Raw genomic sequence first — 115,343 nt, forward strand, 5'->3', positions numbered from 1 at the left:
TGTGCAGCATGAGTCGGCGTGGCAACTGCCACGACAACGCACCCGTGGAGAGCTTCTTCGGCCTGCTCAAACGCGAGCGGATCAGGCGGCGGATCTACCCGACCAGGGACGCCGCACGCGCCGAGGTGTTCGATTATATCGAGATGTTCTACAACCCAAAACGCCGCCACGGTTCAACTGGCGACCTGTCGCCTGTAGAGTTCGAACGGCGCTACGCGCAACGAGGGTCTTGAGTGTCTACGGAACCCTGGGCGTATCAGACATTGCCACGAGTACCACCCATACCTGCTTCAACCGTATCAGTCCTAATCCATTGATGGTCGATTGGATTACCTGCAATCCCAAATGCTGGTTGGCTACAAACAAAAACTTCAAGCCCAAGCGGATCAGTCCACATCATCGGATTCCCTCCGACATAGGCATAGGTACTGATGCCACCACCCAAGCCCAATGGATCGCTCTGCCCATACCGTCCGGTGCCAACGTCATAGTCACGGAAGTAGTTCTGATTGAACCCGATCGCTGCATCAAACCGCTGCCCTGGAAAGCGCATATCGAACACCATCGTGGTGCCGTCTCCATCCGGATCCTGGTTGGGTGCGGTATTGCCGAAGGCTTCGCCTTTCAGGCTCCAGTTCCACACAGCAACGTCGCGGGCGGCATCGACGACCACACGGGGGCTACCGAGGTGGTCAGGTTCGATGTAGTGCAGTTGACCTCCGTTAGCCAACAGGCCCACCGGCAGGTCGTCCAGCTAGATCGCTTGTTGCTTGGGTGCGCCGTTGGTGTCGTAGTCGCCGAGCCAATGGCTCGCCTCGTCGTAGAGCGTAAAGGTGTTGGTGGTGCCCAGGTAGCGACGTACCTGCTCGCCGCGGCCGCTGTAACGGTAGTTCATGACCGCGGCACCTGCGCGCTTGACCTGGGTCATGCGGCCCGTGGTGTCGTACAGGTACTCACGTGCCTTGCCGCCGATGGTGAGGGTATTGCCCATCTTGTCGTAGGTGCGCACCACGCCTGCCACCGCACTCAGACGATGGCTGGTGGTTGGATATGTGTAGGTCTGCATGACGCCACCGACCTTGGCACTCAGGCGGTTGCCGGTGCCATCGTAGCTGTAGCCATCCATTCCAGTGGTGGTGCGTCGTTGGGGAGGAGTAAGCCGGCCGAGAGCGCAAAACGGTGTCACTTATTAAGTGAATCCGACCCCGTTTACTGGTGTACGAAATTATATTTCCGTAGACCCAGAAATTTCACGAGATTCTTTGCAGTCTTCGGGCCATCCTAGTGGGCTCACCAGTCCAAAACGAAGGAAGTAATTAATTATAAACTTTTTGGACGGCTTTTTAATTTCAACAAAGCCACTTTCCAAAACACCAACGCAGCCTGTTTTGCCTAAAAGATCAAATAGACCTTGCGAATAGAAGGCCTCGAATTTAACCGGACCAACGTGAGAGACAGCGCTAGCCGGCTGAATAAAAATCGAAGTCAGTTCTCTAGCAACTGTATCACTATGCAGTGAAGGAGATCGACTTGTCTTTGAAACGATTAGTTGAATGCCATCGCCGTTAACCGCTTGATGGCAGGCGCTTTGCGCTTCTGCAATCTCGCTATGAATTTTGGAGTTAGGTTTACACCTCATTTCATCCAGGACTACACCAACTCTAATATTTGATTTTGTACTATTGCATCCACATAAGGAGATCACGCCAATTACGGCAATTACGGCAAAAAAGGCCCTACTCATTACAGTCATAAGACCCCATTTCAATCTGGTCCTTGGCGGCGTCTGTACGCCTCCCTGCTTCTTCATAAATTTTTTCGTGATTGCGTGCACTATAAAATATCCCTTTAGTCAGATGAAGACCTTCATGAACAATAGTGTCATACAAATCGACGCGCTGAGCCGGAGAAAGGCTTTGCAAGTATCGATCATCCAGCGTTATCGTTCTTTTTAAGTAATTTGTATATCCCACCTCATCACCACCAAGATCTCTAACATTTAACCGACCAGGAAATCTTAAATCCAACTCTCTTTCCTTAGCCAAGGCAAATAAAAAATCAACGTCATGCTGGGTGAGGCCTAGAAGATCGATGAGATTCATTGGATTGCTTGAAACATAGGTATATGTATTACCTCCGCCAGCCAATCCAATCGGATCACTCTGCCCATACCGACCAGTGGCCGCATCGTAGTCCCGGAAGTAGTTCTGATTGAACCCGCTGGCCGCATCAAACCGCTGTCCCGGGAAGCGCATGTCGAACACCATCGCGGTGCCATCGCCATCCGGATCCTGGTTGGGTGCGGTATTGCCGAAGGCTTCGCCTTTCAGGCTCCAGTTCCACACAGCAACGTCGCGGGCGGCATCGACGACCACACGGGGGCTACCGAGGTGGTCAGGTTCGATGTAGTGCAGTTGACCTCCGTTAGCCAACAGGCCCACCGGCAGGTCGTCCAGCCAGATCGCTTGCTGCTTGGGTGCGCCGTTGGTGTCGTAGTCGCCGAGCCAATGGCTCGCCTCGTCGTAGAGCGTAAAGGTGTTGGTGGTGCCCAGGTAGCGACGTACCTGCTCGCCGCGGCCGCTGTAACGGTAGTTCATGACCGCGGCACCTGCGCGCTTGACCTGGGTCATGCGGCCCGTGGTGTCGTACAGGTACTCGCGTGCCTTGCCGCCGATGGTGAGGGTGTTGCCCAACTTGTCGTAGGTACGCGCCACGCCGGCAACAGCGCTCAAACGATGGTTGGTGGTTGGATATGTGTAGCTCTGCATGACGCCACCGACCTTGGCGCTCAGGCGATTGCCGGTGGCATCGTAGCTGTAGCCGTCGATCACAGTGGATTGATACCGTCGTTTAGCTCGGCGATTACGCTAAGCGCGCAAAACAGCGTCATTCTTTTAGATTAACCAGACCCCAATTATTGCAATAATTCTAAAAAATTCCGGGGATTTTGGGCATCTTGCGATATGGGAATCTTTTGAGCATTCGGTAAAGATTTTTTGAACTCGCGAATAAATTATTTCGGAATTAATAAAAATAAATTTTTGACCGTACAATTTATCAATCCATACGCATATTTTGCAAATTCTCCGAATCAAAAACAGCAATAATTCATTACTGCAATCCTTCGAACCTCAGAGGGAAATGTTATCGAAAAAGCGTAGCTACGATAACCACCAAACCTAGAAAAGAAACAATCGCCCCCGATGCCTTCTTCTGTGCTGGCGCTATGATCGACGCAATCACACCTGCTACGATAATAGCCAGCACCAGCACCGTAACTATTAAGGCTTTTTCTGCCATCGGAAACCAGCTTGCCGAACAGCTCTGAATGGTTAATGCATAGTCTTTTTGGGATAATTCGGTTACCCCTTCAATCAACCTGTAATGACGGGGACAGAAGCGCAGTATAAAATATCGAAAATGGTATATTAATAGCAATGTAGCTACAAAGCAGATAGCAACCGATGGAATTAGAGCAATCCATCGTAGCCGTGTCGTCATAGTCAGCTTATTCATCGTCCGCCAGCCGGAAAATTTCGCATGACTCCTGGGGAGAGATAATTCTTTGTATGATAGTAGGGCACTTTCCCCCAAATACCTGTAATGCCGTTATTGCTGTACCACATGTATTGCGTCGCACCCGAAGTGGGTGTTTTGTATTTTCTGGCAAATTGCTCTGCAATTGAATTTTCTCCTTGCCCAGAGCGACAACCCTTAAACTCTACTGGTTCTCCCTGCGTCCAGCCCGCGCCTCTGAGCACCTGAGCTATTCCGTCTACATCGAGCTTGTTCGTCTGCCCAGAACTCTGATCAAGAATTCTGTTTGGTCCCATATGCCCATAGACTGACCATACCCCTGGGGTCTCAGTATCGACCGATGCCCCCTGATAGAAAACATTGGCACCTGGTGTAAATAAGACAAGCTTCTCCAGTCCGTACGGATCAACATAGCCGACCGGATTCCCCTCAACATAGGCATATGTGCTAATTCCTCCAACCAGCCCAATCAGATCACTCTGCCCATACCGACCAGTAGCAGAATCATAGTCCCGAAAGTAATTCTGATTGAACCCGCTCGCTACATCAAACCGCTGGCCTGGGAATCGCATGTCAAAAATCATCGCGGTGCCGTCTCCATCCGGATCCTGGTTGGGTGCAGTGTTGCCGAAGGCTTCGCCTTTCAGGCTCCAGTTCCACACGGCAACGTCGCGGGCGGCATCGACGACCACACGGGGGCTACCGAGGTGGTCGGGTTCGATGTAATGCAGTTGAGCGCCGTTGGCCAGCAGGCCAACCGGCAGGTCGTCCAGCCAGATCGCTTGTTGCTTGGGTGCGCCGTTGGTGTCGTAGTCGCCCAGCCAGTGGCCCGCCTCGTCGTAAAGCGTGTAGGTATTGGTGGTGCCCAGATAACGGCGTACCTGCTCGCCGCGGCCGTTGTAACGGTAGTTCATGACCGCGGCACCTACGCGCTTGACCTGGGTCATGCGCCCGGTGGTGTCATACAGGTACTCGCGTGCCTTGCCCCGATGGTGAGAGTGTTGCCCGTCTTGTCGTAGGTGCGCGCCACGCCGGCAACCGCGCTCAAACGATGGTTGGTGGATGGATATGTGTAGGTCTGCATGGCGCCGCCAACCTTGGCGCTCAGGCGATTGCCGGTGGCATCGTAGCTGTAGCCGTCGATCACGGTATTGGCGGCGCCGTCCTTCAGCGCTGTGAGCCGACCGAGGGCGTCGTAGTCCAGTCGCAACTCCGGTGTCGGGTTGCCGGCAGGCATGAGCGCAGTGAGGTCCCGATCCGATCGAAGCCACTTCATCCTCCTAAGGCCCCCCCATAGTTCTGCACAGATTATCTACTCAGGAAAAGGCCACCTCTTATGCCAAGGTAATTCGCACCCTAACCATTCCGTCCCCTCGGAAAACATTTTTTTTATCTTTTCATACCGGCCAAGCATCTTTGTTTGCAAAACTCGATCTGAAACTAAAAATTCAATTGAGTTCCTTATAATTATCTTTTCTTCTGAATCTTCTCTTATTTCAATAATGCCATCATATTCATCGTCAAACAAAGTCCATATCCAGTATCCGATCGAATTAACCGCACTATCCTCAGATTTTTTTGGCCAATTACCCTCGAATTCACCTGAAGACAGTCGGTTTTCATCAAGCTTACGCAGCAACTCAACTCCGATATTTCTAGCAGCATAGTCGATCACTGAGCACCTCGACATTTTATAAAAGCATTCAGCGCTTCAACGTGCTCCGTTATTGCACCAATCCCTGCCCCGATAATGCCCGCCCTCTTAACCACTGTTCCTATTCCGAGCCTACCAATAGCTCTCCCAACCCCATTTCCCAGGTAACGTCTTGAGTAGCTCGTGTAACGCCCGCTGGGACCTCCACCCGCCACCCCACCACGCGGCTTAATTGCTGATTTATTAACCACTTGCGCCGATCCACCAAAGATTGCAGAACCAGCGCCAAATCCCACAATCGAATCAACTGATTCTTCCATAGAGTAGGTACTTAGAGCAGCATCAAGACAGTCTTCTTTTGGCTTGTCTTCACAAAGACCAGAAGGATCTAAGTGGCTAACCGGGCTTCCTTCAACATAAACGTATGTACCAATTCCTGCTCTTAAGCCAATCGGATCACTCTGCCCATACCGACCAGTAGCAGAATCATAGTCCCGAAAGTAATTCTGATTGAACCCGCTCGCTACATCAAACCGCTGTCCCGGGAAGCGCATGTCGAACACCATCGTGGTGCCGTCTCCATCCGGATCCTGGTTGGGTGCGGTATTGCCGAAGGCTTCGCCTTTCAGGCTCCAGTTCCACACAGCAACGTCGCGGGTGGCATCGACGACCACACGTGGACTGCCGAGGTGGTCGGGTTCGATATAGTGCAGTTGACCACCGTTGGCCAACAGGCCAACCGGCAGGTCGTCCAGCCAGATCGCTTGTTGCTTGGGTGCGCCGTTGGTGTCGTAGTCGCCCAGCCAGTGGCCCGCCTCGTCATACAGCGTGTAGGTGTTGGTAGTGCCCAGGTAGCGGCGTACCTGCTCGCCACGGCCGTTGTAGCGGTAGTTCATCACAGCAACACCTGCCCGCTTGACCAGAGTCATACGGCCCGTGGTGTCGTGTAGGTACTCACGTGCCTTGCCGCCGATGGTGAGGGTGTTGCCCAACTTGTCGTAGGTACGCGCCACGCCGGCAACCGCGCTCAAACGATGGTTAGTGGTTGGATAGGTGTAGGTCTGCATGGCGCCGCCAACCTTGGCACTCAGGCGATTGCCGGTGGCATCGTAGCTGTAGCCGTCGATCACGGTATTGGCGGCGCCGTCTTTCAATGCTGTGAGCCGACCGAGCGCGTCGTAGTCCAGTCGTAGCTCTGGTGTCGGATTGCCAGCCGGGGTCAGAGCGGTGAGGTCGCCAACGGCATCGAAGCCGAAGCCGATTTCCAAGCCGCCTGCGCGGGTGTCTTGGATGCTGCGTGGGCGGTAATCAAGATCGTACATGCGCGCCAGCTTGCGGCCGTTACCGTAGGTCCAGCCGGAGGATGGGCCGAACGGATAGTAGGTCGCTCCGCTCAGCAGACGCTGGCGGCTGCCGCCTTGTGCCGTCACACCAACCTCGGTCGTCTGGCCTTGCGCGTTGCGGACATAATCGACCGTAGTGCCGTCTGGATAGAACATCGACCGCAGACGGCCGCCAGGGGTGTAGTCGTAGCGCACCACCAACACCTTGCCGTTGACCGTCTGCACCTTGCGCACCACCTCGCCGAAGCGGTTATAGCAGTATTGGGTGGTACCGCTGCCATCCTGGAGCTTGGCCAGGCGCCCGACGGTGAAGGTCTCACCGCTGGCGCACACGCTCTGCGTGACGTCATAGGTATAGCTGATATTGAAGGCGGCGGTTGGGTAACTGATGCTCAAGACGCGGTTGAGTGCATCGTATGCGTAGGTGGAGGTGATGCCGCGTGCATCGGTTTGCGTGGCGCGGTTGCCCGCGCTGTCGTAGGTATAGCTAGTGACGCCGGTGTCCGGGCTGGTCAGTTTCAGGGTATCGCCAAAGCCGTTGTACGTGTAACGCGTATCAAGACGTTTGGGGTCCTTGACCTGCAGCGGGCGATCCTGCGTGTCGTAACCCACGTTGGTTTCGGCCTTGATGCCGTCGACATCCTGCAAGGTGCGCGCAAGCCGACCGAGCGGATCGTGCTCTTGCAGGGTGTTACGGCCAAATGCGTCGGTGACCAAGCGCAGGTTGCCGTTTGCATCGTAGGCGTAGTCGGTGGGATTTGCGGCCGCGTCCGCCTGCGTTTTCAGTTGGCTCAATTGGTTGTAAATACGGCTCAAGCTGCGCTTGAGCACACCTTGCACGTCCTTGGTCTGCTCCTCCAGACGATTGCCAGCGTTATCGAGCACGTAATGGAGGGTGTTGCCCAGCGTATCGGTGATATCGGTGAGGCGTTGGGCCTGGTCGTAGACAAACGTCGCGTAACTGCCATCGGACTGGGTGATGCGTTTGACCAAGCCGGTGGGCCAATACTCGAACGTGGTGACGCGATTCTGCGCGGACGTCGCGCCATGCACCGTGGTCGATGCCAACCAACCACGCGGGTGGTAGCTGTAATCGGTCAGCACCCCGTTTTCGTCAACGGCAGACAGAACGCGGCCTGCTGCGTCATAACCCAGATTCTCGCGGACCTGGCCGCGGGCGTTGATGGTCTGCTTGAGGTCGCCCTTGCGATACGGGCACGGTCCGGTGCCGGTATCGCATCCTGCGGCATCGATGGGGTAATAGTTGTAGGTGGTACGGTCGTCGATATCCGTGCGCGGGCCATCGATGGACTTCAGGAGGCCAATCACGGGACAGTCGCTACCGGCAGCCACATCGGCTGCCTCGCAGTAGTTCAAACTGAGAACTCTGGTCTGACCACTTGCGACGTCGGTAGTGGTTACTTGCTGCGGCTGCAGTCGCGCATTTCGAACGTAGCTGATTTTCCTGTCACTGGATTGAACTGATATCAGCCGGTTACCGTCGACCGTGGTACGCGTAGTTGTTGTTCGTTGAGTGGGCAAACCGGCCGCCTCGGTGACCGTATGCACATTGACTGGCACGCCAGCATCCGCAAGTTCGCCATAGGCGTGTTGCGTGACAACCCCAGTACGATCGATAGATACGCTCAGGCGCCGACGGAAGTCGATACTGGCATCCAGATAGTCGCTGCTGAGGGTGCCCGCGCTGTCGGTGACGTCATCTATTTTTCTAGGACCTGCGGAACGCTGGCTCAGCGTATATGTCGTCTGTTTCCCCAACGCGTCGGTTACAACGGTGGCGCCATCGGTGTAATCAAGCGTCACGCCGTCTGCGCCGCCTTGATGCTGGCTTGACACAACACGCCCAGTCGCGTTGTAGGCGAATGTGCTGTAGCGCATTCCATCCTCCGCGACCACACCGGTCAGGAAGCGGTAAAAATCCTCGTCTTCATACAGATACGACCTGACCCGGCCGTCCGCATAGATCGCGCTCTCCAGCACCGCGCTGTCCGGGAAAGTTTCAGAGTAAGCGTAGGTGGCCAACGCAACTCCGTCCAGCGCAATTCGAATAAGCTGGGCATAACGGGAACCATCAGCGTAGTGGAAAACCAACTTGCGGCCGGTCGAGTGGGTGATCGACTCCAACCTCGAGGACCGATCGTACGCATATCGAAGATAAGTACCGTCGTCCTTCGACACCAAGCTCAACGCGCCTGTAGCATCAAATTCCGAAACCGTATCCGATCTAAAAAGTCGCCATCCATTAGCTATTTTTTCAAGCCGATCCCCAGAACCATCAGAAGCAATAAAAGAATTTCCGACCAATTTGAAATTACGTTGAAGCCCGTTTCCTTCAGCAAGTATTGCGTGAGAGCCACTTGCAGAAACGCTGATTTCATGTGAGTTGAACCAGCCCGCCCCAAGGTTGGATCGCCGTCCGACCTGCGAGGACCGAAACGTTCGAACGAGACGTATCCATCCAAGATCGAAATCCTGCTCGGGCTGTGATTTTTCCCCGGTTTTTACATCGCACGGATTACCAACCGAACACGTATCCTCTAAAGAAGGCCCGGTCAAGTAAGCAAATATTTCCAGATTTACACAAGCCTGATAATCATCGTTCCAGGTCGTATACAAAGGACAGAATATCCTGCGCTGGCGAGTACCGAACCCGGTGTGCTCTACGGGTAGGCACGTTCCATCGTAATAAATTACGTTCGATATAACATCAAAGCTTTTTGAATCAAAACGACCCTCGAATTCCGCCGAATATGGCGTCCATTCGGTTGCTGGCTTCAGCGAAACCTTGCCACATTCGTTAAATTCAGTGTAGAAGGACTCAATACGTGCAACCATCTCGACCTCAGTTGCGTAAGTGCTACCTAGTGCAGAGTAAGTCCATTCGGGATCGGAAGGTTGATCGTTACCAAGCCAGTATGTGAGCGTAACCGTCTGGTCTTCGTTTGTTTTTGTCTCTTTTATGTGCGTAGCTAAGGCATACGCATACTGTGCATCGCTGGGACCGGCGATCTGCGCCATGGCCTCAATTGCACGATGTTGATTGTCAAAAACGCCAACAGTTGTTGTCGGAATTTCTGGGTGCTTGGCAGAAACCGTCCACTCCGGCTTGACCTCCTGCGCGGAGACTCCGCAGACAACGGTCAGCAACAGCGCATAAACGTAATGACGTAGCCACAAGGGCCTAAGAACTTCCATGTCCTGGTCTCTCTCTAATTTTTTAACTGCGCGGCGACGCTACAGCCGCTCTCGAGCACGACGCGGCTGCGACAGGTGTGCCACTATCACCTGCCGAAATTGCTCCAGTCAAGCATCAGTTCAACTTACGCTGACTCACTTCATGATCAAGGCGCGCAGCTTCTTCCCAGCCAGCGGCCTCAGCAATCTGCTATGCGTACACTATCTTGCACAGATCTGGGGTTCGCCCAGCATCGCGTCACGTTAGTTTGCAGTCGAAATTCACGCACACGCCGATGATCGCGCGGGCCTGTCTTCACACATTGTATGCCGGTCGCTGGGCAACGAGCATGGTAAGGCAGCAAACCAGAAGCTCCATCGATTGCTCTGTACACGCGCCAGCCATCACGCAACGGCTGGCGCGTGCGAATCAATAACCCGGTTTACGCGCAGCTGCACTCCTACCGACAGACTTCTTCGCTGCCACCTTGCCGGCCGCGGTTTTGCCCGCGGTCATCCCGGCTGCTTTTGCGACTTTCTTTGCTGCCCGCTTGGTCACTGACTTTTTGGCAGCCTTGCCGGGCGAACCACCTGCGCTTCCAGCGGCGGACTTTGCAGCAGGTGCGGCAGCACCTTGGGATGTCGCCTTGCCCGCTTTCTTGGCCGTCTTCTTGCTTACCTTCTTGATCGGCGTCGTGGCGCTGCTGCGCGCTTCCGGTGCGCGGCGCGGTGGCGGTTTGCGCCCTGGGGTGAGGGCGCGCCAGGCGTGTCCGCCGTTCATTGCCAGCAGTGCGTCGGCGGCCGAGGGGCCGGCGCTGCCGGCGGCGTAGTTGGGGAAATCGCTGGCCGGCTGTTTCCAGGCATCCAGGATCGGCTGCACGATGCGCCAGGCGCCTTCCACCATGGCCGCGTCCTGGAACAGGCCGGCTTCGCCGTTCATGCAGTCCTGCAGCAGGCGCTCGTAACCCACGGTGTATTCCTTCGGGAACCAGTCGCGGTAGCGGAAATCCATGCGTACCGGCGCCAGCGCGACCTGTGCGCCGGGGCGCTTGACGTCGAACTGCAGCGAGATGCCTTCATCAGGTTGAATATGCAGCACCAGCCAGTCGGGGCCGTAGCCGCCCACTTCGGTACTGCGGAATGGCGCCAGCGGTGCGGGCTTGAAGCGGATGGCGATCTCGGTGGTGCGTTCGCGCAGGCGCTTGCCGGTGCGCAGGTAGAACGGCACGCCGGCCCAGCGCCAGGTGTCGACCTGCAGCTTCATCGCCACATAGGTTTCGGTGTCCGAATCGTCGGGCACGGTGTCTTCTTCGCGATAGCCGGGCACGGCGCTGCGATTGACTGCGCCGGATGCGTACTGGCCGCGCACCACATCTTCCGGTTTGATCGGGCGCACCGCTTCGATCACTTCGGCGCGGCGGCGGTGCATCGCCTCGGTGGTGAAGGCGGCCGGCGGTTCCATCGCAATCATCGCCAGCAGCTGGAACAGATGATTGGGCACCATGTCGCGCAGACAGCCGGTGGGATCGTAGAAGCGCCCGCGCCCTTCCACGCCGATGGTTTCAGCGGCGGTGATCTGCACATGATCGATGCGGTCGCGGTTCCACACCGGCTCGAACAAGCCATTGGCAAAGCGGAATGCCAGGATGTTCTGCACGGTTTCCTTGCCCAGGAAATGGTCGATGCGGAACACCTGGTCCTCGTGCAGCACCTTGGCGACGGTGGCATTGAGCGCGATGGCACTGGGCAGGTCGTGGCCGAAGGGTTTTTCAACGATGACGCGGCGCCAGCCCTCGCCTTCGCGCTGCTTGACCAGACCGGCCTCGCCCAGGTTGAGCAGGACCGGTTCGAAGAAGCGCGCGGCGGTGGCCAGGTAAAACAGCACATTGCCCTGGGTGCCGTAGCGCTTGTGCTGCTTGTCCAGCACACCGCCCAGCGATTGGTAGGCCCCCTGGTCGGTGAAGTCGCCGCGCACGTAATGCATGCGTTCGCGTAGCCACTCCCAGGTGGCGGTGTCGAAGGCATCGGTCTGGAATTCGGCATCGCGGCTGCTGAGCAGCTGCGTCATCGCCTTGCCCATGTTGGTGCGCCAGGCGCGTTCGCTGATGTCGCCATGGTCCATGCCGACGATGGCGAAGTCATCGCCCAGCGCGCCCGAGCGGCGCAGGTTATACAGCGCCGGCATCACCAGCCGCCGGGTCAGGTCACCGCGGGCGCCGAACACCACGATGATGCAGGGCGGCGTGGTCTGTTGCTCATTCATGGATGCGTTTCCTTTTCGCCCATGCGTCCATGCAGGCGCAATGCCGCATTGACCAGGGCCACGTGGGAATACCCTTGGGGGAAGTTGCCAAGCATGCGTTTTTCGCGTGGGTCGTACTCTTCTGCGAGCAGGCCCACGTCGTTGCACAAGCCGAGCAGCCGCTCAAGCAAGGCGCGCGCCTCATCGGTGCGACCGATCAGGGCGTAGTTTTCCACCAACCAAAAACTGCAGGCCAGAAAGGTGCCCTCGCCAGCCGGCAGGCCGTCGGCACTGTCGTCGGCGCGATAGCGTTCGACCAGACCATCGATGGTCAGCTCGCGTGCGATCGCGTCGGCGGTGGCGGCAATGCGCGGATCCCCCGGCGGCAGGAAGCCGACGATGGGAATCAACAGCAGCGATGCATCCAGCCGATCGGAGCCATAGCTCTGCACGAAGTGGCCATCCGGATGCACGCCTTTTTCCAGCACTTCGGCGCGGATTTCGTCGGCAATCCGGCCCCAGTGCGCACGCTTTTGCGCATCGGCATTGGTAATGCCATCGCGCGTGCCGCAATCGAATGCGAGCCACGCCATCACCTTGGAATGCACGAAGTGGCGGCGCTCGTCGCGGATTTCCCAGATGCCTTCGTCCGGTTGACGCCACAGCTCTTCGAGTGTGTCGAGGATGTTTTCCAGCAAGGCGGCGGAGGAGCCGTCGTCGTCCGATGGCAACGCCACGCCCTTTTCGCGGGCGTAGTGGAACGCACCGATCAGCTCACCGTAGACATCGAGCTGGAACTGATCCACCGCGCCGTTGCCAATGCGTACCGGGCCGGAATTTTCATAGCCCGGTAGCCAGTGCGCTTCCCACTCCTGCAAGCGGCGCTCACCGCCGATGCCGTACAGCGCCTGCAGCTGGTCCGGCGAACCGGCGATGGTGCGTTGAACCCAATCGCGGAATGAGGCCGCCTCGTCGCGATAGCCGGCCTGCAACAAGGCGATCAGCGTAAACACCGAGTCGCGCAGCCAGCAATAGCGGTAATCCCAGTTGCGGGTACCGCCCAGGTGCTCGGGCAGCGAGGCGGTGGGCGCGGCGACAATGCCGCCGGTGGGCAGATAGCTCAGGCCTTTGAGCACCACCAGCGAGCGGCGCACCTGCTGGGTCCACGGCCCCACGTCAGTGCAGCGGCGCGCCCAGCCGTGCCAGAACGCGGTGGTGCGTTGCCGCGCCTGTTCCGGGTCGATCGGCGGCGGCGTGGGCAGATGCGACGCGCCATGGCTGAGCACGAACCAGGTACTCTCGCCGTCGCGCAGGGTGAAGTCGGCTTCGGTACCCAGATCCTGTCCATGCAGCTCCTGCGGCGAGCGCAGCGCAAGCTGATCGGGCCCGGCGATGGCGCGGATGCCGCCATCGATACGGGTCACCCACGGCACCGTGCGACCGTAATTGAAACGGAAGGTCAGCCGCATGTGCATGGGCACTTCGCCCTGCACGCAGCGCACGATACGCACCAGGTGCTGGTGCAACTCGCCGTCTTCGTTGGCGGCCATGAAGTCGACCAGTTCCACCGTGCCGGTGTCGGTGATCAACCGTGTGCACAGCACCAGGCTATCGTCTTCGTAAGCGCGTTCGCTACGGTAATCGGCTGCGGGCGCCATCGCCCATTGCCCGTGTTGCTCGTCGCCCAGCAATGCAGCGAATACCGCATCGGAATCGAAGCGTGGCAGACACAGCCAGTCGATGGTGCCACGGTGGTCGACCAGGGCCGCGCTGTGGCAGTTGCCCAGCATGGCGTGGTCTTCGATACGAACGCTCATCGTGCGGGCGCTTCCTTCCTGCGAAAGAGCCCGCAGTCTTGCACGCGCGGTGTCGGGATCAGGTTACGACTGCGCCGGCAAACGCAGCAGCGGTGGCACCGTGTGTTCCAGCCGGCGAACCAGTGCCGGGTCCATGTAGGCATCGTCGTCGGGAATCTGCAGGCAGACCACGCGGCAGTGGCGCAGATGCGCGGCGAAGCGTTTGCGCAGCAGCTGCAGATGGCGCCGCTCCATCACCAGCACCACCTCTGCCTCCTGCAACAGCTCCGGAGTGACCTGCACTTGCGCATCGGCGGCCAGCCCGGCCGATTGCGCCTGCACGCCGGGCCAGTCGGCGAACACGCGCTCGGCGGTGGGGCTGCGCAGGCGGTTGCGGCTGCACACGAACAGCACCCGCAGCGGTTGTGCGCCGCGCAGGATCAGCGCCCCTCGCGCAGGAAGCGCGCCATCGACGAGACGCCCGGCAATGCAGGTTCGAACTGGCTGGCCACATCGATGAAGCCGCGCATGATGGCGATCTCGCGTGGGGTGCGGTTGAGCGCATCGCGGCGGTCGGCGTCGGCACCGGCGCGCAGCAGGCGCTGCACCAGCAGCGGCAGGCCATGCAGGGCGGCCAGGTGCAGCGGCCCGAAGCCACGTTGATCGGCAACATCCAGCGACACATCTTCATCCAGCAGGCGCTCGACCCCGGCCAGCACCACCTTCTCGTCGCAGGCAGTGCCCGGTTCGGCACGCGCGCCCAGCAACAGCAGCAGCGGGCTGACCCGACCGCCGGCCAGATGATCGGGATCGGCGCCAGCCAGCAGCAGCGTGTCCAGCAGGGCCAGCAGGCGGGTGGTGTCGCGTGCGGTGAAGCCGTACAACGCCGCGCAGTGCAGCGGCGCCAGGCCCTGGTTGTCGGTGGCGTGCACGTCGGCGGCAGCGGTGAGCAGGCGCGCCACGATATCCGGCAGCCCCAGCGCGCAAGCCAGCATCAGCACGGTGACGCCGCCCGGCAGGCGGTGCTCGATCTGCGCGCCGGCCTGCAGCAGGGCGGCCACGATCTCGGTCTGGCGCATGCTCACCGCCGCCGACAACGGCGTCGCGCCGCTGTTGGCGGCCCGCTGCAGATCGGCGCCACGGCTCAGCAGGTGCGTCACCACGCCAAGATGGCCGCCGCCGGCCGCGCGCAGCAGCGCGGTGCAGCCCTGCGCATCGACCGCATCGACGGTAAGGCCGAGGTCGATCAGGCGGCGCACCGCATCGGTGTCACCGGTCATCGCAGCCGCCGGCACGTCCGCCTCGCGCAACGCGCGGCGCGGCAGCGCCCAGATCCGCCAGTCCAGCCAGTCGGCCAGATCGCGGCGCCCGATCGACAGCGCCACGCCCAGCGGGGTCTGCCCATCGGCGGCGCGCGCGTCTGGCGAGGCGCCCTGTTTGACCAGCAATTTCAGCGCCGCCTCGCGGCCCAGCGCGGTGGCCAGGTGCAGCGCCGTCATGCCGTGGCTGTCGCGCGCCTCGCGGTCCACGCCGTGTTCCAGCAACCACTGTTGCAGACGCAGCCAGCCCAGCCGTACCGCCAGCGATAACGGCGGGTCGCCCGCGGCCGAGGGCGCGAACGGGTCGGCACCTCGCTCGAGCAACTCCAGCGCGAACTGTTCCAGCCCGCGCGAGGCGGCATCGTGCTGCACGCAGGCGCTGAGCAACCGGGTCAGGCCACCGGCACCGGCCGGCGAGACGCCATGGCGCAGCAGCACCTGCAGAGCCGGCACGGCCTCCAGGCCGCGCGAGAGCAGGGCGAACATCGGCACATCGCCGCAGGCATCGCGCACCTCGGCATCGGCGCCGTGGCGCAGCAGCCAGTCCACCGCCTCGGCCTTCAAGGCCACATGCGGGTCGTGCAGCAGGCCGCCGAGTTCTTCCGGACCGCACAGCCTGGCCAGCGCAGCCAGGCTGTCGCGCTGGCCGAGCTGCAGACCCTCGCGCAGCAGCACCAGCGGCGGGCGGTCCGGCAACGTGGCAACGCCCGGGGTATCGCCGGGGGCATCGCTGACCGCGGCCGGCAGCGGATAGGCGGGATCGAGCAACTGCACGATGGCCCAGCGCCCGGCCTCGGCCGCCACGTCCACCGCGCGGCGGCCGTGCACATCGGCGGCATCGGCCGGCACCTGCAATTCGAGCAGGCGGCGGATCAGTGCCGGCGAGACGCTATCGGCCGCACAGGCCAGCATCACCGCATTGCGCCCTTCGCCATCGATGGCCAATACGTCGGCCTTGCGTGCGAGCAGGCGTTCGAGCACCGCACTGCGTGCCTGACGGGCGGCATCCAGCCACGGCGTGCGGCCGAGCAGATCGCGCGCCTCCAGGTTGGCGCCGGCCGATAGCAGCGCTTCGACGATGTCGCCATGACCGGCCAGTGCGGCTTCGTGCAGGGCGCTGCGGCGCTGGCGGTCGCGCGCATCCACGCGCGCCTTGTGCTTGAGCAGCAGCTGCACGCCGGCCGGGTCGTCTTCTTCGGTGCCGGCGGCGGCCAGCAATACCGGTGCGCCACCATCCGGTTCGGAATGCGCGCCGCGCTCCAGCAGGAACTTCGCCAACCGCCAGTTGCCGACCTGGCAGGCCATCGCCAGTGGCGAATGGCCATCGTTGTTGAGCGCATCGAGTTCTGCGGCGGCATCGCGCAGCAGCGCGGCCACGCCGGGGTCGGAGCTGCGCACGGCGTGGTGCAGCGGGGTGTTGCCGTCGTTGTCGCTGGCGCGCGGATCGGCGCCATTGGCCAGCAGGGTCATCACCGCATCCGGGCGGCCATGCCAGCTGTCGCGGGTGGCGGCCAGCAACGGGGTCATGCCGCGGTGCGGCTGGTTGACGTCCACGCGCCGGACGATCAGTTCGCGCAGCAGGCGCAGGTCCGGCAGCACCGCTGCCAGCGCCGGCAGGCTGCGCTGGTCGCGCCATTCCGGCAGCGGCAGCGCCTGCGGGTCGGCGCCGGCTTCGAGCAGTTGCAGCGCGCGATCCACCCGCCCGCTGCGGGCGGCTTCGAACAGTTCGGGTACCAGCTGATGCTGCGCCACTGGCTCCAGCGGGCGCGGCTCGGCGGCCGCCTCATTGAAGAAGTCAGCCGCCTGCGGGGCGGCCGGTGCCGTGCTACGCGATGGCGCGGCGGTGCGCTGCAACAGCAGGTGGGCGGCAGGCAAGGCCACGCAGGCGGCGATCGCCAGGCCCCAGCGCAGCCCGGCGGACACGCCGCCCGGCCAGGCCAGGGTCACGCACAGCGTGCACATCGCCAGCACCAGTGCAGCCGCCAGCAACCCGCGCCAGGCATGCAGTTCCTGCGTGGCCAGCGCATGCCAGCGTGGCGCCAGCGCGCCGCCATCACGTTCGACCTCGCCCCACAACGGCCAGGTCCGCCACAGCCCGAGCAGGGCCGCGCTGATCGCCACGCTCAGCGCCAGCGCGGCGGCCAGACTGCCGCTGTCGCGCAGCGCAGTCAGCGGCCAGCTGATCAATGCAGCCAGGGCCAGCAGGCCCACACCCCAGATCGCCAGCAACGGCGGCAGCGCGTGTGCGATGGCGCGCGGCTGCGCCGGCAGCGCGCGGGTCCCGCGCGCCCACGACACCGCCAGCGCAAAGGCCGGCTGGGCCAGCCACAGGCTCAGCGCGGCAATACCACCGCCCAGGCCGCCGAGCAGGGACAGCACCACGCCGGCTGCCGCCGCCAGCGCTGCGGCGCGCAGGCGTGCGGCACGCTGCGGATCAGTCATGGTCGCACTCGCCTGCCAGCACCACGGTCTTGGGCAGTTGCAGGTAGAAGCCATGCTTGCCCAGCGCCTCGCGCACCGTGGCCGCGTCGGCCTGCGCCAGCCGGCGCTCCGGCGTCAATGCGACCTCCAGCACGAAGACAAACGGCGCCAACTGCGCGTGCACGGCAGCAGGAAGACCGGCGAAGTCGTCACGCGTGGCGAGATAGACGAAGGTGTCCTGCTTGCGTTGGCTTTTATAGACGTAGGCGTGCATGCGCGCGTGATCGCGCTCGAAGAGCGGTGGGTCGCAGGATTGTGTCCCAATTGCGGCCATGGCGAAAGCGCGGCGGGTGCGAAAAATCCCAGCCGCGTCAGCGACATGACCGGCACGTTCAGTTGTGCCGTCGATGGGACAGGCGCACGCCACCGATATACTGCAAGCACTTTTTGCCAGCCAGACCACCGTGAGCCAAGCGCAGCATCCGTCCCAGATGGCCCCGGTCGCCGTCACCGCCTACACCTCCACCACCGCGCTCGGCGCCGGGCTCGCCGCCCAGGCCGCCGCCTTGCAGGCGCGCCGCAGTGGCCTGCGTCGCAACGATTTCGGGCCGCAACCGCTGCCGTGCTGGATCGGCCGCGTCGACGGCGTGGAAGCAGTCGTGCTGCCCGATGCGCTGCAAGGCTGGGACTGCCGCAACAACCGGCTGGCCTGGCTGGCGCTGCAGCAGGACGGCATGGCCGATGCCGTGCAGGCCGCCGCGCAGCGCTATGGCGCCGAGCGCGTGGCAGTGATCATCGGCACCTCCACTTCCAGCATCGGTGCCAGCGAAGAGGCCTATACGCGGCTGGTGGAAGACGCCGACGGCGCGCGCTTCCCGCCGGATCTGGAACGCCCGATCGTGCACACCCCGCATTCGCTGGGCGACTTCGTGCAGCACGCCACCGGCCTGCGCGGCCCCAGCGTGACCGTGGCCACCGCGTGTTCGTCCAGTGCCAAGGTGTTCGCGCAGGCGGCGCGGCTGATCGAGGCCGGGGTGATCGATGCGGCCCTGGTCGGTGGCGTGGATACCTTGTGCGGCAGCGTGCTATTCGGCTTCAACTCCCTGCAGGTGGTGGCGCCCGAGCCGTGCCAGCCGTTCGATGCGCGGCGCGTGGGCCTGAGCCTGGGAGAGGCCGGCGGCTTTGCGCTGGTCGAACGTACCGCCGCCGCACCGGACGCGGAGGCGTGCCTGTATGGCTATGGCGAATCCAGCGATGCGCACCATATGTCGGCCCCGCACCCGCAGGGACTGGGCGCGCAGCTGGCGATGCGCGGCGCGCTGCAACGCGCCGGCGTGGAGCCGGCCGCGGTGGGCTATCTGAACCTGCACGGCACTGCCACTCCGGCCAATGACAGCGTGGAAGCGGCTGCGGTGGCGGCGATCTTCCCCGACACCTTGCATGCCAGCTCGACCAAGGCCTGGACCGGCCACACCCTGGGCGCGGCCGGCATCGTGGAATCGGTGATTTCGCTGCTGGCGCTGCGCGACGGCCTGCTGCCGGGCACGCTCAACAGCGAAGTGCCCGACCCCGCCTGCGGCCCGCAGATCCGCTTCGACAACGCCCATACCCGGATCGATTACGCCATGAACAATTCCTTCGGCTTTGGCGGCAATAACTGCTCGCTGCTGTTCGGGCGGGCACGCTGATGCTCGCTGCCAGCATCGAAGGAATCGGCTTCTGGAGCCAGGGCCTGCCCAGCTGGGAGGCCGCACGTGCCTTGGTGCACGGTGCCGCGCTGCAGGAGACCCCGGCACGCCCGGCGCCGCAGCTCCTGGCCGCCAACGAGCGCCGCCGCGCACCGGACACGGTGGCGGTGTCGCTGGAAGCGGCGCTGGCCGCTTGCACCGCTGCCGGCCGCGACCCGGCCAGCCTGCCGTCGGTGTTCACCTCCACCCATGGCGACCTGGCCATCACCGATTACATGTGCACCACCCTGGCCAGCGACCCGCTGGCGATCTCGCCGACCAAGTTCCACAACTCGGTGCACAACGCGGCCGCCGGGTACTGGACCATCGGCGCGGGTGCGATGACGCCGGCCACGGCCATCAGCGCCTCCGATGCCAGTTTCGCGCAAGGGCTGCTGGAGGCGTTGGTGCAACTCACCGCCGGCGTGGAGGCAGTGCTGCTGGCCGGCTACGACGCGCGTTCGGTCGGGCCGCTGGGCCGGATCTCGCCCAGCCAGGGCCTGCTCGGCGGGGCCCTGGTGCTCGGCAGCGCCGGCCAGGCAGGCAAGCCGCAGCTAAGTGCGCGGCTGGACGATGGCACCCCGTCGCCGGGCGATGGCCCGTTGGCACAGCAGGTTGCCGGCAATGCGATGGCGCCGATGCTGCCGTTGTTCGAACTGCTGGCCGGGCGCGGCGACAGCGTGGCCTTGCAGGCCGGCCCCGGTCGCGTCCTGCGCGTGGAGATCCTGCCGTGAGCCGCGTGCCGCTGACGCCGCAGGACACCGCGATCCTGGTGCCGGCGTTGAACGAATCGCTGCGTATCCGTGAAGTGGTCACCGATGCACTGCAGTACTGCCCGCAGGTGATCGTGATCGACGACGGCTCCGACGATGGCACCGCCGATTGCATCGCCGACCTGCCGGTGACGGTGATCCGCCACCCGCAGCGCATGGGCAAGGGCGCCGCCCTGCGCAGCGGCTTTGCCAAAGCACAGCAGTTGGGCATGCGCGCGGTGATGACCATGGACGGCGATGGCCAGCACAAGGCCGCCGATTTTCCGCGCCTGCTGGCCGCGGCCAACCGCCACCCCGGCAGCGTGGTGATCGGCGCACGCATGCGCAAGCGCGCCACCCAACCCACCATTCGCCGGATTGGCAACGATTTCGGTGATTGGGGCATCGCCTGGGGCTGCGGTTTCCAGCTGGTGGACAGCCAGAGCGGCCAACGGCTGTATCCGGCGGCGGTGTTCACCCTGCCGAATGTGCCCGGCGAAGGCTTCGTGTTCGAAGCGCAGCTGCTGATTTCGGCCGCACGCCAGGCCGGCGCGCGGGTGGTGGCGGTGCCGATCGAGACCCGCTACGCCGGCAGCGCGCCAGGCACCTTTCGCAAGAGCCATTTCCGGCTGGTGCGCGACCTGTGGAACATCACCTCGCATGTGGTCAAGCAGGTCTGGGCGTATGGCCATGTCTGGCGCGAATACCGCCGCGTGCGCGCCAACCCGGTGATCGTTGACGATGTCGATGGCGAATTTGCTACTGTGCCCGCGGTCACCAAGAGCAACCACTCCTCATGAATGCAGCGCGCGCCGATGTCGTCATTACCGGTGGTGGATTGGCCGGCCTGAGCCTGGCCTTGCAACTGAAGCAGCGCGACCCTGCGCTGGCCATCACAGTGCTGGAACGGCGCGCCCACCCGGTACGCGAGGCCGCCTTCAAGGTGGGCGAATCCACGGTGGAGATCGGCGCGCATTATTTCGCCCAGGTGCTGGGCCTGCGCGAGCATCTGGAGACCGAACAGATCCGCAAGTTCGGGTTCCGTTTCTTCTTCTCCGACAAGCGCGAAGACATCGACCGTTGCACCGAGCTGGGCGTGAGCAAGATCCTGCCGACGCCGTCGTGGCAGATCGACCGCGGCCGCTTCGAAAACTTCCTTGGCGAGCGCGCCCGCGCGCAGGGCATCACCTTTATCGATGGCTGCAGCGTCAAGGGCGTGGACTTGGCCGAGGACGACGCCGACCATGCGGTGCGTTACGAATGCGCCGGCACCGCGGGCACGCTGCAGGCGCGCTGGGTGGTGGACGCCAGCGGCCGCGCCGGCCTGCTCAAGCGCAAGCTCGGCCTGGCGCAGGACAACGCACATCACGCCAACGCGGTGTGGTGGCGCGTGGAAGGCCTGATCGACCCCAACGGCTGGTCGCAGGACAGCAGCTGGCTGCAACGTTGCACCCCGCCGGACCGCTGGCGCTCGACCAACCACATGTGCGGGCCAGGTTACTGGTTCTGGCTGATTCCGCTGTCCTCGGGCGCGCACTCGCTGGGCATCGTCTGCGATGCCGCGATGCATCCGCTGGAGAGCATGAACACCCATGAAAAAGCCATGGACTGGCTGCGCCTGCATCAACCGCAAGTGGCCGCCACGCTCGACAGCGCCGACTACCGGCTGCAGGACTTCCTGTTCCTGCGCAAGTTCTCTTACGGCTGCACACAGGTGTTCTCCACGCAGCGCTGGGCGCTCACCGGCGAGGCCGGCCTGTTCCTGGATCCGTTCTATTCGCCCGGCAGCGACTTCATCGCGATTTCCAACACCTATATCTGCGAGCTGATCGGCCGCGACCGCGCCGGCAAATCGCTCAGCCCGTATGTGGAGCTCTACCAGCAGCTGTATTTTTCGTTCTACGAAAACACCCTGACCCTGTACCAGGATCAATACGCCTTGTTCGGCGACGAGCAGGTCATGCCGGTCAAGGTGATCTGGGATTACACCTATTACTGGTCGCTGCTGGCGCCGCTGTTCTGCTCCGGGCGCATTGCCGACCTGAGCCTGCTCTCGCGCATGAAGGCAGATTTCTTCTACGCACGCGACATGAATCTGGCCATGCAGCGCGTATTGCACGACTGGGGCGTGCGCAACACCGAACAGGGCATCACCGGCGGCGATGGACGCCTGCTGGACCAGTATTTGATCGGCTGGTTCAACGAACTCAATGGCGCCTTGAACGACACCCTCGACGATGACGCCTTTGCCGCACGCATCCACCGCAACGTGGCGCAGATGGCGGTACTGGCCCGCGAGATCCTGCAGCAGGCACGCCAGCGCCACCCGGAGCTGCCCGACCACGGCCTGGACGCGCTGACGGCCGATGCCAGCGGAGAGGCGATCCTGACCGCCACGTGGTACGCCGACGCGGCCTGAGCCAGGACTTTAGTCAGATCACGCCATTCGCTGGTATAGAAGTTCCAAATCACTTTTGAGCTGCCAATACGAAGAGAGTTCGCAGATGGGGCCCTCCGCGTCTATTGCGGAGACTAGGCGTGCCCGCATTTGCCCAAAGAGTTTTTTAAACTTCTTGAGTTTCGTGCCTTGCAATTCACTACACTCACAAAGAGCGCTCAATAGTAAATTTTTACTGTCACGAATACGCTCCAAATCTCGCAGGGGTGGAACACACCCTATTGGATCGCAGCCAGCTTTCCCAGCAACCCTTCTGATTGCTTGGCTATCAACTAGAAGCCAAGTCTCTAACATCTTTACGGGAACAACCGGAATCACGCTAGCTGGATCGTAAATTCCAGCACAAGCATCATGGATTTCTCGTCGCCTAGCTGCCAACCCCTGAGCATCTGCATCACGATGAACGAAAACCACGTCCGCAGAAGGGTACAAATCACGGACCACTTCCAATTTTTCTCTGACCGAGTGCCCGACATGAAACGGCAATCTGGACGGATCAAAAGAAGTTCCACTTGCCTCTACAAATCCAACTTTGATTAGCAGCGTTTCAATGTGATCTACCAAATTTAAATCAGACACCCCTTCCCCAGTAAGAATAAAACTGATCTTCATGAAAGGGCTTCCGTTCGAACCACCTTAAGATCGAGGGATATCTGGCGGTCCGGAGGCAATTCAAGATATGAAATGATCGAAGCTCGGTCTACGCCATTACCCTCAATGCCTGAGAACCGCCAGCTTTCTCGCAATGACTTGCACCTAATAGTAGTTGCAGGCATCCCATTAGGCCCTTTTACTTTAACTACGTCTGCAAAAATTAGGTCATCCGGCTCCTCCAATGAAACAAGAACCGGCGAATGAGTTGCAACTATAATTTGCCTCATTGAATTTGATTCTGACACTTCCTCATGAGGATCTACAGACAATTCTTTCAGCAATGCTAACATTGCTCCGACTCGTGCCGGATGAATCCCATTTTCTGGCTCTTCAAAGCATAAAACACCGTTAAAGTCAGAGTCTTCAGCAATAATTGAAAGAGCGAGAAATCTCAAGGTTCCGTCGGACAAAGCACGTGCTGGTAAAAACGCACCGCTTCGCTCTTTAACCTCAACGGTGAGAAGTTGGCGAACTTGATCCACATCAACTCTTATGTCGGAGGTAGGGACTATTTCTGACAAACGGCTAGCGACGCGCGTATAGACGGAAGCATCTTTCCTATGCAATTTGTAAAGCGAGGCTCCCAGCCTTCCGCCGCCAGAACTCACCATTCCCTCTTCGTGTATTTTATTCGAACGACGCATCGCACTTGGCTCCAGTGAAAGGAAGCGCCAAGATTGCATCTCACGCCTGGCGGCCAAGATAGTAGGCCAGACTCCACTATTCGTATTAGAAACCACGGTTTTAGGCGCGTTTTTTGCAGGAAATTTTTGAGGTTGCCCGCTACTACCACCATCCTGGTGAAGATGTATTTCGACAATCCCATCCTGATCCTGATGAGTAGAAATGAAACCAGCACCTTTTCTTTTATTTATTACGATATTTTCTCTAAACTTGGTCACACTCATGGGAAATCCAAGGCGATCAACCGCTTCGCCTTTGTTGATATGAATCAGCGTCTCTTTAACTAAATGCAACCCAAGAGAGCCCGACTCTCGCTCCTCATCGTCTCGCGCAAGCTCAACTTCGTAGCGGAGAAAAGTCGAAGTTGCTTTCGCGCGTCGTCCAAAGTCATCAACCACATCGACTGGAACTATCATTTCTACAGCAAGCGATAAGCGTTCCGATCTAAAATCACCATTCGTCCAAAAAATATCGAGCGGATCTGTAGAATCAGACTCTCTGACTTCTAGAGCCGCCTCAACAATTGATTTATCTGCAAGCAAAGAAAGGAATTTTATCGAGTCGAATATGTTCGACTTACCAACTCCATTCAGCCCCGCAATGCAATTAAAAGGCCCGAAATTTACAGAGAATCCCAGGAGATTTTTGAAACAATTCACTTCAAGCCGCGTCAACATTTAACACCGCCTCTAAATTTATTATAGGCATATAGCACATATTCAGCCCATCCCACCATTGATGCCGATGACCTGGCCATTGATGTAACCGGCGGACTCCGAACACAGAAACGCCACCAGCGCAGCGACTTCCTCGGGCTTGCCCACGCGTCCGGCCGGCACCAGTTGCTTGATGACGTCCGGGGCGAAGCTCTCGCCGACCATCTCGCCTTCGATCACACCCGGCGCCACCACGTTGACTGCGATACCGCGGCTGGCCATCTCGCGTGATAGCGACTTGCTGGCACCGTGCAGCGCCGCCTTGGCTGCGGCGTAATTGGTCTGCCCGCGGTTGCCCAGCACTGCCGCCACCGACGACACGCTCACGATGCGGCCCCAGCGCATACGCGCCATCGGCAGCAACAAGGGCTGGGTGACATTGAAAAACCCATGCAGCGACACATCGATGACACGATGCCACTGGGCAGCGTTCATGCCCGCCATCGGCGCGTCGTCGTGGATGCCGGCGTTATTGACCACGATCTGGATCGGGCCGCTGTCCAGCAGGGCCTCCAGCGCAGCCGTTGCTGCCTGCGCGTCGGCCACATCGAAGGCTACCGCTTCTGCGCTGCCACCGTCGGCGACAATCGCAGCCACCACGTCTTCGGCACGCGCCAGATTGCGGTTGGCATGCACAATCACGTGCCGGCCTTGCGCGGCCAGCTGACGGCAGATGGCGCCGCCAAGATCGCCGCTGCCGCCGGTCACCAGCGCACGACGCTGTGGAAGGGATGTGCTCATGGATGCCTCGATGAAAGCCGCAAACGGCAGCGGCGAGCCCGTCATCCTAGCGATTCGCCGCTGCCGCCGGAACAGCCTTGCCACATCCCGGCGAGCGCTGCGCGTCTGACGAGGCGGCCACTCCTGCAACAGCGTCCTGCTGCGACGGGCAGGCCCTGCCCAGGTCGTTCCGGTCGCGCGTGCCGTTCCAGTTGAGGATGCCGGAGGCCTGACCATCGAGCGCAACCTCTGCGTTGCGCACCAGCATCCGCGTGACGCCACGGGGCAGCACACCAGGTCCATGTGGACGTGCGTGCAGAACCCATTGCGCGTGGATGCCGACTGCGCGCCAGCGTCCGTGCGCAGCACGGCTCACGCATGAGGCATGGGATTACGCCTGCGCCGCGCCCAGCATCACCGTGGCGCGGCCTTCGGCCAGCAGGTGCTCGCCGTGGCTCAGGCGGAAGCTGTATTGCTGGCTGTCCTCGCCCTGCATCAGCACCTGCGCCTCGCACACGATCGCCTCGGGCAGCTGCTCCAGATAGGCCACATGCAGCTCCACGCCGCGCAAGGCCACCAGCATGCCAGGGCGCACCGGCTTGCCCGAGGCCCTGCCCAGCAAGCCGCCATGCACGGCCATCGCCTGCGCCCCGTATTCGCATAGATGCAGCGCGCGCAGGCGCCCGGCGGCGCGCAACGGATGCGCCTGGTCGCGGTGCGCGCGGCTGCGCAGCACGATGCGCTGTGCATCCCACTCCACCACCTCTTCCCACAGGCACATCGCGCCCTGGTGCGGAATCAAGGCGGCAATCGCGTCACGTCCCTGCATGCGGCTCTCCGTTGGCCATGCGTTCCAGCGCCGGTTCGCGCGACACCAGCAAGGCCAGAATGAAATTGAACAACACTCCCAGCGCCACCGTGCTGCCGATGGCGCGCAACACCGGAATGCTGGAGGCGGCCAGCAAGGCGAACACCAGCAGCGTCATCAGGCTGCACACGATCAGGGCATGCAGCGTGCGCAGCTGATCGGCGTGATCGTCGCCGGCATGATCGAAGAACAGCGCGTAGTCCAGACCAAGCCCGGCAGCCAGGATCAGCGCGATCAGGTGGAACAGATTGAGCTCCACGCCGGTGCCGCGCAGGATGGCCAGGATCAGCACCGTGGTCAGCGCCATCGGCAGCAGCACGCGCACGATGCGGCGCGGGCTGCGCAGCGCGATCGCTACCGTCACCGCCAGCAGCAACGCGGCCAATACCAGCGCGCCGAGCACGCGTCCACGGTAGGCGGCCACCAGCGATTCGGACGCGTCCTTCAGGTCCAGCAGTTGCGCATCACTGCCCCGCACCGCCGCTGCCAGTACTGCCGGGTCGCGCAGGCCGGTCAACGACACCAGCGCGGTGCTGCGATCGCCGCGGCCCAGCAGGAGCCCGCCGACCGAGGTGGCCAGCGGCGAGCCGGCCAGGTCTTTGGGCCGCAGCGGCGCGGCATGCTTGGCGGTGTCCAGATCCTGCAGGAAGGGCGCAAACGCGTCGCTGCGCAACGGCGTGGTGGCTACCGCCTGCTCGGTCATGGCGCGCGCCTGGGCGGCATCCGGCAACGCCGCCTGACGTGCCTGCTGGGTCCGGGCACTGGGCAGATACCGCGCGGCCATGTCGTAGCCGGTCAACGCGCCTTCGCGCACCAGTGCGTCCAGCCGCGGCCGCAACTGCTCGCTGGCCTGCAGCGCGGCTTCGTCGCTGGGCGCGGGCACGGCAAGCACGTAGCGCACATCCGGCGCACCCAGTTCCTGGCGCAGGTGGGTGTCCTGGGCCAGCGCCTTCGGCGGCACCGGCGTGAGCTTGGAGAGATCGTTCTGCCAGAACTGGCCGGGCGCGAACGCGATCACCGCGATGCCGATCACCGCCATCACCGCCAGGCTGATGCGTGGCCGTGGCAGCCGCGCAATGCCGCGCCACAGCGTGGCCAGCAGCCGCGAATCGGCGTAGTCGCGTGCGGCCGGGTCGATCAAGGCCGGCAGCAGCCAGCGCGTACTGACTGCAGCGGTGGCCAGGCCGGCGATGGTGAACACCGCCAGCTGGCGCAGGCCGTCCACTCCGGAGAACAGGAAGGTCACATACGCGATGCAGGTGGATACCACGCCGGTAGCCAGCGTCGGCCAGAGATGCCGCGCGTTGTCGCGTGGGTCCAGACCGGGGCGTTGATGACTGAACAGGTGGATCGGGTAATCCTGCACCACCCCGATCAAGGTGAAGCCAAAGGCAATGGTGATGCCATGCACGCCATCGAACAGCAGCGCCACCGCGGCCAACCCGGCCAGGCCAGCGCTCGCCAGCGGCAACACGCCAAGGACCGGGATCTTCCAGCTGCGGTAGGCGATCAACAGCAGCAGCACCAGGCCCACCGTATCGAGCGTGCCGATCCACTGCGATTCGCCCTGCGTGCGCGCGGTGATTTCCACCGCGAACGCGCCCGGGCCGGTGAGTGTCAGCCGCGTGGTGCTGCCTTGGGTGACCTTGGCAAACGCCGCCTGCACTGCGTCGTAGGCCAGCTGCTGCCCGGTGGGATCGAAACCGGCCGCACGCGTCTGCGCCACCAGCAGGGCCGAGCTGCCGGCACGATCGAACCACACCTCGTTGCGCAGCTGCGGTGCGGCCGCCGGTTGCAGGGTCTCGGCCAGATGCAGCACTTCCAGCGTGGGGTCGCGTGGCAGCAGCGGCTCCACCAGCGCCGCCGCCGGCGAGCCCAGGTCCTGCACGCGTGCCTGCAGCGCCGCTTCCAGGGTCGATGCGTCCAGCCGTGTCGTGTCGAAGCTGTCGCTGAGCAGGTAGCGGTACGGCAGCAAGCGTTCCGGGATCGCCTCCAGCCCGGCGTTGCCACCGTTGCCAACCAGTTCGAACAGGTCCGGTTGTGCGGACAGCGCTTTCTGCACTTGCTGCGACTGCTCGGCCAAGATGACCGGGTCGCTGTTGGACAACGCCATCAGCAGCAGCCGCGATCCTGGGCCTTCGCCGAGTTCTTCGATCAAGAGTTTCTGCGCCGGCGTGCGCGGGGCGGGCATGAATTTACGCAGATCGCCGGTGACCTTGAGCGTTTCGCTCAACCACAATCCAGCGACCGCCAGCAAGGCCAGCCACAGCAATGCCAGGCCGATGCGGCGGTTTGCGGTCAACTTAAACGCCATGGACACGCCTCGCTGTGCCAGCGCAACGTCCACTGGCCCGGCGCGCGGCAGCAGGCGTCGTCGGCATCGTGCGCTTTTCGGCTGCGACGGGTGTGATGTTTCTGGAGACGAGCGACGCAACCATCCCGCGCGCGGTCACGCGCCCGGACCGCGGCAGAGCGTCGTCAGCGCTGCAACATCGGTCACGCTGGCTGCCGCGCGGGCCGCGCCGGCCAGCAGCGTGCGCTGCACATCCCCCTTGGCAGGTACGCTCTCGATACACCGCAACTCATCATTGCGGCCATACAGACGCAGTTCGCGCACCTGCTTGGCCACCGCGGCGTCCTTGGGCTGCAGCGTCAGCTGCCAGGCCTGCGGCTGGCCCTGCCCACTGACGCGATACTGCTGTTCCAGCAGCACGCGGTCGCCGGCCAGCAACGCGCCGAAGCCGGATTTCAATCCGGCCAGCTCGGGCACGCGGCTCAACGAGAAGCGGCGCGGCGGCTTGCCGTCGCGTTCCAGCACGCCCTCATCGCCCTGCAAGGTGGTGGTCTCGTGATACGGCGCGCTGACCTCGCGCACCAATGTCTGCGCATCCGGGCGGCGGTAATGGCCCTGCACGCGCAGCGGCGTCTTCAGCAGCGCCGAGCCACGCAGTTCGACGAACTCGGTACTGACCGGGGCCGGGCGCGCCAGGCGCTGCAGCACCTGGCCGACATCCAACGTCTCAGGCGGTGCGGCGCATAGCGGTGCGGCGCTGAACAGCAGTATCAGCATCCACGGCAGGGTGCGGCGCATCGGCATGATGGGTATTCCAGAAATCGTAGAAGTTGAACCAGTTGTACGGCGCGTAGCGCGTGTAATGTTCCAGCCTGGCAGCGTAATCGCGCATGAGTACCGCCAGCACCGGGGCGCGCTGGCGACGCGGCAGGTCCAGGCCTTCACTGAAGGTCTCGAATGCCAGTTCGTAGTGGTTACCGCCGCGATACAGGCCGAACGCCAGCACCACCGGCACCTTGAGCGCGGCGGCGATCAGCCACGGCGAGGTCGGGAACATCGCGTTGCGGCCCAGGAACATCGCCGGCAGCGCCGGGTCGCCTTCGCGCGGGCGGTCGATCAGCAGCGCCACCAGCGCACCGGCGTCGGTCGCTTCCTTGATCGCCATGACGATCGAGGTCGCATCCATCCCGGCATCGATGATGTTGGCGGCCAGCTGCGGGTTCAGCGCGCCCAGCAGGTCGGTCATGGCGCGGTTGTGCGCCTTGTCCAGCACCACCTTGACCTGCACGTCCGGGCGCTCGGTGGCCAGCACGCGCAGCGCGTCGAAACTGCCCAGGTGCGAACCGAAGATCAGCACGCCGCGGCCGCGATCCATCTGCGTATGCAGCTGGTCCAGGCCGGTGATGTCCACGCGGAAGCGCTGCATCTGCCCGCACAGCATGTACACCCGGTCCAGGATGGTGGAGGCGAAGGTGTGGATATGCCGGGCCACGTCGCGCAGCGTTGCCTTCCGGCCCAGCACCCGCGCCAGGTAGGTCCGCGAGGCGGCGCGCTCGGGCGCACGCACCAGCAGGAAGTACAGCGTGATCGGGTACAGCAGCGCACGTCCCACCGCGCGCCCGGCGTGGCGGGCGATGCCGCGGATCAGCCACAGCGCGAAGCGTCCGCCGCCTTCGGGACGCTGTTTCCAGTGATTGCTCATGCCATCGCCTCCGCCACCAGTTCGCCACTGACCAGCAACTGGTCGGCACGCTGCACACGAAAGCGCCAGCGCGGGCCGTCGCCTTCCAGCGTGACCGACGCGGTCTGGCCGGGCAGCAACGGCTGCACGAACTTCACCTGCGGCAGCCGTGCCGCGGCGCGCGGGCCATGCAGCGCTTCCACGGCCTGCAGCACATGGTCGAGCACGACCACGCCTGGCACCACGGGGCGACCCGGGAAGTGCCCGGGCAGGCAGGGATGATCATGCGGCACGACGAAATCCATAAGCGCGAAACTCAGATCCTGGGTTGAAGCATTGCAGCCACGGCCTTGTGTGCCTGCTCGGTCAGTTGTTGGCGATCCGGCGCATCCGGCCCGGTCACCGCGATCGGCTCGCCAATGCGTACGCGGATGATGCCGGGACGCACCCTGAACACACCATCCACCGGCAGCACCTTGCCGCAGCCATCCAGCGCCACAGGAACCACCTGCACGCCAGCATCGATAGCGGCCTGCAGTAGCCCGGCCTTGAATGGCAATAATGCGCCAGAGCGGCTGCGCGTCCCTTCGGGAAACAGACACAACTGTTTGCCCTCACGCAGCAGCGCGGCAGCCTGCCGCCGCACCATCGCCCCGGCCCGCCGGCTGTCGCGATCCAGGAACAGCATGCCGGTGGCGCGCGCATACCAGTTCACGAACGGCACCTTGAGCATTTCTTCCTTGAGCAAAAAGCGTAGCGGCACCGGCAAGGCATGGAACAACGCGCAGATGTCGATGATCGACTGGTGGTTGCTGACGAACAGGTAATTTTTGGACCAGTCGACCCGCTCGCGGCCCTCCACGATCACCTTGGCGCCCGCTCCGCGGAACAGCACCGGCGACCACATCCAGCTGCCCATGCGCAGCAGGCGATCGGCATCGCGGGTGATCGCCAGCAACACCAGCGCATAGACGATGCCGCCGGCGGTGAACACCAGCGTGAACGCCAACTGCAACAGGTTGAACACAGCCCACGCCAGGCGCGACGGCATCCTTGCCAACGGCATTTTTGTCTTGTCCCCGAAACTGCGCACGTACGTCGGTGCCCTTAGGCCACGCCCTCAGCGTAGCAAATCGCGCCAGAACGCCGGCCCGAGCCGCGCCATCTGCCGCATGAAGTCGGGCAGATTACGATAGGGACGCTGGGGAAACCAGCGTCCGCGCAATAGATATTCCCCAATGAAGAACCCGCCAACCACGCCATACACCAGCAAATTGGCGAATAACGATGCGCGCGCATCGCTGATCGGCAACGGCGAGGCATAGCCCAGCTGCGCCAGCACGCCGCTGGGTTCGGCGCACAGCCCCAGCACCAGATTGACCAGGGTCAACCCGCACAGCAGCAGCGCCCAGGCCAGGGTGAGCCTGCGCGTATAGCGGTACTGGTCGGGCGTGATCGGCATCCCGGCCTGCTGGTACAGCCCTTCGACGATACGGGTGATCAGCGGCGTGCGCCCGCGTCGCAGGCTGCGCCCGAAAAACCACGCTACCCAGCCGGTGAACACCACCGGCGGTGCGGCCAGCAGCAGCATGGCGTACGGCGAGTGCCACAACGCGCCCAGGCCGACCAGGATCAGCAAGCCCAGGCCCCAGGCCCATGGCCGCCGCGCCACCAACGGTTCGATCAACACCATCAGCACCAACGTGGCGCCGGCGATGACGGCCAGTTCGGGGCGATGGCTGGCATTGGCCCAATGCGCCAGCGGCGAGTACGCCACTGCCAGCAACACGCCCACGCCCAGCACCCACGGTGGCGGGTCACTGGCCGCAGCGGTCGGAACCTCAGACGGTCTTGTTGGCTTGGACATGCGCCGACAATGCGCGCAGCGACGCGAAGATGCGACGGTTCTCGTCGTTGTCCGAGCGCAGCTGGAAGCCGTAGCGCTTGCTGATCGCCAGCGCCAGTTCCAGCGCATCGATCGAATCCAGTCCCAGCCCGGTGTTGAACAGCGGCGCCTCCGGATCGATGTCGGCGGGTTGGACGTCTTCCAGGTTCAGGCTTTCGACCAGGAGTTCGGCCAGTTCACGTTCGGCAGCGGTTTGCGAGGACATCCAGAAAGTTCCAGGGTGAGGGTCGGGCAGGCGTCGGAGCAGGCAATCGACAGCGCGCAACCAAGCATGGTGCAAGCGGCGCATCGAGCCGGCAGTGTACGTGGTCGTACCTGTCGCGTCCGAGCGCGTCCCGCGGCGCATCTGGCGATCGCCCTGTCCTTGCGGTGGTCGTCAAGCGTGATCTCGGCAGCCAGACAGATGCCCGGGCCGCCGGACAGGCTATCATGACTGCATGACGCTCGCCCGCTGCAGGTTTGTTTCAGGATGACTTCCACCGTTGTTCGCCCCATCCCGACCGCCACGCCGGCAGCCGGGCCGGCCCCTGGACCGGAGTGTCCGGACGTAGTGATCGTTGGCGGTGGACCAGCTGGCTGCGCTGCGGCAATCGTACTGGCCGAGCTCGGCTGGACGGTGACACTGCTGGAGAAGGCAGAGCATCCGCGCTTTCACATCGGCGAATCGCTACTGCCGATGAACATGCCGATCCTCGAGCGCCTGGGCGTGCTGGATCAGGTTCGCAGCATCGGTGTGCTCAAGCGCGGCGCGGATTTTCCCAACGACGCCGGCGGCTACAACACGTTTCGCTTTTCCCACGCGCTCGACGCCAAGGCCGACTTCGCCTTCCAGGTGCCGCGTGCGCAGTTCGACGAGGTGCTGTTCAAGCGCGCGCGGGCAGTCGGCGTGGATGCACGCGAGCAGGTCACCGTCGAACAGGTGGATCTGGACGGCGACCAACCGCTACTACAGGCGCGCACGGCCGACGGCCGGATCCAGCAATTCCGTCCGCGTTACCTGCTCGATGCCAGTGGCCGCGACACGTTCCTGGGCAACCGGCTCAAGCTCAAACGCGCCAATGCCAAGCACCAATCCGCAGCACTGTTCAGCCATTTCCGCGGCGTCTCCCGGCGGCCGGGAGAGGATGCCGGCAACATCAGCATCTACCGACACGCGCATGGCTGGATGTGGCTGATTCCGCTCCCCGACGACATCATGAGCGTGGGCGCGGTCTGTTATCCGGAATACATGAAGACCCGCAAAGGCGACAGCGCGGGGTTCTTGATGCGCACGCTGGCGCTCAACCCCGAAGTCACCGTGCGCATGGCCGATGCCGAGCGGGTGGCGCCGGTGCATGCCACCGGCAACTACGCCTACGAATGCACGCGCATGGCCGGGCCGCGCTGGCTGATGCTGGGCGATGCCTATACCTTCGTCGACCCGATGTTCTCCTCCGGCGTGTTCCTGGCCATGCACAGTGCCGAACGCGGCGCAGCCATGGTGGACGCGGCGCTGCGCGCGCCGCAGCACGAAGCCAAGCTACAGCGCACCCTGCAGCGTGAGCTCAACCGCGGCATCGACGAGTTCAAATGGTTCATCTACCGCTTCACCTCGCCGACCATGCGCACCCTGTTCGCGCAACCGCAGAACACCTGGCAACTGGAGCAGGCGGTGGTGGCAATGCTGGCTGGCGATGTGTTCGACAGCCCCAAGGTCCGCCTGCGCCTGCGGGCATTTCGCGCCATTTATGCACTCACCACGCTGTCGATGCTGCCGCGTGCCTGGCACTCGTGGCGCCTGCGTCGACGCCAGGCCAGGCTCGGTTTTGACGGCGACACCCTGCAACGAGACAGTCAATGACCGCTTCCCCGGCCCACACCGCGCAGCCCATGCGCCACCCCCGCCTGCAGGTCGATTATGTCGACCAGACCGATCCGGCCGCGCTACTGACCGATCAGCAGGTGCTGGCGGTATTCGGCTTTGGCACAACTGCGCCACGCCTGCACGACCCGCGCTACCTGCGTGTGCCGCTGCAGCCGTATCAGGCCGAGGTGCTGGAAGTGTGGCGTACCGATGCGCCGGTGCGTAGCGGCCGCGATGGCAACATCGCCTGGTCCAGCGACGGCCGCCTGCAGTTCGGCGTGATCGAAATCGACGAGCAGGATGTCGATATCGAAGACGCCGCCGCCAAGGCCTATGCCGAGATCACCGCCTTCGTCAGCGGCAGCGACACGCCGCGCCTGTTGCGCATCTGGAACTACCTGGATGCCATCACCCTGGGCAGCGGCGATCGCGAGCGTTACCGGCAGTTCTGCGTGGGTCGCGCACGTGGGCTGGGCGCGTTCGATACCGCGCAGCTACCGGCCGCTACCGCGGTGGGTCGCTGCGATGCCGAACGCATCATCCAGATCTACTGGCTGGCCGCCGCCGATGCCGGCACCCCACTGGAAAATCCACGCCAGGTCAGCGCCTACCACTACCCGCGTCAGTACGGCCCGCAGCCGCCGAGCTTTGCGCGCGCCATGCTGCCGCCGGCCGGCAGCGACATGCCGCTGCTGCTCTCGGGCACCGCCGCCGTGGTCGGGCATGCCTCGATGCATACCGGCCAATTGCTGGCGCAGCTGGAAGAAACCTTCGCCAATTTCGATGCGCTGCTCGGTGCTGCACGTGCGCATGCCCCTGCACTGCCCGCGCAGTTCGGCGCCGGCACCCGGCTGAAGGTGTATGTGCGCGAGCAGGACGACCTGGCCAAGGTCGCACACGCCCTGGATGCGCGCTTCGGCGATGCGGTCCCGCGCCTGCTGCTGCACGCGGTGATCTGCCGCGACGAGCTGGCGGTGGAGATCGATGGGGTGCATGGCTAAACCCGGTTGCCGCAGCTGCCGCCTGCGGCGCGGTAAGGCTCGTCCTGAGGCATGGCGCAACGCGCCAGGCACCCGACCCCGCACATCCCCGGCCGGTGACGCTGTGGCCCGCTCCGCTCGCGCCGCCATGGCCATCGGCTGACAAACGCAGGCATCTCGCCGCTTTTAAGCTGGCCTTCGACCCGGCGCGCGTGCGGAGACCACCATGCTGTTGCTTGCGATCGTATTGGCGGCAGCTGTACCGAACAGCCCACGGCGGTTCATCGGGCCGGCGTTCGAGGCGCTGGCCACGCAAACCGACACCGCGTGCCCATCCAGACAGGTCAGGTCGATGACGCCCGGCGATCTGGATTTTGTACAGGAAACATTCGAAGGCCAGCTGACACCCCACGACCGCGCGCGCCTGGACGCGGCCAACACGGCGGCAGCACGTTGCGCCGATCGCAATGGCCTGACGTGTCCGGTCGAAGCAACGCTGGATGCGCTGCAACGCACCCATCTGCTGGCGCAGTTTTCGCGCTATCTCTGCGCGCATCCAACACCTGGATGACCGCCACGCAGGAAGCGCGCGCCACGGCGCAGCTGCGCGTGGCATGCTCAGCCGTTGAGCAGGCCCAGCACCAGGTCACGCGGCAGCTTGCCGGTTTCGTTGCGTGGCAGCACCGCGAGCTTGCGCAGGCGGCGTGGCAGGAAAACCGGGTCAACGCTGACGCGCAGGGCGGCGAGGATCTGTGCCTCGTCCAGGGTCGGGGCGACCACCAGGGCGGCGATGCGGCCGACGGCCTGCCCGGACTCCGGTGCCAGTTGCACCATGATGCCGTCGACCACGCCGGGGATGGCGAGCAGGCGGCGGGTGAGATCGGCCAACGAGGCGCGTTTGCCGGCGATTTCCAGCAGATCGGCCTGGCGCCCGCGCACCTGGAAACGGCCGTCTTCTGCAACGTCCATCATGTCGGCCAGCAACACCGGCGAGGCCAGATGCGGCGCATGGACCAGCGTGCCGGCAGCCTGGGTTTCCAGGCGTACGCCCGGCAGCGGCGTCCATGCGGCCTCCAGCGCAGTGCGGCGCACCGCAAATACGCAGGTTTCGGTGGAGCCGAACATCTCGCGGACTTCGCCGCCAAAGCGCGCTTCGGCCGCCGCCGCGATCTCCTGCGCCAGCGGTGCAGTGGCCGAAACGATGCCGACCAGCGGCGGCAACACCACGCCCGATTCGACCAGCGCGCGCAGATGCACGGGCGTGGTCACCAGCACGCGTGGCTCCGGAACCTCCGCTAACGCGCGTGCCACATCGTCCGGAAAGAACGGCCGGCCAGCGTGTACCGCCAGCGTGGTCACCATCGGCAGCAGCACCGACAATTCCATGCCGTACATGTGCTGCGGCGGCACCGTGGCCACCACGTGCGGCACCGCGTCGGTGTGCGCCCACAGGCTTTGCAGCGCAACCAGGTCCTGCCGGGTGCTGGTCAGGAAGCTGCCCCAGGTCTTGGGATTGGGTTGCGGGCTGCCGGTACTGCCGGAGGTGAAGCCGATCGCCACCAGGGCGTCGTCGGCCAATTGCGGTATAGGGCCGTCGGCTTGCGGCAGCTCGGTGGGCAGTTGCCAATAGCGTGGCGGCGCCAGCTCCAGCGCCAGATCGCCCAGGCAATAAGCATCAGCGTGCCGCGCCTGCACCTCGCCGACCACGGCAGGCGCGCGCGAGGACGGTAGCAGCGACACCTGCCCGCGCAACGCGCAGGCATAGAAGGCCACCATGAACCGGTAGCGGTCTTCGCACAGATTCACCGCATGACGCCCGTCGGGCAGCTGCTGCGCCAGTCCGTGCACGTGCGCGATGAAGGTTGCCAGATCGACCGACTGCCCCGCGCGCCACGCCAGCGGCCGGCCAGGCGCGCCGACGGCCATGGGGTGGGAAACAGCAGAAGCAGGCAGGCTGGGCATGTGTATCGACAATCGCAAAAGCGCGCTAGCTTGGCCGCCGCCCGGGCCGCTGGCAAGTCGGGAGCTTCCCGGTCGCTGGTGCGGTAACGCTGCACTGCAGGCATCGCGGCCGAGCGAGCGGTATCCAAGCGCAGGACGGCAGCGGCGCGCAGGGCAGGACGCACTGGCAAACCTCGCCCGGTAGCGCATGCCGTGCATAGTTTGGAATGAGCGTTGGCATTTGAATTTGAATTGGAATCGGCGTTGACGCCAGCGTCGCTGCCGATGAATCAGCGCCTGCGCACTGGGCGGTCTGCCGGAATGATGCATGCCGGCATCCTGGCGGCCGATTGCGATGTCGACTTGCATCCCCACCAACGCGCGTGCCGGGGCGGCTGCCCGACCGTGCAGGCACCACCGCGGTGAGTGCGGACGGCAGCGAAGAACGGCATTGCACGACTGTTTGATATCGCACCTGGCACCGGCGGTACGTCTCCAGAAGCCTCGCAGCAGTCGCGTCGATGACGCCTGCTACCAGCGCACGCGATCCGGTTCTGCACGTGCGCTTCATCTTCTCGCAATGGGAATCATCACTGCGCAGTCCATCATGCCGCGCGCAGGACTTCTGCGGCACGTGCAGGGTAGCCGCCCGTCGACAGCCACCATGCGCGCTTGCAGGCCTGTGACTTTTTTTCGGTGTCGCCAATGACGATCGTCTGGCGCAACGCAGCGCATTGCGTGCAATGCAACATCGCCAGCCGTGCGCCGGGCGGGCCACGCTGAAGCAGTCACTTTTCGCACCGTTGGGTATCCTCGGATGCAGGCCATTGCGCGACGTCCTGAAGCATGCCCACCGCAGTGGCGTCTATCGCTGCGAGTGCCCGCAATGGTCGCGCTCGTCTTGCTGACCTCACCGCATGCCATCGCCACACGCAGCCCACGCATGACCTGTGGCCCAAGCCCCGCGCGTGGGCGAACTGCTAGGCTTGCCTGCTCTCCGTTGCGTCCCGTTGTCTCCGATGCCCAGACTGTTGCCATTGTCCCTCCTGCTGCTGGCCGCCACTGCGCATGCGCAGTCCGCCGCACCGCTCACCATCGAACAGGTGATGGCCGATCCGGACTGGATCGGGCCGTCGGTCGAGCAGGCGTGGTGGCAATGGGACGGCAAACAGGTGCAATACCTGCTCAAGCGCGACGGCAGCCCGGTGCGCGACACCTACCGCCAGGGCATCGACGGTGCCGCCGCCGAACGCGTCGCCGATACCGCGCGTGCCGGCCTGGATGCCGCCAACCCCAGCTATGACGCCACCCGCCAGCGCATGCTGTTCGCGCGCAACGGCGACATCTTCCTGCGCGATCTGCGCTCGGGCGCGCTCACCCAGCTGACCCGCAGCAACGAGGTCGAATCGCGCCCGCAATTCGCCAGCGATGGCGGTGCGATCTGGCGTGCGGGCAACAACTGGTACCACTGGCGCGCCGATGGCGGCACCGCGCAGGTTGCGGTGGTCAAGGCCGAGCGCGATCCCAATGCCGCGCCCAAGGCCGATACGTTGCGCGAGCAGCAACTGGCCACGCTGGCAACGCTGCGGCGCGACCGCGAACAACGCGATGCGCTGCGCACCCAGGAAGACGCCTGGCGCCGTGCCGATGCCACCCGCGCCGCCGCGCCGGTGTATCTGGGCGATGAGGTCGAGATCGTCGACAGCGCCTTGTCGCCGGACGGCCGCCACCTGCTGGTGGTCACCCAGGCCAAGAATGCCGAAGAGGGCCAGGCCGGCAAGATGCCCAAGTACGTCACTGAATCCGGTTACGAGGAATTCCAGGAAGTGCGTACCCGCGTGGGTCGCAACGCGCCGGTCGCGCACGCGCTGTGGCTGGTGGACGTCACCGGCGGCAGCGCGCGGCAGCTGTCGTTCGACGCGCTGCCGGGCATCGCCACCGATCCGCTGGCCAGCCTGCGCAAGGCCGCCAAGCGCGATGCGCTCAAGGGCAACCGCGCGGTGCGGGTGGAAAGCGATGGCGATGGCAGTGGTCCGGCGGTGCACTGGAGCGACGACGGCCGCAACGTGGCGGTGGAAATCCGCGCCACCGACAACAAGGACCGCTGGATCGCCAGCGTGGACCTGGACGCGGCCAAGCTGCAGCCGCGTCATCGGCTGAGCGATGGCGCCTGGATCAACTGGGACTTCAACGATTTCGGCTGGTTGCCCGACAACCGCACGCTGTGGCTGCTGTCCGAAGAGTCCGGCTACTCACAGCTGTACACGATCGACGGCAACGGCAAGCCGCGCCAGCGCACGCGTGGCAAGTGGGAAGTGTCGATGCCGGTGCCCAATGCCGATGGCAGCGGCATGTACTTCCTGTGCAACCAGAAGTGGCCGGGCGACTACGAGGTGTGCAAGCTCGACCTGCGCACCGATCAGCTCACCGAGGTGACCGCCTTGAATGGCGTGGAAGGCTTCAGCCTGTCGCCGAACGGGCAGCAGCTGTTGGTGCGTTACTCCGGCGCGTATCTGCCACCGCAACTGGCGGTGGTACCGGCCGCCGGCGGCCAGGCCACGGTGCTCACCGACACGCGCACGCCGGCCTTCAAGGCGCAGACGTGGATCGCACCGCAGTACGTGCAGGTGCCGTCCAAACACGGCGCCGGCACGGTCTGGGGCAAGTATTACGGCCCGCAGACGCCCGAGCCGGGCAAGCAGTATCCGGTCGTGATGTTCGTGCATGGCGCCGGCTACCTGCAGAACGTTTCGCAGCGCTACACACCGTATTTCCGCGAGCAGATGTTCCACAACCTGCTGGTGCAGCAGGGCTACATCGTGCTGGATCTGGATTATCGCGCCTCCGAAGGCTACGGCCGCGACTGGCGCACCGCGATCTACCGCAACATGGGCCACCCGGAGCTGGAAGACTACCTGGACGGCCTGGACTGGCTGGTGGCCACCAAGCAGGGCGATCGCAATCGCGCCGGCATCTATGGTGGTTCCTACGGCGGTTTCATGACCTACATGGCGCTGTTCCGCAGTCCCGGCACCTTCAAGGCCGGCGCGGCGCTGCGGCCGGTGGGCGACTGGATGCAGTACAACCACGAGTACACCTCCAACATCCTCAATACTCCCGAGCTCGACCCGCAGGCCTACAAGACCTCCTCGCCGATCAACTACGCCGACGGGCTGCAGGACCATCTGCTGATCGCCCACGGCATGATCGACGACAACGTGTTCTTCAAGGACTCGGTGGACATGACGCAGAAGCTGATCGAGTTGCACAAGGACAACTGGCAGGTGGCGCCCTATCCGCTGGAACGCCACGGCTTTACCCGCGCCGACGCGTGGCTGGACGAGTACAAGCGCATCCTCAAGCTGTTCAACCAACAGGTGAAGCCGCAGCGCTAACCGGATGCTGCGCCCATTACGAGATGGGCGCAGCGGGCGCTGAAGGAACGCGCCGTCGCGTCTGCAGCCGCGGCCATGTACGCAAGAAACCACGCCTGCCATACAGGCCAGGCAGGTATCGAACCGCTTGGACCAGCACTGCCTTCGTTTGTCCGGGCAAGCGTGGCCCGCGCAGAGGTACAGGCCGGCCGCGAGTGTCACGCCACCGTCTTGTTGCCATGCGCTCACCTGTCCGTACGCCAGTGGCTCTAAGCTTGGCGCCAGGATCGGCAGCGCGATGCTGCGTTTGCGCCGCGCTGCACCGGCCTGCCGCATGCCCGGCGCGCCGCGGGCGTGGTGGCGATGACCAACGACGCTGTGGCGCACACGAGGAGACGCGATGGGCCTGTGGGACCGTTTGTTTGGACGCAAGACCGCCGCGGCGCAGACGCCGCGCACCGAGCCCACCGTGGCGTGCGCCGCTGTCGAAGAGAACGCAGGGACGGCGGTCGATATCGACCCGGCCCTGCAGCCTGCACTGGCCGCATTCCAGCGTGGCGACCACGTTGGCGCCTACAACGCGGCGCAGGCGCAGCTGCAGGCAGGGGCCGACGCACAACGGCTGTGCGCGTTGTCGCTGAGCGCACTGGATCGTTACCGCGAGGCCTATCCGCATTGGCTGGCGCTGTACGAACTGGAGCCCACCGCGCACAACGCGTTGCAGTTGGCCACGACAGCGGTGATGTGCAACGAGATCGCACGCGGTGAGCAGTGGCTGCTGACCTTCGACGATCTCAATGCGCAGGAACGCGCGACCTCCCCGGCCACCGCGCGTACCAGCTTCCTGACCGCGCTGACCCGCGCCGGCCATGGCGCGCATGCCCTTCCGCATCTGGAATGGCTGCGCGAGGCCTATGCCGGCATGTCGATCACCGACAGTCATTTTCTCTATGTGCGCGGCCTGCCGTTCCTGGAAGCTTTCCTGGAACGCAGCACGCCGTTGCTGCGCGAATGCCTGCCGGCGCAGGCCCTGCCCGGCTGGTATGCACAGCTGCAGCCCGCGCTGGACCCGCCCGGGCAGGCGGCGGTGGCGGCCCATATTGCCTCGCTGCAATGAACGCGTCACTGCGCACATCGTTGCAGCCACGCGGCGGGTTCGTGACGCCGCTGGCCTGGGTGTCGCTGCTGCTGGGCGTGGTCAGTGCGCTGACCAATCTGTTCCAGGTCGTGGTGCTGGTGGCGGTCCCCGATGCCACCGCGCTTGCGCTGCCTGCCGGCATGCGCATGCCGCACTCCTGGCAATGGCTGATCGACCACGCGATGTCGCTGTCGGTGCTGGGCGTGGTGCTCTCGGTGGTATTTACCTGGCTGAGCTGGGCGTTGCTGCAGCGCCGCGAATGGGCGCGGATCGGTTTCGTGGTGGTGCTGCTCGCCACCGGGCTGCTGAACTTCGGCGGGCTTGCAGTGATCGGGCCGCTGTTCGACGGCGTGCAGGCGATGCTGCCGGCCGACCTGTCCAACAGCCCCGACTGGCCGCAGATGCAGGCGCGCCTGCAAGCCACCCGGCAGATGGCGCTGGTCCTTACCGGGCTGGGTGCGCTGGCGATCGGAGGCGTGCACGCGGCACTGGCCTGGCGGCTGTGCACGCCGACGGTGCGCGCCGAGTTCCATTGATCGAACCGGCAGCATGCCGGCAAGCACGCAGCAGCCCGCGTCGCCGGTCCTTGGCTCTGGCGTGATCCTTCCGCTGTTGGAACGGTCCTGCTGTCTCGACCTGCGTCTGCCTGGACCGCTCACACTGGCAAGCCGCGCATGTAGTGCACCGGCCGTCTGCGCAGCCGGCTGTCCATGCGTCGGATGGCGGCTCCGTGCTGGCATCCGTGCCACCGCCGGCTCGCGCCGAGGGCACACCCGCAGCTTGATCGCCGGTGTGCGAAAAGCCCGATAGTCGTGGCAATGGCGTTTCGCTGCATCTTGTCCGGCTGGCGGTGCTGGCCAAGCACGTGCCTGCAAAGAGCGGACACCTACGTTGATCGATGGCGTGCGGAAAGCCCGCTGGTCGCGGCGACGGCGGGTCGCTGCGTCTTGCCTGGCTGGCAGATGCCGGCCGAGCACATGCCTTGCAATGCGCGCACCAGAACCTTGATCGCTGGTGTGCGAAAAGCCCCGGTGGTCGTGGCGATGGCGTGTCGCTGCGCCTTTGCACGGCTGGTGGATGCTGGCCGAGCATCTGCCGCAATTACGTCTTGATCCTCCTCTCCCGTGTCAATCAAGCCTGTCCAGACCAGCGTACCGAGCAGGCCACGCATCGTCCTGCGACAAACTGGCGCGTGCGGGTGGACGCACCCGCTGCGGTGCACGGCTTAGAATTGGGTCATGAACGAATTCGACCGTGTACGCGATTATCTGACCGATCTGCAGGACCGTATCTGCGCCGCGGTGGAAGCCGCCGATGGACGAGCGCGCTTCTCCGAAGACCTGTGGCAGCGCGAGGAAGGCGGTGGTGGGCGCACCCGCATCCTGCGCGATGGCGCGGTGTTCGAGCAGGCCGGCATCGGGTTTTCCGACGTCTCCGGCACCCGCCTGCCGCCCTCGGCCAGTGCCCACCGGCCCGAGCTTGCCGGCGCCACCTGGCGCGCCTGCGGGGTGTCGCTGGTGTTCCATCCGCACAACCCGCATGTGCCGACCACGCATATGAACGTGCGTTACTTCCGCGCCGAGCGCGATGGCGAGGTGGTAGCCGCGTGGTTCGGCGGCGGCTTCGATCTCACGCCGTTCTACCCGGTGGATGAGGACGTGCAGCACTGGCACCGCACCGCACAGACACTGTGCGCCCCGTTCGGCGAAGAACGCTACGCCGCGCACAAGCGCTGGTGCGACGAATACTTCTTCCTGCGCCACCGCAACGAAACCCGCGGCGTCGGGGGACTGTTCTTCGACGACCTGGGCCAGGACTTCGAGCGCGACTTTGCGTACCAGCAGGCGGTGGGCAACGGCTTCCTGGATGCCTACATGCCGCTCGTGCAGCGCCGCAAGGACGAGCCCTTTGGCGAACGCGAGCGCGAGTTTCAGCTGTACCGCCGCGGGCGCTACGTGGAGTTCAACCTGGTCTACGACCGCGGCACCCTGTTCGGGCTGCAGAGCGGCGGGCGCGCCGAGAGCATCCTGATGAGCCTGCCGCCACGGGTGCGCTGGGAATACGGCTACACCGCCGAGCCCGGCAGCGCCGAGGCACGCCTGCTGGACTATCTGGTTCCGCGCGACTGGCTTGGCTGAATCGGTCGCGCGCACCTGGGCGAATTGCTGCGCGGTGCGGCCAGCCGCCCGCGCCAGGCAGGCTGGCCGGTGCGCGCGCTTCGGCCCCTGACGCATCACGACGGCGCGCTATCTAGCGTCGCGCGGGAGATGGGCACGCGTTATCGCTGTGGCAGCTATCGACTTGCTGACTGGTAATGGTCAATCACGATCCGCCGTTTCTACATCCGTAGTCAGTTAAACCTGAATTGGGAAAATGAAACGCTGTGTTGATTGAGCGAATGAATAACGCCCATTTAAATTTGTGATTAATTGCGGCGAGTAGCATCGGGAGCGCCGTGCTGCGTTGCGCAATACGCCCTGAAAATCTTGAAACGCGCGCAATAAAAAAGCCCCGCAGACCAGGGGGAGGTCGGCGGGGCCAGGGAACGGAAACTTGGGGAGGAGTTTCCGCTCCGAGATCTGCTCCAGGGGATGGGAGAGATCTACCGACAGGCGTTGCGCCCGTCGAGGGATATAACACCATTTTCTACATTGATGGATCGTGAAGATAACTGTTAAAAAAATGTAGAATTTAGCGGTTATTCATTCCCTCAAATCAGCTGAATTCGGATTATGTCCGCGTGTCGTATAGCTGGTCTGCGCATTCAGCATATCAGCGCGCGCGGCTGCGTCAGTGCGCCTCATCCCAGTTATCGCCAATGCCCGAATCCACCACCAGTGGCACACGCAACTCGGCGGCAGCCGCCATGCGCGCGGTGACTTCGCTCAGCAGCGTGTCGACGAAATCGGTCTCGGCTTCAAACACCAGTTCATCGTGCACCTGGAGGATCATCTTCGCGCGTTGCGCGTGGTCGGCGATCCAGCCGTCCACGCTGACCATGGCGCGCTTGATGATGTCGGCTGCGGTGCCCTGCATCGGTGCGTTGATGGCGGCGCGCTCGGCGCCGGCACGCTGGCCCTGGCTGCCGGCGTTGATGAAGTCCAGATACAGCCGGCGGCCGAACACCGTCTCCACGTAGCCCTTGTCACGTGCCTGCTGACGGGTGGTTTCCATGAAGTCGCGTACGCCCGGGTAACGGCTGAAGTACAGCGCGATGTAGTCCTGCGCCTCGCCGCGGCCGATGCCGAGCTGGCGGGCAAGGCCAAACGCGCTCATGCCGTACATCAGGCCGAAGTTGATCGCCTTGGCGGCGCGGCGCTCGTCAGCGCTGACAGTATCGATGGTGCGGCCGAACACCTCGGCGGCGGTGGCGCGGTGCACGTCGGCGCCGGACTCGAACGCACCGACCAGGCCGGGGTCGCCGGACAGGTGGGCCATGATGCGCAGTTCGATCTGCGAGTAATCGCAGGCGATCAGCTTGCGCCCGGCCGGGGCGACGAAGGCGCGGCGGATGCGGCGGCCGTCTTCGGTGCGGATCGGGATGTTCTGCAGGTTCGGATCGGACGAGGACAGCCGCCCGGTGGCCGCGCCGGCCTGGTGGTAGCTGGTGTGCACGCGCCCGGACTGCGGGTGGATCATTTCCGGCAGCTTGTCGGTGTAGGTGCTGCGCAGCTTGGTCAGGCCGCGGTATTCCAGGATCACCCGCGGCAGCTCGTGCTGGTCGGCGATGGCTTCCAGCGCCTCTTCGTTGGTCGAAGGCTGGCCCTTGGGCGTCTTGACCACGGCGGGCAGCTTGAGCTCGTCGAACAGCAGCGCCTGCAGCTGCTTGGGCGAGTCCAGGTTGAAGCTGCGCCCGGCCAGCTCGGTGGCCTTCTGCTGGGCGGCAAGCATGCGCTTGGACAGGTCCGCGCTCTGGCGGCGCAGTTCGGCCGCGTCCACGCACACGCCGTTGGCTTCGATGCGTGCCAGTACTTCCACCAGCGGCATCTCGATGTCGCGGTAGACCTGCTCCAGGCCCGGCTCGGCCGCCAGCCTGGGGCCGAGCACCTGGTGCAGGCGCAGGGTGATGTCGGCATCTTCGGCGGCGTAGCGGGTGGCGTCGTCCAGGCTGATCTGGGCGAACGGGATCTGCTTGGCGCCCTTGCCGCAGACGTCCTCGTACTTGACCGTGTCGTAGCCCAGGTAGCGCTTGGCCAGGCTGTCCATGTCGTGGCGGGCGCTGCCGGAATTGAGCACGAAGCTCTCCAGCAGGGTGTCGTCGCTGTAGCCGGCCAGGGCGATGCCGTGGCGGCGCATCACGTGCAGGTCGTACTTGCCGTGCTGGCCGAGCTTGCGCACCGCAGGGTCGGTGAGCAACGGCGCCAGCTGCGCCAGCGCCTGGGCACGGTCGAGCTGGGCCGGGGCGCCGGGGAAGTTGTGGCCGAACGGCAGGTACGCCGCCTGGCCGGGCTCGGCGGCCACGCTCAGGCCGATCAGGTCGGCCTGCAGCGGGTCCAGGCTGTCGGTTTCGGTATCGAAGGCGAACTGGTCGGCGGCGCGCAGGCGCGCGATCCAGCTGTCGAGCTGTTGCTGGGTCAGGATGGTCTCGTACTGGCCGGGCGCCGACAACGCGGGGTCCAGGTCCACCGGGGCGCTGGCCGGGCCGGACACGAAGCCGGTGCCGCGCGCGCGGCCGGGTTCGGTGCGGGCGCTGGCTGCGGCGGCTCCCAACGGCATCGGCTCGGTCAGCAGGCCGGCCTGGGCAGCTGCACCGCCGAGCTCGCGCAGCGCCTGGGTGAAGCCGTAGCGTGCGTACAGCACCGCCAGCGTTTCGGCGTTGGGCTCGCGCAGGTCCAGCGCGCGCGGGCCGCTGGCCAGGGTCACGTCGGTCTTGATGGTGACCAGTTCGCGGTTGAGCGGCAGCCGCGGCAGCGCGGCGCGCAGGTTGTCGCCGATCTTGCCCTTGATCTTGTCAGCGTTGGCGATCACCCCATCGAGGGAGTCGTATTCGGCCAGCCATTTGGCGGCGGTCTTGGGGCCGCACTTCTCCACGCCGGGCACGTTGTCCACGGTGTCGCCCATCAGCGCCAGCAGGTCGACGATCTGGTCGGGGCGCACGCCGAACTTGGCGATCACCGCCTCGTCCGAATCCATGCGGCTGCCGCTCATGGTGTTGACCAGTTCGATGCCCGGGCGGACCAGCTGGGCAAAGTCCTTGTCGCCGGTGGAGATGGTCACGCTCAGACCATCGGCGGCGGCCTGCAGGGCCAGCGTGCCGATCACATCGTCGGCTTCCACGCCATCGATGCGCAGGATGTCGATACCCAGCGCATGCACGATGTCGCACATCGGCTGCACCTGCGCGCGCAGGTCGTCGGGCATCGACGGACGATTGGCCTTGTAGTCGGCATACAAGTCATCACGGAATGTCTTGCCGGGCGCATCCACCACGAACGCGACGTAGGCCGGGCGCTCCTTCAAGGTGGCGCGCAGCATGTTGACCACGCCGAACAAGGCGCCAGTGGGCTCGCCCTGGGCATTGGTCAGCGGCGGAAGCGCGTGGAACGCGCGATACAGGTAACTGGACCCGTCGATCAGGACTAATCTGCTCATGCAGTGATTCTACGCTGCACGCCCACGCCACACCCGGCCAGCGCATACTCGGCGGCGACCTCACACGGACCATCACGATGAAGAGAGCACGACTTTTGCTGTTGCCGCTGCTGCTGCTTGGCGGCTGTGCCACCACCTCCGGCGGCGCTGGCGGCGACGGGATCCCGGCCGGTGCCGATGTCACCAGCAAGACCATGGGCAATGGCGACAAGGTGGACGAATACCGCGTCAACGGTCAGCTGGAAATGGTGCGGGTCACGCCGGCACGCGGCACGCCGTATTTCCTGTACGACCGCGACCACGACGGGCACACCGACGCGGAGAAGGACAAGGTCAACAAGGTGTATTGGCAGCTGTATAGCTGGTGATTCGGGATTCGGGATTCGGGAATCGGGAATCGGGAATCGGGAATCGTAGAGCGTAAGCACAGCGGCTTTGCACGCACGATCAGGCGCGTGCGCGGCCTGTTGCGGCAGCCATTGCGATCAACACGCGAGACCCGCCATTGGCCGCTGGCTGCGAGTCCCGGCGACAGCCGTGCTGTCGGTCTGCGGCATCCGGGAAGGCTGAGCGCAATGCTCAGCTCTCTTCCAGCGGGCCGGTGACGCGTTGCAGTTCGTCAATGCCGCCTGGCGCCAGTTCCTTCATCAGCGCCAGGAAGTCGCAGCCGACCAGGCGCTGCGCGCGGCGCAACAGCATCGGCACCGGGCTGGAAGGTTCGTTGCGCGCGTAATAGGCGCAGATCTCTTCCAGCCGCTTCAGCACATCGTCCGGGCCGGCGATGTCGCCGTTGCGGCGGGGGGCGGTGACTGCAGCGCTGCTGGGGTCTTCGCCAGTGGCTGGTGATTCGCTGTCTTCCACTTCCGCCGTGGTGCCCTGGCGGGCCTGCCAGTGCGGCAACACGAAGCGCTCCAGCTCGCGCAGGTCGGTCAGCAGCGGGCGCAGGTCCGGCGCGGCGGTGCCCAGGCGTTCGGTCAGCAGGGCGTCGATCGCACGTGTGCGCGCCAACGCATCGCTGATGGCCTGGGCGGAGGCGGCCAGCGTCTCGGGTGCGCAGTCCAGGCAGCAGGCTTCGATTTCGGCCAGGCTCGGGCCGCTCTGCCCGTCGGCTAGCTTGATGCTGCCATTGGCCACGCGCAGGTCGCGCAGGCTGAAACGGCCCAGCCGCGGCGACTGCACGAACGCGGTCGTGCGCAGCGCACCGAGCAGGCCCATGGGGTCGCTGAGGCCGACCAGGGCATTGACGCGCGAGGTGGGGTCGTTGTCGTCGTCGGCATCCAGTTGCGGGTGCACGCTGTCCCAATGCTGCTCCAGCAGGCCGTGGATCAGCGCCAGGGTGTCGGCCCAGCCGGGCAGCCCGCGCAAGCGCAGCCAGGCCGCGCCGAGCCGGCTGGCCACGCGCAGGTCGCGGCTGCGCCGGCTCAGCTCCAGCGCCAGCGTCTGCACCTTGTCCCAGTCCGGTTCTTCGGCGGCGATGACACTGTCGCCCAGGCTGCGCTCGGCGCGGATGGCCGAGTCGCGCTCCAGGCGCAGGAAATCCGGGTCGTATTCCAGATCCGGGCCGGCCGGTGTGTCGTCGCTGACCGGAGCGAGCAGGGTCTGCAGGGTGCTGTCGTCGTGCATGGCATGGGCTCCGTCGGGGATGCCGCCGCGGTGAGGCGGCGGCGAGGCGATCACTGGGGCGTGCAGACCGCATCCGGGTCGCCGGCATCGCAGGCCGGCTGCTGGTCGTCGGGCAGGCGCAGCCCCGGGCGAACCAGGCCGAACGCGCGATACGGCGTGCCCGACGCGGACAGATCGACAAAGGCGATGGTGCGGCTGGCTGAACTCTGCGCGCGGCCGGCGAACGCGGAGGCCGGCACGTTGAAGCTCGATCCGCCGCTCAGGTCCAGCAGGCCGCCGTCGGCGGTGGTGGCATTGAAGTAGGCCGGCGGCGCGCCCACCAACCCGATCGTCTGGGTGCCGGTGCCGATCACGTACAGCGGATTCTGTTGCGTGCCGATGCCGCCGGTGGCCGAGAAGCTGCCGATGCCGTCGCGCAGCGTGGCGCGGCCCTCCTGCAACAGATCACCGCGCACCGACAGGAACAGCGCGCTGTTGCCGGCATCCACGCTGTAGATGCTGCCGTCGGACAGCACCAGGGTGAGGTCGCCGGCATTGGTCAGGCTGAAGCCGTTGCTGGCGGTGAAATTGCCCAGACGCACCACGCGGTTGTCGATGAAGGTGGTGGCATCGCCAAGCAGCACCGGGCCGCCGGCCGTGCCGCTGAGCAGGTTGGCGGTGAGCGTGCTGCCGGCGCGTTGGCCGATACCGGCCACTGCCTGCAACCAGGTGCTGGCGCCGTTGAGCTGTCCGTCCAGCAATAACGCGCCGCCGCTGTTCAGTCGCAACAGGCTGCCGCCATCCACGCGCCCGCTGACCTGCAGCGTGGTGGCGCTGAACACATCCAGGCCCTGCGCACTGAAATCGCCCAGCGTGCCGATGGCATTGCCGGCGCTGGTCAGCGTGGCCGCGCCGGCGGCACTGCCGCTGAGGTGCGCGGCGCGCAGACTGCCGGCGCGCTGGGTGATGGCACCGCCGCTGCGCAGGCTGAGCGTGCCGGCGCTGCCGATGTCGTGTGCGAGCTGCATGGCGCCGCCGCTGACCAGCGTCACGGTGCTGCCGGTGATCGCGCCACTGCTGGACAGCTGGCCGCCCGCCTGCAGGTTCACCGCACCGCTGGATTGCACGGCGGCAGCCAGGTCGTTGCGATCGACCAGGGCAATGCTGCCGCCGCTGGCCTGCACGCTGCCCTGGAAATCATTGCCGGCATCGGTGAGCACGATGGCACCAGTGCCGGCGTCGAGCACGCTGTTGCCGACGATGGTCAACGCGCCCTGCTGGGTGATGTCGGCCCCGGTTGCGGCCGGGCGCACCACCGCCTGCGCGGTCAGCCGGCCTGTGATGCCGGCCACGCCAGTGCCACTACGCGCCACCAGCGTGCCGCCGATGCGGCCCTGGCCCAGGTTCAGGCCGGCGCCGCTGGCAACGTCCAGCGCACCCACGTCCAGAGTGCCCAGCGTCAGCCCGTTGCGATCGCGCACACGGGTATCGCCACCGCTCAGGCTGAGGGCCGACTGGAAATCATTGCCGGCATCGGCCAGCACGATGGTCGCGCCGGCGCTGTTGATGCGGGTGGCGCCGATCACGGTCAGCGCACCGGTCTGCGTCACCGCGCCGCCGTTGCTGGCGGCATCCAGATCGCCATTGACCAGGCCGACGCCCAGGTTGAGCGCACCGTTGCTGGCGACATCGAGCGCACCGGTGTTCAGCGCATCCAGCGTCAGCGCATCGGCATCGCGCACCCGCGTGGCACCGCCGCTGAGCGCAAGCAGGCCCTGGAAGTCGTTGCCGGCGGCATCCAGCACGATCGCGCCGCTGCCGGCATCGACCATGCTGTTGCCTGCCACCTGCAGCGTGCCCGCGCTCTGGGTGATCGCCGCGTTGTTGCTGCGCAATGCCAGATCGCCGGACGCAGCGAGGTTGTTGCCAAGCACGATGCCGTTGGCACCGCTGAGCTGCACATCGCCGCCACGCAGCGCACCGGTGGTGGTGAGCGTGCCGCCGCGCGCGATCACATCGAGCGCACCGCTGCCGGTGTCGATTGTGGAGGTCAACAGCAGCGCACCGCCGGCATCCAGCGATACCGCGCCATCGCCGATGCTTTGCACGTTGGCAAGCTGCAGATCGTTACGGTCGACCAAGGCGATGCCATCGCCGGTGGCGGCGACGGCACCGACGAAATCGTTGTTGGCGTTGTTTAACGCAATCGACCCGCTGCCGGCGTTGAGGTTGCTTGCGCCGTTGATGGTGAGCGCACCGGCCTGGGTGATGGCGCCGTTGTTGCTGGTGGCGGTCAGGGCTCCGGTGCTGCCGGTGCCGAGATTCAACGCACCGTTGCTGCTGACGCTGAGCGCGCCGGTGTCGAGCGTGCCCAGGGTGAGCGTGTTGGTATCGACGATCTGTGTTGTGCCGCCGCTGAGCGCCACGGCGCCGGTGAAGTCGTTGGCATTGGCCAGTGCGATGGCGCCGGAACCTGCGTTGACGGTGGTGGCGCCACCGACCAACAACTGGCCGCCGGTCTGGTGGATTGCGGCAGTAGTGGTACGCAGCGTCAGCGCGTTGCCGGCATTGACGGTGTGCGCCAGGGTCAGGCCATCGCGTGCAGTGAGCAGGACGTTGGCGCCGCTCAGAGCGCCGCCGGTGCTGAAGGCGCTGCCGGTGGAGGTCAGCGTCAGGCTGCCGGTGCCGGCGGAGATCGCCGATGCAGGCAGGTCGAGCGTCTGCGCAGTGAGCGCGATGTCGCCGCTGGCATTGCCAGTGATCGAGGAGACCTGCAGCAGACTGCGGTCGGTCACGGCGATGCCGTTGCCGGTCAGGCCGAGCGTGCCCTGGAACTCGTTGTTGGCATCGGTCAACGCAATCGTGCCGCTGCCGGCGTTGACGTTGCTTGCGCCGGTAACGGTGAGCGCACCGGCCTGGGTGATGGCGCCGTTGTTGCTGGTGGCGGTCAGGGCGCCGGTGTTGCCGGTGCCAAGATTCAACGCACCGTTGCTGCTGACGCTGAGCGCGCCGGTGTTGAGCGTGCCCAGGGTGAGCGTGCTGGTGTCGACGATCTGCGTTGTGCCGCCGATGAGCGCCACGGCGCCGGTGAAGTCGTTGGCATTGGCCAGTGCGATGGCGCCGGAACCTGCGTTGACGGTGGTGGCGCCGCCGACCAGCAACTGGCCGCCGGTCTGGTTGATTGCGGCATTGGTGGTACGCAGCGTCAGCGCGTTGCCGGCATTGACGGTGTGCGCCAGGGTCAGACCATCGCGTGCAGTGAGTACGACGTTGGCGCCGCTCAGAGCGCCGCCGGTGCTGAAGGCGCTGCCGGTGGAGGTGAGCGTCAGGCTGCCGGTGCCGGCGGAGATCGCCGATGCAGGCAGGTCGAGTGTCTGCGCAGTGAGCGCGATGTCGCCGCTGGCATTGCCAGTGATCGAGGAGACCTGCAGCAGACTGCGGTCGGTCACGGCGATGCCATTGCCGGTCAGGCCGAGCGTGCCCTGGAACTCGTTGTTGGCATCGGTCAACGCAATCGTGCCGCTGCCGGCGTTGACGTTGCTTGCGCCGGTAACGGTGAGCGCACCGGCCTGGGTGATGGCGCCGTTGTTGCTGGTGGCGGTCAGGGCGCCGGTGTTGCCGGTGCCAAGATTCAACGCACCGTTGCTGCTGACGGTGAGCGCGCCAGTGTTGAGGCTGCCCAGGGTGAGCGTGCTGGCATCGACGATCTGCGTTGCGCCACCGGTGAGATTGACCGTGCCGGCGAAATGATTGCCGATGTCGGTCAGTGCCACCGTGGCGCTGCCGGCGTCGATGCTGCCAACCCCATTGACGCTGAGCGCGCCGGTCTGGGTGATGGCGCCGTTGTTGCTGGTGGCGGTCAGGGCGCCGGTGCTGCCGGTGCCCAGGTTCAACGCGCCGGTGCTGGTGACGGTGAGCGCGCCAGTGTCGAGGTTGCCCAGCGTGAGTGTGTTGGCATCGACCACCTGCACGGCGCCGCCGCTCAGGTTCACCGTGCCGGTGAAATTATTGGCGCCATTGGTCAGCGTGATGCTGCCATTGCCGGCATCGAAGCTGCTGCTGCCGCTGACGGTCAGCGCGCCTTGCTGGTCGATGGCGGTGTTGTTGCTGTTGACCAGCAGGCTGCCGACGCTGCTGTTGCCCAGGGTCAGCCGATCGCGATCGACCACCTGCACGGCGTTGCCGCTCAGACCCACTGCACCGCCGAAGTCGTTGTCGCTTGCAGTCAGCGTGATGTTGTCGGTGCCGGCAGTGAACTGCGCTGCGCCCCCCACTGCGAGCCCGCCGGTCTGGGTGATGCCGCCGCTGGCGCTGGTGGCGGTCAGCGTGGTGGTTGCGTTGCCCTGGCCAAACGTCAGTGCACCGCCGCTGCGCACCGTCAGCGCATTGGTGTTGAAGCTGCCCAGGGTCAAGGGGCCGAGCGCGTTGATCCGTACTGCGCCACCGGTGACCGACAGCGCACCGGTAAAGGCGTTGGACGCGCCGTTCAACTCCACCGCGCCGCTGCCGGCATCGACCGAGGTGGTGCCACCGATGGCGAGCGTGCCGGAGAGCTGGGTGAGCGCAGCGCCGGTGGTGCCCAGCTGCAGGTTGCCGCTGGTGGTGATGTCATGCGACAGCGTGATGCCGTTGCGCCCGTTGAGGCTGACAGTGCCACCGCGCAGCGCACCAGCGGTGGACAGGCTGCCGGTGTCCGAACGCAGCTGCAGCGTGGCGCTGCCGGTGTCGATGGATTGCGCCGGCAGGCTCAGCGTGCCACCGGCGGTGAGCGCAACCGCGCTGTTGGCGGCGCTGGTCAGCGAGACGATGGACAGGTCGTTGCGGTCGTAGATACCGATGGCGCTACCGGTCAGGTCCAGACCGGTGTTGAAATCGTTGCCCGGACCGAGCAGCGAGATCGCACCGGTTCCGGCGTTGACGGTGGCGAGCGCGCCCGCGCTGATCGCCCCACCGCCCTGGGTGATGGCCGCATTGGTGGCGGTCAGCGCCAGGGTGCTGTCGGCATCGATGTCGTGGCTCAGGGCCAGCCCGTCGCGTGCGTTCAGGGTGATCTGGTTGGCACTGAGCGCGCCCTTGGTCGCCAGCGCACCGCCCTGCGCGCTCAGCCGCAGATTGCCTGAGCCGAGGTCGATGGCCTGCGTTGGCAGCACCAGGTTGGCGCCCGCAGTGAGGGTGACGTCCCCGCCGCTGCCGGCGGTGAGCGAGGTCACGGTGAGCGTGTCGCGGTCGCTGACCGCGATGCCGGTGCCGACCAGGCTCAGCCCGCCCTGAAAGTCGTTGCCGGCGTTGCCCAGTGAAATCGCGCCGCTGCCTGCATCGAGCGTTGCAGGGCCGGTCATGGTCACCGCGCCGTTCTGGATGATCGCGCCGCCGTTGCTGCGGGCAGTGACATTTCCGCTGATGCTGTCCTGGCCAATGTTCAAAGTGCCATGGCTGGTGGCGGTGAGCGTATTGGTGCTGATGGCACCCAGGGTGAGCGCGTTGCTGTCGTTGACCAGCGCCGTGCGGCCGGTGAGCGAGACAGCGCCGCCGAAATCGTTGCCGGTACCGTTCAAACTGATGACGCCGGTGCCCGCTGCCACGGTGGCGTTGGTGGTGCCGGTGACAGCGAGCAGGCCGGCGGTCTGGGTGATCGCCCCGGTGTCGCTGGTCAGCACCAGGTTGCCGCCGGCCTGGATGCTGTGGCCAAGGTTCAGTGCATCGCGCGCGCGCAGGCTCACCTGGTTGCCGGACAGTGCGCCCGGGGTAGTGAGCGTGCCACCGAGCGCGCTCAGCGAAAGATTGCCGGTGCCGGTGGCAATGGCCTGCGCGGGCAGGCTGAGCGCACCACCTGCGGTCAGCGCAATGCTGCCGTTGCTGCCATTGGTGAGCCCGACGACGGTGAGATCGTTGGCATCGCGGACGGCAATACCGGTACCGGTGAGCGTGAGCGCGCCAACGAAGTCGTTGCCGCTATCGGTCAGCGCGGTGCTCCCGCTGCCTGAATCGAGCGTGCTGGTGCCGTTCACCGTCAACGCGCCGGCCTGGCTGATCTGCCCACCATTGCTGCTGGCACTGAGCGCGCCGGTCACTGCGCCACTGCCCAGGTTCAGCGCACCGCTACTGGTAGCGGTGAGGTTGCCGGTGGCCAGCGTGCCCAGGGTCAGTGCGCCGCTGTCGGTGATCTGGGTGGCGCCGCCACGCAGGCTGACCGCCTGCTGGAAATCGTTGGCCGCCGTGGTCAGCGTGATGGCGCCCGTGCCGGCCCGCAGATCGCTGGTACCGGTGACGGTGAGGCCGGCGCCAGCCTGCTGGATCGCGCCATTGTTGCTGGTCGCACCGAGGGCGCCGGTGACCCTGCCGCTGCCGAGATTGAGCGTGCCGGTACTGGTGGCGGTGAGGTTGCCGGTGGCCAGCGTGCCCAGGGTCAGTGCGCCGCTATCGGTGATCCTGGTGGCGCCACTGGTCAGGCTGACGGCACCACCGAAATCGTTGCCGCCGTCGGTCAGCGTGAGCGCCTGGCTGCCCAGCGAGAAGGTGCTGGTGCCGCCCACCGTCAACGCGCCCTGTTGGGCCAGGTCGATGGTATTGGTCAGGCCCAGATTGCCGGACACATCCAGGAATGCCAGGTTGGCGATCCTGTTGGCGCCGCTGAAGCTGGCATTGCCGCCGATGCTGCCGAAGACGGTGCCAGCGGTAAGCACGCCGCCCTGCTGCACGCCAACGTCGCTGACATAGCTGATGGCACCGCTGCCGACATCGATACTGCCGTTGCCAAAGATGCCGTTGCTGCCGGCGCCGTTGGCCACCAGCGAAACACTGCCGTCGCTGCCGCCGGACAGCGCCGCAGCGCGGACGATGCCACTGTTGTTGACCAGCGAGTCGAACACGCCCCGTGCTGCACGCGCGCTCAGCGAGATGGTGCCGCCCGGCGCGATCAGGCTGCCGGAGTTGTCCACCGCGAACTGGTTCAATTGCAATTGCAGCGCTTTGTCGATGATCACCGCAAACCCGCCGCTCTCGAAACTGAGGGTGACCTTGTCGGCACCGATCAGGTTGATGTTGCCGGCGCTGGCGGTGATGGTGCCGCTGTTGGTGACCCCGCCGCCGATCAGGTCGACCGCGCCGGCGGCAGCGTTGATGGTGCCGGCGTTGGACATCAGCGAGACCGTGTTGCCACCGGCATCGAGCACATCGTTGCCGCTCATGAAGGCGGAGGCGGTGGTGCCCAGGGTGCTGGCCACCAGCCCGCCGACATTGATCTGCGCGGTGCTGCCGAAGATCATGCCGTTGGTGTTGATCAAGAACACCTGACCGTTGGCATTGAGATTGCCGAAGATCTGCGTGGAATTGCCGCCCTGGATCAGGTTGAGCACGGCCGCGCTGGAGGATGGCTGGTTGAAGGTCACCGTGGCCGCCGAGCCGATGTCGAACGTGGACCAGGTCAGCGCCATGCGGTTGGAGGTCTGGGTAATGACCTGGCTGGCCCCGCTGGGCGCGTTGATGGTGCCGGTACCGCCGGCGATGCTGCCGCCGGTGGGCAGCTGGGTGCTGGCCACCTGCGCGACGGCAGGCGCGCTGAGCATGAGCGCGGCGGCCAGCGCCAGCGCCAGCGGCGATCGACGCAGCACGCGTTCGGAGGGGCGGGCTGCAACGATGGAAACGGTGTGGTTGGCGTGCATGCGCAGATCCCTCAGAAGGTGAAGCCGAAACGCGTGTAGATGCGGGCGTCGTCGCGACCATCGGAGGCATCGCGGCTTCCGGTCGGCAGTGCGGCGGTGAGGCGCCATTCGAAATTGGCGTACTGCGGCAGGCGGAAGGTGAAACCGACGCCGGCGGCATCGAACGTGGACGGTGCGACCGCACCGTTGGCCGCGTACACGCGCGCGTGGTCGGCGAACACGTCCAGCTCCAGCAGTTCGCGCCACGGGCGGCCGTTGAACGGCGAGGCGGCATCGGCAAAGCCGGGCGCATCGACGTGATATTCCAGCGCGGCGTAATAGCCGCGATCGCCCAACGCATCGGACACCGGATAGGCGCGCACGCTGTCCGGCCCGCCCACGGCGAATTGCTCCAGCGGCGCCAGCGTGTCGTCGCTGTATTGGCCGCTGAACTTGACATACAGGCGCTGGGTGCGGGTGAGGTACTGCAGGCGCGTGTAGGACACCCGGGTCAGGGTGAAGTGGCTGTCGCGGTCGGGGCTGACCAGATCCGGATCGGCCGAGCCATCGCGCAAGGCCTGGCGCACGCTGAGCTGCAGCAGGTCCACTCCGCGCCAGCGCAGATCGGTGCGGCGCAGCGAGGCGCCGAGTTCGGCCACGTCGAAGGATTGGTCCGACAGCGTGATGCCGGCCGCGTCCAGCCGCGATTTTTCGCGCAGGTAGCGTGCCGAGCCTTGCAGCTGCAGCAGATCGTGGTTGATGAATTTCCAGTCGGCGCCGGCATACACCACCGACGTGGGCCCCTTGAGGCCGAGCCGGGCGAACACGCCGTTGCGCACTTCCAGCTCGCTGCGACTGGCGCCGACCACCGCGCTCAGGCCGGACACCTGCCCCACCGGCAGCGCATACGACAACGCCCCGATCTGGCTCTGCCGCGGCGACAGCGAATAGGCGTAGTTGGCGGCGAACACATCGCCCAGCCCGAGTGGGCTGTTCCAGGTGATGCCGGCCTGGGCGCGATAGCGGCCGGTGAGTTCGGTGCCGTAGTTGTTGCCGCCCAGGCTGATCACGTACGGGCGCGCGGCTTCGCTGGCGACCAGGACCACATCGGTCTCGCCGGCGTTCTGGCCCGGTTGCAGTACCGACGATAGCGACACACCGGGCAGATCGCGTGCGTACAGCAGCGCGGTGTCCACGTCCTGCTTGCGCAGCGGGCGGCCCTGCAACTGGCGCAGCGGCGCCGACAAGGTGTTGCCGCGGTAGCGCGCGGCGCCCTGCACGGTGATCTGGCCGATCCGGCCCTCGAGCATGCGGATCTCGATGATGCGGTCCGCGCCCGGGGTCTGCGCCGGCAGGTAGGCGGTGCTGACGATGAAGCCGGCGGTGCGATAGGCCTGGGTGACGGTGTCGGCCACCGCCTGCAGCTGGTCGAAGCGCAGCGCCACTTCCGGCTGGCCCTGCGCCAGCGCAGCAAAGGCGGCATCGGCCACGGCCTGGATGCGCGCCGGGTCGATGCCGGCGTCGGGATAGTTGCCGACATCGCGCACGCGAAAGCCGCGCACCGGCAAGGTGGCTGCGGCATCGCCGCGGTCCTTCATGGCCGGCAAGGCAGCACTCTCGGTGGCAGTGGAGGCAGTCGCGCCATCCTGGGCTTGCGCCCACGCGGGAACGGCCAGCAGCAGGCACGCGGACACCGCCGCGGCCAGACACGTCATACGCATACGTCACTTACCCCTAAAAACATCCGTTGTCGCGCATGCCCGACGGGCCCGGCAGCGCATGCGGCCGGATGCGGACCCGCATGACGTTCGGCGTGGTTGCGCTCGCCCCTGACTGAACGTCGGTCGAACCCCGACGTACATTTATGGAATGTTAGCAATATTAGTGCGACGAGAGTCACTGTTACGACAATTGCCCAGGTGCGCCCGCGGTGTTGACTGAATCGATTAGGCTGCGGCGGCGAGCTGGGGCGCTGACCCGGCGGCGGCGACCGGGTGTTGCGCAAGGTGGCGCCCTGCGCCTGGCGCGCGGCGTCCAGCACGCTGCGGCGGCGCGCGCGGTATTGCGTGCGGTCGAGCTGGCCGTGCTGATGCGCCTGGGCCAGGGCCTGCAGTTGCGCGTTGGCTGGATGCGCCGGGGTACCGTGGCTCATGGCAGCTCCCGCAGCACGCGAAAACCCACGTCCGGCTGCGCCGAGCCATTGTCGGCGCGGCTGGCCTGCACGGTGCAGTCGGACCAGTAACTGGCAAAACTGCCGCCGCGCGCCTGCACGCCCGCGCCGCTGGAGACCCATTCCCAGACATTGCCGGTGAGGTTGATCAGCCCCCAGGGATTGGCATCGCGCCCGCGTGCGGACACCGGTGCGCGCACGGCATCGGCGGCATTGGCATTGGGCGGCACGCAGTTGCTGTCTTCGGCCTGCCGCCAGTTGGCCCCGGCCTGCGCGGCATGCAGCCATTCGGCATCGCTGGGCAGGCGGTAGCGCCAGCCGCCGCTGCCGATGGTCAGCCAGCGCAGGTAGGCGCGGGCCTGGCTCAGGCTGATGTTGCGCACCGGCGCGCGCGCCAGTTCGGGCGTGCTGGCGGCCTGCGCGGTGCAGCGGCCGGTGGCCTGGCAAAACAGGTTGAAATCGGCCACCGCCACCTCACCGCGCGACAAGGCATATGGCTGGCCGCCATTGAGCCCGGGCACCACCACCAGCATCGGCCCACGGGTGTCGCCCAGGGTGTCGAAACAGGCCGCGCCACGGCCCGGCAGGCCGGCGCCGCCACAGGGGTCGGGCCCGGTGGGCACCGGTGGCAGGCTGGCCTCGTCGTCCAGGCCGGCCGGTGCGGTGGCCGCGCCGGCAGCGCGCGGGGCGCCAGTGACGGCAGCTGGCCTGGGGGCGGATTTGCCCCGCGCCGGCCTGGCCGCGACGGCCGCTGCTGCCGCTTCGCCGGTGCGACCGGTCGGCACGCTGTCCGGGGCCGGTGCATCGCTGGCGGGCGCGCGTTGCAGGCGGGCGGACAGCGTGCCGTCGGGCAGTTGCCCGGCGGCCTTCATCTGCGCTTCCAGCTGCGCCATGGCCGCGGCATCGCTGCGATACAGCGCCTGCAGGCGCTGGCCCAGCGGCCGACGCTCGGCGGCCGGCAGGTCGCCGGCAGCCATCACGGCGGCGACCACTGCATAGCGTTCCTGCGCCTGGTGCAGCTCGGCGCGCTGGCCCAGCCGCTGCTGGGCCTGGGCCAGCAACTCGGCCGCCTGGGCATAGCGGCCCTTGGCGAAGGCGGCGTCGGCAGTGTTGCGGTACACCTGCGCCAGCAACTGCGGGCCTTCGCTGCGCAGCATCGGATGGTCCGGCTGCAGGCTGCGGATGCGCGCCAGCGCATCGGTGGTCTTGCCCAGATCGTTGGCGGCCGCGGCACGCCGCAGCGATTCCACCCGCCCGGCCAGTTCGGCCTCGGCGCTTTCGCGTGCCAGCGCCTGTTGCAGTTGCTGCTCCAGGGTCTGCAGGCGCGTGCGCTGGGCCAGCAATGCGCCCGACTGCGGGACCAGGCCCAGGCCGAACTCCACCAGCGCCTGCGCGCCGGCCAGCTGCGCCGGATCGGCTTGCGCGGCCACTACGCCAGCGATGGTCTCGGCCACGGCGCTGCGCTGCGTGCTGCGCTCGGCCGGCGGCAATACGGCCAGCGCGGCGGCCACGCGGTCGCGCCAGACCGGGTCGGTTGCCGGCTGTGCCAGGGCGGCGGCCAGCGCCTGGCGTGCGCCTGCGGCATCGAGCGGCGCGGTGGCGCGTGGGCGGCGCGCCTGCTGTTCGGCCACCTGCACCTCGGCACTGCGCAACTGCAGGCGCAGCGAGTCCGGGAAGGCGGCGCGGGCCTGGTCGATCTCGGTGCGCGCGGCGGCCAGTTGCCCGGCAGCCACCGCCTGCGCGATGGCCTCGTCCAGCCGCACTTCCAGCGCCGAATGGCGCAGCAGGCTGCTCTGCGGATCGATGCGGCGCACCTGGTCCAGCGTGGCCAGCGCGTTGTCGGGTTGGCTGCGGAACAGCAGCCCGGCATCGAGCTGGCGATTGAGCGCGGTGTCGAGCGCGTTGAGCCGTTCGTTCTTCTCGCGTTCCATGGTCTGGCGGCGCGCATCCAGCGACGGCGAGTACAGCCGCAGCCGGTCGCGCAGCGCAAAGACCTGCAATGCGCCGCGATAGTCGTCGCGGCCGTTGCCCGGATTCCACAGCGCATCCAGGCGACGCAGCAGGAAATCCTCGATCAGGTCGCTGCGGTCGGTGAGCAGGCGGCGGCGGTCGTCCGGCTCCAGGCTGGACAGCGCCTGCATGGCCTGGGTTTCGTCGCGATAGCGCTGCGGGTCCTGCGCGCCGAAGCGTGCGATCACCTCGGCCAGGTGCTGCTGATGCAGATAGCGGTGGATGCCCCAGCCGCCCGTGCCCACCACCGCCAGCGCGGCAGCGCCGTAGCCGAGCAACGGCAGCGCGCGTTCGCGCAGTGGGACCTGGCGCAGGCCATCGAGCAACTGCTCCACCCGCTTCAAGCGATGCGTGGCCGGGAACGCCACCGCCGCGCACAGCGTGGCGTACTGGCGTCGGGTCAGGCCGGGCACCGGTGGCGGGCGGCGCCCTTCGCGCAGGGCTACCTCGGCACTGAGCTTGTCGAACGGATGCTTGCCGGTGAGCAGCTCGAAACACACGCAACCCAGCGCGTACAGATCGTCGGCCGGTGTGGGCGCCTGGCCGCGGATCATCTCCAGGCTGGCGTAGGCCGGGGTCAGCGCGCCGAGCGTGGCGGCGTCGAACACGGTCTGCTCGCCGGCGACGTCGGCGGCGTGCTTGCCGGCGCGCGCGATGCCGAAGTCGAACACCTTGGCCACGTTGTCGCGGGTGACCATGACATTGCCGGGCTTGAAGTCCGAATGCACCACACCGGCCGCATGCGCGCGGCTCAGCGCGCGGCCCATGCCGTCGATCAGCGGCCACGCCTGCCTGAGCGGCATGCCGTTGTAGGCCTGCTCGCGAATCAGGGTCTTCAGGTCGCAGCCGTCGATGTACTCCATGGTCATGAAGACCAGGGTGCGATCCTTGTCGAAGTCGTACACGCGCACGATGTTGTCGTGCGCCAGCTTCTGCGAGCGGCGCGCTTCGCGTTGCAGCGCCACCAGCGCATCGGGATGGCGGCGGAATTCGTCGCTGAGCACCTTCACCGCCAGCCACGGGTCGCGGTCGCGCGCTTCCACCTTGCGCTCGTCGCGTGCCAGATACACCACGCCCATGCCGCCGCGCCCGAGCTCGCGTTCGAGCAGGAAGCGGCCCTTGAGCAGGCTGCCGACGCTGGCGTGATCGCCGCCGGCCGCATCGGCCAGTTGCTGCCAGCTGGACAGGCTGGCGGTGCCTGCGGTGCCGGTGCCGGTGCCTGTTCCGGTCTGGGTACCTAAGCCGGTCTGCGTGCCCAGGCCCAGGCTGGTGAGGCTGGGCACATCGCCGGGCAGCGGCTGCGCCGGTTGCACGCGGGTGATGTCGTCTTCGACCGGCGCTGCAGCGGCGCGGCGCGGCATCACCACGGTGGCGTCGTCGTCGATCGGCGTGGCTGGGGACAGCGGCGATGGCGGCGCTGCGGCGGTGGGAGCGGCGGCGTCGCGCAAGGCATCCAGCCGGCTCACCAGGGTGGTGACGGTGGCATCGTCCAGCAGCTGCTGGCGCTGCAGCTGCCACAGCGTTTCCACACCATCGCGGTATTCGGCGTCCGGCATCGCCGCGCGCCTGCCCAGCGCGGCCAGCACGGCCTCCAGGTCCAGCGCGCCGCGGCGCATGGCGGTGACCAGTTCGGTCACGGTGGCGGTGTCTTGGTGCATGCGTTCACTCCTGCAGGCTGACGACGACGGCGGTGACGTTGTCGCGTGCCGCCCTGCCCATCGCCAGTTCGAACAAGCGCGCCAGCAGCGCGCGTGGATCGCCGAAGCGGTGGCATTCGGCATCCAGCTCCGGGTCGGGGATTTCCTTGTTGATGCCGTCGCTGCACAACACGAACTGCGTGCCGGGCAGGCTGGGGGTGAGCACCCAATCGACGAACAACGGTTCCTGCGCGCCTACCGCACGGGTGAGCACACCGGCCGCGGCAGCGGCGGCCTGCGCGCTGCCAAACTGGGTCACGTCTTCGCGCACGCCGTGCACGTGGTCGCGGGTGAGCTGGCGCAGCGGGCCGGCATGGCGGGCGTAGATGCGGCTGTCGCCGACCCAGCCGCACAGCATGAAATCCGGGTCGTGCACCAGCACCACCACGGTGGTGGCGATCATGTCCACGCGGCGCTGCCGCGCGGCGTGCAGCAACTCGGCGTTGATCTGCGCCAGGGTGTCGTCGATGGCATCGATGAAGTCACACAGGTCCGGCGGGCGCACCAACGCGCCCAGCCGCTGCACCAGCAACTGGCTGGCGTAATCGCCGGCGCTGTGGCCACCCAGGCCATCGGCCACCACCCACAGCCCGGCCTCCTCGCGCACCAGCAGCGCGTCTTCGTTGAGGCGGCGCACCTTGCCGGTTTCGGTATGTCCGGCCGAGCGGTAGGGCGCGCTCATCGGGTCACCTCGGTGATGTCCGCATCGGCCAGCAGCCAGTCCAGATAGCGCTCGGCGGCGGGCAGCCCGTGCAGCGACTGCGCCGCCTCCCCTGGCCGCCACCACAGCGCGTGACCCTGCGCCGGCGCCGGCGCGGTGGATGGCGTGGCCGGCACCGCCAGCGCACCCACGGCGGTCTCGAAACCGGCCGTGTCGGTACGTGCGCGCAAGGCGCGGCCCAGGCAGGCGGCCAACGCGCCGAACCACGCCGGCACCGGCAGGCACGCCGGCGCCCACGGCATCGCCAGGGTCAGCGGGAAGCACCGCCCCACCCGGTCTTCGCCCGGGCCGAGCACGCCGGCCCAGGCCTGCGGCCCGCACACGCCCGGCCCCAGCGCGAACGCACGCACGCCACTGCTGCGGTAGGCGGCGGGCCAACGCGCGCCCAGCGGCTGGCGAACCGCCTCCAGGCAGGCGGCAAAATGCGCATCCCAGGGCTGCACGAATGCGGGCGGCAGGCGCCGCTGCACGAAGTCGCCCACGCCGGGCAACTTGCCGTAGAAGCCGATCTGTTCGGTGGCCGACATGCTCAACCGCCGCACGCAAAGTGCTGGACGTCGCTGTCCAGAAACGGGTGCCGCAGGTTGCCTGCGCGCAGCGGCACCTGCACGTCGTGGCCACCGAGCGCGAAGCTGGCGACGAAGCGCAGGTCGGAGGGATTCTCCAGGTGCCCGTCCTGCAGCGCGCGAAACAGCGCCCAGTCGCCCTGGTAATCGAGCTTGCCCAGCGCCACGCCGTCGACGCCGAAGGCAGCGATCGAGACATGCCCCGGCACCGGGCCGGGCCAGGTCATCGGCATGCTCTGCGCGGCGCCGGGCTGGTAGTCGTAGCGCTGGCCGTCGATCTCCAGCGTGAGCCGGGTGACGCCTTCGCCCAGCGTGGGCGCCAGCACGGTGAAGCCCACCTGCGGGGCCGGCCCGCCGCGGAAATATTTCTGCCGGATGCGCTGGGCCAGCTGCAGTTGTGCCGGCAGGCCGGGGGCGCCGACCACCGCATCAGGGCCGTCCTTCCAGCGCCAATGCGGCGCCTGGGTGTCCAGCAGGGCTTGCACGGTGCCGGTATACAGCGCATCCAGGCGCCCGCCGCTGCCGAACAGTTCGCCGAAATTCTGCAGGGGAATCTCCACCTGCGCGGCCGGGTCGAACGGGTAGCGGCCGCGCACGAAATCGCTGCACACCTCGCCTACCGACTGGCGCACCTGTGCATCCAGCGCCGCACGTGCTCCCTGGGTCATCAAGGTGGCGCTGCTGCCGGCCAGGCTCTGCAGCCAGCCGGTCACCGGCGGTGGCAGCTGCGCCATTTCCTGCCGCGCCAGCGCCAGTTGCGCATTGGCCGCCGCAGCATCGCCACCGCCTTGCGACACCACCAGCAACTGCTTGCCGAGTTGATCGAGCACGCGCAGCAGCTGATCCAGCGGCGTGCTGCCGGGCGCACCGGCCGCCAGTGCGTTGAGGGCCAGAAAGTGCTCGCTGATGGCCGCCCCCGGCGCGGGTGCGGTAGCGGCCGCAGGATCGGGCGGGGTTGCCAGCGCGGCGCGCATCGCTGCCCCGCCCGGCAGCTTGGCCGCTGCGCTGCCGGCGGTGGCGGCGGCCTTGCCGGCCACCGCGGCGGCGGCGCGCTGGGCCGCATCCGGCGGTGGTGCGCGGTCCATCGCCTGGGTGTGGGCGCCGACCACGCCCAGCAGCAGCCGCAGCGGCGAACTGGGGCCGGCCAGTTTGGCGGCGGTAGCGCTGGCGGCGGCCAGATCGGCGGCCGGGCGCAATTGCAGATCGGCCAGCAACGCATCCCAGTAACGGATGTAGTCGGCCTCGTAGCGCTGGCCGACCTGGCGCGCCAGCGTGGCGCGGGCGGCCGCATCCAGCGGTGCGCCGCCGAACACCCAATCGTCGCGCCCGAAGCGCTCCACCGCCTGGCCGATGCCGTCGCGCTGCAGGGCCGCGAACACCGGTTGGGTGTACAGCGCCGGCACCGGCGCAGACAACGGCGTGCCGCTGCGGCGCACGAAGGTGTCGGCGAGCAGGCCCAGTGATTTGTCCAGCCGCAGCGGCGTACCCGCCGGTGGCGTGAGCAGCAGGTTGCCGTAGATCAACGTGGACAGATCGGCCGCCTGCAGGCTGGCTTGCGCCTGCGCGATGCGCTGCCCATCCAGCGACAGCGCGCGCACGCGCGTGGGTGTGTCCAGCAAGGCCTGCAGCTGCGCGCCCAGCGCCTGCTGCTGCGCCGGATCGCGCGGGAACAGCTTGCCGGCCTCGATCGCCGCCAGCGCGCTGAGCTGGGCCGGATCCAGGTGCTGCGGCTGGCCCAGCATCAGATAGCCCTTGAGCGTGTAGTACAGCGCCTGCGGCGCCTGCGCGTTATCGACCAGGCCATCGCGAAAGCGCACCGCCAGTGCCGGCAGCAGCGTGGCATTGAGCTGGCGCAGATAGCCGGCCTGCAGTGCATCGCCAAGCGCGCCGCCCTGGAACAGGCCCATGCGCAGCGCCCACGGCGCACCCTCCCGGTACTGCTGCGCCACCTGCACCACCGCGTGCGTGGCGGCCGCCTGCTGCAGCGTGCGCGTCACATACTCGGGCATGCTGGTGGCGGCATTGGGATCGGGCACCGCCGGGCGTGCATCCAGCGCCTGCTGCACCTGCGCCAGGTAGGCGCGGTTGCCGAGGTAACTGGCGCTCAGCCCGGCCACCAGCACCGCCGTCAGCACGCCCACGCCGGCATAGGCAGCGGCCTGCAGCCAGGCCATGCGGCGTTGCCGCGATGGCGGCGTGTTGGCCAGCCCGGATTCGCGCAATACCACCTCGCGCAACAGCCGTTCAACGAAGAAGGTGCGGCGCTGCGCGCCTGGCGCATGCACGCGCGCATCGTCCACGCCGAAGGTGCGTGCCACCGCGCCCATCATGCGATCGATCGGCGTGCCTTCCTGGGTGCCGGAGGTGAAGTACACCCCGCGCAACAGCGGCGCCGGCCCGTAGGCATTACCGGCGAAACTGCCTTCGACAAACTGCCGCGCGCGCTCGCCCAATGCGGCCAGCTGCTGCGGAAACGCCAGGATCGCCGCGCGCCGCAGCCGGTCGCGTTCCAGGTTCAGGCGCTCGAACAGGCGTGCGCTCAGCTGCTGTTGCAGCAGGTTGAATTCGTCGGCGAAACGGCGCGCCGCCTGGCCTTCCAGGGTCTGCGCCAGCGCGAACGTCATGCCCCATACCTGGCTGCGCTGGGCAGGGCTCAGATCGTCGAAGAACTCGCCAAAGCCGCCGATCAGATCGCACTTGGTGAAGATCAGATACACCGGCACGCTGGCCTGCAGGTGTTCGGCCAGTTCGTCCAGGCGGCGGCGGATCGCCTGCATGTGGGTGTCGCGCTCGCCATCGTCGAGCAGCAGCAGGTCGGACATGCTCATGGTCACCAGCACGCCATTGAGCGGCCGGCGCGGGCGATGCCGGCGCAGCAGGCGCAGGAAGTCGCGCCAGGCACCGGCATCCACCACCTGATCGGAATCCTGCGTGGTGTAGCGCCCGGCGGTATCCAGGAACACCGCTTCGTCGGTGAACCACCATTCGCAATCGCGGGTGCCGCCCACCCCGCGCAGCGCGGCATCGCCCAGGCGCGCGGCCAACGGAAACTGCAACCCGGAATGCTGTAGCAAGGTGCTCTTGCCCGAGCCGGGCGGGCCGATCAGCGCGTACCACGGCAGGCCATACAAATCGCCGCCGCGGCGCTTGCGCAGCAGCGCAATGGCCTGCTGAAAGCGCGCCTGCAGGTGTGCGCGTTCCTGGCCGCTGCGCAGTTCACGGTCATCGTCGCAACCGGGCGCAGCCAGGGCGCTGGACAGCCGGGCGCTGCGCCGCTGCGCCTGCCAGCGGCGCAGCGCCAGCACGCCGACCCACAGCGCGATCACCAGCACGATGGCCACCACGCGCGCGGCCACGCCAGCCAACGGGCTCCAGCCCCCGATCGCCACATACGGCCCGCCCACCCACAACAGCACCGCGAGCAGGCTCAGTGCCAGCACGCTCACCACCACGGTGGCGCTCAGCGTGGACAACAGCGTCTTCATCGTCATTCCCCCGGCTGAAACAGAATGTCCACGCGGCGGTTGCGCACGCGATTGGCCGGCAATTGCGGCGGCCGTGCCAGCGGCTGCGAATCGCCCGCCCCCAGCGCTTCCACCCGCCCCGGCGTGGCAAGCTGCGCGCGCAGCAATTGCGCCACCGCCTGCGCACGCGCCGCCGACAAGGCGTAGTTGTCGGCAAACCGCAGCGAGCGCACCGGCACGTCGTCGGTGTGCCCGACCACGATCACCCGCCCCGGCAATTGATCGATCGCCGCGGCGATCTGCGCGATCAGGCCGCGCTGATCCGGCTCCACGTCCACGCCGCCGGATGCAAACATCGCCGCGCTGCTCAGGCGCACTCGGGTCTGGCCATCGGGCTGCTCGTCCACCTGCAACACCCCATCGCGTTCGGGCGCGGCCAGCAGCTGCTTGAGCCGCAGCGGCGGCGGCGGCAACGGCGTGGCGTCCGGTGGCGTGGCCGGCGCGAGCCCCCACTGCGCCGCCTGCGCACTGATCGGCGCAGCCAGGGTGCTCAGGCGGGTCTGGAACCACACGAAGGCCACCACCAGCACGCTCAGCCCCACTAGCGCGGCGGCCCACAGCGGCAGGAAACGACCCAGCCGCCGGCGATCTTCCACGCCGCGCCAGCGCGGCGCCAGGCTGTCCGGGGCGGCGCCGCGCTCGGCGCGGATGCGCCGATACAGATCGTCCTGGATCTCGCCCAGGCGGGCCAGGCCACCGGCCTCGATCTGGTAACGGCCCACAAAGCCCAGCGCCAGGCACAGGTACATCAGCTCGATCAGATCCAGATGCCGCCGCACATCGGCGCACAGCCGCTCCAGGATCTGGAAGAACTTGGCCCCGCCATACGACTCGCTGTGGAAGATCACCAGCAGCGTTTTCTGCGACCAGCCGCTGCGCTCGCCCCACGGCGCATTGAGCACCGCCTCATCGAGCAGGGCGCACAGCACGTAGCGTGCGGCGGTGACCGCTTCCACCGGCGCGCCGCCCTGGTGGGCGCGCTGTTCGAAGCGGCGGATCTGCGCCATCACCTGCTCGCGCAGGCGCGCTACCTCAGGCAACTGCGCGCTGTGGCGCAACTGCACCGCAAGCAGCAGCAATGGCGTGGCCGCCTGCACCAGCGGGTTGACGCTGCGCCCCAGCAGTTCGCTGATGTCGGTGCCTTCGGCGGCGATGGCTTCTGCCGGCAACGGCGCGACAGCGATCGGATCCAGTTGGCTCAGTGGACGGCTCATGCGCTCAGCTCCGGATCGCCCACAGTTGCAACTCCAGCCCGGCGAATTCGCTGCCGAAGTGGAACGCGATACCGCCGGAGGTCTTCAAGCTGCGCCATAGCGCCGCGCTCTTGTCGAACTCGAAGTACAGGTATCCGGCGTGGTACGGAATCTGCCGCGGCGCCACCGGCATCGGGTTGGCCACGATGCCCGGCAACTGCAGGTTGACCAGATCGCGGATCTGCTCCACCGGGCCGATCTTGGCGTGCGCCGGCAGCAGGCGGCGTAACTCTTCGCTGGGCATTTCGGCCTTGGCAGCCAGCACGAAGGCGGCGCTGTCCAGCAGTGTGGGATCCGGCACCATCGCCACCCACACGCCGAACTTGCGTGCCTGCATCGGCAATGGCGTGGCGGTCTGCTCGAGCACTGCGCTCAGGCTGCTGCGCAACGCGCCGATCAGCGGCTCGAAGCTCTCCTGCTGTGCCTCATGCCGGTAGACCGGCGATGCCGGCGGGCGCTTGCCCGGCGCGGTAAAGGTGCTCAACTCGCCAGCCAATGCAAGCAAGCCGCGGAACAATTCTTCCGGATGCGCCAGCGGTGCGGCGGCCCAGTGCGCGATCTGCGGTTGCCAACGGTTGACCAGCTGCAGCAGCAGGAAATCGGCAATATCGGCCGCACCACCGCGATCGGTGAGCGTCACCCGCGCGGCCAAGGCTTCGCCACGCTGGTGCAGCAGCCCGAGCAGCTCGGTCAGGAACGTGGTCAGCCGCGGCGCGGCCTGGCACACCATCGCGCTGGGAATGAAGTGCGGGTCCAGCACCACCTGGCGATCGGCGCGGGTTTCGATGATGCGCGCCACTGCGATGCGGTCCAGCCCTTCCAGTGGCTGGGATTGTGGCAGCAGCCGCGTGCTCAGGCCGCCGACTTCCATCAGCACGGCCTCGGAGGTGCTGCCGGACGCATCGCCACTTTCGGTTTCGCGCACGCGGTAGCGGAATAACTGGTCGACCGGTGATTCCGGGCGCCCCAGCTCCGGCTGCGCCGGCACCTTCAGCGGCAGGGTGAGATAGACGATCTGGTCGCGACAGTTGGGCTCCACCTCCATGGCCACCGGCAACGGATCGTCGCCCGGCATCGCGAACGGTGTGCCATCGGCAAATACCCCGCGTGCCCGGCGCAGCCCCAGCTTGCCCACTGCCAGCAGATCGGTTTCCCATTCCAGTTCGCTCACGCCCCAGGCATGCGGCCGCAGCCGCGCCGCACGCAGATCGACATAGCGCTCCAGGTAGCGTTCCTGCTGCTGCAGATGCTGCGGGCGCAGAAACAACCCCTCGCTCCACACGACCTTGTTGTTGTGCATGATCCACTCGCTAGGGAAACGCCGCGCGCCACCGCACGGCGTGCCATGCGCGATCGTCATGTTGTTGGTCGGCTGCATGCCGCTGGCGATCGCGATGGCTGCATTCGCCTGGTCCCGATGGATCGCGTCGATGGAGCGATTCTGCGGCGCGCCCGTCAGCCGCACCCGTCAAAATGTCTCAGGCGGTCAACCGCGGCCTCAGCCATCGGTAGCATCTGGCAGGCCTGGGCAGAGGAAATTTTAGAATCCTCGCTGGTCTGCGGATTGGTCGCGGGGAGAGCGCCTTGATCCTGATCTACGCTGTCGAAAAACGGCCGGTCACCGAAGGCTGCGGCTTTGTCACCGACTTTTGCCTGATCTGCCGCGCCGCTCAGGCCTTCGAGGTGCAACGCGTGGGTCTGGCATGGTCGATGTCTGGCGTGCGCCTTGGCAAGACGACGTAGACGCATGACCATCAGCTGTGTCAGAGCTGCCAACAAGCACTTCTGCATATACGCCATCGTGGTTTACGCATCGGTCGTCATCGCCTGACGCCATTGACCGGTTGATCGACATTACCCCGCCTGGTTTCGCCGCGCGCCATGCGCATCGACTGAAGATCGAGGAGCAGAGTCGCGACGCGCCCGCGTCGCTGGATCCGTCGCAGCGAGCCGACTTCGTGCAGGCGCCCTTCGTCCTGTTGCACCCCCATCTGGAGCAACGATTTGCAAGCACTCAGCTCGATTGGCGGCAGCTGATGGTGCTTGCGTGTGGCCTGCCGTGCATGCTGTTCCTGCTGCTCACCGGGTTGCTGCTTGAGTACGTCGGCGTGCCCATTGCACAGACGGACCCATGGACCGCGTTTGCTGCCTTCATGGGCGATGTCGGGCTGGTGATGCTGGTATTGGCACGTGTGCGCCAGCAGTTTTTCGAGCGCAGGGTTCTTCCAGAATTGGTCTTCACCCTGGCCCAGAACCGCACGGGCCCGCTGCGTCAGTGGCGTCGCCTCAACCCTGCGTGGCTGGACACGATTGCCCGATTGCCCGCACCAGCCAGGGGGCCTGTAGAAAGTCAGACAACGTCGGCCAACGATGATGTGCGCTGGCGACGTCCGGCCTGATGGCTGCGGTCATCTGACCTGGGTGTGTGCCAGGTACGGTGAGGCGAGCGTGCCACTGTCGCATTGGCGATTGCGGCGATGTCCGTAGTCCGGGATTGAAAGGCGCTGCTGCTGGCAACCGCCACTGTGCTCCACGACACTCCCAATCCCTGCCGCCCGGCCCTGAAGCGTGTCTGCCGGGAGCGCCACCTTGGCGCGCCCGGCCTTTCCGCTTTTGCCGCCAAAGCTGCTGTTAGAGACACTGCACCCGGTTCGTGGTCAACGCGCAGTGCCGGTGGTGGCAACAATGGCATCCAGCGTTGCAAGCTGGTCTGCGGACAGCTCCAGGTTGCAGGCGGCGAAATTCTCGGCCAGATGCGCCGGCGAGGATGTGCCGGCGATCACCAGCAGATTGGGCGAGCGCTGCAGCAACCACGCCAGCGCCACCTGCCGGGGTGTGGCGCCCACCGCGCTGGCGACGCCGGAAAGTACGTCCGACTGTAGCGGCGAAAAACCGCCGAGCGGGAAGAACGGCACATAGGCGACGCCTTGCTGCGCGAGCGCGTCGATAAAGGCGTCGTCGTCGCGCTTGACCAGGTTGTAGTGGTTTTGCACGCACACGATCCTGGCCAGCGACTGCGCCTGCTCCAGCTGGCGCGCAGTGACATTGCTCAAGCCGATATGGCGTACCAGGCCTTCGCGCTGCAACTCGGCCAGGCAGGCCACCGGCTCGGCGATCGCGCTGTCGTCGGTGTCGGCCAGTGCGCCCAGCCGCAGGTTGACCACATCCAGCGCCTCGAGACCCAGGCTCGTCAGGTTGGCGTGCACCTGCTGCCGGAGGCTGTCCGGCGCCAGATCGCTATGCCAGGAACTGTCGCTGCCGCGGCGGATGCCGATCTTGGTGACGATCACCACATCATCGCGGTAGGGATGCAGTGCTTGGCGAATGAGCGCATTGGAGACATGCGGGCCATAGAACTCGGCAGTGTCGAGATGGTTGGCGCCCAGTGCGACCGCCTGGCGCAGGACCGCCAGCGCAGAAGCCTTGTCGCGCGGCGGTCCCCACACATGGGAGCCGGGCAATTGCATGGTGCCGTAGCCCATGCGCTTGAGCTGCAGGGTGGTGCCGGGCAGGGTGAAGGTGCCACCGAGGTGAGTGTCGGTCATGAGATGTCCTTGGATGGGTGGGCGGAGCGGCGTCTGCGATTGGGTGGGAGCGGCCGCTGCGGGCACGGCGCACACTCGTCGAAAACGCGCTGTGTGGTGTCGCGCCTGCGGCAAAAAAAACGCTTTACTTCGGTAGTGCCGCTGCAATTTACGGCCGCGACCTCTGTGCGACAATCAGGTATAAATTGAACGGGCCGTACGGATTTCCGAACAATGAGCAATCGCCTGGGTGACATGGAGGCGTTCGTGCGGGTGGCGCGCGCCGGTGGATTTCGGGAAGCGGCCAAGAGCGCGGGCCAGAGCGCGTCCAACTTCAGCGATGCGATCAAGCGCATGGAGGCCTGGCTGGGCGTGCGGCTGTTCAATCGCACCACGCGCAGCGTGGTGCTGACCGATGCGGGGAAGGCGCTGTTGGCCCGCATCGAGCCGGCATTGATCGAGCTGGAGGGCGCCAAGGAGGTGGTCAGCGCGTTTCGCGACACGCCGGCCGGTACGCTGCGCCTCAATGTGCCGGTCAGTGCGGCGCGGCTGGTGTTGCCGCGCATCCTGCCGCCGTTCCTGGCGGCCTACCCGGACATCACCGTGGAGGTGCTGACCGAAGAGAGCTTCGTCGACGTGATCGCCGCCGGGTGCGATGCGGGAATCCGCTACGGCGAGCGGCTGCAGCAGGACATGGTGGCGATCCCGATCGGCCCGCGTGTGCAACGCAGCGCAACCGCTGCATCTCCCGGCTACCTGGATCGGCGCGGCCGCCCCACCCACCCGCGCGAGCTGATCGACCACGACTGCATCCGTGGTCGTTTTCCCAGCGGCGTGATTGCCGAGTGGGAGTTCGAGCGCAAGGGAGAGATCGTCACCATCCTTCCGCGTGGGCAGCTGCTGGTGGAGATCGGCGGAGGTCTCGATCTTGCGATTCAATCGGCAATCGCCGGAAACGGAGTCATTCACCTGTTTGAGCAATGGCTTGCGCCGCACCTGGCATCCGGTGCGCTCGAACCGGTGCTGCGCCCCTGGTGGCAACCGTTTCCCGGCCCCTATCTGTATTACCCCAACCGCAACCTCACCCCGCCTGCGCTGCGCGCGTTCATTGAATTCGTCAAACAGTTGCCCGACTGAGAGCAGCTGACACAACGCCTGCGCGCCCCCCTGACGAACGCCCGCTACGGTTTGGTAGAAGCTCTCAGCCTTGCGCCCCTGCGGTCGCAACGCGGCCGGATCACCCTTGCGATCCGCGCGCGGCAGGCTGGCGCCGTGCCGACTTCAGGCGTGCCAGCTGCGCCTCGTAGGCGCGGGCGAACTCGTCGCCGAACAGGCGGCGGAAGCAGTCGTCCGGATCGCCGCGCAGTTGTTCGAAGTTGTCGCGATAGCGCTCCCAGTATCGCCCTTTGCCGCCGAAGCTCAAGCGCTTGCCACCGGCGTCGGCCTCCTGTTCCAGCCGGTCCGGGCTGAAGTGGAACAGCATCGCGTCGAAGGCCGCGCGCATACCGGCCAGCATCGCCATCTGGTGGCAACGGATATCGTCGAAGGCATCCTCGAATGCCGGCACGCCGGACAGGAACGCGGGGCTGGGCGGGGCCAGCAGTTTCTGCAGGGCATCGTCGGCGGTGGCAGCGAACTTGAGCGGGTTGTTCTCCGACCGCTGGATCACCGTGACCGGCAGGCGGAAGGTGTTCTTGATCTCCGCACGTGCGCGCAGTACGTCCATCACGCCATCCACCACGATGGCGAAGATGCGATCCAGCTCCGGTGGCAGCTGCAGCGTTGGTGCAGGCGCGTTGCCAGGCGGTGCCTGGGCCGCGAAGGCCGGAGCGGGAGCGGCCTGCACTGCGCGCGCTGCAGTGGTGGCGGGCTGCGCAAAATCGCCCAGGGTCATGTCCCAGTTTTTCGGCAGCGTGGCGCGTGCATCGCCACCGGCCGGCGGGCGGAAGTGGTCGTGACTGGCGCTGCTGTGATTCCACGCGCCGGGCACCACGCTGGGCGCCGGGGCGGGTACCGGGTCGAGCAGGCGTAGGGGATCCAGCTCACGCGGCGAGCTGCCCGCCAGCAGGCCTTCCAGCGGATCGTCGATTGCCGGGCGCGTGGCCACCGGCGCCCCGAAGTCCAGCAGATCCAGGCGGCTGTCGGGCGATGCAGTGCGCGCCGGCGACGGTGGCGGCGCGACCTGGGTGCGGTCGTCCATCGCATCGGATAGCGCATCGAACGCCGGCGGTGCGTCGGGCGTGGCCGCCAGCGCGTGCACCTGCACCTGGATCTCGAAGCTGTCCAGCTGCAGGCGGTCGCCATCGCTCAGGGCGCACGGGTCGGCGCGGGTCAAGGCCGCACCATTGAGCGACATGCCGTTGGTGCTGCGATCCTCGATGAAGTACATGCCGTTGAGAAAACGCACCACCGCATGCGTGCGCGACACCCCCGGCGCTGCCAATACCCAATCGCTCTCGTCCGAGCGCCCGATGCTGCCGCCGCTGCCGGCGAACCGCTTCTGCGCATTGGGCCCGAACTGCGCGGCATGCGCGCCGCCAACGGTGAGGATCAACTGCGAACTGGACACGACACAGGCTCCTGCAGACAAGAAACGACGCCGGAAAAAGGCGCCATGCAACCGACGCGCAGGCGCCGGCGATAACCAACAGACATGACCACCACGCGGGCGACCTCGCCCTCGCACAGACGCGCAGCGCTGCATGCGGCGCTGCTGGCAACCCGGAGGCGCACGCCTCGTGCCGCGCGTGACGGATGCACGCGCCCCATCCCTGCAGCGCCCCGCCAGCGCACCAGTGGCGCACCGATCCCGGTGCGAGCTCCAACGCGGTCGCGCAGCACGCTCATGGGGGCTGCACGTTGGCCAGCAGCTCCAGCGCGTGCGCGGCATAACCGCTGCGACGCGCGGCCAGTGCGGCAGGCTGGCGCGCAGCGAGCAAGGTGATGGCCGCCGCGACCGCACGTGCGGTCAGGTGCTCGGCCGGCGGGACCGCAGTGCTCTGCTGGGGCGGCGCCAGGCTGCCACCGGACCAGGCCACCGCCGCTGCCAGCCATGCGCCCAGGGAAATGTAACCACCGGCATGCGCAAACGCCTGCGCCGCGCGGCGATGCGTTTCGCTGGGGTCGCGCACCCACTTTTCCGCCAGCGCAGCACCGGCGCGGTCTTCCTCGTCCAGCGCTTCGCCGCGCACGCACTGGCACAGCCAGGCCACCGCGTAGCGCTTGGGCAGCAGGCGCGCGAGCAGCTTGATCGCATCCTCGTCGTGGCCATGCGCCAGCAAGGCGCGTACCGCCGCCTGCGGCGCGATCGGCGTGGCCAGCTGCGCACGCGCCGGCGCGGAGACCTGCATGTCCGCACACGCCTGCGCCAGCGAGAGCATGGGCGCGCTCATCCGATCATGATCAGGCCGCCACCGACCTGCACCAGGGCATCGGCCTTGATGCTGACCAGCGGGCCCTTGAGCGTGGCCGAGGCGCCGGCTTCGGCGCTGAGCATGCCGCCGGAGGACAACTTCAGCGTGCCATCGCCGGCGACCTCCGTGGCCGGCGATTTGGCCTGCAACTGCGCATTGGCGATCAGCTTGATGGCGGTGGAGGTGGTCTTGGCCTCGGAGCTTGCATCGATCAGGATCTTGACCCCGCTGAGCACGATGTCGCCGTTTTGCTTCATCACCAGCCGCGCACTGCCAGTCACCAGCTCGATCTCTTCGCCGGCCTGCAGCAGCAGTTTCTTGCCGACATCCACGCTGTCGTTGTTGTCGATGCGCGCCTTGCGGTCGTGCTTGACCGTGAGCACCTGATCGTTGTCCACGGTGGCGGTGTGATCGTGCTGCACCGCTTCGCACAGGTCGCGCTGTGCGCGCAGATAGACCTCTTCCGCGCCGGCCTTGTCGTCGAAGCGCAGCTCGTTGAAATCCGCGCTGCCGCCCAACAGGCTGCGGCTACGCACGCCACTTTGGGTCTTGTTGTCCGGCAGCGCGAACGGCAGCGCGTGATCGGCGTTGTAGACGCTGCCCACGATCAGCGGGCGGTCCGGATTGCCTTCCAGGAAGCTCACCACCACCTCCTGCCCCACCCGCGGCAGGCTCATCGCGCCCCAGCCCTTGCCCGCCCACATCGAGGCCACCCGCACCCAGCACGACGGTGCGCCATGCGCGCGTGCGGCGCCGGCCCAGTGAAAGGTGACCTGCACACGGCCGTGCGCGTCCACCACGATGTCTTCGTCGGTATCGCCGGTCACCACCGCGGTCTGCAGGCCGGCAATGCTGGGCATGGGCGTGCGCGCCACGCTGCGAAACGGCAACCGGCTTTCCATCACCTGCACGGTGCTGGAAAACGGCGGCTCGTCGGCATGCTCGGGCGCTGCCAGCGTGGTCTGCGCCGAAAGCACCAGATACTCCTGATTGAGCTCGCTGCGCGGGTGGCTGCGCAGGGTGAACAACGCCCCCACCATCAGCCCGCAGGCATTGGTGGTGGCCTGGTGGCTGGCGCGCTGCACGTTGTGCGCCTCGGTGCGGACTTGCACATAGCGGCCGCCATCGGCCTGCAGCACATGCGGGCCGGGGTAGTCGAACGCGGCCAGGCCATCCACCGGATGCAGGCCGGCACCGCTGGCGTCGCACTCGGCCGCCAGAGAGGCGCGTGGCTGCTGCGGGTCGTAATCGGTGACGGCATGCTGGGTGGAATGCAGCGCGCGGGCGGCACGCCACTGGCTCACCACCGAGCGCAGGATGCGCCGGTTTTCCAGTTCCGGCGGCACGTACGGCAGGCTGTCCACGCCGTTGCGCTGCGCATGCGCCCCTAGCGCGTCGCACAGCACCATGGTGTGCGCACTGCGGCCATGGGTGAAGTAGTAATAGATGCCTTCCTGCTCCAGCAGCCGGCTGATGAAGCTGAAATCGTCTTCGCGGTATTGCACGCAGTACGTGCGCTTGGAGTACTGCGTGCTCAATTGCTGCTGCACATCGCTGTAGCCGATCTCGCCCAGCACGCTGACGACGATCTCCGGCACGCTCAGGTCCTGATAGATGCGGCAATCGCGCCGTTGGGTGAGCAGCCAGGGCCGCGGCACCAGGTGCAGTTCCAGCACCGTGTAGGCGATCGCATCGACAACGCTGACGCCAGCCTGCGCGCAGCTAGCCACGATGCCGTGGTACCACCGTTGCTCGCCGTTGTCGTCGGCCAGTTGGACAGCCACCGGCGTGGCGAGCAACGCGCCCAGGTTGGGTTGTGCATCCGTGCACAGGGCATCGATGCGGTAGTCGAACAGCTGCCCCAAGGCCTCGTGCGCCTGCATGCGCTGCAGCCGCAGGCGGTCGCCAAGGTCGGAGTGCAGCGTGATGGTGCGCGGCATCGAAGCATCCACAGGTGGGTAGGCAACGCAGGGTGCGCCGGCCGGCAGTGCGGAATCGCCGGCCTGCGCGTACCGTCGCATGCCGGTCACGGGCCATCACTGCCAGGGCGATGCTCACATGCAGGCAGTGGGCAAAGCCGACATTTCGTCTCAGCACTGCGCAGGCGTGCGCGCCGTCACGACCCATCCATGCACAGGCTGGCCACGCTCGCTGCGCAGCACATCCAGCGTGATTGCCATTGGCTGCAGACCTGCGCTGTGCAAGGCGGCCGCCACATGCGCATGGCTGTGCCGATAGCGGCCGCTGGCATCGAGATCGACCCGATCGCCGTCTGTATCCAGCGCTTCGACGGTGAAGCCAAGCACGCCGCCAGGCCGCAATGCACCGGCCGCCGCCGCCAGCACCGGTTGCAGCGCACCGAAGTACACCAGCGTGTCTGCGCAGGCCACCACATCCCAGCGCGCCGGCGTTCCCTGCAGGTAGGCGGTGAGTTCGGCCACCTCCAGCGCATCGTAGCCGCCGCGCTGATGCGCCTTGGCCACCATGCCCGGCGACAGGTCCACACCCACCAGCTGCTGCGCATAGGGCCGCAGCAGGGGGGCGCACAGCCCGGTGCCGCAGCCGGCATCCAGGATGGCCAACGTGGCGCTCGGCGCGGGCAGGCATGCCGCCAGTGCTTCGGTCAGGCACTGCGGCGCGCGGTAATCCAGGTTATGCAGCAGTTGTTCGTCGAAGCTGTCGGCAAAACCATCGAACAGCTCGCGCACATAGCTGTCCCCGGCACGCGGCGGCGCAGCGGCGCCACCGCAGGCCGCGAGCATGTGCGCGGCCACTGCATTGCCCGGGTCGCGCGCCAGCCACGCACGGTAGACTGTCTGCGCCTGCAGGTGCTCGCCGAGCAGATAGAGCCCGGTGCCCAGCGCCTCGCGCGCCGGCAGATGCTCCGGCGCCAGGGTGCAGGCCTGCTGCAGGCACTCCACCGACTGCTGCAGATGCTCGGCGGCCTGCGCGTTGTTGCGCAGGAACAGCCCCAGCACGTAGTGCGCCTGGGCCGAGTCCGGATGGGTATGCAACAGCGCCGCGTAGGTGACGAAGGCCTCCTGCGGGCGCCGCTGCGCTTCCAGCACCGCAGCCAGATTGGTCAGCGCATCGGCATGGGCGGGTGCCAGCGTCAGGGCGCGGCGGTAGCACTGTTCGGCATCGCCCAGCCGCCCGCATTCGCGGTGGATATTGCCCAGGTTGTTGCAGGCATCCGGCTGGGCGGGATCCAGCGCAAGCGCCTGGGTGATCGAGGCCACGGCCGCGTCGCTCTGCCCGCGCTGATGCAGCAGGACGCCGTGGAAGTGCTGTGCGTCCACATGCGCGGGCTGTGCATCCAGCACCTGCCTGTACAACTGTGCGGCGCGGTCGAACTGGCCGCTGCGGTGCGCGTCGATGGCGTGTTGCAAGGTGTCCGGCGGCAGGCGGGTGGCGGTGTGCATCGGGGCTCTCCTAGGGGCGGCAAGATGACGACGGAGCGACTGCAGTGCGGGTGCGGGCTCGACGATGCGCGTGGTGACCGGTCAGTGCGTACTGCGCGCCAGCGTTGCGCCTGTTGCAGGCGCAGTGCCCCCGCGGCATCGCAACCATGGCCATGGCTGTGGCCTGGACGTACGCCGGGAACGTGCAGCAACCGTCCCACGCGCGGCGGCGGCGCTCAGCCGATCAGTACGGTGAAGCACCCCAGGGTGATCACTCCGCCATGTGCGGTGCTGTCGCCCAGGCGTGCGGCCGGCTGGCCGGCGATCAACACGGTGGGCGCACCGGCCACGATGCTGTCCGGCGGGCCCACACACACCGCCGCATCGCCGATGCGTGCGGCAGGCAGGCCACCGATCAGCACCGTGGGCGCACCGGGGCCGAGGATGGGACCGCCCACGTGCGGCACCACTCCGGTCACCATCGGGCAGACGTGCAGGTCGGTCAGGCGTGCGGCGGGTTGCATGGCAACGCTTCGATGCAATCGGTGGCGGGCACTGTGCCGCGCCTGTTCACCGCTGACCCGGCAATTCGTCTCAGCGCTGCGCCACCACCGAGGTGCTCGCTGCGTCGGCATCGGCGGGCGTCGGCGTTGCCGGTTGCACCTGCGCCAGGGTCTGCCGTGCGGCGCGCAACGGTTCCTCGGCGTTGCCGAAGATGCCGGTGAGGATCTGTACCGCCTGCTGCGCATGCGCGCGTGCGTCGGCTGTCTGGCCCAGGGTGCGCTCGGCTTCGGACATGCCGCGCAGGATCTCGGCGGTCTGCGGGTGCGCACGGCCCAGCACCCGCAGCGAGGCCGTCAGCGCGGCGCGCTGTTCGGCCAGCGACTGCGCTGCCTGCCCGGCATCCAGCAACCAGAACGCGTGGTTGCTGCGGAAGGTGATCGTCTCAGGCGCGTCTTCGCCAAACGTGCGGCGTGCCCGCTCCAACGCCGCCCGGTAATGCGGGCCGGCCTCGGCCACCTTGCCCTGTTGTCGCAATGCGCCGGCCAGGTTGCCTTCCACCATCAGCGTGTCGGCGGCGTTGTCGCCATAGAGCTTGCGGTGGATCTGCAGCAGCGGCGTCAGCTCGGCCTCTGCGCCGGCGAAATCGCGCTGCATCAGCAGATACACCGACAGGCTGTTGCGCATCGACAGAACGAACGGATGCTCGGGCCCGTCCAGGGCGATGCGGTCGCGCAGCAGGGCGCGCTGCAGGGTGATCGCCGGCGCCAGTTGCCCGACCTCGGCCAGCATGGCGGCGTAGACGTTGCCGGCGTTGATGCGCTGGCCCGCACGCGTGGCGGGGTTGGCCAGCGCCGCCACGTAGGCATGCCGGCTCTCGGTCATGGCCTCGGCGATGCGGCCCTGGTCGCGCAGCGTCCAGGCCAGCCACCCGCGCATGTCGTTGGCCATGGCCTGCTGCTGCGCGTCGCCGCGCTGCGCTTGCGCGATGCCCTGGCGCAGCAGCTGCGCCGCTTCCCCGCGCTTGCCGGCACCACGCAGCGCCTGGCCCAGCATGGAGGTGGCCTTCAGCGCCGGCAGGCTGCCCTCGCCCGCGCTCTCCCGCGCCAGCCGCTGCGCGGTGCGCAGGTGCTCCACCGCCTGCGGATACTTGGCCAGCGCAATCAAGGTACGGCCCAGTGTCAGTTCGACATCGGTGCGTGCGTCGGGCTGGCCGGCCAGCTCGCGCGCCGCACGCTGCGAGGCCTGCTCCAGCACGCGCAGCATCAGCGTCTTGTCCAGATCCTGCGCCACGCCCGGGTCCACGCTGGACAGTACCGAACTCATGAAGTCGCCGGTGACCCGTGCGCGTTGTGCATCGCGCGCAGCCTGCTGCAGCGACCACAGCGTGGCGCCCACGCCGCCGATCGAGGCCACGGTCACCAGCCCGCCGGCCAGCACACCGCTGCGATGGCGCTGGGTGAACTTGCGCAGCCGCAACCAGCGGCCGGCCTGCAGGGCGCGCGGCGGGTAGCCGTCGAGCCAGCGGTGCAGATCGTCCAGCAGCGCCGACACCGACGCATAGCGTGCACCCGGTTCGGGTGCCAGGGCGCGCAGCACGATCGCATCCAGGCCATCGCGCAGCTGCTGCAGCAACTGCACAGGGGCGGTGGCGCGCGCGGCGCAGATGCGTGCGCGCGCATCGGCCGGCACCGCAGCCACCCGTTGCGAAGGTGGCTGCGGCACGCCATCGCTGCCGGCCACCGGCGCCAGCCCGCAACTCAACTCGTAGAACATCGCGCCCAGCGCATAGATGTCGCTGCGTGCGTCCACCTCCTGCGCGCCGCGTGCCTGCTCCGGGCTCATGTAGCCGGGCGTGCCGCGGCCGTGCGCCGAGGTCAGCCCCGGGTTGGCCGCATCGATGGCGATGCCGAAATCGATCACCCCCGGCATCGGCCGCCCGTCGATGTCGCTGACCAGCACATTGCTGGGCTTGAGATCGCGATGGATCACGCCCTTCTGGTGTGCATGCTGCACCGCCTCGCTCACCCGCAGCATCAGCAGCACGCGTGCGTGCAACGACAGCCGGTGCTCGTCGCACCACCAGGTGATGGGCTCGCCGCGCAGGTACTCCATCACCAGGTACGGCCGGCCCTGGGCGTCGGTGCCCACATCGTGGATCTGCGCGATGGCCGGGTGCACCATCTGCGCGAGCAGCCGGCATTCGAATTCGAACAAGGCGCGGCCCTGCGCATCCAGCGCGTCGGCGGCCACCAGCTTGATCGCTACCTCGCGCTCGTAGGCACCATCGGCGCGGTGCCCCAGGTACACCTGGCCCATGCCGCCGGCACCGAGCAGGCGGTCGATCGCCCACGCGCCGAAGCGCGTACCCGCCGGCAGCTCAGGCAGTGGCGCGTGCAACGCGGCTACGGCCTGTTTCAACGGCGCGCGTATCCGCAAGGTGGCCTGCGATTCCACCGCCAGCATCGCCAGCAATTCATCGCGCAACACGGCATCGTCGCCGGCCTGCACGCGCGCGAACGCGTCGCGCTCTGCGGGCGGCAACAGGCAGGCCTGGTGAAACAAGGCCTCCAGCCGTTGCCAGGTGGTGGCCACGCTCACAGCTGCGCCGCCAGCCAGACCCGTGCAAAGCGCAGGTCGCGCTCCAGCGTGGGCACCGACACCTCCAGCTGCTCGGCCGCTTCGGCCACGCTGAAACCCACCAGTTCGGTCAGCGCGAAAGCGCGGGCCTTGCGCTCGTCCACCTGCGCCAGCTTGTCGAAGGCATCGGCCACCAGCATCAGCGCCTCCGGTCGCGCCGCGCCATCGGACAGGCTGATGGTCAACGTCACCGCCTGCCCCAGCCGCTTGGCGCTGGCCTGCTGGCGCGCCAGATCCACCAGCAGATGCCGCATCTGCAAGGCGGCCACTGCATAGAAGTGGGTGCGCGACCGGAATGCCTGCTGGCCGTGTTCCAGCCGCATCCAGGCTTCATGCACCAGCTCGGTGGCCTGCAAGCCGGCACGCGCATCGCGCCGCAGCTCGCGCAAGGCCGTGGCCCGCAGCACCTCATAGACCTGCCGCGCCAATGCATCGCCTGCCCCAGGCTCGTCGCGCTGCCAGGCCTGCAACAACTCGGTGATCGGCAGCTCGGACATCGAGGTCCATCTCGCCTGCGTGGACGCGCAGTATCCCGCATTGGCGAGCAAGCGGAACAGCCGAGACGTAACGGTTTAGGACAGCGACCAAAGCGAGCGCGCTCACCGCCAGGCGAACGCGGCCGGTGCCCGGTGCGGCATGTGCCCTCGTACACGCCGGTTGCTCAGCGCAGTCGACACCACCTGACAACCGCCCGCTAAGGTTTGGCAGCCGCTATTGGCTGGCTGGGACGCAGCGGCAGGCGAGCGGCGGCGGTTGCAGCCAGCTAGACCGTCACGGTCAACGCGTTACCAATCCCTTATATAGCGCACCCACCCCGTCCGGCTCACCCACCTAGCAGCCAGGCTCACGCCCGGCCGCATAGCGCAGGCCCTGCCGCAGCTGGGCCAGGAACTCCGCATTCGCATACACCGCCGCATCGTGGCCCAGCCCGGTGTACCAGGCTCGTCCGCCGTCAAAGGCATGGCACCAGGCGATCGGGTGGTCGGCACCCATCGTGCCGCCGACATACAGCCGCTCATCCACTGTCGCGATCACCTGTACCTGCCCGCGCGGGTTGTGCCGGTAGTTGTAGATCTCATCGGTGATCGGCCACCCCTTGCCGACCGCCTGCCCATCTCGCTCAGGCTGCACACGCGTGGACTGCAGCCCCGGCGGGTGCCCCTTGAACCAGGCCCCGACCAGCTGCCCGTACCAGGGCCACTGGTAGCCGGTGTCGGCGGCCGAATGTACGCCCAGAAATCCACCGCCCTGCCGAACGAATCCTTCGAACGCCTGCTGCTGCGCCGGCGCCAGAATCTCCCCGGTGGTGCTGGCGAACGCCACCACCCGGTAGCGCGCCAGGTTGTCGGCAGTGAAGACCTCCGCGTCCTCGCTGTGATCGGCCGCCATGCCCTCCGCTGCCGCCAGCTGGCGCAATGTCGCCACCGCCGTCGGAATCGACTCGTGACGGAACCCGGCGGTCTTGCTGAAGATCAACATGCGCTCCGGAGCGGACGCGGCAGTGGCGGTGAGGGAGGCGAGCATGCAGATCAGGGCGAGCAGGAGTCTGTGCATGCATGCATTGTTGCGCGATCTGCGCCTTGTTCAAATAGCGCTGGCCCACTACGTCGCCGTAGCGACAGTGACCCCGACGCGTATGCAGCGAACTGAAGCCGACGCCGTGGCACCGATCCGCACTTGGTGCAGGCGTAGCGGGCGCGCCCTAGTACACCTGCTGCAACGCCTGTCTTTGTCGACGCCGAATGGTGTGTCCTGGCGTGTCGTGCGATGTCCAGCTCAAGCCGCTGAGAGCCCTGCTTGATTACCGCCCATGCACAGAGTGCCGGTCAGTCCATCGATACTTTTCTCAAGCAGCCAAGAGGCATTGATCACTCCACACACAATGGCGTTTGACGTAGACACGCAATCGCTTAGGTGTCGCGTGGCATGCAGCATGCCGATACGCCAGCGCTTGCCGGCGTACAGCGACGCAGGCCACTCACGCTCAGCGCTTGGCCGCCTCGCACAGTTTGCGATTGAACCAAGTGGACCTGGCGATAGGCAGGTAGGCATCCCAGTCGCTGGGCGGAAGCATCGTGCTGTTCTTGTCCAGCTCCGCTTGAAACGAGGCCTCGTCCTGGCTGCGACCGGCCATGGTCTGATCCAGCGCCGCCAGGCACTCCTGCGGGCGGTTCAGGCGCAGCAGGGTGAGGGCCCTGTCGTTGGCGAAACGGTCGCGATCGAGCCAGGTGAAAAACTCGCCGCACTCGCCTGCGAATGCCTGCATGCCAGCGAGCGCTTCGGCATAGCGCTTACCGCGATAGTCCCGCAGGTACGCCTCACGTTGTCGGCTGCTGGCCGCCGAAGTGCAGCCGGCCGGCAACTGCAGATAGTCGCCTTCGAAACCGGCGCGCATGCCGCAGTAATCGCGGCAGCTGTCCTGGGTCAGCGCGGCGATGCTGAAGCCACCCGCCACCGGCTTGAACGCTAGCTTGCAGGGCGCATCGACAGCATCGCTCACCTCCGCCTTGTCACCCTGCAGCGTGCCCGACAGCGAACAGCTGTGGCCGTTGGCGCCCATGGTGAGAATCTCGAACTGGCGCACCCCGCCCTTGTCGTTGACCTGCAGGCTGCCCCAGCCTTGCTTGGTGCTGTACTCGCCAGGCGTCGGACCGGCCGCCACCGCGCCGAACGCCGCCAGCCACACCAGTATCCCGCTCCATCCATATCGCCGTGACATTGCTTCGCCCTGTGTTCGACCAAGCGGCAAGTGTGCGGCATCGTGGCGACGCCAGGCCAGTCAGGTGTAGACCATCAACCCCAGCAGATCGAGCGCGCCGTGCGCCAGGATCGCCGGCCACAGCCGCCCGCGTCGGGCCACCCACCAACCCAGGATCAGCCCGATCACCAGGATGCTGATGGCGCCAATCGGGCCCTGATAGAGGTGATACGACGTGCGGAGCGCCACGCTGACATTCACCGCGAACGCCCGGCCATGGCGCGGCTCCAGGGCGCGGATCACGTAGCCGCACACGAATACCTCCTCGAAGATCGGGTTGATCAGCGAGATCGCCAGCACAGCCGTGATCGACAGCTGCCCGGCGACCATCGCATCGAATGGATGCGTGTTGCTCCCCAAGCTCCAGTTCAACAGCGTCAGTGGATAGGTGACCAACAGGCACACCGCCAGCAAGCCGAGCCCCGCCGCCAGGTCGCGCAGCTGCCACTGCAGCCCCAGTGACTGCGGCCTCCATCCGCGGAACCACAGCACTGGCAGCAAGATCGCCAGAACGAGCAGTTCGTAGAACACCATGCCCCACAAGCTCGCGTCGGAGAAGACAGGCTCGACGGCGTCGCGCGCGACTGCCAAAACGCTGGACCAGATCGACAGCCCGAACGCGATCGTCACCACGAGCAACAACTCGCCCCATCCAGCAGACGCTCCTTCACGCTCCTGCATCGATCTTCCTTGGCATGCCTTGATTGCAGATACTCAACTTGACACGCCCTGTCTAGCGGCAGGCCTGCACGACCGCCCGTTCGACAGCCTGCATGAAATCCGGATCGCGACGCATCGTAGTATCGGCGCGCGCGCTATCGCGCACGTGGGTGGCGCGCGTACACGCCTCGGGGCTGGGCTTGCGCTCGTAACTGATCAGGCGTGAGCCCAGGTTTGATTCCTGGTTATTGCCGGACGCCGCTTGCGTACCGGCCTGCGCAGCTGTTGCCGTTGCCGTCGGGGCCGGCGCGGCTTGCTTGGTCCAACGCTTCTGCTCGGCGCCGTCGGCGCACGGCGTGGACTGGTAAACGGTGCCCAGCTTTGCATCGCTGCACTTGTAGGCCGACTGCGCCGCTGCCGGCCATGCCAGTATGTACATCACCATCGCAAGACTTCTTTTCATTGATGCCTCCCCCAAACGGCATAGCTTACCCATAGCCGGGCGCGAGGCGTCGTTCCTCAGAGCAGCATGTGTTTTTCTTCGGTGGCGAGGATGGGCAAAGCGCGCCTAGCGTCTTGCTACTGGCCGACTTGGACCGCCACAAAACCGGCACATTGCCGATGGCAGCGCCAAGCGAACGCACAGTGCTCGCTGACCAATGTCGCATGCACTTCTTGCTGCCCCAGGGACAACTCCAGCCGGCGATGGAAGTGCAAAGACCTGCAGGTACCGCCGACGCGCAAGCACAGCGGCCATTGACGCATTTTGCGGGCATTGAGCGGCTCGCCGGCACCGCAAGTCGCCGTTGTCGACCGATAGGTTAACCTGGCCCCCGTTACCCCGGCTTTGTGATACCGGGTTAATTACTTCGTACTTTCGTTCGTTCCGGTCCTTTGCTGACAAATGTGGTTTTCAGAACGTCACAATGATTGGACAGTGGTCTGATATGTCGTCGAGCGGGTTGATGCTTTTAGAAAAGTTAGCCACTGCGGGAGCAATATTAAGCACCTCGACATTGGTCGCAATACTATTCCCGGAGACTGCATAATCGTACGTCCTAGAAACTCCAATCTTAGCGTTATGCGTATCCCCATTAAAGGCAACATTGAAGGAATTAAGATCGGAACCACTCTCTTGCATGGCGAGGATGAGAGCAGCAGGCTCACAATTAAGATCTCCCATTAACACAAAAGAGCCGTTGTGCAGCTGATGGAGTGCTTCGGCTACCCACCCAACTAAAAAGGCCGCCTTCCCGCTAGCATTGGCATGGTAAACATATAAACTTATCCCGTTCAAAGCCCCCAGACATGCAACATGACGCTTGCTTTGCTTTGTGAATTCACCGCCGCCTTTTTTCCAGGGCGAAGTCCCGAAAACGTCCCTGAAGCTTGGAGGATTAAAGCGCATTAATACACTTTCATCCAGCTCATCATCGATAGCTGCGTAGCCGAGCTGAGCCTTGGTCCCCTTTGCGCTCCGCTTAGCAGTGACTACTTGCTTGTTGATGGCCACACCTCCAAGCTCAAGGTCGCTTGTAACTTCGCATAGGACAGCAAATTCCGCGTTGTGCAGATGGAACGCTTCGGCGACAACTTGCTCCATTATTTTTTGCTTGCTGCCTGGCGTTCCAGTGCCAAGCCGCTGGACATTCCAGAATAGAATCCTCATTCCAGGCACCCTGTCTTTAAATAAATCGGCTGATAGCAAAGCCACCGCCTTCTGACACTGATGTTAATCATCACAGTCCTCCAATCCGAATAGGCAAATCACTCTGGCCCCTTTGCCCCCCTTTGTTCCTGCTTCTTTGTTTGTTTACTTTGTTTGGGCGAGGTTCTCACTGCGTTTTTAAGGCCGTCCCTAACGCACTACCCGATAGCTTCGTCCATTCCAACGCACTATTCGATAGTGCCCATTACCTCTTCCGGTATGCCCACCAATCCCATACACTGAAACCACGCCCCCCACTCGCGTAAACACAATAACTACATTTGCCCCAGGGATAGTCTGATGCCTCGCGGCAAATCCGACCCCCCATATATCCTCACCAATACTGTCATGCTGGGGACCATTAACAACACTAATCAATGCATTTCTCTCAGCATCACTGTAAGTCAGTCCCCCAAGCACTCCAACCAGGTGTGCACCACTGTGATGAATGACAATAGGCGCAACACCTACGGCTATATTTATTTCATTTATCGAGCTGCATCGACTGCACAGCCAGCCATCTTGCGTGTTCTGGCCAGTATTGAATGGTTCTCTTCGAGCACAAAAATAACAATTTGACATGACAGCACCTCGGTATTGAAGACCACAAATCCTGCAGCCACAGCCACATATTCTCAAAATTTAATCGCAATTTTTAATTAAATCTGTAATAAAACATGGATTTGCCCGCACCCATATTTATGCCGTCAATGTCTCGACCTTTTAACATCCTTTCAATAAGCACTCGGCTGATCTCCGGCAGCATCGTGTTGGTCAAAATCGCATCGATCATCCGCCCGCCCGACTCGCTCTCGGTGCACCGCGAGACCACCAACTCCACCACCGAATCTTCATACTCGAACGGAATCCTGTAACGCTCCTCAATCCGCTTCTTGATGCGATTCAACTGCAGCCGCACGATCTGCCCCAGCATGGCCTTGCTCAGCGGGTAATACGGAATCGCCACCAACCGCCCGAGCAATGCCGGCGGAAACACTTTCAATAACGGCTCGCGAATGGCTTTTGCCATGGCCTCCGGATCCGGCATCAGTTCCGGGTCCTTGCACAGGCTGGCGATCAGGTCGGTGCCGGCGTTGCTGGTGAGGATGATCAAGGTGTTGCGGAAGTCGATGCGGCGGCCCTCGCCGTCTTCCATCCAGCCCTTGTCGAAGACCTGGAAGAACAGTTCGTGTACGTCGGGGTGGGCCTTTTCCACTTCGTCCAGCAGCACCACCGAATAGGGTTTGCGGCGTACCGCTTCGGTGAGCACGCCGCCTTCGCCGTAGCCGACATAGCCCGGCGGTGCGCCCTTGAGCGAGGAGACGGTGTGCGCCTCCTGGTACTCGCTCATGTTGATGGTGATCAGGTTTTGTTCGCCGCCGTAGAGCGTCTCTGCCAGAGCGAGTGCGGTTTCGGTCTTGCCCACGCCGGAGGTGCCGGCCAGCAGGAACACACCGATCGGTTTGTCCGGGTTGTCCAGGCCGGCGCGGCTGGTCTGGATGCGCTTGGCGATCATCTCCATGGCGTGGTCCTGGCCGATCACGCGCTTGGCCAACAACTCCGGCAAGCGCAGCACGGTATCTATTTCGTTGCGCGCCAGGCGCCCGACCGGGATGCCGGTCCAGTCGGCGACCACGGCAGCCACTGCCTGGTAGTCGACGGTCGGCAGGATTAGCGGCGATTCGCCCTGCAGTGCGCCCAGTTCCGCCTGGACCAGCTGCAGGCGCGCGAGCAGCGTGTCGCGATCCACGCGTATTGGTGCTTCGAGCACGGCGGTGTCGCCAGACGCTGCCTGCACGGCATTGGCATTGGCATCGGCGTCTGCTTCCGCGTCTGCTTCCGCTTCCGCTTCCGCTTCCAATGCACTACCGGTACCTTCCACCGGCGCATGGCCGCTACGCAGTTGCGCGCGTAGCGACAGCAGTTCATCCACCAAAGCTTTCTCGGCAACCCAGCGCTGCTCCAGATCACGCAGGCGGCCGTGCTCGCTTTCCAGCAGGCCAGCACACGCAGCAGCACGCTCCTCCACCACGATACCGATGGCACGCTCGCGCGCGATGATGGCGTGTTCGGTGTCCAGCGATTCGATGCGGCGGCGGCTGTCGTCCACCTCGGCCGGCGTGGCGTGCAGGCTCACCGCCACGCGCGCGCAGGCGGTATCCAGCAGGCTCACCGATTTGTCCGGCAGCTGGCGCGCGGGGATGTAGCGGTGGCTGAGTTTGACCGCCGCTTCCAGCGCCTCGTCCAGGATCTGCACGCTGTGGTGCTGCTCCATCATCGAGGCGACGCCGCGCATCATGCGCACGGCCTTGGCCTCGTCCGGCTCGTCCACCTGCACGGCCTGGAAGCGCCGCGTCAATGCCGGGTCTTTTTCGATGTACTTCTTGTACTCGGCAAACGTGGTGGCGCCGACGGTGCGCAAGGTGCCGCGCGCCAACGCGGGCTTGAGCAGGTTGGCCGCATCGCCGGTGCCGGCTGCGCCACCGGCGCCAACCAGGGTGTGGGTTTCGTCGACAAACAGGATTATGGGCTTCGGGCTGGCCTGCACTTCGTCGATCACCGCGCGCAGGCGCTGTTCGAACTCGCCCTTCATGCTGGCGCCGGCCTGCAGCAGACCCACATCGAGCGTGCGTAGTTGTACGTCTTTCAATGCCGGCGGCACGTCGCCGCGTGCGATGCGTTGCGCAAAACCTTCCACTATCGCGGTCTTGCCCACGCCGGCTTCACCGACCAGGATCGGGTTGTTCTGGCGGCGGCGCATCAGGATGTCGACCACTTGACGGATTTCGTCGTCGCGGCCGATGATCGGGTCCAGCTTGCCCTCGCGCGCCTGTGCGGTGAGATCGGTTGTGAATTTCTTCAGCGCTTCCTGCTTGCCGAATGCGGCCGGTGCGATGGCGCCACTGGCTTCGCCCGGTGCGGCGGTCTGGCCGAGCGAAAAGCCGTCGCTGGGCAGCAAACCATCTTCCGGCGAGCCGGCCACGATCTGCGCAAAGTGTTCATTGAGCGCGGCAGGTTTTAGTTTGTCGAATTCCTTTGAGATCGCCAGCAGGGCATTGCGCAGGCCACGCACGCTCAGAATGCCGACCACCAGATAGCCGGTGCGTACCTGCGCTTCACCAAAACTCAGTGAGGCATACACCCAACCGCGCTCCACCGCTTCTTCCACATTGGCCGACAGGTCGGTCACCGCAGTGGAGCCACGCGGCAAGCTGTCGAGTGCAGCGGTGAAATCGCGCGCCAGCGTTGAGGGATTGAGCTGGAATTGCTTGATGATGCGGTGCAGGTCCGAATCCTGCAGCTGCAGCAACTGATGCAGCCAGTGCACCAGTTCCACATACGGGTTGCCGCGCAGCTTGCAGAACACGGTGGCGCTTTCGATGCCGCGATAGGCGAGTGGATTGAGCTTGCCGAACAGGGCACTGCGGGAGATCTCGGCCATGATGCGTCCTTCGAAGTCGGTACGTTGCGTGTGAGCGTGTGTGTGAGCGGCAATGGCAGCGGTGCGGTCAGCCGGAAGGGCGCAGCACCACCTCGTCGGCGTCGGCAATGCTCCAGGCGCGGCGGCCAAGCCAGGTGTCCAGGCCTAGGCGGCTATTGCGTGCCAGCTGCGGTGTGGGTACCTCGTCGGCCTTGAGCAGCAGCTGCAGCTCCCAGCCGAATTCGTCGCCCAGATAGCTACGCACCGCTGCGGTGAGTTGGCGTAGCGCCTGGCCGCCGGGCAAGAAACGTTGAAAGGCAATGCGTGGCAATGGCCCCAGGCGGATGCGGACGCGCTGTTGCGCGCCGCGCACGTGTGCGCCCACCACGCTATCCACGCCCAGGCGTACGTTGCGCGGGCCGATGCCTAGTTGCAGGTGCGCGTCGGCCGGCAAGCGCATCCATTCGGCGATGAATTCCTGCACCTGCACCGGCCAGTCGAACAGTGTGTGCAGCACGGCACGCAAGCCTTCCGGTGTGCGCGTGACCGCGCCAAACCGGCCGGCGTGATAGCGGCGCGCTTCATCGGGCAGTGCGTCGCGCTCGCGCAGGTGCGGGCTGGCGATACCGACCAGTGCATCCAGCCAGGCACGGAACTGATCGCTGGCTGCGCGCTCGGCCTGCACGGTGGGCTGCGCCTGTGCCCAGGCACGATAGAACAGGCTGAGCATGCGGTGATGGAACACATCGGCAAACGCGGCGAAGGTGCCATCCTTGGCTTGCTGCGCACGCTCGATGGCGTATTCGGTCAGATGCAGCGGCAGCGGCGCATTGGGACCGAACAGGCCCAGAAACACCCCATACAACGCAGCCGGTCGATCGTCGGTTGCCGGCACGTAGCGCTCAAGCGCGTGCGGTGCGAATGCCAGCGATGGCGTATGCCGCAAACGCAGCACATCGTCACTGGCGCGCGCCGATTCGCCCAGGCGCGGCTGCTGCGGATGGCAGCGCTCGATCGCGCGCAAGGCCGCGAACGGGCTGAAATCCTGTGGCCGGGTCTGCAGCGCCTGGGCCAGCGCCGCAGCCGCCGCGCTCACAGGCGGGGGCGCGTGCCGGGCTGGGCTGGCCATCGGGCCACCTCGTTGCGTTCGGTGGTGCGCAGGACCGTTTCGGTAAAGGAATTCACCGAGACATAGCGCGCAAAGAAGTGCCGCAGCACCGAAGCGAGCAGGAATGCGCCGGTACCTTCGAAGGCCGCGTCCTCGCAGGTGAGGGTGATCTCCAGGCCGCGACCGAAGGTGATCGGGCCAGGCACCGGAATGCGCCGCACGATCGGCGTGCCGGTCACGTGCTTGACCCCTTCAATCTGCCGCTGCGCCGAGGCATCGAACGGGTCGCAATACAAGGTGAGGATTTCGCGTAGCGCCGCCGCACCGTTGGGTCCATCTTCGAATAGCGACAGGTAATTGAGCTGCAACTGGCTGAGCAGGCGCCAGGCGGTCTGCCCATCGGACAGCGCCGGGCGCGGCTTGGTCGGCCCGGCCACGCAGCGTACGCTGCGCACCGGCACGCCGCTGTCCATCGTGAAGTCGCTTGCCCCCTTGCCCACCGGCATGTGCAGCGGCAGATCGCGGTTGCTGCACCACAGCTGCAAGCCGAGTTGGCGCAGGCTGCTGGCCTGCGCCTGGTCATTGGCATCGACCAGGCTGACGAAGACCTCGCTGCCCACATAACTGGAACGCGCCCCGTCGCGACGTTGCCGCGCAGACAACACCCGCGGCTCGCGGCGCATGCTGTAGAACGCGCCATGCCGCGCATGCCAGGTACGCGCATCGCCGCCGTAGAACGCGGTGAAGCGTTGTTCCGGTTCTTGGCGGTCGCCGAAGCCCTCCACGTCGCCCAGATGATGGATCTCGAAATCCATCGGCCGGGTGCGATCGGCCAGCACGTGATACTCGTGCTGGCCCGCCTGCAGATGGATGCGGTCGGCGCGGCGTTCGAACAGGTTGATGGCCGGCGTGCAGAACAGCGTGAAGTGTTCGGCGCTCACTGCGGCGGCCAGGCTGGGCACGCTACGCGACAGCAGAATCACCACCTCGAAACTGTTGCCGTGCAGGCGACGCAATGCAGCGCGCAAGCCGGTGAGTTCGGCGAACAGGAAGCGCTCCGGGCACGCGAAGTATTCCTGCAGTAGGCGGTAGCCACTGAACGAGCGCCCGTCGTATGGGATCAGGCTGTCTTCGTCGGCATAGCCGCGCATCTGCAACGCATCGGCGCCTTGCAGCGTTTGCAGCGGCGCGCCCTGCGCATCGCTGCCGCGTACTAGCACGGCGCTGGTGTCGGCATGCAGTTGTTCGTACAGCCGCTTGGGCAGTCCATCGGCACCGGCCAGGAACAGCGGCAGCCGGTCCAGCGCCAGGCCTTGGGTCTGGGCACCGCCCACCAGCTCGAAGCGCAAGCGGATGCCGGCGCGCACGCTGCGCCCGGCGGGTAGCGCGATGCCTGCCGCCGCCATCGCAGCCGGCGACTCCAGGTACTTGGCATCGGCCACCTGCAGCGGCCACAGCGTCACTGCATGCGCGGTGCGGAATTCGCAGGCGGTGCGTTCGCCAGCGCCGATCAGGCTGCGCAAGGCGCTCTGGCGCGGCACCGTCACCCCGGCCGCTAGGCCACTGTCTTTCAGGTCCGGCTGCAGCTGCACCACCGCCATCGACGGCAGCGGCGCCAGGTAATGCGGGTAGACCATTTCCAGCAGGTGCTGGGTGAATACCGGGTACTGCGCGTCCAGCTTGAGCTGCACGCGCGCGGCCAGGAATGCGAAGCCTTCAAGCAGACGCTCCACGTACGGGTCGGCGCATTCGAACGCATCCAGCCCCAGCCGCCCAGCGATCTTGGGATACTCGCGCGCAAACTCGGCGCCCATGTCGCGCACATGCTGCAATTCGCGGCTGTAGTACGGGAGCAGGCGCGGGTCCATCTCAGCCATGCCCTTCGACGACATCGAGCCGGCCGGTTTCCAGATCCAGCGCGGTTTTCAGATACAGGTTCAACGGCAACGGCTGCGCCCACATCTCCGATTCGATGGTGAATAGCAGTGAGCGCCGGTCCATGCGCGCGGCATCGGCATGCACGCTGACGCGTAGCGTGTCGGGGATCAGGCGGGGTTCGAACGCCAGGATCGCCTCGCGAATGCGCTGCTGCAGTGCCGCCGCATCGATGCCGGTGACCGCCACGCCGGCCAGATCCGGGATACCGAAGTTGAGGACCGAGCGCTGCACCTGCGGATACGCGCCCAACGGATGGCTGGTGTCCAGATTGACCGCATTCAACAACCACGACAGATCGCGGATCACGCACTCGCGCAGACGTGTGGCCGAGATCACGCGTTGCTCGCGGCTCTCTTCGCGCTGACTGGGCACGGTGTCTGTGAGCCGGTCCAGCAGCGAGGGCTGCAGGCGTTCGGTGGTGGTGAGCTCGGCCATGGTGGCTCAGCCCAGGTCCAACTGCAGGTGGCGCACGTCCAGCAACGCCAGCTCACGCGACTCGGTACTCCACATGCGCTGGCCCAGGCCGATCTCGCCCTGCGCGCCCTGTGTCCATTCCGTACGGCGCGCCAGCTGCAGCTCGCCGGTATCTAGATGCTCGCTGCCCGGATACCGCACTGGCATGTACGCAAACGCCTGGCCGCCATTGCGCCACAGCACGCTCACCGGCGCCCACACGGTGTCGCGCAGGTCCGCCGGTGCTTCGAAGCGCAGCTGATGGATCTGTTGCAACGGTGCCCAGGCATAGCCGCTGTCGAGCATCAGTTCGATACAAGGCCCGAAGCGCGCATCGGCATCGGACAGCCATTCAAAGCGTTCGCCATCCAGCACGCCCGCGCTTGCCGGTGCCAGTTCGAAGGCGTGGGCACGCAGCGCGTTTGCCTGCGCGCCATGGCCTTGTGCAGACAGGCGCAGCGCCTGCAGATGCAGTGCCAGCCACTCGGCCGGCTCGCCGATCACGTGCGGCAACTGGGCGCCGGCGAACACCTGCGCCCGTGTCTGCTCGCCCTGCAGTACCGCGAGATACGTCTGCACCAATGGCTGGGTGGTTCCATCCAGCTCCCCGCAGGCACGCAACTGGTCGGCCGCACGCGACCATTGGCCCAGCACGGCCAGCAGCTGAAACAGGAACACGCGCTGCGCAGCATCGGCAGGTTGCCGGCGTACCTGCTGCACCAGCTGCTGCAATGCCTGCGCCGGCTCGCCACGGGCAAGCAGGCTGTGTGCGGTGGCATCCATCGCGCATGTCCTCATCGAAGAAGGGAGCGGTGTCGCTGTCGACACCGCCGGTGATTGCATTAGAGGCATCGGGCGCAGCAGCACACCCACGCGCGCGCGGCTGCCGCAGGGCCGCAGGCGGTGCGATGCAACCGGCATGGACGCATGGCGCGTGCCGATCTCCCATCCGCCCCGCCATCCGGCGATCGCACGCGGTTTGCGTGACGCGTTATGCCTTGGCGACGCCCTGGATGTCGTAGGTGAATTCCTTCGCCCCGCCCTGCGCCGTGCCCTTGTCGTCCTGCGGCTGGAAGCCGTACTTGAACTTGCCGAAGTGCAGCGTCACGTTCTCGGTGAGGCGATCTTCGCCGCCGGAGCCGCCGGTGGACAGCGAAGTGATCAACACGCCTTCGCTCAGCTCGATCGTGAGAAAGTCGCTCTGCTCGCCGGTGGCATTGGTGACGTACAGCCAGGCGTTTTCCACGCGTGCACCGGTGCACACTGCATCGAGCAAGGCGTTGGAGCAGCCGTCCACGTACTTGGTGATGGAGATGTCCTGGATATGCGCCTTGCCGCCGCTGGCCGAGCCGCCACCGGTGTGCAGGTCGCCGGAATTGCTCGCGCCCCACGACCACGCCAGGATCGGAATCTCGCCCTTGTGCTTCTTGTGGTTGGACGCGCCTTCGATCTTGACCTTGCCGCTGCCGAACTTGATGTGCATGTCGAACGCCATGGAACTGCTCCTTCAATGAAAGTGACAACAGGGGTGGCGCAACGCGCAGTGGCGTCGTGCCCGTGACGCGAATGCGTCGGATCAGGCCTTGGCGGCCGAGGGCAAGCGCGAGACCAGGCGCAACGACACGGTCAGGCCTTCGAGCTGGTAATGCGGCTTGAGGAAGAACTTGGAGCTGTAATAGCCCGGCGCGCCTTCCACTTCCTCCACCACCACTTCGGCAGCGGCCAGCGGCTTGCGTGCCTTGGTTTCTTCGCTGGAGTTGGACGGGTCGCCATCGATGTACTGGGTCACCCAACGCGTCAGCCAGCCCTGCATCTGTTCGCGATCGGAGAACGAACCGATCTTGTCGCGCACGATGCACTTGAGGTAATGCGCAAAGCGGCAGCAGGCGAACATGTAGGGCAGACGCGCGCCCAGCGCGGCGTTGGCGGTGGCATCCGGGTCGTCGTATTCGTCGGGCTTGTTCAAGGACTGCGCGCTGATGAAGGCGGCCATGTCCGAATTCTTGCGATGTACCAGCGGCATCAGGCCCATCTTGTCCAGCTCGGCCGAGCGGCGGTCGGTGATCGCCACTTCGGTCGGGCACTTCATGTCCACGCCACCGTCGTCGGTAGGGAAGGTGTGCGTGGGCAGGCCTTCCACCGCGCCGCCGGATTCGATACCGCGAATGCGCGAGCACCAGCCATATTGCTTGAACGAACGGTTGATGTTCACCGCCATCGCATAGGCCGCGTTCTGCCAGGTGTATTTGCTGGAATCGGCGCCGGTGGTCTCTTCTTCGAAATCGAACTCGTCCACCGGGCTGGTGGCTGCGCCGTACGGCAGGCGCGAGAGCGTGCGCGGCATCGCCAGACCGATGTACTTGGCGTCTTCCGACTCGCGCAGCGAGCGCCATGCGGCGTAATCGGGCGTGGAGAAGATCTTGGCCAGATCGCGCGGGTTGGACAGCTCGTTCCAGTTGTCCATGCCCATCAGTTTGGGCGCGGCTGCGGCAATGAAGGGGGCATGCGCAGCGGCGGCCACCTGTGCGATGCCGTTGAGCAATTCCACATCCGGCGGGCTCTGGTCGAAGTAATAATCGCCGACCAGGCAGCCATACGGCTCGCCACCGAGCTGGCCGTATTCCTGCTCGTAGACCTTCTTGAAGATCGGGCTCTGGTCCCAGGCGGTGCCCTTGTAGCGCTTGAGCACCTTGCCCAGTTCCTTCTTGCTGATGTTCAGCACGCGGATCTTGAGCTGCTGGTCGGTCTCGGTGTTGTTGACCAGGTAATGCAGGCCGCGCCAGGCGCCTTCGAGCTGCTGCAGATCGGGGTGATGCAGGATCTGGTTGAGCTGTTCGGTGAGCGTGCGGTCGATCTGCGCGATATACGCCTTGATGGTCTGCGAGACGTCTTCGCTGACCACGTCGCTGCGCGCAAGCACCTGCTCGGCCAACGTACGGACCGCCGATTCCACTTCTTCCTTGGCGCGTTCGCTCTTGGGGCGGAACTCGCGATTGAGCAGCGCGGCAAAATCGCCCTGCTCGGCTGTTTCGGTGCTGCTGCTGGCCAGTGCGGCTTCGGTGGCGGACATGGCGTCAGGCTCCTTCCGGTTCGGAGGCGGGTTTGGCCGCCGACACCAGCGACTGCAGCAACGCCGGGTCGCGAATGGCATTGGCGATCAACTGCTCCGCGCCGGCCTTGCCGTCCATATAGGTGTCCAGGTTGGCCAGCTGGGTGCGTGCTTCCAGCAACTTGGCCAGCGGCGCGACCTTGCGCGCGATGGCGGCCGGCGAAAAATCGTCCATGCTTTCAAAGGTGATATCCACCGCCAGCTCGCCTTCGCCGGTGAGCGTGTTGGGCACCTTGAACTGCGCACGCGGGCGCATCGACTGCAGGCGGCTGTCGAAGTTGTCGACATCGATCTCCAGTGCCTTGCGCTCGTCCAGCGATGGCAGCTCACCCGCGTTGGCGCCGGACAGGTCCGACATCACGCCCATCACGAACGGAATCTGCACCTTCTTCTGCGCACCGTAGACCTCGACGTCGTATTCGATCTGCACGCGTGGCGCCCTGTTGCGGGCGATGAACTTCTGACTGCTGGCCATGCCTGATCTCCGATTGAGCTTGCCCGTTGCGCCACCGTGCTCGGCACGGGCGCTGCCTTGTGGCTTGGATGTCGCCGGCCCGGCGGATGGCCTGCAGCCTGCGTGCGACGCCGGTGTTGCGGGCCATCCCGCAACTGCCGCGCACCACGCGGACCGAAGCGGCAGACCGTGCGATGACGCTTTCTCAGCGCTGCGGCGAGTCTAGGAATGGCGCCAAATGCCCACCCGACAAATCGTCTCAATCACACCGATGCGTGATGCACCGCCGACTTTGTGAAAGGTGCGTGATGGGTTGCCGCTGCTTTTTTCGGTTGATCCAGGGACAGGCCCCGGGGAGTGGGCCGCAGGCAGCACCGCATGAGCATCAGTTACTACAGCGCCATCGTTCCGCAGGCGTGCGCGACCACGGACGCGCAGACGCCGTTGATGATCGACCTGCTGGCTTACATCGAGCAGCACATCGGCGAGGCCGAGCTTGGCACCGACTCATTGCAACAGGCATTCGCACTCTCGCGCGCCTCGTTGTACCGGCTGTTCCAGTCGCGTGGCGGTGTGGCCAGCTACATCCGCGAGCAGCGGCTGTGCACGGCGCACCGCTATCTGCAGGCCTACCCGGACTGCAGCCTGACCTGGCTGCTGTACGAAATGGGGTTTGCCTCCGAGCGGCAGTTCCAGCGCGCCTTCCAGCAACGTTTCGGCATGCCGCCGATGCAGTGGCGCCGCCAGTGCCGCGCCAAGCCGCACGCACCGGCCCCGCGCCGTGGCCATTACATGCCGATGTGGCGTTTCATGCGCGAGCTGAGCCAGGACATGCCGCAACCAGTGCCCAGCGCGTTACGCAATGGCGTACCGGGCACCTACGGCGCGCCGCTGGTACATACCGAAGCGCTACGCCGCCTGGCACGGCCGGCGCAGAGCACGGCGGCGCGGCTGGAGCCAATGGACGCCTGAGCGCCGGCTGGGGTGTGCTCTGTTGGAGCACGCCCGCACATGCGATGGGCCACGCGGGCAGAGCCCGTCGCGCTCCGGGTGCGCTCCCGTGAGCGATCCTGGGTGACTGCGTGGGTTGGGTCGAAGTGACGCGCGCAGTGGCACCGCAGGATCACTGTGTCAGCGGATCACCAGCACCGGGATTGAGCTGTGGGTGAGCACTTCCACCGTCTGGCTGCCGAGCAGCATGCGGCGCATACCGCGGCGACCATGCGAGGTCATGATGATCAGGTCGCTCTTGCATTCCTCTGCAGTCTGCACGATGCCTTCGGCCGCGAAACGGTCCAGCACATGCCGCGAGGTCGCCTTGATGTTGGCGGCTGCCGCCAGTTCCAGCGCCGGGCGCAGGATTTTCTCAGCGGCCGCTTCGCGCTCGGTGCGGTATTCCGGGCTGGCCTCGTAGCCGACGCTCCAGCCCATCGCATCGTACATACCCATCGCCCACGGCTCGGACACGGTGACGATATCGACCTTGGCGCCAGTGGCCTTGGCCAGCTCGAGGCCCTGAAACAGGCCTCGATGCGACAGCTCGGATGCATCGATGGCGATGAGAATACGTTTGTACATGGTGACCTCCTGCAAGGATGGCATTGCTGCCGATGGACTTGAACGCACGGTGGCACGTGCGGGTGGAGCGAGCCTTGATGCGGATCAGTGCGGCGATGTTGCTGGCTGTGTTGGGACTGCGTTGGTGTGAAGTTGCCGATATTGCTGCTTTGATCGTGGTGGCGTGCTGGTGCTGGTGCTGGTGCTGGCTGGATGCTGGAGAGGTTGCAGTTGCGCTAGTGTTGTTGCTATTGCTGGCGTTTCTGTTGCTGCCAGCGCTTTTTCCTACTATTCCTGTCTCGATGGTGCATGCCGCGCAGCGCATCTGCGATCGACAACGACGACCGCGACTCGGCAAGCGTGGTGTTCAATCGGTGGCCACCGCATCCGCGTCCGGGCGCATCTCGCGCAGGCGTGCCGGATTGCCGACCGCGGTCGCCCCTGTCGGGACATCGCGGGTGACCACCGCACCGGCGCCGATCAACGCATCGTCACCGATGGTCACGCCCGGCAGGATGATCGCCCCGCCGCCGATCCACACATTGCGCCCGATGCGGATCGGCCGCCCGAATTCCAGGCCGCTGGCCCGCCCGGCGGCATCGCGCGGGTGATCGGCAGCGTAGATCTGCACGCCGGGGCCGATCTGCGTGCCGTCGCCAATGCGCACCTCGCAGATATCCAGGATCACGCAGTTGAAGTTGAGGAACACCCCGGCACCCAGGCGGATGTTGTAGCCGTAATCGCAATGGAACGGCGCACGAATCACCGCACCGTCGCCCACCTCGGCCAGGCGCTCCCGCAACAGTGCATGGCGCTGGGCTGACGTCTGCATAACAGCGGCGTTGTAGCGCAGCATCCACTCGGCTGCGGCCGCTTGATCGGCCTGCAGCTGCGCGTCGGTAGCGCTGTACAGTTCGCCTGCCAGCATCTTCTGTTTTTCTGTCTGCATGTCGTCGCGCACCCGTGTGCAATTCAAGTCGCGCCAGGGTGGCATGGATGCGTCATCTCGCGCATCGAGCGATGCACAAATGGTCCAGGCGACCTGGCCATCGCGGCTCACAGAACGTCGCGATCGGTCGACGAATGGAGGCAATTGACGTATCAAACACCAGAGTGGAACGACGAATGCAAATTTCGAACACCGACTTCATCGGCTTGGGGACCATGTCGCCATTCTTGCTTGCCGTGCATATTGCAATGCCGTTGTGCCAGCATCGATATTCCTGACCATGCCATTCCGGGATAGCCACGTTCAAGGATGACGCCATGACACGATGTGTATTCACTTGCATTGCATTGCTGCTGTCTGCGTGCCTGAGCTGCTCTGCACACGCAACGGCGTCACTTTCTTTCGAAGAAAGTGGGTACTCCATAATGTTTGAAGTCGGGCGCAGCACCCCACCAGTGATCGCCAGTCTTCGCTTCAACGCGCCCGGCGACAGCGAGGGCGTGTGGTTGCGGAGCGGGTTCCAGGTCAAGACGTTCGATACCAAGCGCAGAATCTTCCGCCTGATTTATGCAGGACATGACACGCGTGTGCCGCCATTTACGCTGGTCGTGCTCGGAAACAATTCGACACTCACCGTGAAGGGCAAGCAGATCAACTCCGCCTTCAGTTGGGAGATGTGAGCGCGCGGGGCGAGCAACGGGGGCGACGCTTCGTCCAGCAATCGCTTGCCGTATGTGACTTACACCAGCGGTCGGCTCTTCTCTCCACGCACCGTGCAACCGCACGCCGTCTTGGGCTGAAGAAAACGCAATCGCTGGCGAATGCGAACCCGACTACACCACCGTCAAATTCGCGTAGGCCATCACCAGCCACTTGGCGCCGACCTCGTCGAACTGCACCTGCACCCGCGCATGCGCGCCGGCGCCTTCATAGTCCACGACCACGCCGCCCCCAAATTTGGGATGCTCGACATTGGCGCCAAGCTTGATCGGCGCCGTCTCCACGATGCCGTGCACCGGGCCACCACGTGCCGCGCCCAGCGATGCAGTGCGCGAAACCTGCACCTTCGGGCGTACTTCGTTGAGCAGATCGCGCGGGATCTCGCGCAGGAAGCGCGAGGGCACGTTGTAGTTGTCCTGGCCGTGGATGCGCCGCGATTCGGCGTAGCACAGCACCAGTTTCTGCCGCGCGCGGGTGATGCCCACGTAGGCCAGGCGGCGCTCTTCTTCCAGCCGGCCGGTTTCTTCCAGCGAGCGCGCACTCGGGAACAGGCCATCTTCCAGCCCGACCAGGAACACGATGGGGAATTCCAGGCCCTTGGCCGAATGCAGCGTCATCAGCTGCACGCCTTCTTCGCCGGCCTGTGCCTGGCCTTCGCCGGCTTCCAGCGAGGCATAGGCCAGGAACGCGACCAGCTCGGTCATGCCCTGGCTGTCTTCATCGTCCGGCCGGGTGAAGCGCGAGGCTACCGAGACCAGTTCGTCCAGGTTCTCGGTGCGCGATTCCGAATCCAGCCCACCGCGGCTCTCTTTGGCCCAATGCTCGCGCAGGCCCGAGCGCATCAGCACGTGGTCGATGCGTTCGGCCAGTTCCATCTGCCCGGTTTCGGCATGCAACTGGCCGACCAGGCTGAGGAAGCCGGCCAGGGCGTTGCGCGCACGCGCGGCCAGGCTGTTTTCCTGCGTGGCCAGCATCGCCGCTTCCCACAACGACAGCGCATTGGCGCGCGCCAGCCGGCGCACTTCGTCCAGCGTGCGGTCGCCGATACCGCGCGTGGGCGTGTTGACTGCGCGTTCGAATGCGGCGTCGTCGCTGCGGTTGGTGAGCAGGCGCAGGTAGGCCAGCGCGTCCTTGATTTCGGCACGCTCGAAAAAGCGCATGCCGCCATACACGCGGTACGGCAACTGCTCGGAGATCAGCGCCTCTTCCAGCGCGCGCGACTGCGCATTACTGCGATACAGCACCGCCACTTCGCCATAGCTGCCACCATCACGCACCCACTGGCGCGCGCGCTCCACCACATAGCGCGCTTCGTCCACCTCGTTGTAGGCCGCGTACAGATCGATCGGGTCGCCGTCGCCCGAGTCGGTCCACAGCTGCTTGCCGATGCGGTCCGGGTTGTGCGCGATCACCGCATTGGCCGCGCCCAGGATATTGGCGCTGGAACGGTAGTTCTGCTCCAGCCGCACGGTCTGCGCACCGGGGAAATCCTTCAGGAAGCGCTGCACGTTCTCGACCTTGGCGCCGCGCCAGCCATAGATGGCCTGGTCGTCGTCGCCCACCACGAACACATTGCCCGATTCGCCGGCCAGCACGCGCACGAAGGCGTACTGGATGGCGTTGGTGTCCTGGAACTCGTCCACCAGGATTTCGCGGAAGCGCGCGCGGTAGTGCGCCAGCAGCGCCGGCGTATCGCGCAACAACTCATGCGCGCGCAACAGCAACTCGGCGAAGTCCAGCAGGCCGGAGCGGTCGCAGCGCTCCTGGTAGGCGGCGTACACCTGCCGGCGCACCTCGGTCCAGTCGTCGTTGGGTTCGGGCTGGATATGTTGCGGACGGCGGCCCTCGTCCTTCTGTTCGTTGATCCACCAGCTCAGTTGCTTGGGCGGGTACTTGCCTTCGTCCAGCTCCAGCGACTGCACCACGCGCTTGACCAGCCGCAGCTGGTCGTCGCTGTCCATGACCTGGAAGCCTTCGGGTAGCCGCGCGTCCTGCCAATGCAGGCGCAGCAGGCGATGCGCCAGCCCGTGGAAAGTGCCGATCCACATCCCGCGGCTGCCGTTGCGCAGCTGCAGGTCGGTGCGGTGGCGCATTTCGCCGGCGGCCTTGTTGGTGAAGGTCACCGCGAAGATGCCGTGGTTGGGCACGCCCTGGACTTCGTTGAGCCAGGCGATGCGATGGATCAGCACGCGCGTCTTGCCGGAGCCGGCGCCGGCCAGCACGAGGTAATGCCCCGGCGGCGCGGAAACGGCCTCGCGCTGGGCGGGGTTTAAATGATCGAGCAAATGAGAGACATCCACCGGCGCATTTTACCGGTTGTGGCGTCGCTGCGGCTGAGATTGCGATGAAGCGGTTGGGATTGCGGCCCCCATCCGCCCTTCGGGCACCTTCCCCCGCAGGCGGGGGAAGGCGGGATAGTGGCTGCTCTGCCGCCTGCCAGAGAAGCCAGGACGCTGATTGCTCTGCCACCTGCAAGAGAAGGTAGGACGCTGATCGTTTTCCCGCCTGCAAGAGCGCAGGCGGATGCTCGCCGTGGCAGAGCCCCTCTCCCGCCTGCGGGAGAGGGGTTGGGGTGAGGGCAGAGGGGTTGGGGTGAGGGCAGAGGGGTTGGGGTGAGGGCACGAGGCGCAGCCACGACGCATTGCGGGTCACCCGAGGCTTTGCTCGCACCCTCATCGGGCGCTATGCGTCGCCGTTGCCCATCGAAGAGGCCAGCGTCACGGACGGAGACGGCAGCCAGGCTGCATTTCCGGTCCTCATCCGCCTATCAGCGCTCCAGCTGCAGCAACACATCCCGCGCAATCGCCGCAGCCTGCTCGCGCAGTTCCGGCACCGCCAGGCTCTCCCACAGCGCGCCGATGCGCAGGCTGCCGATCACCCGCACGCGTGGGTTGGCCTGGCCATCGGCATCGATCAGGCGGCCGTCGGCGGCCGTGTCCACTCCAATGCCATGCGGTCCGGCCACCGCAACGCCCTGGCCCAGCATCTGCTGCAACAAGGGGTTGCGCATCGCTTGCACGCGCATCTCCACGCCGGTGGCGTTGACCAGCGTCTGCACATCCAACTGCAGCGCGTGCCCGGCATTGGCGGCCCCGGCACTGACCCGCACGCAGGCGCCCACCTCGAACGCCACATCCAGCCGCGCCCGGTGCAGCTGCAGTTGCCCGCGCGCCTGCATCGCCTGCAGCTGCGCATGCACCGGCGCAGCAATGCGATGGCGATGCACATCCCAATAGCGCACCACATGACGCAGGAAGCGGCGCTGATCGTCCACCGACAGCGTCTGCCACAGCGCTTGGCTCAACGGGCGGATCCGTTCCATCACGCTTTGCCACGGCCGCCCCTGCGCCAGCGCGTCCCGCGCAAGCTGGCGCAGGCGGCGCAGGCGCGCGCGTAGCGACAGTGCCAGCAGCGGGTGCGGATCGAAGTCGGCGCTGCCGCCATGCGCGTGCGGCAACGGCAACAGACCGTGCCGCGAGACCACATGCACCGCACCGCGATGCGCCTGCGCAGCCAGCGTCACCACGGTGTCGGCCATGCTCAGGCCGGAACCGACGATGCACACCGCCGCCTCCGGTGGCAGTGCAGCCACTGCCTCGGTGTCCCAGGCCTCGACACGCTGGGTTGGCGACAGGCCGGTGGCGCCGCGCACCGGCAGCGGCCGCAACGCATTGCCCACCGCCAGCACCACGGCAGCGGCTTGCAGCGTGTGCCCATCGTCCAGCTGTAACTGCGCGCCCTGCGCCGTGGGATGCAGCCGCTGCACACGTGCGCTGTGCACGTGCAGGCTGGCCGGGCTGGCGGCAACTGCAGCCTGCAGGCGCTCACGCAGGTACGGCGCGTAATGCCGCCGCCCCACGAAGTGCTGCGCCAGCTGCGCATCGTCCAGCTCCGGGCAACACGCATGCGCGCGCAGATAGGCCACGAAGTCCTGCGGCGCATCGACCAGCGCACTCATGCGCGCCGCCGGCACGTTGAGCAGGTGTTCGGCACGCGCGGTGGAATACGCCACGCCCTCGCCCAGCACCGGATGCGGTTCGATCAGCTCGATCCGCACCGGCGTACGCGCCTGCCGCAGCAGGTGCAGCGCCACCAGTACCCCGGAGGCGCCACCGCCGACGATGGCGATCAGCGCTTCGCCTGGTTCACGCAGTTCAGTCATGCGCGCATTGTAGGCGATGGCAGCACCGGCCTCCCAAGCGCCCAGGGCAGGCCTTACCGACCCGCCGCATACCTGCATCGCATCGCGGGCGTACGATCGCCATGTCGAATGGCCCTTCAAAAGGTTCACAGATGTCCACCGCCCTGGTCCGGCTCATCGTCTATGCCCGCGATGTCGCTGCGCTCAAAGCGTTCTATCAGACCCACTTTGCACTTCCGGTCATCGAGGAGATCGCCGGCCAATGGGTGGTGCTCGCAGCCGGGCAGATCGAGCTGGCACTGCACAGGGTGGGCGAAGCCTATCGGCAGCTGCCGGCACCCCCTGCACCGGCAACCGGCTCCACCCTCAAGTTCGTGTTCACCATCGCCTCGGACTTGTCCGCGCATCGCCAACACCTGCGGCGCGCCGGCGTACAGGTAGGCGAACTCAAACGCTACGCCGGTTTTGCCTACCAGATGTACGACGGCCACGATCCCGAGGGAAACGTCTTCCAGGTCATGCGCCTGGATTGAAGCGCCATCACTACATCAACGCATCGGCCAGCCGCGCGATGCCCTCGCGGCTACGGCGCCAGGCCGGGCGGCGGCGCCATTGCTCCAACTCCAGCGGGCGCGCATTGGCCAGGTAGTCCTGTTCGATCTGGCGCAGCCGCTGCACCACCCCACGGTCGTAGCAGAGCATGCCGATCTCGGCATTGAGCGCGAACGAGCGGATATCCAGGTTGATCGAGCCCACCAGCGCGATGTCCTCGTCCATGCTCAGGTGCTTGGCATGCAAAAAATGCGGGCGGTACAGCGCAATCTTCACCCCGCAGCGCAGCAGCTCGTCGAAGTAGGCCTCCTGCGCCCAGGCTGCCAGCCGCTGGTTATTGCTCTCCGACAGGATCAGCTGCACATCCACGCCCGATACCGCGGCAATGCGCAACGCGCTGAGCAAGGCTTCGTCCGGCACGAAGTACGGCGTGACCAGCACCACCTTGCGCCGCGCCAGATGGATTACCGCATTGATCGCATCGCGTGCGTTCTCGAACGGATACGCCGGCCCGCTGGGCAGCAACTGGGTGGCGATATTGGCCTCGCACACCGGCGCGTCCGGCCACACATCCAGGCGCTGCCCGGTTTCGGTGAACCAGTCGCTGGCGAACACCGCTTCCAGGTGATTGACCACCGGCCCGCGCACGCGCGCCACCAGTTCGCGGTTGGGCACCCCATCGATGAAGCCGGCCTCGGCCAGATTCTGCGAGCCGACAAAACCCACCTGATTATCGATTACCGCAATCTTGCGGTGATTACGCAGATCCATGCGCCCGCTGCGGCGCCAGCGCAGGCCACCGGGCAATACCGAAAGGACCTCGATGCCGCCGGCCAGCAGGCGCTTGCGATAGCGGCGCAGGCCGCGCTTGGCGCCCACCGCATCCAGCAGCACGCGACAGCGCACGCCACGCACCTGCGCACGCTCCAGCGCTGCCACCACTGCTTCGCCCACGGCATCGTCGAACATCAGGTAGTACAGCAGGTGCACGCGTTTTTCGGCCGCATCGATTGCCGTGGTCAAGGCCTGCAACGCGTGTGCGTAGTCGTCGAGCAGTTCCACTGCATTGCCCAGGGTCGGCATGAAGTCGCCCTGCCGCTCGATCAGCGGCACCACTTCGGCACTGCTGGTATCGGCCGGCGGCTGCCAGCGCAATGCATGCAAGGGCAGTTGTTGTTCGCGGATCACCTGCGAGGCGGTGGCCTGGCGCTCCACGCGCAGGCGCGACAGCCACGGGTGGCCGAACAACAGGTACAGCGGCAAGCCCACCACCGGCACGAACCCGATCAGCAACAGCCAGCTGCGCGCCGCCCCGGGCGTGGTGCGGGTGGGAATCCACAGCAGCGCGGCCAGGCGGATCACCCAGTCCAGCGCCAGCAGCCAGGTGCCTGTCACCCAATCGGGCAGCATCGGCGCTCCGTTCTCATGAGGAAGCCGATTCTGACCCGGCCGGGCGTGAAGGCAAAGATGCTTCTGCAGCCGGCACGATGCAGTGGCGAAACGGACCGCCGTGCGCATCGGCCGGTTGCACGCGCTCGGCGCAGACCTGCCGCAGCGTCTGCACGAACACGGTCTGCGCCCGCGTGGGATGCCAGTCGCTGCGCGTGGTCATGCCAATCTGCCGACGCAAGCGCGGCCCGGCGCTGCCGATCTCGCGCAACAGGCCGGCGCGGCGCTCGAACAGGAACTGGTCGCGCGACATCAGGGTCAGCCAGTCGCCTTCCAGCAACAGCCCGCGCACGGTGAGCTCGGCCCCGCATTCGATGCGCAGCGGCGGCGGCTCCAGCTGGCGGTCGCGGAACATGCGCTCCCAGCGCTCGCGCACCGGCGTGCCGGCAGCGGCCATCACCCATGGGTAGTCGAGCAACTGCACAGAGGCGTACGCCTTGCCGGCCAACGGGTGCCCGCTGCGCGCCACGATCACCGGCTCGTCGTCGAATAGCGGTTCCTGCAGCACATCGCGCACCGGCAGGGGCTCGCGTAGCGCGCCGATCAGCAGGTCCAGCCCGCCCTCGCGCAGATGCGCCAGCAATTCCGCATACGGCCCTTCGACCACGCTGATGCTGGCGGCCGGGTGCGCGCGCGCAAAGCGTGCCAGCACCTGCGGCAGCAGGATCGCTCGGGCCAGCGGCATCACCCCCACCACCACCCGTCCGGCATGCTGGGAGCGCAGGGCTGCCACTTCATCGCGCGCGGCGCGAACCTCGGCCAGCGCCAGCCGCACCTGCCGCAGCAGCCGTTCGGCCACCGGCGTGGGCTGCACCGCCTTGCCGCGGCGCACCGTCAGCGGCACTTCGATCACATCGGCCAGGGACTGCACCGCGCGGTAGACCGCCGGCTGCGACACGCCCAACTGCACACCCGCCAGCGAATAGCTGCCCGCCGCATCTACCGCCACCAGCGCCTGCAACTGCCCCAGCGACACCCGCCGCTCCAGCCCCGGGCGGGCGGGCAAGCGCAGCGCGCGCCGCGCCACCCGGATGCCGCGGCCCAGATGCGCCAACGCGCGCTCGATCCGCGGCACCACCAGGCCTGTGGCCTCGGTGGCCAGCATCCCACCCGGTTGCCGGTCGAACAGGCGCACGCCCAGCTGCTGTTCCAGCCGCGCCACCGCCTGGGTGAGGGCTGGCTGCGACAGGTTCACCTGTGGCGCGGCCGCGCTGATGCTGCCCAGCCGCTGCACCACGGCCAGGGCATGAAGATGGCGAAGATTCGGTTCCGTTAGCGGCGGCATGCTCTAACTATAAGCAAAACCAATACGCATACCTCAAATGAATCTTGAGCACGTTGACTCTCGCCGCGCAGACTCGGCGCACCACTAACGAGGATGGATGGATGAGCCAGGTCGTCACCCAGGTCGCGCGCGCACCCATCGCCATCGTCGACGGGCTGGCACAGGCCGGCGTGGCCACGGTGCACGAAGCGCAGGGCCGCAGCGGTCTGCTGCACCACCGGCTACGCCCGATCTATGCCGGCTGCCGCGTGGCCGGCACCGCGGTCACGGTGTCGGTGCCGCCAGGCGACAACTGGATGATGCACGTGGCCATCGAACAGCTGCAGCCCGGCGACGTGCTGGTGGTGGCGCCCACCAGTGACTGCTGCGACGGCTACTTCGGCGATCTGCTGGCAACCTCGGCGCAGGCGCGCGGCTGCCGCGGGCTGATCATCGATGCCGGCGTGCGCGATGTGCGCGACCTCACCGCCATGCAGTTCCCGGCCTGGAGCCGCGCCGTCTGCGCGCAGGGCACCATCAAGGAGACGCTGGGTTCGGTCAACGTGCCACTGGTCTGCGCCGGGCAGCTGGTGCAGCCCGGCGATGTGGTGGTGGCCGACGACGACGGCGTGTGCGTGGTGCCACGCGCCGCCGCTCAAGACGTGCTGGTTGAAGCGCAGGCGCGCGAGGCGCGCGAGGTGCTCAAGCGCGAGCGGCTGGCACGCGGCGAACTGGGCCTGGACATCTACGCCATGCGCGAGCGGCTGGCAGCCAAGGGCCTGCGCTATGTCTGAGCGCGTCCGCGCGATGTGGATGCGCGGCGGCACCTCCAAGGGTGGCTTTTTTCTGGCCGACGACCTGCCCGCCGACACGGCCGCACGCGATGCCTTCCTGCTGCGCGCCTACGGCTCGCCGGACCTGTGCCAGATCGATGGCATGGGCGGCGCCGACCCGCTGACCTCCAAGGTCGCGGTGGTGTCGCGCTCCACACGCCCCGACGCCGATGTGGACTACCTGTTCTTGCAAGTGGCAGTCGAACAGGCGCAGGTCAGCGATGCGCAGAATTGCGGCAACATGCTGGCCGGTGTTGGCCCCTTCGCGCTGGAGCGCGGCCTGCTTCCGGCGCGCGATGGCATCACCGACGTGCGCATCTTCATGCGCAACACCGGCACCCTGGCCACCGCCAGCGTGCAGACACCTGGCGGCCAGGTGCGCTACAGCGGGGATACCCGCATCGATGGCGTGCCCGGTACCGCCGCCCCGGTCGCACTGGCCTTTGCCGACATCGCCGGTTCCTCCTGCGGCGCGCTGTTGCCGAGCGGACGCGCCGTGGACACGCTCGATGGTGTAGCGGTGACGCTGATCGACAACGGCATGCCCTGCGTGGTGATGCGCGCCAGCGATGTCGGGATCAGCGGATATGAGGACCGCGCCACGCTGGATGCGGATGCGGTTCTCAAGGCGCGGCTGGAGTCCATTCGGCTGCAGGCTGGTCCCCTGATGCAGCTGGGCGATGTCGGCACCGCGACAGTGCCGAAGATGATGCTGGTGGCCGCACCGCGCAACGGTGGCGCGATCAGCGTGCGCTCGTTCATTCCGCACCGCTGCCACGCGTCCATCGGCGTGCTGGGTGCGGTCAGCGTCGCCACCGCCTGCCTGCTGCCGGACGCGCCGGCGCATGCCCTGGCGCAGTTGCCCGGCGGCAGCGCCCAGCAGGTGGAGGTGGAGCACCCCAGCGGCATGAGCAGTTGCCTCATCGAGTGCGACGCACACGGCGCAGCGCTGCGCGCCGCGGTGATCAGGACCGCACGCAAGCTGTTCGATGGTGAGTTATTTGCATGAGCGTCGCCACCCCGCCCTGTGCGTCGGCGTTTGACTGCGCAGCATCATCTCTTTCCGCATCGCGACGAGCATTGCCATGATCATCGATTGCCACGGCCACTACACCACCGCGCCTGCCGCGCACGATGCGTTTCGCAAGGCGCAGATTGCGCACTACAACGACCCAGGCCTGGCAGTGCCGGTATATCCGCAGATCTCCGACGACGAGCTGCGCGAAAGCGTGGAGCAGCACCAATTGCGCCTGCTGCGCGAGCGCGGCGCCGACATGACCATCTTTTCGCCACGCGCCAGCACCATGGCCCATCACATCGGCAATGACGCCGTAAGCCAGGTGTGGACGCGCCACTGCAACGATCTGATCGCGCGCGTGGTGCAGCTGTATCCGCACACCTTTATCGGCGTCTGCCAGTTGCCGCAATCGCCGGGCGTATCGATCGCGCACTCGATCGCCGAGCTTGAACGCTGCATCAGCGAGCTTGGATTTGTCGGCTGCAATCTCAATCCCGATCCGTCCGGCGGCCACTGGACCGGGCTGCCATTGACCGATCGCGCCTGGTATCCGTTCTTCGAAAAGATGGTGGAACTGGACGTGCCGGCGATGGTGCATGTCTCAGGCAGCTGCAATGCCAATTTCCATGCCACCGGCGCGCATTATCTCAACGCCGACACCACCGCCTTCATGCAGTTTCTGCAAGGCGACCTGTTCGCCGATTTTCCGCAGCTGCGCTTCGTCATCCCGCACGGTGGTGGCGCCGTTCCGTATCACTGGGGCCGCTTCCGCGGCCTGGCCGACATGCTCGGCAAGCCGCCATTGGCCACGCACGTGATGCGCAATGTGTTCTTCGATACCTGCGTCTATCACCAGCCCGGCATCGACCTGTTGTTCGAAGTCATCGACATCGACAACATCCTGTTCGGCTCGGAAATGGTCGGCGCGGTACGCGGCATCGACCCGCAGACGGGGCACTACTTCGACGACACCAAGCGCTATATCGACGCATTGGCGATCTCCGATGCCGACAAACGCAAGGTATTCGAAGGCAACGCGCGTCGCGTCTATCCACGCCTGGACGCGCAATTGCGCGCGCGTGGACTGTAGCTGCGTTTCCTTCTCCCATCGGGAGAAGGTGCCCCGTAGGGGCGGATGCGGAGCGCCTCGGAGAGTGGTCACCGGCTGCGATGCCAAACGCGCCGCCACGCGCCTTCTGAAATGAAGTGCCGGCTACCTTGCCTCGAACTGCAAGCTACTGACAGTGCGTGCACGGAAAAAACGACGTCTCGCTCCATTCTCCCGTCGGGAGAAGGTGCCCCACAGGGGCGGATGCAGGGCGCCTCAGTGAGTCGTCACCGGCTGCGATGCCAAACGCGTCACCACGCGCCTTCAGCAGTGAAACGCCGGCTGCCTTGTTTTTCTCACCTGTGGAGAAGTGCATGCCGCCAGCAGAGCTGTGTTGCAAGGTGTAAGAGGGGGAAAAGAATGCTGTGCATTGACGCGTGTCGATCAGGCACCTTGCCCCGATCAGGAGCGCCGCGATCGGTTCCCCCAAACGCAAACACCCGCCTTGCGGCGGGTGTTTGCCTGGAAGCAGATCGCGTAATCGGTGGATTACTTGATCTTGCCTTCCTTGTACATCACGTGCTTACGCACGACGGGGTCGTACTTCATCATTTCCATCTTCCCCGGAGTGTTTTTCTTGTTCTTGTCCGTGGTGTAGAAGTGGCCGGTAGCGGCCGAGGAAATCATACGAATCTTGTCACGCTTGCCTTTTGCCATGACTGCTTACTCCTCAGACCTTTTCGCCGCGCGCACGCAGCTCTTTCAGAACGGCATCGATCCCGTTCTTGTCGATGGTGCGCAATGCATGCGCGGAGACACGGAGCTTCACCCAGCGGTTTTCGCTGGCGACCCAGAAACGGCGCTCGTGCAGGTTGGGCAGGAAGCGACGACGGGTTCTGTTGTTTGCGTGGGAGACGTTGTTACCCGTCTGCACACGCTTGCCGGACACTTGGCATACGCGGGACATTACGCACCTCGATAAATGAATTGCCACCCATAGCCTGGGGAGCGGCGGCCCCGACAGCGTCAAGCTGCCACGCAACGTTGGGAATCAAGAACTTACGCTGGAACCGGCCGGCAACCCCATCGCGCTGGGTGCCGCCATCCGGAGCGATCCGGGCACAGCGAGCCGCGCATTATGCATGGCTTTCCCAAGCGCCGCAAGCACTTACAGCACTTCCACTAGCGCTGCTGCTGCGCCGCGCCCGACGATGGCAGCGGATCAGACGCCCCCGGGCTGCGCCAGCACAGCGACCCGACGCAATTCCGCCCAGGCGCCGCGTGCCACCTCCCACGCCGAGCGCAGGAACAGCAGCAGCAGCGCCACCGCAATCACCAGATCGGGCCAGCCGCTACCGAACGCCCAGACCCCGGCACTGGCAGCCAGCACCGCGATGCCCTCGTAGACATCGTTGCGCGAGCAGGCCCAGGCCGAGGCCAGGTTGATGTCGCCCCTGCGGTACGGCCACAGCAAGCGCAGGCACAGCAGGTTGGCGGCGAAGTTCAGCGCCGCCACCAGGCCCATGCTCTGGAACAATGGCAGCTGCGGGTGAGCCAGCTTCCAGCCGATCTCGGCCGCCACCGCCAGCGCGGCCAGCAGGATCAGCCCGGCCTTGAGCAAGGCCACCCGCGCCTTGGCCGCCAGGCTGGCGCCCACCACCGCCAGGCTCAACGCATAGGTCAACGCATCGCCCAGGTTGTCCAGGCTGCCGGACAGCAGCGCCGCGGCGCCACTGTGCAGCGCACCGGCCAGCATCAGCACGAAGCTGCCGGCATTGATCGCCAGCACCCACCACAGCACGCGCCGCTGACGGGCCTGCATCGCCGCCACCTCCAGCGTCTTGCCGCACCCGCAGCAGGACCCGCTCATGGCGTGCCTGCCTGCGGCCGTGCGGCCTCAACCGATGTGGAGGGCTGCGACCGCGCACGGTGCAACCAGCGATACAGCACCGGCAGCACCAGCAAGGTCAGCAGGGTGGACGAGACGATGCCGCCGATCACCACCGTGGCCAGCGGGCGCTGCACCTCCGCACCGGCGCCGACGTTGAAGGCCATCGGCACGAAGCCCAGCGCGGCGACCAGTGCGGTCATCAGCACCGGCCGCAGGCGAGCGAGCGCGCCTTCGCGCAAGGCCTGCTCCAGCGGCATGCCCTGCGCACGCAAACTGCGGACGAAGGCGATCATCACCAGGCCGTTGAGCACCGCCACACCCGATAATGCGATGAAGCCGACACCGGCCGAGATCGACAACGCCAACCCGCGCATGGCCAACGCCACGACACCGCCGGTCAACGCCAACGGCACGCCGCTGAACACCACCACCGCATCGCGCAACGAACCGAACGACCAGTACAACAGCGCGAAGATCAGCAACAAGGTGCCCGGCACCACCCAGGCCAGGCGCTGGCCGGCGGAGATCAGTTGCTCGAAGGTGCCGCCGTAGCCGATCCAGTAGCCGGTGGGCAAGGCAACGCCCGCCTGCACGCGTTGCTGCACCTCCGCCACGAAGCTGCCCAGATCGCGGTCGCGCACGTTGGCGGTGATGACGATGCGGCGTTTGCCGTCTTCGCGATTGATCTGGTTCGGGCCGAGCACCGTCTCGATCTTGGCGACCTCACGCAATGGCACGGTGGTCGGCGCGCCGCTGCGCCAGCCGGCCGCGCGGCTGGATTCGTCGACATCGCCACGCTCGCCATCGCCGCGCAGCGGGATCGGCAAATCCGCCAAGGCGGCCGGGTCCTGACGCAGGCCCTCCGGCAGCCGTACCACGATGTCGAAACGGCGATCGCCTTCGAACAATTGCCCGGCCTCCTGCCCGCCCACTGCGGCAGCCACGGTGTCCTGCACCACACCGGGATTGAGCCCGTAGCCAGCCAGTGCAGCGCGGTCGGGCACCACCGCCAGCATCGGCAGGCCAGTGGCCTGTTCCAGGCTGACATCGGCTGCCCCGGGCACGCCGCTGGCGATCTCCTGCACGCGCTGCCCCAGCTTCACCAGGGTTTCCAGATCGTCGCCGTAGACCTTGATCGCCACGTCCGCACGCACGCCGGAAATCAGCTCGTTCATGCGCATCTGGATCGGCTGGGTGAACTCGTAGTTGTTGCCAGGCAACTGCTTCACCGCCGCTTCGATCTCGGCCACCAACTGCGCCTTGGGCTTGCGCGGATCCGGCCATTGCGCACGCGGATGCATGATCAGGAACGTGTCGGCCACCGATGGCGGCATCGGGTCGGTAGCTACTTCGGCGGTGCCGAGCTTGCCGAACACATGCGCCACTTCCGGAAATTGCTTGATGCGTTTTTCCAGGGTGGATTGCATGGTGATGGCCTGTTCCAGGCTGGTGCCGGGAATGCGCAAGGCATGCAGCGCAATATCGCCTTCATCAAGGTTCGGGATGAACTCGCTGCCCAGGCGCGTGGCCAGCACGGTGCATAACGCCACCGTCGCAAGGGCAGCAATGCCGATCCAGCGGCCGTGGCGCAGCGCGCGATCGAGCAACGGCGCGTACACACCGCGCGCCCAGCGCATCGCGCGGTTTTCATGCTCGGCCACCTTGCCACCGAGCAGCAACGCGATGGCCGCCGGCACGAAGGTCAGCGACAGCAGCATCGCCCCGCTCAGTGCCAGCACCACGGTGATGGCCATCGGGTGGAACATCTTGCCTTCGATGCCAGTGAGCGCGAATACCGGCAGATACACCGCGGTGATGATGCCCAGGCCGAACAGGCTGGGGCGGATCACCTCGGCAGTGGCTTCGGCAGTGAGCTCGAAGCGTTCGTCGCGCTCGAGCACACGCCCAAGGCGCAACTGTGCTTCGCCAAAGCGGCGCAGGCAGTTCTCCACGATGATCACCGCGCCATCGACGATCAAGCCGAAATCCAGCGCGCCCAGGCTCATCAGATTGCCGGACACGCCACCGCGCACCATGCCGGTGAGCGTGAACAACATCGCCAATGGAATCACCGCCGCGGTGATCAACGCCGCACGCACATTGCCCAGCAGCAGGAACAACACCACGATCACCAGCAATGCGCCTTCGATCAGGTTCTTGGCAACGGTGACGATGGTGCGGTCGACCAGTGCGGTGCGGTCGTACACCGGCACCGCCTGCACGCCGGCCGGCAGGCTGGCGTTGGCCACTTTCAAACGCTCGGCAGCCGCCTGCGACACGGTGCGGCTATTGGCGCCGACCAGCATGAACACCGTGCCCAGCACCACTTCGGTGCCGTCCTGCGTGGCCGCACCGGTGCGCAACTCGCGGCCCTCGCCCACCTGCGCCACATCGCGCACCCGGATCGGCACGCCTTCGCGCCGATCCAGCACGATCGCACCGATCTGCGCGATGTCGTCCACCTGCCCAGGCACCCGCACCAGGAACTGCTGTCCATTGCGTTCGATATAGCCGGCACCGATGTTGCGATTGTTCGCCTCCACCGCGCGCGCGACATCGTCCAGCGTGAAACCCAGTGCGACCAGGCGCGCCGGGTCGGGCGTGATATGGATCTGCCGTGCATAGCCGCCGATGGTGTTGACCTCGGTAACCCCGGGCACATTGCGTAGCTGCGGCCGCACCACCCAATCCTGCAGGGTGCGCAAGTCGGTCGCCGTCCATGCGGTGCCATCGGGTTTGCGCGCATTGGGCTTGGCCTCCACGGTGTACATGAAGATCTCGCCCAGGCCGGTGGCAATCGGCCCCAGTTGCGGCTC

At 65.9% G+C, this 115,343-nt stretch carries 83 protein-coding genes, 1 other RNA gene and 5 pseudogenes (1 of these 89 running past the window's edge); 22 read left to right on the forward strand and 67 right to left on the reverse strand.

Features of this window, described 5'->3' with window-relative positions:
* A partial coding sequence (locus A7D17_RS06795; RefSeq protein WP_153041903.1) for an IS3 family transposase occupies positions 1–233 on the forward strand: 233 nt, incomplete at its 5' end.
* Between the two features lie 23 nt (positions 234–256).
* Here A7D17_RS06795 and A7D17_RS06800 read toward each other — a convergent pair.
* The 12 genes and pseudogenes from A7D17_RS06800 to A7D17_RS06840 all read right to left on the reverse strand — a co-directional run.
* Positions 257–1,171, reverse strand: a pseudogene (locus A7D17_RS06800) (RHS repeat-associated core domain-containing protein); the annotation flags it as partial.
* 54 nt (positions 1,172–1,225) lie between these two features.
* Positions 1,226–1,753 carry a hypothetical protein gene (locus tag A7D17_RS23965; RefSeq protein ID WP_153041908.1) on the reverse strand — a complete coding sequence of 176 codons (528 nt, stop codon included), beginning with the start codon at positions 1,751–1,753 and terminating at the stop codon, positions 1,226–1,228.
* Positions 1,737–2,834: pseudogene (locus A7D17_RS06805) on the reverse strand (RHS repeat-associated core domain-containing protein); the annotation flags it as partial. The pseudogene A7D17_RS06805 and the gene A7D17_RS23965, both read right to left, overlap by 17 nt.
* 310 nt (positions 2,835–3,144) lie before the next feature.
* Positions 3,145–3,516, reverse strand: a complete 372-nt coding sequence (locus A7D17_RS23970; protein WP_153041909.1) for a hypothetical protein — start codon at positions 3,514–3,516, stop codon at positions 3,145–3,147.
* A pseudogene (locus A7D17_RS24820) lies at positions 3,513–4,789 on the reverse strand (RHS repeat-associated core domain-containing protein); the annotation flags it as partial. The pseudogene A7D17_RS24820 and the gene A7D17_RS23970, both read right to left, overlap by 4 nt.
* A 60-nt stretch (positions 4,790–4,849) precedes the next feature.
* Complete coding sequence (locus tag A7D17_RS23975; RefSeq protein ID WP_153041910.1) at positions 4,850–5,212, reverse strand: hypothetical protein; 363 nt, start codon at positions 5,210–5,212, stop codon at positions 4,850–4,852.
* Positions 5,209–9,750, reverse strand: coding sequence for an RHS repeat-associated core domain-containing protein (locus tag A7D17_RS06815; RefSeq protein WP_082861796.1), 4,542 nt, complete (start codon positions 9,748–9,750; stop codon positions 5,209–5,211). Before A7D17_RS06815 ends, A7D17_RS23975 begins: the two co-directional genes overlap by 4 nt.
* A gap of 409 nt (positions 9,751–10,159) precedes the next feature.
* Complete coding sequence (zwf, locus tag A7D17_RS06820; RefSeq protein WP_064508413.1) at positions 10,160–11,992, reverse strand: glucose-6-phosphate dehydrogenase; 1,833 nt, start codon at positions 11,990–11,992, stop codon at positions 10,160–10,162.
* Positions 11,989–13,788 (reverse strand): glycoside hydrolase family 15 protein, encoded by a 1,800-nt coding sequence (locus A7D17_RS06825; RefSeq protein WP_064508414.1) that lies wholly within the window; start codon positions 13,786–13,788, stop codon positions 11,989–11,991. The genes zwf and A7D17_RS06825 overlap by 4 nt, the downstream gene beginning before the upstream one ends.
* Positions 13,789–13,851: 63 nt before the next feature.
* The gene (locus A7D17_RS06830) at positions 13,852–14,181 is read right to left on the reverse strand and encodes a phosphotyrosine protein phosphatase (RefSeq protein WP_082861797.1); all 330 of its coding nucleotides are present in this window, start codon (positions 14,179–14,181) and stop codon (positions 13,852–13,854) included.
* A 26-nt stretch (positions 14,182–14,207) separates the two neighbouring features.
* Positions 14,208–17,528, reverse strand: a complete 3,321-nt coding sequence (locus A7D17_RS06835; RefSeq protein WP_064508416.1) for an ankyrin repeat domain-containing protein — start codon at positions 17,526–17,528, stop codon at positions 14,208–14,210.
* Positions 17,521–17,781, reverse strand: a complete 261-nt coding sequence (locus A7D17_RS06840) for a YcgL domain-containing protein (protein WP_064508481.1) — start codon at positions 17,779–17,781, stop codon at positions 17,521–17,523. The genes A7D17_RS06835 and A7D17_RS06840 overlap by 8 nt, the downstream gene beginning before the upstream one ends.
* A 217-nt stretch (positions 17,782–17,998) precedes the next feature.
* Here A7D17_RS06840 and A7D17_RS06845 point away from each other — a divergent pair, with 217 nt between their 5' ends.
* Genes A7D17_RS06845 through A7D17_RS06860 form a run of 4 tightly spaced genes read left to right on the forward strand, consistent with a single transcriptional unit; the run spans position 17,999 to position 22,405 of the window.
* Positions 17,999–19,195, forward strand: a complete 1,197-nt coding sequence (locus tag A7D17_RS06845) for a beta-ketoacyl-[acyl-carrier-protein] synthase family protein (RefSeq protein ID WP_064508482.1) — start codon at positions 17,999–18,001, stop codon at positions 19,193–19,195.
* Positions 19,195–19,968: a beta-ketoacyl synthase chain length factor gene (locus A7D17_RS06850; protein ID WP_064508417.1), complete on the forward strand. Its 774-nt coding sequence runs from the start codon at positions 19,195–19,197 to the stop codon at positions 19,966–19,968. The genes A7D17_RS06845 and A7D17_RS06850 overlap by 1 nt, the downstream gene beginning before the upstream one ends.
* A complete protein-coding gene (locus tag A7D17_RS06855) occupies positions 19,965–20,786 on the forward strand; it encodes a glycosyltransferase family 2 protein (protein ID WP_064508418.1) in 822 nt (273 codons plus the stop codon). The genes A7D17_RS06850 and A7D17_RS06855 overlap by 4 nt, the downstream gene beginning before the upstream one ends.
* Positions 20,783–22,405, forward strand: a complete 1,623-nt coding sequence (locus A7D17_RS06860; RefSeq protein WP_064508419.1) for an NAD(P)/FAD-dependent oxidoreductase — start codon at positions 20,783–20,785, stop codon at positions 22,403–22,405. Before A7D17_RS06855 ends, A7D17_RS06860 begins: the two co-directional genes overlap by 4 nt.
* An 18-nt stretch (positions 22,406–22,423) precedes the next feature.
* Here the strand turns inward: A7D17_RS06860 and A7D17_RS23980 are convergent, their stop codons facing one another.
* The 11 genes from A7D17_RS23980 to xanC form a co-directional block, all read right to left on the reverse strand.
* Positions 22,424–23,056 (reverse strand): hypothetical protein, encoded by a 633-nt coding sequence (locus A7D17_RS23980; RefSeq protein WP_153041911.1) that lies wholly within the window; start codon positions 23,054–23,056, stop codon positions 22,424–22,426.
* On the reverse strand, positions 23,053–24,459 hold the full coding sequence (locus tag A7D17_RS22670) for an AAA family ATPase (RefSeq protein WP_082861798.1): 1,407 nt from the start codon (positions 24,457–24,459) through the stop codon (positions 23,053–23,055). The genes A7D17_RS23980 and A7D17_RS22670 overlap by 4 nt, the downstream gene beginning before the upstream one ends.
* 42 nt (positions 24,460–24,501) lie before the next feature.
* Positions 24,502–25,239 (reverse strand): 3-oxoacyl-ACP reductase FabG, encoded by a 738-nt coding sequence (gene fabG / locus A7D17_RS06870; protein ID WP_064508483.1) that lies wholly within the window; start codon positions 25,237–25,239, stop codon positions 24,502–24,504.
* A 370-nt stretch (positions 25,240–25,609) separates the two neighbouring features.
* Complete coding sequence (locus tag A7D17_RS06880; protein WP_064508422.1) at positions 25,610–26,047, reverse strand: hotdog family protein; 438 nt, start codon at positions 26,045–26,047, stop codon at positions 25,610–25,612.
* The gene (locus A7D17_RS06885) at positions 26,034–28,400 is read right to left on the reverse strand and encodes an MMPL family transporter (RefSeq protein WP_064508484.1); all 2,367 of its coding nucleotides are present in this window, start codon (positions 28,398–28,400) and stop codon (positions 26,034–26,036) included. Before A7D17_RS06885 ends, A7D17_RS06880 begins: the two co-directional genes overlap by 14 nt.
* 135 nt (positions 28,401–28,535) lie before the next feature.
* The gene (locus A7D17_RS06890) at positions 28,536–29,183 is read right to left on the reverse strand and encodes a LolA-related protein (RefSeq protein WP_064508423.1); all 648 of its coding nucleotides are present in this window, start codon (positions 29,181–29,183) and stop codon (positions 28,536–28,538) included.
* Positions 29,107–30,081 carry a lysophospholipid acyltransferase family protein gene (locus A7D17_RS06895; RefSeq protein WP_064508424.1) on the reverse strand — a complete coding sequence of 325 codons (975 nt, stop codon included), beginning with the start codon at positions 30,079–30,081 and terminating at the stop codon, positions 29,107–29,109. The genes A7D17_RS06890 and A7D17_RS06895 overlap by 77 nt, the downstream gene beginning before the upstream one ends.
* Positions 30,078–30,365 (reverse strand): ApeI family dehydratase, encoded by a 288-nt coding sequence (locus A7D17_RS06900; protein ID WP_064508425.1) that lies wholly within the window; start codon positions 30,363–30,365, stop codon positions 30,078–30,080. The genes A7D17_RS06895 and A7D17_RS06900 overlap by 4 nt, the downstream gene beginning before the upstream one ends.
* An 11-nt stretch (positions 30,366–30,376) precedes the next feature.
* Positions 30,377–31,126: a lysophospholipid acyltransferase family protein gene (locus A7D17_RS06905; protein WP_064508426.1), complete on the reverse strand. Its 750-nt coding sequence runs from the start codon at positions 31,124–31,126 to the stop codon at positions 30,377–30,379.
* A gap of 54 nt (positions 31,127–31,180) precedes the next feature.
* On the reverse strand, positions 31,181–31,864 hold the full coding sequence (locus tag A7D17_RS06910) for a COG4648 family protein (RefSeq protein WP_161946531.1): 684 nt from the start codon (positions 31,862–31,864) through the stop codon (positions 31,181–31,183).
* 37 nt (positions 31,865–31,901) lie between these two features.
* A complete protein-coding gene (xanC, locus tag A7D17_RS06915) occupies positions 31,902–32,171 on the reverse strand; it encodes a xanthomonadin biosynthesis acyl carrier protein XanC (protein ID WP_005914783.1) in 270 nt (89 codons plus the stop codon).
* A gap of 264 nt (positions 32,172–32,435) precedes the next feature.
* Here xanC and A7D17_RS06920 point away from each other — a divergent pair, with 264 nt between their 5' ends.
* From A7D17_RS06920 to A7D17_RS06930, 3 genes are all read left to right on the forward strand, one after another.
* A complete protein-coding gene (locus A7D17_RS06920; protein WP_064508428.1) occupies positions 32,436–33,806 on the forward strand; it encodes an NAD(P)/FAD-dependent oxidoreductase in 1,371 nt (456 codons plus the stop codon).
* The gene (locus A7D17_RS06925; protein ID WP_064508429.1) at positions 33,803–34,810 is read left to right on the forward strand and encodes a chorismate transformation FkbO/Hyg5 family protein; all 1,008 of its coding nucleotides are present in this window, start codon (positions 33,803–33,805) and stop codon (positions 34,808–34,810) included. Before A7D17_RS06920 ends, A7D17_RS06925 begins: the two co-directional genes overlap by 4 nt.
* 205 nt (positions 34,811–35,015) lie before the next feature.
* The gene (locus A7D17_RS06930; protein WP_064508430.1) at positions 35,016–35,360 is read left to right on the forward strand and encodes a hypothetical protein; all 345 of its coding nucleotides are present in this window, start codon (positions 35,016–35,018) and stop codon (positions 35,358–35,360) included.
* A gap of 47 nt (positions 35,361–35,407) precedes the next feature.
* On the opposite strand, the gene A7D17_RS06935 is transcribed toward A7D17_RS06930, so the two are convergent.
* Positions 35,408–36,751, reverse strand: a complete 1,344-nt coding sequence (locus A7D17_RS06935; protein ID WP_064508431.1) for an AMP-binding protein — start codon at positions 36,749–36,751, stop codon at positions 35,408–35,410.
* 1,007 nt (positions 36,752–37,758) lie between these two features.
* Between A7D17_RS06935 and A7D17_RS06945 the strand changes: the two genes are divergently transcribed.
* From A7D17_RS06945 to hemF, 4 genes are all read left to right on the forward strand, one after another.
* Positions 37,759–40,125 carry a S9 family peptidase gene (locus A7D17_RS06945; protein ID WP_064508485.1) on the forward strand — a complete coding sequence of 789 codons (2,367 nt, stop codon included), beginning with the start codon at positions 37,759–37,761 and terminating at the stop codon, positions 40,123–40,125.
* A 379-nt stretch (positions 40,126–40,504) separates the two neighbouring features.
* The gene (locus tag A7D17_RS06950; RefSeq protein WP_064508433.1) at positions 40,505–41,221 is read left to right on the forward strand and encodes a hypothetical protein; all 717 of its coding nucleotides are present in this window, start codon (positions 40,505–40,507) and stop codon (positions 41,219–41,221) included.
* The gene (locus A7D17_RS06955; RefSeq protein ID WP_064508434.1) at positions 41,218–41,778 is read left to right on the forward strand and encodes a hypothetical protein; all 561 of its coding nucleotides are present in this window, start codon (positions 41,218–41,220) and stop codon (positions 41,776–41,778) included. Before A7D17_RS06950 ends, A7D17_RS06955 begins: the two co-directional genes overlap by 4 nt.
* Before the next feature lie 702 nt (positions 41,779–42,480).
* On the forward strand, positions 42,481–43,380 hold the full coding sequence (gene hemF / locus A7D17_RS06960; protein WP_064508435.1) for an oxygen-dependent coproporphyrinogen oxidase: 900 nt from the start codon (positions 42,481–42,483) through the stop codon (positions 43,378–43,380).
* A 652-nt stretch (positions 43,381–44,032) separates the two neighbouring features.
* Here the strand turns inward: hemF and polA are convergent.
* A complete protein-coding gene (polA, locus tag A7D17_RS06965) occupies positions 44,033–46,834 on the reverse strand; it encodes a DNA polymerase I (RefSeq protein WP_064508436.1) in 2,802 nt (933 codons plus the stop codon).
* A 77-nt stretch (positions 46,835–46,911) separates the two neighbouring features.
* On the opposite strand from polA, the gene A7D17_RS06970 reads away from it, so the two are divergent.
* A complete protein-coding gene (locus tag A7D17_RS06970; protein WP_064508437.1) occupies positions 46,912–47,202 on the forward strand; it encodes a DUF2782 domain-containing protein in 291 nt (96 codons plus the stop codon).
* A 211-nt stretch (positions 47,203–47,413) separates the two neighbouring features.
* Here the strand turns inward: A7D17_RS06970 and tssA are convergent, their stop codons facing one another.
* The 11 genes and pseudogenes from tssA to A7D17_RS07025 all read right to left on the reverse strand — a co-directional run bounded on the left by tssA (position 47,414) and on the right by A7D17_RS07025 (position 69,796).
* Positions 47,414–48,457, reverse strand: a complete 1,044-nt coding sequence (gene tssA, locus A7D17_RS06975; RefSeq protein ID WP_064508486.1) for a type VI secretion system protein TssA — start codon at positions 48,455–48,457, stop codon at positions 47,414–47,416.
* A 50-nt stretch (positions 48,458–48,507) separates the two neighbouring features.
* A complete protein-coding gene (locus A7D17_RS06980; protein ID WP_064508438.1) occupies positions 48,508–56,097 on the reverse strand; it encodes a two-partner secretion domain-containing protein in 7,590 nt (2,529 codons plus the stop codon).
* A gap of 11 nt (positions 56,098–56,108) precedes the next feature.
* The gene (locus tag A7D17_RS06985; protein ID WP_064508439.1) at positions 56,109–57,791 is read right to left on the reverse strand and encodes a ShlB/FhaC/HecB family hemolysin secretion/activation protein; all 1,683 of its coding nucleotides are present in this window, start codon (positions 57,789–57,791) and stop codon (positions 56,109–56,111) included.
* A pseudogene (locus A7D17_RS25225) lies at positions 57,788–57,976 on the reverse strand (hypothetical protein); the annotation flags it as partial. The pseudogene A7D17_RS25225 and the gene A7D17_RS06985, both read right to left, overlap by 4 nt.
* 248 nt (positions 57,977–58,224) lie before the next feature.
* Positions 58,225–61,914 carry a bifunctional serine/threonine-protein kinase/formylglycine-generating enzyme family protein gene (locus A7D17_RS06995; protein ID WP_064508441.1) on the reverse strand — a complete coding sequence of 1,230 codons (3,690 nt, stop codon included), beginning with the start codon at positions 61,912–61,914 and terminating at the stop codon, positions 58,225–58,227.
* Between the two features lie 4 nt (positions 61,915–61,918).
* A complete protein-coding gene (locus A7D17_RS07000; protein ID WP_064508442.1) occupies positions 61,919–62,635 on the reverse strand; it encodes a PP2C family protein-serine/threonine phosphatase in 717 nt (238 codons plus the stop codon).
* A complete protein-coding gene (gene tagF, locus A7D17_RS07005) occupies positions 62,632–63,207 on the reverse strand; it encodes a type VI secretion system-associated protein TagF (protein ID WP_064508443.1) in 576 nt (191 codons plus the stop codon). Before tagF ends, A7D17_RS07000 begins: the two co-directional genes overlap by 4 nt.
* Positions 63,204–66,731: a type VI secretion system membrane subunit TssM gene (gene tssM, locus A7D17_RS07010; RefSeq protein WP_064508444.1), complete on the reverse strand. Its 3,528-nt coding sequence runs from the start codon at positions 66,729–66,731 to the stop codon at positions 63,204–63,206. Before tssM ends, tagF begins: the two co-directional genes overlap by 4 nt.
* Entirely contained in the window at positions 66,728–67,978 is a 1,251-nt protein-coding gene (gene icmH, locus A7D17_RS07015) for a type IVB secretion system protein IcmH/DotU (RefSeq protein WP_064508445.1), read from the reverse strand. Before icmH ends, tssM begins: the two co-directional genes overlap by 4 nt.
* Before the next feature lie 4 nt (positions 67,979–67,982).
* Positions 67,983–69,317: a type VI secretion system baseplate subunit TssK gene (gene tssK, locus A7D17_RS07020; RefSeq protein WP_064508487.1), complete on the reverse strand. Its 1,335-nt coding sequence runs from the start codon at positions 69,315–69,317 to the stop codon at positions 67,983–67,985.
* 155 nt (positions 69,318–69,472) lie between these two features.
* Positions 69,473–69,796 (reverse strand): hypothetical protein, encoded by a 324-nt coding sequence (locus tag A7D17_RS07025; protein WP_161946529.1) that lies wholly within the window; start codon positions 69,794–69,796, stop codon positions 69,473–69,475.
* A gap of 65 nt (positions 69,797–69,861) precedes the next feature.
* On the opposite strand from A7D17_RS07025, the gene A7D17_RS07030 reads away from it, so the two are divergent.
* Positions 69,862–70,416 (forward strand): hypothetical protein, encoded by a 555-nt coding sequence (locus A7D17_RS07030; protein ID WP_064508447.1) that lies wholly within the window; start codon positions 69,862–69,864, stop codon positions 70,414–70,416.
* A gap of 258 nt (positions 70,417–70,674) precedes the next feature.
* Here A7D17_RS07030 and A7D17_RS07035 read toward each other — a convergent pair whose 3' ends face one another.
* Positions 70,675–71,562, reverse strand: a complete 888-nt coding sequence (locus tag A7D17_RS07035) for an oxidoreductase (RefSeq protein WP_064508448.1) — start codon at positions 71,560–71,562, stop codon at positions 70,675–70,677.
* Between the two features lie 234 nt (positions 71,563–71,796).
* Here A7D17_RS07035 and A7D17_RS07040 point away from each other — a divergent pair, with 234 nt between their 5' ends.
* On the forward strand, positions 71,797–72,678 hold the full coding sequence (locus A7D17_RS07040) for a LysR family transcriptional regulator (protein WP_064508488.1): 882 nt from the start codon (positions 71,797–71,799) through the stop codon (positions 72,676–72,678).
* A gap of 100 nt (positions 72,679–72,778) precedes the next feature.
* On the opposite strand, the gene tagH is transcribed toward A7D17_RS07040, so the two are convergent.
* The 7 genes from tagH to ecfK all read right to left on the reverse strand — a co-directional run bounded on the left by tagH (position 72,779) and on the right by ecfK (position 81,993).
* A complete protein-coding gene (gene tagH / locus A7D17_RS07045) occupies positions 72,779–74,110 on the reverse strand; it encodes a type VI secretion system-associated FHA domain protein TagH (RefSeq protein WP_064508449.1) in 1,332 nt (443 codons plus the stop codon).
* Between the two features lie 274 nt (positions 74,111–74,384).
* Positions 74,385–74,933, reverse strand: a complete 549-nt coding sequence (locus tag A7D17_RS07050; RefSeq protein WP_064508450.1) for a DUF6931 family protein — start codon at positions 74,931–74,933, stop codon at positions 74,385–74,387.
* Positions 74,930–76,894 carry a type VI secretion system tip protein TssI/VgrG gene (gene tssI, locus A7D17_RS07055; protein WP_064508489.1) on the reverse strand — a complete coding sequence of 655 codons (1,965 nt, stop codon included), beginning with the start codon at positions 76,892–76,894 and terminating at the stop codon, positions 74,930–74,932. Before tssI ends, A7D17_RS07050 begins: the two co-directional genes overlap by 4 nt.
* Positions 76,895–77,044: 150 nt before the next feature.
* Positions 77,045–78,376 carry a tetratricopeptide repeat protein gene (locus A7D17_RS07060; RefSeq protein WP_064508451.1) on the reverse strand — a complete coding sequence of 444 codons (1,332 nt, stop codon included), beginning with the start codon at positions 78,374–78,376 and terminating at the stop codon, positions 77,045–77,047.
* Positions 78,377–78,591: 215 nt separating this feature from the next.
* Positions 78,592–78,879: a PAAR domain-containing protein gene (locus A7D17_RS07065; RefSeq protein WP_029218002.1), complete on the reverse strand. Its 288-nt coding sequence runs from the start codon at positions 78,877–78,879 to the stop codon at positions 78,592–78,594.
* 70 nt (positions 78,880–78,949) lie between these two features.
* Entirely contained in the window at positions 78,950–81,475 is a 2,526-nt protein-coding gene (locus A7D17_RS07070) for a serine/threonine-protein kinase (protein ID WP_064508452.1), read from the reverse strand.
* Complete coding sequence (gene ecfK / locus A7D17_RS07075) at positions 81,454–81,993, reverse strand: ECF-type sigma factor EcfK (RefSeq protein WP_064508453.1); 540 nt, start codon at positions 81,991–81,993, stop codon at positions 81,454–81,456. Before ecfK ends, A7D17_RS07070 begins: the two co-directional genes overlap by 22 nt.
* A 139-nt stretch (positions 81,994–82,132) precedes the next feature.
* Between ecfK and A7D17_RS07080 the strand changes: the two genes are divergently transcribed.
* A non-coding RNA gene (locus tag A7D17_RS07080) (sX9 sRNA) lies at positions 82,133–82,206 on the forward strand.
* A gap of 121 nt (positions 82,207–82,327) precedes the next feature.
* Here the strand turns inward: A7D17_RS07080 and A7D17_RS07085 are convergent.
* The 13 genes from A7D17_RS07085 to tssB form a co-directional block, all read right to left on the reverse strand.
* The gene (locus tag A7D17_RS07085) at positions 82,328–83,050 is read right to left on the reverse strand and encodes a ThuA domain-containing protein (RefSeq protein ID WP_064508454.1); all 723 of its coding nucleotides are present in this window, start codon (positions 83,048–83,050) and stop codon (positions 82,328–82,330) included.
* A 430-nt stretch (positions 83,051–83,480) separates the two neighbouring features.
* Entirely contained in the window at positions 83,481–84,215 is a 735-nt protein-coding gene (locus A7D17_RS07090) for a hypothetical protein (protein WP_064508455.1), read from the reverse strand.
* Between the two features lie 60 nt (positions 84,216–84,275).
* Complete coding sequence (locus A7D17_RS07095; protein ID WP_064508456.1) at positions 84,276–84,935, reverse strand: CPBP family intramembrane glutamic endopeptidase; 660 nt, start codon at positions 84,933–84,935, stop codon at positions 84,276–84,278.
* Between the two features lie 52 nt (positions 84,936–84,987).
* A complete protein-coding gene (locus A7D17_RS07100) occupies positions 84,988–85,377 on the reverse strand; it encodes a DUF4124 domain-containing protein (RefSeq protein WP_064508457.1) in 390 nt (129 codons plus the stop codon).
* Between the two features lie 450 nt (positions 85,378–85,827).
* Positions 85,828–86,583 (reverse strand): exonuclease/endonuclease/phosphatase family protein, encoded by a 756-nt coding sequence (locus tag A7D17_RS23985; RefSeq protein WP_153041912.1) that lies wholly within the window; start codon positions 86,581–86,583, stop codon positions 85,828–85,830.
* Positions 86,584–87,277: 694 nt separating this feature from the next.
* Positions 87,278–90,064 carry a type VI secretion system ATPase TssH gene (gene tssH, locus A7D17_RS07105; RefSeq protein WP_064508458.1) on the reverse strand — a complete coding sequence of 929 codons (2,787 nt, stop codon included), beginning with the start codon at positions 90,062–90,064 and terminating at the stop codon, positions 87,278–87,280.
* Between the two features lie 67 nt (positions 90,065–90,131).
* Positions 90,132–91,172 carry a type VI secretion system baseplate subunit TssG gene (gene tssG, locus A7D17_RS07110; RefSeq protein ID WP_064508459.1) on the reverse strand — a complete coding sequence of 347 codons (1,041 nt, stop codon included), beginning with the start codon at positions 91,170–91,172 and terminating at the stop codon, positions 90,132–90,134.
* The gene (gene tssF / locus A7D17_RS07115) at positions 91,136–93,019 is read right to left on the reverse strand and encodes a type VI secretion system baseplate subunit TssF (protein ID WP_064508460.1); all 1,884 of its coding nucleotides are present in this window, start codon (positions 93,017–93,019) and stop codon (positions 91,136–91,138) included. Before tssF ends, tssG begins: the two co-directional genes overlap by 37 nt.
* A gap of 1 nt (position 93,020) precedes the next feature.
* Complete coding sequence (tssE, locus tag A7D17_RS07120) at positions 93,021–93,524, reverse strand: type VI secretion system baseplate subunit TssE (RefSeq protein WP_064508461.1); 504 nt, start codon at positions 93,522–93,524, stop codon at positions 93,021–93,023.
* A gap of 6 nt (positions 93,525–93,530) precedes the next feature.
* Positions 93,531–94,325 carry a type VI secretion system accessory protein TagJ gene (locus A7D17_RS07125; protein WP_064508462.1) on the reverse strand — a complete coding sequence of 265 codons (795 nt, stop codon included), beginning with the start codon at positions 94,323–94,325 and terminating at the stop codon, positions 93,531–93,533.
* A 208-nt stretch (positions 94,326–94,533) separates the two neighbouring features.
* Positions 94,534–95,037 (reverse strand): Hcp family type VI secretion system effector, encoded by a 504-nt coding sequence (locus A7D17_RS07130; RefSeq protein ID WP_064508463.1) that lies wholly within the window; start codon positions 95,035–95,037, stop codon positions 94,534–94,536.
* Positions 95,038–95,118: 81 nt separating this feature from the next.
* A complete protein-coding gene (tssC, locus tag A7D17_RS07135; RefSeq protein ID WP_064508464.1) occupies positions 95,119–96,612 on the reverse strand; it encodes a type VI secretion system contractile sheath large subunit in 1,494 nt (497 codons plus the stop codon).
* 4 nt (positions 96,613–96,616) lie between these two features.
* On the reverse strand, positions 96,617–97,126 hold the full coding sequence (gene tssB, locus A7D17_RS07140; RefSeq protein WP_008572540.1) for a type VI secretion system contractile sheath small subunit: 510 nt from the start codon (positions 97,124–97,126) through the stop codon (positions 96,617–96,619).
* Positions 97,127–97,418: 292 nt separating this feature from the next.
* Between tssB and tagK the strand changes: the two are divergent.
* Positions 97,419–98,077 (forward strand): annotated as a pseudogene (tagK, locus tag A7D17_RS07145) (transcriptional regulator TagK).
* Between the two features lie 159 nt (positions 98,078–98,236).
* Here tagK and A7D17_RS07150 read toward each other — a convergent pair.
* Complete coding sequence (locus A7D17_RS07150; RefSeq protein ID WP_064508491.1) at positions 98,237–98,683, reverse strand: universal stress protein; 447 nt, start codon at positions 98,681–98,683, stop codon at positions 98,237–98,239.
* Between the two features lie 346 nt (positions 98,684–99,029).
* Complete coding sequence (locus A7D17_RS07155; RefSeq protein ID WP_064508492.1) at positions 99,030–99,611, reverse strand: sugar O-acetyltransferase; 582 nt, start codon at positions 99,609–99,611, stop codon at positions 99,030–99,032.
* A 455-nt stretch (positions 99,612–100,066) separates the two neighbouring features.
* Between A7D17_RS07155 and A7D17_RS07160 the strand changes: the two genes are divergently transcribed.
* On the forward strand, positions 100,067–100,291 hold the full coding sequence (locus A7D17_RS07160) for a hypothetical protein (RefSeq protein ID WP_064508493.1): 225 nt from the start codon (positions 100,067–100,069) through the stop codon (positions 100,289–100,291).
* A gap of 153 nt (positions 100,292–100,444) precedes the next feature.
* On the opposite strand, the gene uvrD is transcribed toward A7D17_RS07160, so the two are convergent.
* Both uvrD and A7D17_RS07170 read right to left on the reverse strand, forming a co-directional pair.
* The gene (gene uvrD, locus A7D17_RS07165) at positions 100,445–102,631 is read right to left on the reverse strand and encodes a DNA helicase II (RefSeq protein WP_064508465.1); all 2,187 of its coding nucleotides are present in this window, start codon (positions 102,629–102,631) and stop codon (positions 100,445–100,447) included.
* A 467-nt stretch (positions 102,632–103,098) separates the two neighbouring features.
* Positions 103,099–104,493 (reverse strand): FAD/NAD(P)-binding protein, encoded by a 1,395-nt coding sequence (locus A7D17_RS07170; RefSeq protein ID WP_064508466.1) that lies wholly within the window; start codon positions 104,491–104,493, stop codon positions 103,099–103,101.
* 131 nt (positions 104,494–104,624) lie between these two features.
* Here A7D17_RS07170 and A7D17_RS07175 point away from each other — a divergent pair, with 131 nt between their 5' ends.
* Positions 104,625–105,005, forward strand: coding sequence for a VOC family protein (locus tag A7D17_RS07175; protein ID WP_064508467.1), 381 nt, complete (start codon positions 104,625–104,627; stop codon positions 105,003–105,005).
* A 10-nt stretch (positions 105,006–105,015) separates the two neighbouring features.
* Here the strand turns inward: A7D17_RS07175 and cls are convergent, their stop codons facing one another.
* Together cls and A7D17_RS07185 are read right to left on the reverse strand one after the other, a co-directional pair.
* Complete coding sequence (gene cls / locus A7D17_RS07180) at positions 105,016–106,434, reverse strand: cardiolipin synthase (RefSeq protein ID WP_064508468.1); 1,419 nt, start codon at positions 106,432–106,434, stop codon at positions 105,016–105,018.
* Positions 106,435–106,447: 13 nt separating this feature from the next.
* Complete coding sequence (locus A7D17_RS07185; protein WP_064508469.1) at positions 106,448–107,758, reverse strand: LysR family transcriptional regulator; 1,311 nt, start codon at positions 107,756–107,758, stop codon at positions 106,448–106,450.
* Positions 107,759–107,859: 101 nt separating this feature from the next.
* Between A7D17_RS07185 and A7D17_RS07190 the strand changes: the two genes are divergently transcribed.
* The 3 genes from A7D17_RS07190 (at position 107,860) to A7D17_RS07200 (ending at position 110,678) form a co-directional block, all read left to right on the forward strand.
* Positions 107,860–108,531 carry a 4-carboxy-4-hydroxy-2-oxoadipate aldolase/oxaloacetate decarboxylase gene (locus A7D17_RS07190; protein WP_064508470.1) on the forward strand — a complete coding sequence of 224 codons (672 nt, stop codon included), beginning with the start codon at positions 107,860–107,862 and terminating at the stop codon, positions 108,529–108,531.
* Positions 108,524–109,579, forward strand: a complete 1,056-nt coding sequence (locus tag A7D17_RS07195) for a 4-oxalomesaconate tautomerase (RefSeq protein ID WP_064508471.1) — start codon at positions 108,524–108,526, stop codon at positions 109,577–109,579. The genes A7D17_RS07190 and A7D17_RS07195 overlap by 8 nt, the downstream gene beginning before the upstream one ends.
* A 76-nt stretch (positions 109,580–109,655) precedes the next feature.
* Positions 109,656–110,678 (forward strand): amidohydrolase family protein, encoded by a 1,023-nt coding sequence (locus A7D17_RS07200; RefSeq protein ID WP_064508472.1) that lies wholly within the window; start codon positions 109,656–109,658, stop codon positions 110,676–110,678.
* A 507-nt stretch (positions 110,679–111,185) separates the two neighbouring features.
* On the opposite strand, the gene rpmG is transcribed toward A7D17_RS07200, so the two are convergent.
* The 4 genes from rpmG to A7D17_RS07220 all read right to left on the reverse strand — a co-directional run.
* Entirely contained in the window at positions 111,186–111,353 is a 168-nt protein-coding gene (rpmG, locus tag A7D17_RS07205; protein ID WP_002809462.1) for a 50S ribosomal protein L33, read from the reverse strand.
* A gap of 13 nt (positions 111,354–111,366) precedes the next feature.
* Positions 111,367–111,603, reverse strand: coding sequence for a 50S ribosomal protein L28 (rpmB, locus tag A7D17_RS07210; RefSeq protein ID WP_002809459.1), 237 nt, complete (start codon positions 111,601–111,603; stop codon positions 111,367–111,369).
* A gap of 255 nt (positions 111,604–111,858) precedes the next feature.
* Complete coding sequence (locus tag A7D17_RS07215; protein WP_064508473.1) at positions 111,859–112,506, reverse strand: cation diffusion facilitator family transporter; 648 nt, start codon at positions 112,504–112,506, stop codon at positions 111,859–111,861.
* Positions 112,503–115,343, reverse strand: the 3' portion of a protein-coding gene (locus A7D17_RS07220) for an efflux RND transporter permease subunit (RefSeq protein ID WP_064508474.1). 375 nt of this gene lie beyond the right edge of the window; only the last 2,841 of its 3,216 coding nucleotides appear in the window; its start codon lies beyond the right edge, outside the window; it ends in the stop codon at positions 112,503–112,505. Before A7D17_RS07220 ends, A7D17_RS07215 begins: the two co-directional genes overlap by 4 nt.

It is taken from the genome of Xanthomonas floridensis (assembly GCF_001642575.1).
GTDB classification, from domain to species: Bacteria; Pseudomonadota; Gammaproteobacteria; order Xanthomonadales; family Xanthomonadaceae; genus Xanthomonas; species Xanthomonas floridensis.

What these genes read in the sequence shown, in the direction of transcription:
- A7D17_RS06860 (WP_064508419.1), top strand. Translation starts at nt 20,783, where the DNA reads ATGAATGCAGCGCGCGCCGATGTCGTCATTACCGGTGGTGGATTGGCC.
- A7D17_RS06950 (WP_064508433.1), top strand. Translation starts at nt 40,505, where the DNA reads ATGGGCCTGTGGGACCGTTTGTTTGGACGCAAGACCGCCGCGGCGCAG.
- A7D17_RS07050 (WP_064508450.1), bottom strand. Translation starts at nt 74,933, where the DNA reads ATGAGCGCGCCCATGCTCTCGCTGGCGCAGGCGTGTGCGGACATGCAG.
- xanC (WP_005914783.1), bottom strand. Translation starts at nt 32,171, where the DNA reads ATGTCCTCGCAAACCGCTGCCGAACGTGAACTGGCCGAACTCCTGGTC.
- tssG (WP_064508459.1), bottom strand. Translation starts at nt 91,172, where the DNA reads ATGGCCAGCCCAGCCCGGCACGCGCCCCCGCCTGTGAGCGCGGCGGCT.
- hemF (WP_064508435.1), top strand. Translation starts at nt 42,481, where the DNA reads ATGAACGAATTCGACCGTGTACGCGATTATCTGACCGATCTGCAGGAC.
- A7D17_RS07200 (WP_064508472.1), top strand. Translation starts at nt 109,656, where the DNA reads ATGATCATCGATTGCCACGGCCACTACACCACCGCGCCTGCCGCGCAC.
- A7D17_RS06880 (WP_064508422.1), bottom strand. Translation starts at nt 26,047, where the DNA reads ATGCAGGGACGTGACGCGATTGCCGCCTTGATTCCGCACCAGGGCGCG.
- A7D17_RS06995 (WP_064508441.1), bottom strand. Translation starts at nt 61,914, where the DNA reads ATGCACCAAGACACCGCCACCGTGACCGAACTGGTCACCGCCATGCGC.
- A7D17_RS06930 (WP_064508430.1), top strand. Translation starts at nt 35,016, where the DNA reads ATGCTGTTGCTTGCGATCGTATTGGCGGCAGCTGTACCGAACAGCCCA.
- A7D17_RS07090 (WP_064508455.1), bottom strand. Translation starts at nt 84,215, where the DNA reads ATGTCACGGCGATATGGATGGAGCGGGATACTGGTGTGGCTGGCGGCG.
- A7D17_RS07150 (WP_064508491.1), bottom strand. Translation starts at nt 98,683, where the DNA reads ATGTACAAACGTATTCTCATCGCCATCGATGCATCCGAGCTGTCGCAT.
- tssB (WP_008572540.1), bottom strand. Translation starts at nt 97,126, where the DNA reads ATGGCCAGCAGTCAGAAGTTCATCGCCCGCAACAGGGCGCCACGCGTG.
- A7D17_RS06840 (WP_064508481.1), bottom strand. Translation starts at nt 17,781, where the DNA reads ATGCACGCCTACGTCTATAAAAGCCAACGCAAGCAGGACACCTTCGTC.
- A7D17_RS06825 (WP_064508414.1), bottom strand. Translation starts at nt 13,788, where the DNA reads ATGAGCGTTCGTATCGAAGACCACGCCATGCTGGGCAACTGCCACAGC.
- fabG (WP_064508483.1), bottom strand. Translation starts at nt 25,239, where the DNA reads ATGAGCACATCCCTTCCACAGCGTCGTGCGCTGGTGACCGGCGGCAGC.
- A7D17_RS07100 (WP_064508457.1), bottom strand. Translation starts at nt 85,377, where the DNA reads ATGAAAAGAAGTCTTGCGATGGTGATGTACATACTGGCATGGCCGGCA.
- A7D17_RS06845 (WP_064508482.1), top strand. Translation starts at nt 17,999, where the DNA reads ATGGCCCCGGTCGCCGTCACCGCCTACACCTCCACCACCGCGCTCGGC.
- tssC (WP_064508464.1), bottom strand. Translation starts at nt 96,612, where the DNA reads ATGTCCGCCACCGAAGCCGCACTGGCCAGCAGCAGCACCGAAACAGCC.
- cls (WP_064508468.1), bottom strand. Translation starts at nt 106,434, where the DNA reads ATGCTGCCCGATTGGGTGACAGGCACCTGGCTGCTGGCGCTGGACTGG.
- A7D17_RS07215 (WP_064508473.1), bottom strand. Translation starts at nt 112,506, where the DNA reads ATGAGCGGGTCCTGCTGCGGGTGCGGCAAGACGCTGGAGGTGGCGGCG.
- A7D17_RS06905 (WP_064508426.1), bottom strand. Translation starts at nt 31,126, where the DNA reads ATGCCGTTGGCAAGGATGCCGTCGCGCCTGGCGTGGGCTGTGTTCAAC.
- A7D17_RS07035 (WP_064508448.1), bottom strand. Translation starts at nt 71,562, where the DNA reads ATGACCGACACTCACCTCGGTGGCACCTTCACCCTGCCCGGCACCACC.
- tssM (WP_064508444.1), bottom strand. Translation starts at nt 66,731, where the DNA reads ATGACGATGAAGACGCTGTTGTCCACGCTGAGCGCCACCGTGGTGGTG.
- A7D17_RS23970 (WP_153041909.1), bottom strand. Translation starts at nt 3,516, where the DNA reads ATGAATAAGCTGACTATGACGACACGGCTACGATGGATTGCTCTAATT.
- A7D17_RS07125 (WP_064508462.1), bottom strand. Translation starts at nt 94,325, where the DNA reads ATGGATGCCACCGCACACAGCCTGCTTGCCCGTGGCGAGCCGGCGCAG.
- A7D17_RS06925 (WP_064508429.1), top strand. Translation starts at nt 33,803, where the DNA reads ATGACCGCTTCCCCGGCCCACACCGCGCAGCCCATGCGCCACCCCCGC.
- ecfK (WP_064508453.1), bottom strand. Translation starts at nt 81,993, where the DNA reads ATGTCCGAGCTGCCGATCACCGAGTTGTTGCAGGCCTGGCAGCGCGAC.
- rpmB (WP_002809459.1), bottom strand. Translation starts at nt 111,603, where the DNA reads ATGTCCCGCGTATGCCAAGTGTCCGGCAAGCGTGTGCAGACGGGTAAC.
- A7D17_RS06895 (WP_064508424.1), bottom strand. Translation starts at nt 30,081, where the DNA reads ATGAGCAATCACTGGAAACAGCGTCCCGAAGGCGGCGGACGCTTCGCG.
- A7D17_RS23985 (WP_153041912.1), bottom strand. Translation starts at nt 86,583, where the DNA reads ATGAGGATTCTATTCTGGAATGTCCAGCGGCTTGGCACTGGAACGCCA.
- tssF (WP_064508460.1), bottom strand. Translation starts at nt 93,019, where the DNA reads ATGGACCCGCGCCTGCTCCCGTACTACAGCCGCGAATTGCAGCATGTG.
- zwf (WP_064508413.1), bottom strand. Translation starts at nt 11,992, where the DNA reads ATGAATGAGCAACAGACCACGCCGCCCTGCATCATCGTGGTGTTCGGC.
- A7D17_RS23980 (WP_153041911.1), bottom strand. Translation starts at nt 23,056, where the DNA reads ATGAAGATCAGTTTTATTCTTACTGGGGAAGGGGTGTCTGATTTAAAT.
- A7D17_RS07060 (WP_064508451.1), bottom strand. Translation starts at nt 78,376, where the DNA reads ATGCACACCGCCACCCGCCTGCCGCCGGACACCTTGCAACACGCCATC.
- A7D17_RS07155 (WP_064508492.1), bottom strand. Translation starts at nt 99,611, where the DNA reads ATGCAGACAGAAAAACAGAAGATGCTGGCAGGCGAACTGTACAGCGCT.
- A7D17_RS06815 (WP_082861796.1), bottom strand. Translation starts at nt 9,750, where the DNA reads ATGGAAGTTCTTAGGCCCTTGTGGCTACGTCATTACGTTTATGCGCTG.
- A7D17_RS06890 (WP_064508423.1), bottom strand. Translation starts at nt 29,183, where the DNA reads ATGCCGATGCGCCGCACCCTGCCGTGGATGCTGATACTGCTGTTCAGC.
- A7D17_RS06985 (WP_064508439.1), bottom strand. Translation starts at nt 57,791, where the DNA reads ATGACGTGTCTGGCCGCGGCGGTGTCCGCGTGCCTGCTGCTGGCCGTT.
- tssK (WP_064508487.1), bottom strand. Translation starts at nt 69,317, where the DNA reads ATGCACAACAACAAGGTCGTGTGGAGCGAGGGGTTGTTTCTGCGCCCG.
- A7D17_RS06850 (WP_064508417.1), top strand. Translation starts at nt 19,195, where the DNA reads ATGCTCGCTGCCAGCATCGAAGGAATCGGCTTCTGGAGCCAGGGCCTG.
- A7D17_RS07195 (WP_064508471.1), top strand. Translation starts at nt 108,524, where the DNA reads ATGTCTGAGCGCGTCCGCGCGATGTGGATGCGCGGCGGCACCTCCAAG.
- A7D17_RS06935 (WP_064508431.1), bottom strand. Translation starts at nt 36,751, where the DNA reads ATGCCCAGCCTGCCTGCTTCTGCTGTTTCCCACCCCATGGCCGTCGGC.
- A7D17_RS06835 (WP_064508416.1), bottom strand. Translation starts at nt 17,528, where the DNA reads ATGACTGATCCGCAGCGTGCCGCACGCCTGCGCGCCGCAGCGCTGGCG.
- A7D17_RS22670 (WP_082861798.1), bottom strand. Translation starts at nt 24,459, where the DNA reads ATGTTGACGCGGCTTGAAGTGAATTGTTTCAAAAATCTCCTGGGATTC.
- rpmG (WP_002809462.1), bottom strand. Translation starts at nt 111,353, where the DNA reads ATGGCAAAAGGCAAGCGTGACAAGATTCGTATGATTTCCTCGGCCGCT.
- A7D17_RS07065 (WP_029218002.1), bottom strand. Translation starts at nt 78,879, where the DNA reads ATGCAACCCGCCGCACGCCTGACCGACCTGCACGTCTGCCCGATGGTG.
- A7D17_RS06920 (WP_064508428.1), top strand. Translation starts at nt 32,436, where the DNA reads ATGACTTCCACCGTTGTTCGCCCCATCCCGACCGCCACGCCGGCAGCC.
- A7D17_RS07040 (WP_064508488.1), top strand. Translation starts at nt 71,797, where the DNA reads ATGGAGGCGTTCGTGCGGGTGGCGCGCGCCGGTGGATTTCGGGAAGCG.
- tssH (WP_064508458.1), bottom strand. Translation starts at nt 90,064, where the DNA reads ATGGCCGAGATCTCCCGCAGTGCCCTGTTCGGCAAGCTCAATCCACTC.
- icmH (WP_064508445.1), bottom strand. Translation starts at nt 67,978, where the DNA reads ATGAGCCGTCCACTGAGCCAACTGGATCCGATCGCTGTCGCGCCGTTG.
- tssE (WP_064508461.1), bottom strand. Translation starts at nt 93,524, where the DNA reads ATGGCCGAGCTCACCACCACCGAACGCCTGCAGCCCTCGCTGCTGGAC.
- A7D17_RS07170 (WP_064508466.1), bottom strand. Translation starts at nt 104,493, where the DNA reads ATGACTGAACTGCGTGAACCAGGCGAAGCGCTGATCGCCATCGTCGGC.
- A7D17_RS06970 (WP_064508437.1), top strand. Translation starts at nt 46,912, where the DNA reads ATGAAGAGAGCACGACTTTTGCTGTTGCCGCTGCTGCTGCTTGGCGGC.
- A7D17_RS07185 (WP_064508469.1), bottom strand. Translation starts at nt 107,758, where the DNA reads ATGCCGCCGCTAACGGAACCGAATCTTCGCCATCTTCATGCCCTGGCC.
- A7D17_RS07175 (WP_064508467.1), top strand. Translation starts at nt 104,625, where the DNA reads ATGTCCACCGCCCTGGTCCGGCTCATCGTCTATGCCCGCGATGTCGCT.
- A7D17_RS07130 (WP_064508463.1), bottom strand. Translation starts at nt 95,037, where the DNA reads ATGGCGTTCGACATGCACATCAAGTTCGGCAGCGGCAAGGTCAAGATC.
- A7D17_RS23965 (WP_153041908.1), bottom strand. Translation starts at nt 1,753, where the DNA reads ATGACTGTAATGAGTAGGGCCTTTTTTGCCGTAATTGCCGTAATTGGC.
- tssI (WP_064508489.1), bottom strand. Translation starts at nt 76,894, where the DNA reads ATGCCGCGCACCATCACGCTGCACTCCGACCTTGGCGACCGCCTGCGG.
- A7D17_RS06955 (WP_064508434.1), top strand. Translation starts at nt 41,218, where the DNA reads ATGAACGCGTCACTGCGCACATCGTTGCAGCCACGCGGCGGGTTCGTG.
- polA (WP_064508436.1), bottom strand. Translation starts at nt 46,834, where the DNA reads ATGAGCAGATTAGTCCTGATCGACGGGTCCAGTTACCTGTATCGCGCG.
- A7D17_RS07000 (WP_064508442.1), bottom strand. Translation starts at nt 62,635, where the DNA reads ATGAGCGCGCCCTACCGCTCGGCCGGACATACCGAAACCGGCAAGGTG.
- A7D17_RS07095 (WP_064508456.1), bottom strand. Translation starts at nt 84,935, where the DNA reads ATGCAGGAGCGTGAAGGAGCGTCTGCTGGATGGGGCGAGTTGTTGCTC.
- A7D17_RS06900 (WP_064508425.1), bottom strand. Translation starts at nt 30,365, where the DNA reads ATGGATTTCGTCGTGCCGCATGATCATCCCTGCCTGCCCGGGCACTTC.
- A7D17_RS07190 (WP_064508470.1), top strand. Translation starts at nt 107,860, where the DNA reads ATGAGCCAGGTCGTCACCCAGGTCGCGCGCGCACCCATCGCCATCGTC.
- A7D17_RS06885 (WP_064508484.1), bottom strand. Translation starts at nt 28,400, where the DNA reads ATGGCGTTTAAGTTGACCGCAAACCGCCGCATCGGCCTGGCATTGCTG.
- A7D17_RS06980 (WP_064508438.1), bottom strand. Translation starts at nt 56,097, where the DNA reads ATGCACGCCAACCACACCGTTTCCATCGTTGCAGCCCGCCCCTCCGAA.
- tssA (WP_064508486.1), bottom strand. Translation starts at nt 48,457, where the DNA reads ATGCACGACGACAGCACCCTGCAGACCCTGCTCGCTCCGGTCAGCGAC.
- A7D17_RS07085 (WP_064508454.1), bottom strand. Translation starts at nt 83,050, where the DNA reads ATGCACAGACTCCTGCTCGCCCTGATCTGCATGCTCGCCTCCCTCACC.